Genomic DNA, 115,343 nt, shown 5'->3' with positions numbered 1-115,343 from the left:
GATTTTGGGACGTATGCTGCAATTGGGTTATCTCAACCAGACGCAATACCAAGAAGCTATTGCCGAGCCAGTTAACCTGGATATGCCGGATCGCAGTACCCGCAACAAATTTCCCTATGTGGGCGAAATGGTCCGGGCAGAACTGGTCAGAAACCTGGGTGAGCAGGCTATAGATTCCGGCTATAAAGTCTATACCACCATTCATAGCCAACGGCAGGCCTATGCCGAACAAGCTGTGCAAAATGGTTTGGAGGCATATGATCGCCGTCATGGCTGGCGTGGAGCAGAGGCCCATGATCAGCCATTGAGCAATTTCCGTGCCTATGCCAATACTTTTCCTGCTCAGGTCACTCAGGTGCATAAGAATAGCTTTGAAGCCCTGATGCAGGATGGTACGACTGTGACTGTTCCTTGGTCAGGCATGTCTTGGGCGCGTCCCTATCGTAACGTCAACAGCGTGGGGGCTGCACCGAGCCGAGCATCACAAGTTGTTCAAGTTAAAGATATTGTCCGTTTAAGACCTAATCAGGATAAAAGCTCCTGGTCACTGGTGCAAATTCCGCAAGCACAGGGTCAGCTGATTGCAATCAACCCGAATAATGGTGCGATTGAAGCGGTGGTAGGCGGCTATAATTTTTATCAGTCCAAATTTAACCGGGCCATTCAAGGCTGGCGGCAACCTGGTTCGATCATTAAGCCCTTCGTTTATGCACTGGCTTTAGAACGTGGCATGACCCCCCATACCATGGTGAACGATGCGCCAATCACTATTGGCAAATGGAGTCCACGTAACTCGGATGGCCGTTACCTAGGTATGATCCCATTACGCCGTGCACTTTATCTATCCCGTAATACCGTTTCGGTACGTCTGCTACAGTCAGTCGGTATTGAACGCACCCGGCAGCTGTTTATGGATTTTGGTCTGCAAGATAGCCAGATTCCGCGTAACTATACTATTGCACTCGGTACACCACAGGTTTTACCCATCCAGATGGCCACAGGCTATGCAACTTTTGCCAATGGCGGTTACCGCATTCAGCCCCATTTTATTACCCGTATTGAAGATGCGCATGGCAATACCATTTTTATGGCCAAACCTGAATATGCCTGCATTTCATGTCTTAATACCAAGGCAGAAGCTCCTGCTTCGGCTGAAGTGATCACGCCTGATGATGAAGCTATTGAGCTGAATAATGCAGCACTGGAAAAGAAAACTGTGGCACCACAGATTTCAGCTGAAGCCAGCAACTATCGTCAGGCACAGCGTATTTTAAAATCCAGCTCGGCCTATGACATGGCCAATATTCTGCGTGATGTCATTCAGCATGGTACCGGACGCGCTGCCCTAAGAATTGGGCGTGGTGATATTGGCGGGAAAACCGGAACCACCAATGATGCCAAAGATGCCTGGTTCGCAGGTTTCAATGGCAAACTGGTTACAGTAACCTGGGTGGGCTTTGACCAGCCGACTACTTTAGGTCGTCGTGAATATGGAGGAGTCGCTGCCCTGCCAATCTGGACTGACTTCATGGGCAATGCTTTAAAAGGCGAGCCAGAGGCTTGGGTACGTCTGGACAGAAATGCCAAAGCTCCTCTAAACCGCTCCAAGGAAGTGCCAGAGGCCGAACAACGGGATCCTTCATCTCCGCCACTGGCAACTCCACTGTACCGCCCTGCCCCAGTGGTGGTACCGAAGCGTGCAGAGAGTGATTTTGACGATCTGCCGGGAGAGAAAATTACTCTTCCAGTTGAAGAGCCGGCGCCAGCACCTGTGACTCCACCGACGTCACAGGAACAGCCCTTACAACCCAAACGTGCTGATGCGCTCGACAACCTGATCCAACAAGTACAATAAATTTTACAGCCCGCATCAAAAAAGCCCTCCAGTGAGGGCTTTTTGTTGCGTGACTTTTTAAAGTGATTTCTTTTGAAACAGATAAATCTGATAGTGTGCTTGCAATTCAAACTGCTCCTGCTGCTCAAGTGCCTGACGGCGTTCCGCTTTGGCCTTATAGGCATAGGGGGTCATGGCAATCAGATGTTTAAGATCAGCCTGTGACAGCGTCATAGGGGCTTCTACTAGCTGTTCACTAAGCAGATCAAAGCCATCTTTGAGCTGCTCGACAAACTTTTGTGGTTCATGCGGCTTCACCTCTTCAAATAAGGCTTCACGCAGAGCATATAAGTGCTGTGGTGCTGGGGTCACTACCATCAAATATGACTCCGGTTTCAAAACCCGCAGAATCTCCTGTTGTGGAATCGGGCTGAATAAGCTGGTACACAGATCAATCGACTCATCCAGTACCGGCAAGGTTGCCCCGGTCCCCACCACCCAGGTCACTTCTTTATTTAGCTTGGCGGCCACCTGAATGGCATTCTTGGCAATATCGACACCGACACATTGCATTACTTCAGCCTGCATGGCATCAGTGTAATAGCCTTCACCACAGCCGATATCCAGCAGGTTTTCAATCCGCAGCTTACGGATTTTTCTGACGACCGCCTGCTGTAAGGGGGCATAATGACCTGCACTTAAAAAAGCCCGGCGTGCCTGCACCGATTCTGGTGTATCGCCCGGATTTTTACTGTGTTTATGCTGTACCACATGCAGATTCACATAACCCTGCTTGGCCACATCATAACTATGCTGATTCTCACAGCGCCAGCTACGCGCATTTAAGCTAAGCTGCTCACGACAGACTGGGCACATGAGTAGATTCATCATTTTCTCCAAAACAAAAAAGCCGGCATGCGCCGACTTTTTCCAATGCATTACTTAACGCAATTTTAAGGTCATTAAGCCCAAAACTACCAGCATAATTGTAATAATCCAGAAACGAATCACCACCTGAGTTTCACGCCAGCCTTTTTTCTCATAATGGTGATGTAGCGGTGCCATCAGGAAGACACGTTTATTACGCATTCTTAATGAACCGATTTGCAGGAAAACTGAAATAGCTTCGACGACAAATACACCGGCCATAATGGCAAATACAATTTCCTGACGCACCATTACGGCGATCGTACCCAGCATCGCGCCTAAGGATAAAGCGCCGACATCACCCATGAATACTTGCGCCGGGTGGGCGTTATACCACAGGAAAGCCAGACCGGCACCAATCATGGCAGCGCAGATGATCACCAGCTCAGACGAATATTTTACGTAGGGAATATGCAAGTAGTTAGCAAAACGCACATCTCCCGCCAGATAGGCAAACACCCCCAGACCAGCCGCCACCAGAACCACTGGCATAATCGCCAGACCATCCAGTCCATCGGTGAGGTTAACGGCGTTCGAGGCTCCATTAATCACAAAATAGGTGAAAATAATAAAGCCAATCCCCAATGGAATCAGCGATAAAGGAATACTCAAATCTTTAAAGAAGGGAATCAGCAAATCCAGCATATTCGCAGTATGTACCGGATTGGTCTGCTGCTGCGCGATTACATACAGTGCAATCCCGGCTCCAAGTGAACCGACCGACGTCCAGAAAAATTTCTTGCGTGCAGGCAAACCGGCATTATCTTTATAACGGATTTTAATCCAGTCATCGGCCCAGCCAACTGCACCAAAAATCACCATCACCGCCAGGACAATCCACACATACGGGTTGGAAAGGTCCGCCCAGAGCAAGGTGGAAATCCCGATCGATAACAGGGTCAATATCCCGCCCATGGTCGGAGTGCCCATTTTCTTGGCATGGTTTTCCGGTGCGAACGAGCTGACCGCCTGACCATATTTCAGGGCTTGCAGCTTGCGGATCATGATAGGACCCAGAACCAGACCAATCATCAATGCCGTCAGGACACTTAACAAGGCACGTAAAGTTAAATAACGTACCACCTGAAACGAGCTGTCAATGCCCGCCAATTGTTCAAATAGCCATAACAGCATTTAGAGTTTCTCCATCAATGCAGCCATCAGGGTTTCCATATGGGTATAACGTGACCCCTTAAACAGGAAAGACATCGGCTGAGGTTGATGTGTTTCAATCAAATGAATTAAAAATGGCAATGCCTGCTCCTGATTTAAAAAAGCCTGCATTTTTTTACCATATTGCGTACTACGTGCCCCTTCCTGTGCCGCAGGTGCAAACTCACCCACTGCCACAACAAAGTTCAAGCCTTTCACAGACACCAGATCACGGCCCAGTTTATAATGTTCCATTGCTGCCGCTGAACCCAGCTCACCGATATCCCCCGTCACCATGACCCGGATGCCCGGTTGCTGCGCCAGCACTTCTGCAGCGGCGCGCATAGAGGTCGGATTGGCATTATAGGTATCATCAATAAATAAAAATTCTTTGTGCTGAATAAAATTCAGACGACCTTTAGCTCCCACAGCCTGTTCCAAGCCTGCCACAATATCCTCCAGGCTGATCCCGATTGCTAGCGCAAAGGCAGCGGCAGCTGTAGCATTTTCGATATTATGCTCACCTGCAAATGGCAGATTAACCGCTTTTGCACCTTGTGGCGTATTCAGGACAAAACGGGCCGACTGGGACTGTAACTCGATTTCGCTGGCATAGACCTCGCCACCCGCACCGAAACTCAAGACCTGCCCGGTACTCACGGCCTGACGAATTGTCTCGGCATAATCATCAGCTGCCGGCACAATCGAAGTTTCAGAAATATGCGCATAAATTTCCGACTTGGCCTGGCAAATGCCATCGCGCCCGCCAAATTCACCCAGGTGAGCTGTACCGATATTGATAATTCCGGCCACATGGGGCTGCACCAGATTGGCGGTGTAATCAATTTCTCCGCGATGACTGGCACCCAGCTCCATCACAGCATACTGGTGCTCGGCACGCAGTTCCAGCAGCATCATCGGTACACCCAAATCATTGTTCAGGTTGCCTCGGGTCACCAAGGTAGGTGCCAGACGTGAAAGAATACTGCCCAGCATTTCCTTGGTGGTGGTTTTACCACTACTCCCCGTCAAGGCAATTACTTTAAGCTGTGAATGCTGCTGACGGCGGTACGCACCCAGATGTCCAAGTGCCAGGCGGGTATCTTCTACCACCAGTTGACAAATATCGGCATCTACCGGAGAGCTGACAATCGCCAGCTGACAGCCCTGGTCAGCGACCTGTGCCACAAAATCGTGCGCATCAAAACGCTCACCCTTGAGTGCCAAAAACGCATCGCCAGTTTCCGCATGACGTGAATCGGTTAAAATTCGCTTGATCTGATCGTCAGGCTTTTTATCATTCAGCCAATAGCCTTGGGTGGCCTGCTGTAATTGTTCTATACTCCACGGCTCTAGCGCCGCAGTCGTTGTGGTTGAGGTATGCATGTAAAATCCTAATGCGCGGGAAATGCTGAATCTGTCGTATGATGCCGGGCATCAATTGCTGCCTGAACTTCGACCACATCATCAAACCAGTGAAGAACTCCATCAATTTCCTGATAGTTTTCATGGCCTTTTCCGGCAATCACCACAATGTCACCTGCTTGCGCATGCTTCACGGTGTATTTGATGGCTTCCCGGCGGTCCTGAATTTCATGATAGGTCTTGCCTGAAAAATCAATGCCTTGTTTCATGTCGGCAAAAATCTGTGCCGGATCTTCGCTACGCGGATTATCCGAGGTCAATACGGCGATATCGGCACCCTCCAGCGCAGCCTGAGTCATCAGCGGGCGTTTACCACGGTCGCGGTCTCCCCCACAGCCAAAAGCTGCCCATAACTTTTTCGACGCATGGCGCTTCAGTGTAACCAGCACCTGAGTCAGGGCATCTGGAGTATGTGCATAATCCACGACAAACAGGCGTTCACCATCACGAATCACCTGCATACGTCCTGGTGCACCTTGCAGTTCAGGCACTGTCGCGATTAAGTCGGCCAGTGCAAAACCGGCCTGCTCTGCCATGATCAGGCTGGCCACCAGGTTTTCAATATTAAAGTGTCCCAGCAACGGGCTACGAATGCTAAAACTGCCTTGTGCAGTCAGCAGTTTGAATGCAGCTCCGGAAATACTGTAGCGGATATCCTGAACCTGATAGTCTGCTGGCTGAGACAGTGAATAAGTTAATATTTTAGGCTGGCTTGGATTATTTTTTGCAGCACTCAGCATCACATCGGCAAAGTCATCATCCAGATTGATAATGGCAACTTTCAGAGCGACAAACTTGAAGAGCACAGACTTGGCTTCGGCATATGCCTGCAAAGTCCCATGATAGTCCAGATGATCCCGGCTCAAATTGCTATATGCCGCGATTTCAATCTCACAACCATTCAAGCGACCTTGTTCCAGACCATGCGAACTGGCTTCAATCGAAGCAAATTCTGCGCCCTGTTTTGCATAGCCATGCAAGGCATGTTGCAACTGTAAGGCATCCAGTGTGGTATGCGAGGAGGCTTCCAGATTTGGCAGAATCCCGTTTCCGGTTGTACCCATCACCGCACAAGGCTTGCTTTGTAGCATCAGCAGCTCTGCCACCAGACGGGAAATCGTCGTCTTGCCATTGGTTCCGGTTACCGCCAGAATCCGTACTGGTTTAACTGGCCGAGCCGCCTGTAAATACTGCTTTTGCCACTGTCCCATCAGATGGCGTACCTCTGGCACGACCAGTGCAGGTGACAGCCCCAGATCAGTTTCCGAAATAACGGCCAGTGCTCCCTGTTCCAAGGCTTGGTGAGCAAATTGTGCCGTTTTTTCTGGCTGGGACAAGCTGGTCAGGGCAATAAAAATTTGTCCCGGTTGAACTTTACGGCTATCCAGCTCAAACCCCTGAAAGGACTGTAACATCCAATCGGCGGCTTCAGGCCCGGTGTAGATATCTTGGAATGTAATAGACATTAATCACCTATTTACTGGACTTTGGGAGATTCTAAAGGTTTGTCCAAAGGGACATTGAGTAAGCGCAAGGATTCCTGCATCACACGCGCAAAAACCGGCGCCGATACTGTACCGCCATAGTAGGTGCCTTGCGGGTTTTCCACCACCACCACCATGGCAATGCGTGGATCACTCACCGGGGCAACACCGGCAAATAAAGCACGGTATTCACTCTGCGAATAGCCCTTACGGTCGGCACGTAGCTTGTGTGCGGTACCCGTTTTACCAGCGACACGATAACCCGGCACCACCGCACGGGTGGCAGTACCGCCTGGTAAAGTGGCTGTTTCCATCATTAATAGAACTTGATCCGCAATCTTTGGATCAAGCAGCTGTTCACCTTGGGGCTGCTCCTCAAGCTTGAACAGGCTCAGTGGCATTTTAACGCCCTTATTGGCCAGCATTGCATAAGCATCGGCTAACTGGAGGACCGTGGCATTCAGGCCATAACCATACGACATGGTGGCCACTTCAGAGACGTTCCATTTGCTTGGCGGCAGAATCAAGCCGGCACTTTCACCCGGGAATTTCACCGCAGAGCGCTGGCCAAAACCCAGACGTTTATAGAAGGTTGGCAGTGTTTCATACGGCAAAGACAAGGCTAGTTTGGCAACCCCAACGTTAGAAGACTTCCGGATAATGCCGCCCAAGGTTAATGGCCCATAGTTATGGGTATCCCGGATAGTATGGTTGCCGACACGCATACTGCCAGGGCTGGTATTGACCACTGAATTGGCGGTGTATTTACCGCTTTCCAAAGCCATCGCCACTGTCAGCGGTTTCATGGTTGAACCCGGCTCAAAAGAGTCAATCGCACCACGGTTACGCATCGCATCTTTATTCTGCAAACTATTTTTATCATTCGGGTTATACGATGGCCAGGAAGAGAGCGCCAGAATTTCCCCGGTTTTAACATCCACTGCAATCGCAGTCGCCGAACGGGCATTATTCGCCACCCCTGCTGCGGTCAGTTCACGATACATGATGTATTGCAGGCGTGAGTCGATACTCAGGGTAATATTTTCTCCCGGTTCAACCTCCTTGATGACTTCCGGCTCCTTGACACGGTTCCCTTTTTTATCACGAATAATCTGCTGTTCGCCATCCTTACCTGCCAGACGGGTATTCAGCTGCATTTCCAGACCTTCAATACCCGTACCTTCACTGTTGGTCAAACCAATAATCTGTGAGTTCGGCTGTGGCTGCGGATAATAACGCTTATAGTTTTTCTCAGTATATACGCCCTGAAAATTACGCTTCATGATCAGCTCCGCCTGCTGGGGCGGTACTTCTTTTTTCAGCACCAGATAACGCGAGCGCTGACGCTCGTCCATTTTCTTGCGCAATTCGGCTCGATCCATCCCAACAGCATCTGCCAGCTCATCCAGATTCAGGTTTTTATCCGGCAGCTGACGTTTCAATTTGCGACTATTCGGCTCTTTTTCCAAGGCCAGCATGGTCTCTTCATAGAGCTGTTTATTTTCAAAATAGTCCCGCGGGTCAATCACGATTTTCATGATGGGCGTACTGATGGCCAGCGGCACGCCATTGCGGTCATAAATCACGCCACGCATGGCTTTGATGGTATTGGTTCTTAAAATGTTGGCATTGGCTTTATTTTGCAGAAAATCTTTATTGATAATTTGCACATAAAAGGCGCGCCCGATCAAAACAATAAAACACAGCAGCACCACTGCCCACATCAGATAGAAACGGTTGATATAAATATTTGAGGTATTTTTATCAGTGACTGACTGCCTTTTACGTACCGGTTGCTTTTTTCTCTTGTCTACCATGTTGAAGCACTAGCCTTATTTTTTCTCATCTGAAGTCTGTGGTAAGGAAATCACAACGCTTTGTGACACCGGTGGCGAGTACATCCTTAACTGGGTAACCGCGCGCGTACCAATCTGCGCAGTCGCTCCAAAAGTCTGCTGTTCAATCAATAAACGTCCCCATTCTGCATTCAGATCATCACGTTCACGCAGATAGGTACTCAGTTTCCGGTTGTCCTGACGATATTCAAACACTTGAAATACCACAAATACTGCACTGACAAAGATCATCAGTACCAGCACGATATAAGTAACGGCTTTTTTCAGCCACAACTTATCTGTTTTTTTACCAACCACTTCAGTTTTCATGATGTGCCTATTAAGCTAAACGTTCTGCAACCCGCAGCCATGCACTGCGTGACCGAGGATTGGCCTTCACTTCCTCCTCACTTGCCTTTACACGAGCCACTTTTTTTAAACGTCGCGTATCCTTCTGTTGTTGCGGCATGCCCCACCCCGAGTCTTCTGCGAGTGTCGATTCTTTTTGAATAAACTGTTTAATCAACCGGTCTTCGAGTGAATGGAAGCTGATCACCGCCAGACGGCCTTCCGGTTTTAAAATATCGACTGCCTGAGGCAAGAAGATTTCAATATCTTCCAATTCTTTATTAATAGCAATACGAATTGCTTGAAAAGTGCGGGTGGCAGCATGCTTATTTTTTTCCCATTTGGGATGCGCCACCTTAACAATTTCTGCCAGCTCGCCTGTGGTTGCAATATAGCCGGCCTTTTTAATGGCTTTGGCAATACGGCGACTATAACGCTCTTCGCCATACTGGAAAATAATATTAGCCAAAGCCTCTTCTTCAATCTCGATCAGCCATTCTGCCGCAGTAGATCCCTGTGAATTATCCATTCGCATGTCCAAGGGACCGTCTTTCATAAAACTAAAGCCCCGCTCGGCTTGATCCAGTTGAGGTGAAGACACTCCCAGGTCAGCCATAACCCCATCCACACTGTCTATGCCCTGTTCAGCCAGTGCCTCTTTTAAATCGGCAAAGCTGGCATGAATAATTTTAAAACGCGGATCTTGCTGTTCCAGCTCAGCTGCCACGGCAAGAGCCTGCGGATCTTTATCAAAAGCATACACACGCGCATGTTCATCTAATTTCGACAATAATAAACGCGTATGTCCACCACGCCCAAAGGTTCCATCCACATAAACTCCTGTATTGCGACCAGCCAGCAAGGCATCAATCGTTTCGTGAAGTAGTACAGAAATATGTGACATAACAACTCAATAATTAAGGCGAAAAATTTAACTGCACATTATCACTCTGTTTGTATAAAGCTCCAAATGACTTTTTGTAGATAAATATTACTTTTCATGCAGAAAACCATTTTTATTTTCTTTCCAGCATGTTTAGCTGGCTAAAATAACAAAAAAGCCTCTTCAAAGAGGTTTTTTTGTGGACAACTTAAATAACCAAGCGATGACTAACGTTTGCTATTGTAAATCTGGTCAAAGATCGCCCCATTGGCAAAGTGGGTTTTCTGTGCTGTGCTCCAGCCACCAAACACCTCATCAATAGTAAAGGTGTTGATTTTAGGGAATTGTGCAGCATACTTGGCCAGTACTTTTTTATTATGTGGACGGTAGAAATGCTTGGCTGCCATCTCTTGCCCCAGTGGTGAATACAGGTAATTGATATAGCCAGTCGCCAGCCATTTATTGCCATTTTTTTCCACTGTACGGTCTACAATCGCGACTGAAGGCTCTGTAAGAATGGTTAAAGATGGATAGATAATGTCAAATTTGTCCTTGCCCAAAGTTTTTTGGGTAACCAAGGCTTCATTTTCCCAAGTCAATAACACATCACCAATGCCACGCTCAGCGAAGGTGGTCATCGATGCACGTGCTGCCGAATCCATTACTTTGACATTTTTATAGAGTTTAGCTACAAAGTCTTGCGCTTTGGCTTTGCTACCGCCTGGCTGTTTTTCAGCATAACCCCAAGCAGACAGATAGACCCAACGTGGCAGACCACCAGTTTTCGGGTTTGGCGTAATGATTTGCACACCCGGTTTAGTCAGGTCGGTCCAGTCCTTAATGCCTTTCGGGTTGCCTTTACGTACCATAAATACAATGGTCGAGGTGTAAGGCGCAGAGTTATGCGGAAACTCTTTTTGCCACCCTGGCTGAATCTGTCCAGAACGCACAATTTCTTCAATATCATTTGCCAGCGCCAGTGTCACAACGTCACCTTTCAGGCCATCGACAACAGAACGTGCCTGCTTGCCAGAACCCCCATGTGACTGTTTAAAATTGACATCCACACCGGTGCGTTTTTTCCAGTAAGCACCAAAAGACTTATTGAACTCATCATAAAATTCACGTGTCGCATCATAAGACACATTCAGGAACTGACGATCTGCGGCTTGGGTCACAGTTGCAGTCATCGCCAGACCGGTTGCCAGTAATGCTGCACGAAACAACGATTTCAATTCAGTTTTCATAGCCGTATGGAAGTTCATCTATCATGGAGAGAACTATATGGAACAAAGCGATTTATCGCAATTCAGCATCTCCCTGAAAAACTCGGTGACATAAAAACAATATAAGTATAATATATTGTTTTTATTTAATAAAAACCCGAAAAAACCCCACTTTCGCTAATATATAGTATTTTATTCTTTCTATATGAGAAAAATGGATAATCAACCTTCCAATTTGAGTTTCAAGCAGGCTCAGACCCTAGATCAGAGGGGCTTTAAGTACAGCTAGTCAATAAGGCCCCATTGAGCAGATTAATTTCTGGAGGAGCTTATAAAAAGTATTTAAAAATCCCTGTTAAGATTTTGACCCTTTACAATTATCCATTTTTCACAAAAGTTGAGAGCTAAGAGCTTTAATTTAAATAAAGAAAAGCAGCGGTTACACTCAGGTAGTATTTAAAAAAATAATTTTATTTAAAATCAAATAATTATAAGAATAATAATCAAATAAAAAGATTTTTCAGGTCTTAAACACAGATACAAATTCGGTTAAAAGCGAATCTCTTGCTACAATAAAAGACAGTTCTTCACGTTCTCTTCATAGTTATTTGCTAAAAAATACGCCCTCAAGAGGGGAAATGCCGTTTTTGGTAAAGTTTTATACCGTTATTTAGACTTTTTTGTAAAAAATGTGATACAGTTTTAATTCTCTATATTAAATTGTAGACTTAGTATTAAAAAAACATTTTAAGCAAAATAAGTCCAATCATAGCCAAGGGGAGGTTTGTAAATGAAAACCAGTCTATTGACAACCAGCATCCTGAGCCTAATCATGCTGTTGACTACACAGTTCGGTCATGCGGTGGTCGTAAAAAATACTGCACCTAAAACCCTGATTAACCAACTCGAAGTCAAAAACTCTCCGATTGAAAAAGCGCTGCAACAGCACAAGACAGATAAGACCCTGTATACGGAAGATAATCTGAAAGTGCAGACGGCCCTAAAAATCACCCCATCACAAAATTTCTTTGCCGCACAAAACCAGCGTTTTACCCGTTTTGTACAAAGCATTTTTTCCCCCAACCATTCTTAAATTCCTGTAGGCCAGTCTTAATCTGACCATTCCCTGTGATTTTTCAGCCATCTCATGCAATGTTTGAATAAAGCATTCAGTAGATGGCTTTTTCGTTATAATAGAGGCAAATTCATATTCCAGACCTTATTCGACTATGACTGTTCGTACGCGTATTGCCCCTTCTCCTACAGGTTTTCCTCATGTAGGTACTGCTTATATCGCCCTGTTTAACCTGTGCTTTGCCAAGCAACATGGCGGTGAGTTTATTTTACGGATTGAAGATACAGACCAGCTGCGCTCAACCCCTGAATCTGAAAAGATGATTCTGGATTCCTTGCGCTGGTTAGGCCTGAACTGGTCAGAAGGTCCAGATGTAGGCGGTCCGCATGCACCTTATCGTCAGTCTGAACGCATGCACATCTATAAGCAATATGCGCTGGAACTGGTCGAAAAAGGCCATGCTTTCTATTGTTTCGCCACCAGTGAAGAACTTGACCAGATGCGTGTTGAGCAGCAAGCACGCGGTGAAACCCCACGTTATGATGGCCGCGGCCTGCTGCTTTCGCCTGCAGATGTGGAGCGCCGTCTGGCGGCGGGTGAGCCGCATGTTATCCGCATGAAAGTACCGACTGAAGGTATCTGCACATTTAATGACATGCTGCGCGGTGAAGTCGAAATTCCATGGGCGCAAGTCGACATGCAAATCCTGCTAAAAACTGACGGCCTGCCAACTTACCATCTGGCGAACGTAGTCGATGATCATTTGATGCAAATCACCCACGTGATCCGTGGTGAAGAATGGATTCCATCGGCACCCAAACACCAGCTGCTGTACCAATACTTTGGTTGGGAGATGCCTACCCTGTGCCATATGCCGTTGTTACGTAATCCGGACAAGTCCAAACTGTCCAAGCGTAAAAATCCAACCTCAATTAATTATTACAAGGATATTGGGGTCTTGCCAGAAGCCTTGTTGAACTATCTGGGCCGGATGGGTTGGTCGATGCCGGATGAGCGTGAAAAGTTCACTTTGGCTGAAATGATCGAACATTTTGACATTCAACGGGTCTCTCTGGGTGGCCCAATCTTTGATGTTGAGAAACTAAACTGGCTCAATGGTCAGTGGATTAAAGCCCTGCCTCCTGCTGAACTATTAGATACCTTACTGGCCTGGAAGGCTGATCGGGCCAAACTGGAAGAAATCGCTGCTGCGATTCAGCCACGTATTAATTTACTGTCTGAAGCTGTCAACTGGTCAGCGCATTATTTCAACCATTTCCCGACACTCAGTAAAGCGCAGTTTGAAAGCAAGAAACTATCCGAAGAACAGGTTCGCCAAAGCCTGCAATTCGCAATCTGGCGTCTGGAAAGCCTGTTTACCTGGAATAATGATACGGTAAGCCAAACCTTAATGGACCTGGCTGCTCAAATGGAAATCAAGCTGCGTGATTTCATGCCGGCCTTCTTTATTGCAATTGCCGGTTCTACTGCCTCTACCCCAGTGATGCAAACTATGGTCACCATTGGCCCTGACCTGACCTTCGCCCGCTTACGTCATGCGCTGGAAATTGTCGGTGGCCCAAGCAAAAAAGAGCTAAAAACTTGGGAAAAACTGAATGAAAGCCTAAAGTTGCCGAAAAATGAAGCAGTCAATCAAGCTTAATTCATTTTTTTGTTGACGGCTGAGCGTTATATCCCTAATATAGCGCTCACACAGACTGGGGTCATAGCTCAGTTGGTAGAGCGCTACAATGGCATTGTAGAGGTCAGGAGTTCGATCCTCCTTGACTCCACCAAACCAAGTCTTGCTTTGCCTGTGTATTTGCCTCATTTGTCCCTATCGTCTAGAGGCCTAGGACATCGCCCTTTCACGGCGGCAACCGGGGTTCGAATCCCCGTAGGGACGCCATATTCAAGATGGCAACATCTTTATAAAAAACCCAAGCATTATGACTTGGGTTTTTTATTGTCTGTATGTTTTTTTTGGCCAGCCTTCGGTTTCTGCCTATCTTCCGATAAAATAATCAGTAATTTAGAATTTTGGAGTTGTAATGCAATATCGCTGCCCTAAATGTCAGAGTCCGAAAATCATGCCACTGGCCCAGCCTGGCCAAGTGACAGCACGCCCTGTCGTACCCAAAAGCCTGGTTTTCCTGGTGCCTGCCCTGTTTGTATTATTACTGCTGGTTATTATCAGTATTGCCATGTGGATTTTTGGTGATGGTGCGGGTTCAACCCTACAAATGGCGACTGTAATCGTGTTTATTGTCTGCCTGATCGCAGGCTTCTTGTTCTATAAAGATCTGCCAGATTTTAAAATTTCCATGCAGGCCTTCATGCAAAACCAGAAAAAATGGAAATGCCGCGAATGTGATCATCAATGGGAAATTTGAGTCCTCGATCATTCAACAAGCTGATGGTCATTTGATCCTCAGCTTGCATTCCAATAGAGAATCTTTAAAACCAAGCACAATTACCAGCTTCACAACGACCAATTTCTCAAGTCAGAAAAACCGCTCTGCTGTTTTTATGGATGATAAATATAATGCTCGCATTCAGAATGAACGACAGAAAGCTATTTTAAAAATATATGAGCTTCAAAAGTTAGGTAGCCTATATCACTGGCCAATCCTGCGCTTTAAACAGCTTACTTGCGAACACACTGTGGCGGGAGTTTCACTGTTCGGCAGCCAATAAAAAATATTTTCAAAACAATAACACTCAACTGCTCTAGTTTAAAATTTCCAGGCCTGTTTCCAAATCACCCACACACGGAAGAAATACTTTTATAGCGGCGTCATTGACCAAAGGATGCCAGTAAAAAAGCCTGTAAACAGGAAGTCATGAAAGAGCAATCAATAAAAAAACCAGTCCGAAGACTGGTTTCTTTTATGTGCGGGAATTAAGCCCCAATTTTGCGATATTTCTGACGTTTGGCAGTCAGATCATCACCATATTGCTTACGACGGTATTCTTCAAACTCGGCATAGTTACCCGTGAAGAATTCCGGTGTTTCATCTTCAAATGACAGGATATGAGTGGCAATACGGTCCAGGAACCAACGGTCATGCGACACCACCATGACAGTACCCGGGAAGACCAGAATCGCATCTTCCAGTGCACGTAAAGTTTCGATATCCAGGTCGTTTGACGGTTCATCGAGCAGGATAACGTTTGCCCCCATTTGCAGGATTTTCGCCAGCTGTAAACGGTTACGCTCACCACCTGACAAACCACCTACACGTTTTTGCTGATCTTGGCCCTTGAAGTTAAAGCGACCAATATAAGCACGTGAAGCGATTTCATAATCACCGATTTTCAGGATATCCAGGCCACCAGACACTTCTTCCCAAACGGTTTTATTATCATCCAGCGTGTCGCGGATCTGACCCACATACGCCACTTTAACCGAATCACCCAGCGTTACAGTACCGGTATCCGGTTGCTGTTCGCCAGTCATCATGCGGAATAGCGTTGTTTTACCTGCACCGTTTGGACCCACGATTCCGACAATTGCCGCTGGTGGTACAGTGAAAGATAAATCCTTGTACAGCAGCTTATCGCCAAAGGATTTGCTGATATTTTCAACTTCAACCACCTTGTTGCCCAGACGTGGACCAGGTGGAATATAAATTTCAGAAGTTTCGTTACGCTGCTGGAATTCACGCGAGTTCAGTTCTTCAAAACGCTCCATACGCGCCTTGTTTTTCTTCTGCTGACCCTTAGCATTGGTACGAACCCACTCAAGCTCTTTTTTCAACGCCTTGGCAAAAGATTCTTCCTGCTTGTTCTCTTGCTCTAAGCGGGCATTTTTCTGCTCCAGCCATGAAGAGTAGTTACCTTGATAAGGAATACCATGTCCACGGTCAAGCTCCAGAATCCACTCGGCAACGTTATCCAGGAAGTAACGGTCGTGCGTAATCGCCACGATTGTGCCCGGGAAATCTTTCAGGAAACGTTCCAGCCAAGATACAGATTCTGCATCCAGATGGTTCGTCGGTTCATCCAGCAACAGCATATCCGGTTTAGACAGCAGCAAACGGCAGAGGGCCACACGACGGCGTTCACCACCCGACAGCTGGCTGACATCTGCATCCCATGCTGGCAGGTTTAATGCGGCCGCAGCCTGTTCCAGCTGGTTGTTCAGGTTATGTGCATCCCAAGTCTGGATAATCGCTTCCAGCTTTTCCTGCTCTTTGGCCAGCGCATCAAAATCAGCATCCGGTTCGGCATATTCAGCAAACACCTGATCTAGACGTTCCAGCGCATCTAGTGCTTCACGCACACCATCTTCAACGTTACCACGAACGTCTTTGCTTGGATCTAGCGGTGGTTCCTGCTCTAGGTAGCCAATTTTGATACCTGGTTGTGCACGTGCTTCACCAGAGAAATCTTTGTCTACGCCCGCCATAATACGGAGCAAAGTGGACTTACCGGCACCGTTTAAACCAAGCACACCAATTTTTGCACCCGGAAAAAATGATAAAGAGATGTCTTTCAGGATTTCGCGTTTCGGCGGTACCATCTTCGACACTCGGTTCATCGTATAAATATATTGGGCCACGTAGGACTCCTCAACTGAAAAACCAAATGGGGGCAAAACTTATCCCCCTGCTCTCAAAAAGAGCGAAAAAATTATCCGCTATTATACGCAGAATGCCTCGAAAACATAAGCCATTCCTCTGGACTTCAATGCATTGTTACAAGTTTTATATGAGCGGATTTTCAAACCGCGCTTTTTAGTAAAAAACTTGCATTCCTGCAAGGATTCTATATAAATAATTAAGCTATTCAATTGAGTAAATATGCATTTTTGTGTATATCCAGAATGCTAGACTCACCCCATACCCAAAACATCAAGAAGATCGAATCTTATGACTTACAAAGCAGAAACTCTTGCCATTCATGCAGGTTATAGCCCCGAACCCACTACCAAGGCAGTCGCCGTTCCGATTTATCAAACCACTTCCTATGCGTTTGACAACACCCAGCACGGTGCAGATCTGTTTGACTTGAAAGTCCCGGGAAATATCTATACCCGTATCATGAACCCGACTACGGCCGTGCTGGAACAGCGGGTTGCTGCCCTGGAAGGCGGAATTGGCGCACTTGCCTTGGCTTCGGGTATGGCTGCAATTACTTATGCCGTTCAGACCATTGCGGAAGCAGGTGACAATATTGCATCCGTTTCAACTTTATATGGCGGTACTTACAACCTGTTTGCCCACACCTTGCCAAAGCAAGGGATCGAAGTACGTTTCTTTGATTATGCAAATCCGGAAGCGCTACGTGAACTGATTGATGACAAGACTAAACTGGTATTTGTTGAATCGATTGGTAATCCGCTGGGCAATATTATTGACTTGGAAGCCATTTCCAAAATTGCCCATGAATATGGGGTTCCCGTAATCGTGGACAATACGGTTGCGACTCCAGTCCTGCAAAAATCTTTTGATTTTGGTGCGGATATTGTGGTGCACTCCCTGACCAAATATATCGGCGGTCACGGCAATTCAATTGGCGGCATCATTGTGGATAGTGGCAAGTTCCCATGGGGTAAATACCCTGAGCGCTTTAAAACACTAAATACCCCAGACCCAAGCTATCATGGCGTGAATTATGTCGAAGTGCTGGGCGAAGCGGCTTATATTGCACGTGCGCGTGTCGTACCGCTACGCAATACAGGCGCCGCGATTAGCCCGCAGAACGTCTTCCTGATTCTGCAAGGTTTAGAAACCTTAAGCCTGCGTATGGAACGTCATACCGAAAATGCCCAGAAAGTAGCCGAATACCTGCAACAACATGCCAAGGTAAAATGGGTCAATTATGCCGGTTTAAAAGACCATCCACAGCATGCTTTGGCACAAAAATATGTGAAAGGGAAACCATCAGCTATTCTGACCTTCGGAGTTGAAGATGGGCGCGAAGGGGGGGCACGCTTTATTGATGCACTCCAACTGTTTACCCGTCTGGTCAATATCGGTGATGCCAAGAGTCTGGCCTGTCACCCGGCTACCACTACTCACCGCCAGCTCAACCCTGAAGAGCTAAAATCTGCGGGAGTTAGTGAAGATATGGTGCGTTTATCCATCGGGATTGAACATATTGATGATCTGATTGCCGATCTTGAGCAGGCGTTGGCCGCTGTCTAAAACGTATTACTCCTTCAACAAACTCCATCTTTCGAGATGGAGTTTTTTATTTATTTTTAAAACAGAGACTTGCTCTGCTTTTGTTTTTCGTGTTAAAAATCAAATGAAACAATGAGTATAAATAGAGCAATTACTCTAATTTTTATTGTATTTTCAATAGTTTAATGTCTAGATTTTCCTGAAGAATTGATTATCATATTGTGACTCATCTTCGCTCTCATTTCCTGTTAGAGCCTTCACTGATTTTTAATAAAAAACAATTTGAATGCTATTTTCAAATTAGGGATAACAAACGTGAAAACTAAACTACAGAAACAATTGGAAAAACGTGTCGCAGGTAAAACGGTTCTGATTACCGGAGCCTCTAGCGGGATCGGCTTGACCACAGCTCATCAGCTGGCTGAGGCTGGCGCACATGTATTATTGGTGGCACGTACCCAGGAAACCTTGGAGCAGGTTCAACAAGAGATTGCAGTCAAAGGTGGTAAAGCCTCGATTTTTCCATGCGATCTGAATGATATGGAAGCGATTGACGAAGTCTCCAAGCAGATCATTGCCTCTGTCGATCATATCGATATTCTGATCAATAATGCTGGCCGCTCGATTCGTCGTGCTGTCCATGAGTCAGTCGACCGCTTTCATGATTTTGAGCGCACCATGCAGCTGAATTATTTTGGTGCAGTACGTCTGATTATGAATATCCTGCCACAAATGATGAGCCGCCGTGCTGGCCATATCATCAATATCAGCTCGATTGGCGTACTGGCCAATGCGACCCGCTTCTCAGCCTATGTGGCATCGAAGGCAGCACTGGATGCGTTTAGCCGTTGTCTGTCAGCTGAGGTCCATTCACATAAGGTGGCAATTACTTCGGTTTATATGCCTCTGGTACGTACCCCAATGATTGCACCCACCAAGATCTATAAATATGTGCCTACCCTGTCGCCAGAGCAGGCAGCTGCACTAGTTGCCTATGCAATTGTCAAACGTCCGAAGAAAGTGGCGACCCATCTGGGACGTCTGGCTTCAATTACTTATGCTGTTGCCCCGGACATCAACAATGTATTGATGTCGATTGGTTATAACCTGTTCCCAAGCTCTTCGGCTTCGGTTGGTCAGCCACAGAAACTGAACTGGGTACAAAAGGCCTATGCACGGATTTTCCCGGGCGAACACTGGTAAGAAACCCAAGACTCAAGCCGCCTGAACAGGCGGTTTTTGTTTTTTTAAACCTGTGTGTTTTTAGCATAGAAAAATATGATCTCAATGTACCACGACACCTGCTGTCTTTTCAGCTACAGATTTTTGCCGCAAATGCGACGAGATCACGTACACTATGGACGGATATTTTTAATCCATATTCTTATATTCAGATTCAAGTAATGGAACCCCTTATGAATAACATGCAATGGCTCGATGAAGTAAAATTTAACGAACAAGGTCTGATCCCTGCCATTGCCCAGCATCACCAGAGCGGGCGTGTCCTGATGGTGGCCTGGATGAACCGTGAAGCGCTGGCTTTAACTGCCGAGAAGAATCAGGCTGTATATTTTTCCCGTTCACGCAACAAGTTATGGCATAAGGGGGAAGAGTCCGGACATTTTCAGACTATCCATGAAATCCGCCTCGACTGCGATGCAGATGTGATCATTCTGCAAATTGAGCAGCATGGCGGCATTGCCTGCCATACCGGCCGTGAGTCTTGTTTTTATCGCAAACTGACTCAAAATGGCTGGGAAACCGTGGATGCCCAGTTAAAAGATCCAAATGCAATTTATGGGCAAAAAACCACCAACCCGCATACCCTCGCCATGAGTGCGTCCACCGCTCAGTCTGAACAGGTAGAAGTCCTCTCTTACCTCGGTGCAATGATGGCAGAGCGTAAAAAAGCCGATCCGGATTCCTCCTATGTGGCCAAGCTGTACCATAAAGGGCTGAACAAGATTCTGGAAAAAGTGGGTGAAGAAAGCTTTGAAACTGTTCTTGCGGCCAAGGATTTTAAAGCTGAAGCCAATGAAGACCATAAAAATGACCTGATTTATGAAGTGGCTGACCTGTGGTTCCATACGATTGTCATGCTCGGTTATTTCGACCTTGAGCCGCAACTGGTTCTGAATGAACTGGCGCGCCGTCAGGGATTATCTGGTCTGGTTGAAAAAGCCAATCGTCTACATTAAAACGTGAATGAAGAGTACGGTGTCTGATCTGCAAAAACCCAAACCCACCTATGAGCAGGCCACTGCCATTGATAATGCACGTCTGGGTAAATCCTTCAAGGTAATTGCCTATGCTGGCACAGGTAAAACCACCACCCTACAAATGATCAGTGATGCCATGCTGGGGCGGCGTGGCATGTATCTGGCCTTTAACAAGGCGATTGCCTCTGAAGCGCAAAATAAGTTTCATCGCGGTGTGGACTGCCGTACCTTCCATTCGCTGGCTTTTCGCAGTGTTCCACGTGGAGTAACAGATAAGCTGCGTCTGCCACGTTTAAGCCCGAGCTTTATTGCCAAGGAGTATCGTTTAGAACCGATGACCTTGCGCCGCATGATGGGCGGACGTTATGAAAAATATGTGCTGATGCCTTCGCGTCTGGCCAGTCTGGTGGCCAATGCTGTCGGACATTTCTGCTCTACCAGTTCACAATACCCTGCTCCACGACATATTCAGGCACCCAGCTGGCTGCATCCAGATGACATCGAAATGCTACAGCAGAAACTTTATCCGGCAGTCGAACGGCGCTGGCTGGAGTCCATTGATCCGAACCATCAGGCCGGAATCGGGCATGATATTTATCTCAAACTCTGGGCACTGTCTGAACCGAATATTCCAGCAGACTATGTACTTTTTGATGAAGCACAGGATGCCGACCCCCTGATGCTGGGTATTTTGCTAAAACAGCGTAATACCCAGGTGATTTATGTTGGCGATGCGCATCAGCAGATTTATGCCTGGCGCGGTGCGGTCAATGCCATGCAGCAACTGCCGCTGCCGGAGTCGCGCCTGACCACCTCTTTCCGTTTTGGCCCCGAAATTGCGCTGAATGCCAATGCTCTTCTGGGCGCACTGAATGAAACTGTCCCCCTCTTGGGTAATTCCTTATTGAATTCCAAAGTGGTCAATAAACCGCACACCAAGATGCGGGATGCAATTCTATGCCGCACCAATGCCCGGGCGATGGAGCTGCTACTGGCCGGTCTGGTTCGGGGGGATAAAGTCAGTCTGCAAGCTGACCATGTCAAGCTGAACCGCTTTGTCGATGCTGCCAGCATGCTCAAACAAGGGAAACGCGTCATTGATGTACCGGAACTGGCCTGGTTTAATTCCTGGCATGATGTGCATGAGTATTGCGAAACCAATGAAGGCAGTGACATCAAGCCGCTGGTCAAGCTGGTCGATGAACACGGCACAGATTCACTCAAAACGGCACTGGCCAAAATTACCCCGATTGCCCAGGCTGATTATATTATTTCTACGGCGCACAAGGCCAAAGGCCTAGAATGGGATCGGGTACATATCGAAGATGATTATCAGTTCAAGCTGAATGAAAAAGATCATAAAATTAGCGATGAGGAATTACGTTTACTGTATGTGGCCTGTACACGCGCTAAATTAAGCTTAAATATTCATCATATTTATGACCTGATTCAACAGTTAAAGCTCAGGATGCCACAATCACTGCGCCAAGCCATGGGCTAGTCACCTTCCTAAGGGTCAAGCTTCAGAGACAGGTGATCTATGCATTCTATATATATTGAATCCATTCGACCGAAACATACGCTGTAATTTTCTGATCTTCGCCCGGATTTTAATCCTCAGCGCCCGGTTACGCTGCTTTTAGCTGCTTAGGACACTGGCAAAAGCACTTTTTCTACTGCGTTGCTGTGATCAGGCACTGCCCTGGTTTGCTGCACGTGACCACGATGGCCGGACTGCGGGGGCTAAACCTGTTAGATCAGGACATTTTACAATACCGGCTCCGCTCCCAGATTGATTTTCAGGTCCGTTTTCTGGAAGAGATTGAGTGATTGGCGGAGTCCCGCCAGATAGACCTGATAGCCTCTTCCTTCCTATTTCTGGCAACTTTATAAAGCCCTGAACAATAAAGATCTAGTACTCAGTAAAGCGGGGTAAGCCAACCGCTTGATGCCCTGATGTTCAGCTCTTAAGTGAAAATAATCCGGCGATTTGTTACAGCGCATACTTACGATATTACTGTGATTGCATTGACCTTGTTTACTCGTTTTTGCGAGTATTTTCATGAAATCAGCGATATTGAAAATGCACAACGTGCAAAAAGTATTGATCAGCTGTTAAAACTCAGCCTGCAAGCTTCATAGCTACAATTTGAGCCGCTTTATACTGACTTGGGATTACAGCGCAGTCAGTGTGCGGCTACCTGTGCAAGCTTTCCGCTAAAACATCCATCTAGCCCATTCAGTCATCTGGAAATATTTCAGCTGATGCCGGCGCAGCTTCGCGCTGAACCGCAGCAGTTACTCGTACAAGTTCTTATTCAATAAAAAATCTGCTGCCCCGGCCAGAATTACCTTAATCTGATTTAAACACATTCGCGATAAATTTAAGTTAAAGCCTTATATGGATTGCTCTGCCGATGATTAATGCTCTAGCATTTTCTGGGTTCAAATGGCGACTTTATCCATTTTTATCAATCAAGATGCCTGATCTGATCTTTATTTTCGGTCAATTTAATCCGAGCGATTTCAGCATCCACCCTATTGAAAAATCAGCTCACGTATAATTGAAATGTTCTGAATAAAAACGTTGATGTTGTGGTTATCCTGTAATATGATCGGTTTTATCTGCAAATTTCACTGTGAAATCGGAATTTGCTATCGTTTATAGGTTGTGCAATACAACTGTTTTTATTCTTTTGAATACCATTTTGGCTTTCAAGATCGAGAAGTTTTGGATCATTCTTTGTGCTCCTGTAATCCTTGAAAGATAAAATTTCACCCTAGGTTTATTACAACCTAAACACGACAATGGATACGAGTGTGCTGCCGATTATTATATTGTTACCCTTAGTATTAGGCACAACCCTTGTCTCGTGGCTGAAGCAATTTTCCCGCGGGGTAACGGCTTTAGGCGCAATTGGCGTCAGCCTGAGCAGTTTTCTACTCTTAGTGAGCCAGGCACCTGCAGTATTTAAGGGTGCCGTCATTACTCAAAGTTGGTCCTGGTTACCGCAACTCGGGATCGATTTCAGTTTCCGTCTGGACTCACTGGGCCTGCTCTTTTCCCTGTTGATTAGCGGTATTGGTACGCTGATCTACATTTATGCCTACTACTATCTCAGCCCCAAAAATTCGCTCAGTAAACTGTACATCCTGCTCATGCTGTTTATGGCAGCCATGCTTGGTATTTCATTATCTAATAATCTGCTGATTCTGCTGGTGTTCTGGGAAATGACCAGTATTTCCTCCTTCCTGCTGGTGGGTTACTGGAGCAATTACGAGGCGGCACAGCGCGGTTCACGTATGGCGCTGACCATTACCGGTATGGGGGGTCTGGCCATGCTCGGTGGCTTTATCCTACTGGGTCAGATGACGGGAACTTATCAGATCGACCAGATTCTGACCATGACTGAGCAGATTCAGGCCCATCATTTATTCGTTCCCACCTTGTTGCTGATTCTGCTCGGCGCTTTTACCAAAAGTGCCCAGTTTCCATTTCATTTCTGGTTACCGAATGCTATGGCCGCGCCTACACCGGTATCTGCCTATCTGCATTCGGCAACAATGGTCAAGGCCGGGCTCTTTTTAGTAGCACGTTTGTTGCCAATTTTTGCCGGAGCCGCGTTATTTCATAATATCGTGACCTTCGTTGGCCTGTTCACTTTGTTGATAGCGGCCTTCTTTGCCATTTTTAAAGAGGACCTGAAAGGCCTGCTTGCCTATTCGACCATCAGCCATTTGGGCCTGATCATGTGTCTGCTCGGTATTGGCTCACCGCTGGCAGTGGCCGCCGCGATTTTCCATATTATTAACCATGCCACCTTTAAAGCAGCGCTGTTCATGATTGCCGGTATTATTGACCATGAGTCAGGCACGCGTGATTTGCGTAAACTATCCGGTTTATGGCAGCTGCTTCCCTTTAGCGCCACCCTGACAATGATCACGGCCGCTTCGATGGCAGGTATGCCTTTGACCAATGGTTTCCTGTCCAAGGAAATGTTCTTTACCGAACTGGTTTCGACCTTAAGTGGTCCGGTGATGGTGGTGTCAGCCATTGCTGCAACTCTGGCTGGTATTTTTGCAGTTGCCTATTCTATTCGTCTGGTACATGGCGTGTTCTTTGATGGACCGCTCGGCCAGCAAGTGCCGAATAAAACAGCGCATGAGCCACCTTTTGGTATGCGTGCACCAGCCACCTTACTGGCCATCTTATGTATTCTGGTCGGGTTGCTGCCTGCTTTACTGGTTGAAAACATCGTCAATAGTACAGCGCGGGCTGCCACCCAGAACTTTGCATTTGAAGGAACCCATCTGGCCTTATGGCATGGTATTAACCTGCCGCTGCTCATGAGTCTAGTTGCCCTGATTGGTGGGGTAATCTTTTATTTTGCGCTGGCCAAAGGCGGTACCATTCGTGAAATTGATCTGGATCCGAAACTCGGCAGATTACAGGGCCGCATTCTCTTTGACCTGTTTCTGAAAAGCCTGTTATTAAATTCGCGCCGTTTCCGTCGCGCCACTGAAAATGGCAAGCTGCAAAGCTATCTCTTATGGATTATGCTGTTTACCACGACTCTGGTTGCCCTGCCCCTGATCGGCAATGGCATCACTGCCGGTACGCGTGAACTGACGCATGCGCCTACCCTGGCGATTGTGTTGTGGTTATTACTCTTCTCCGCCTGCTGGATGATGCTGTGGTTTCATCATGAGCGGATCAAGGCGGTACTGATTAGTGGTGCGGTGGGTCTGGTTGTCACGATGGTCTTTATCGGCTTTTCAGCACCCGATTTAGCGCTCACCCAGATCACGGTCGATGTGGTCACCACGGTGCTGCTACTCATGAGCCTGTCTTTATTACCTCAATTAACGCCGTATGAGTCCAGCATGTCTCGCCGCTGGCGCGATGCCATTATCGCCATTACAGGCGGTGTCGGCATTGCAGTCATTGCCTGGCTAATCTTAACCCGCGATCATAATTCATTGTCCTGGTTCTTCCTGCAACAATCCATTCCTCTGGGCGGCGGTACCAATGTGGTCAATGTGATTCTGGTCGATTTCCGTGGGTTTGATACCTTCGGCGAAATTACCGTACTGGGTATTGCCGCCATTGGGGTGCTCAGCTTGATGGATGGCATGCGCGCGCATGGCGCTACCATGACCCAAGGCCTGACCTATCGCTTTAATCCGTCGCCTCTCATGCTACGGATCACTGCATCCTGGATTTTACCGGTCGCACTAGTGATCAGCCTGTATATCTTCCTCAGAGGCCATAACCTGCCAGGGGGGGGATTTATTGCCGGTCTGGTAACCTCATTGGCCTTGATTATTCAGTATATTGCAATCGGTCAGGATCAGGCTGAAAAACTGCTGGGGGCTAAATCTGGACGTCTCTATGAAATCTGGATTGGTGTAGGCTTAACCATCGCCGGCCTCACCGGTGTGGCGGCCTGGTTCTGGTCACGCCCCTTCCTGACCAGTGCACATATTTATGTCTCGCCACCCATCTTGGGAGAAATGCATCTGGCTTCGGCGGCCCTGTTTGATGCCGGCGTATATATTACGGTGGTAGGTGCCACCATGCTGATGATCTCAGTTCTGGGCGACTCCCGCCACTCCAGCATGACCGGTCCGGTACCAAGAGGATAATAAAATGATTAGTTTAGAACTTTTATTAGCTTCTGCGATCGGTCTGCTCACCGCTACCGGTATTTACTTAATTCTGCGGGCACGTACTTTCCCGGTGGTACTGGGACTGGCCATGATCGGCTATGCCGTGAATATGTTCCTGTTTGCGATGGGGCGGATCCAAATGAATTCCCCCGCCGTCTTAACCACTGCCACGGAAGTGACCGACCCTCTGCCTCAGGCACTGGTATTAACGGCCATTGTCATCGGTTTTGCCACGACCGCCTTTATTGTTCAGCTCGCCCTGCGTAGCCGCTACGAATCAGGAACAGACCACGTTGATTCAAAAGAAGAAAGCTTGCAAGTTGATCCACGTGAGGATGAGCCATAATGACTGAATTCCTCAATTTCTGGACTCAACATACCCCGATTTTCAGTATCCTTCTGCCGGCATTTACGGCATTTACTCTACTGCTTCTGGGCAACCCCGGTGCTGGCGCTCTGGCCACCGACTGGCGCCAGCCTTGGCGTCGCGGCATCAGCCATGTTTCCAGCCTGCTCGGCCTGGGGATTGCGATCAGCTATCTGATCAGTAGCAGTCAGGGGGAAATCAGTGTTTATGCCTTAAGTGAATGGTCCGCACCTTTCGGTATTGTTCTTGTGCTGGATCAGCTTTCTGCATTGATGCTGGTCATGACCTATGCCCTGGCCGTACCCATAGTCTGGTATGCCAGTCGCGGCTGGGATGCACGCGGACGCTATTTCCATGCCATGGTGCACTTTTTGTTAATGGGGCTGAGCGGTGCATTTCTGACAGGTGACCTGTTTAACCTGTTTGTATTCTTTGAAATTCTGCTTATGGCCTCTTATGTCCTGTTGTTACATGGACAAGGTAAGGCACGTTTCCAGCTGGGCGTACATTATGTCGTCATTAACTTGCTGGCTTCGGCCATGTTCCTGATTGGACTGGGCATGATTTATGGCAGTGTGGGCAGCCTGAATATGGCAGATGTTGCCCGCCTGATTCCCACCTTGGCAGAGGATGAGCATCAACTGGCTGTTGCCGGAGGATTGATGCTGTTCGTGGTCTTCGGCATCAAGGCAGCCATGCTTCCACTTGGCTTCTGGCTGCCCAAAACCTATGCGGTGGCCACCACGCCTGTGGCCGCTTTATTCACCATCATGACCAAAGTCGGGATTTATGCGATTTTGCGTATTAATGGCACCGTTTTTGATGATGAATATAGTCATCAGATTTTAATGAACTGCCTGCTGGTGATTGGTCTGATTACCTCAGTTTATGGGGTGATCTGCGCGATTGGCACAGAACGCTTACGCCGCTTTGTCGGCTTTATGGTGCTCTCTTCAATCGGCACGATTCTGGTGGCAATTGCCATCAATACCACCGAGGCTTGGGCAGGTGCGCTGTATTATACAGTGCACAGCACCTTGATCGGCGCAGCCTTTTATCTGTTGAGTGGCTGGATTACCTCGCAACGGGGCGAATTTAAAGATCATTTTAACATTGCCCCCAAGATGAAACAGCACAAGACTGTCTCTTTGACGTATTTCATTATTGCTCTGATGATGGCAGGCTTGCCGCCTTTTAGCGGCTTCTTTGGCAAAGTGTTTATCTTGCAGGCCTCTGCGGATTCACCTTATCAAATGATTATCCTCTTTACTATTTTACTGGTGAGCTTGCTGAGCATTCTGGCCTTTACCCGCGTAGGCTTTATCTTGTTCTGGCGTTCCATCCGCCCGGAAGATGATCCGGATTCGCTGGATTTCAGTAAATATGAGGCCCTGCCAAGCAAGGCACCACCACGTAATGATACGGTTATTTATCTGCTTCTGGCTGGCCTGATGGCTTATGTGGTTTTTGCTGCTCCCGTCTATCAGTACAACTATCAGACTGCCGTACAGATCAAAAACAATCCTCTGTATGAGACGGCGCTGCTGAAACGTGATGCTGAAGGCCAGTTTATCAGTGTACAGCCATACCGTTCAGATAATCTGCCAGAAACCAAATATGGGGGAGAAACCGCAGATCCGAATGCGCATTTGATTCCGTATGTGATTTCAGAAGCGACTCTCGAAGGCGAACATATTTCCAAATTCAAGCAACAGCAGATTAATCAGCAGTATATTGAACAGTACAGCCATGATGATAATCAACTTAAACCGGCGGAGGGACCCTAGTGGCTAAATCATTTTCGCAACGCTGGTTCCCCCACCCACTGGTTTCAGTGATTGTCGGGGTCAGCTGGATATTACTGGCACATAACTTCGAAGCAGCAACCCTGCTAAGCGCACTGGTTCTGGGGATTTTTATTCCACGCCTAATTGAACCTTTTATTGACCGTACCCCGAATATTCAGTGGATGCCGGCCATACGCCTGTTTTGGGTGGTGGTCTGGGACATTATTGTGGCCAATATCACTGTCGCCAAACTGGTGCTTGGCCCCACCAAAAATCTGCATCCCAAATGGTTTCGTGTACCTTTGGATACTGAACATGAAGAAGTCAATGCCCTGCTGGCCATGATTATTACCACAACGCCAGGTACGGTAACGGCCGGGATTGATCAGGATCGTGGTGATATTCTGGTACATGCACTCAGTACCCAGGATGAGGCGGCCGAAATTGAAACAATCAAGCAGCGCTATGAACAGCCGCTGATTCAAATTTTTAGTGCGCGCACAGGAGATAAAGCATGACCATTTTGCCCTATGCACTTGCGATCTGCCTCGGTGCAATCACCATTTCGATGTTACTCTGCCTGTTCCGACTGATTATCGGACCTTCTATTGTCGATCGCCTGTTAGCACTGGATACGCTGTTCCTGAACGCGACCTGTCTGGTGGTGATCCTGGGCATTTATTGGAGCAGCACCTTCCTGTTTGAAGGTGCCCTGCTGGTTGCCATGTTGGGCTTTGTTTCCACCGCCGCTCTGGCCAGCTATTTCACCACAGGCCATGTGATCGACTAGGAGTTTGGTTATGAATCTGTTTCTCGAAATTCTGCTGTCAATTTTCTTGCTGATTGGTGCCTTCTTTATGCTGGTTGGCGGCATTGGTCTGGTCCGGCTGCCCGATTTGTTTATGCGCTTACATGCACCCACCAAATCCAGCACCTTGGGACTTGGCAGCTTTCTGATCGGCGCAATTATTTTTTCTGCCATTCATAGCCGTTTTGGTTTTGCAGAAGTTCTGATCACCCTATTTGCATTTATCACTGCGCCAGTATCAGCCAACCTGATGGCTCAGGCCGCATTGCATTTACGTTTACGCTCTATGAGTGGTGAGGTTCCTGAAACACTGGAACGTCCCCTGCCCTGGCAGCGTAGCCGTCGGCGTAGCTTTTATCACAAGAATCAAAATAAGCAGGATGAGTTTTAAGCTGCATTATTCCTTCCACCACCATCATAATTTTGCAATAAAAAAGCCACCCGAAGGTGGCTTTTTTGATCTGCTCAATTGAGCTTATTCATCATCTTTCTTGTCTTCGGCTGGAGGAAGATCCTTCACAGCTTCAGCAATCAGACCAAACATATAGTTGCCATAAGCATTGGTTTTGTCATAGTGAAAACGCAAACGTGGCGTTATACGGGTCTTGATACGACGGCTCAGTTCATGACGCAGGAAACCTGATGCCTTGTTCAGCACATCCAGAGTTTCCTTATTTGCAGCTTCACTTTGCTCATCGCCTAGTTCACGACCCATCACGGTGACATAAACTTCAGCATATCCTAAGTCTGGGCTCACTTTCACAGCCGAGATGGTCACCAGACCACCCAGGCGTGGATCTTTCAGCTCCTGACGAATCAGCTCAGACAACTCGCGCTGTACTGTATCCGCCATACGCTTCAGACGTTGACTACCCGCCATTAAAGACTCCGTTTAATTAACTGGACATCATACACTTCGATCTTGTCGAGTGGTTTGATGTCTTTATAGCCTTTCACCGCAAGACCACATTCCATACCGGCACGAACTTCTTCAACCACCTCTTTATAACGGCGCAGAGATTCAAGCTCGCCCTGGAAGACCACCACGTCATCACGAAGAACACGAATTGGCTTATTACGGTGCAAGACACCCTCAAGCACCATACAACCTGCGGCTGCACCGAATTTGCTTGAGTGGAATACTTCACGTACTTCAGCCACACCCAGAATCGTTTCACGATGTTCAGGCGCAAGCTTACCGCTCATGGCAGCTTTGACATCATCAATCAACTGGTAGATCACGGAGTAGTAACGAATATCGATACTGTCTGCATCGGCCTTCTGGCGCGCACTTGCATCAGCACGCACATTAAAGCCGAGTAATACAGCTTCTGAAGACTCTGCCAGTGTAACGTCAGATTCAGTAATCGCACCCACACCCGAACCAATGATACGGACTTTCACTTCATCTGTTGCAAGTTCAGCCAGAGCCACATGCAACGCCTCTAAAGTACCGCGTACATCTGTTTTCAATACCACATTGACGATCGGCACATCTTTCTTGCCCATAGACGCCATGATATTTTCAAGACGCATAGCAGACTGACGCTCAAGACGTTTCTGACGTTCACGGTCCATACGCGCATCGGCAACTTCACGTGCTTTCTTCTCATCATTCACGACCAGAACTTCGTCACCTGCCATTGGCGCTTCAGGAAGACCCAGGATTTCGACTGGAATCGACGGACCTGCCGATTTAACACGCTGTCCGTTTTCATCAACCATGGCACGAACGCGACCATAAGATGAGCCTGCCAGAACCAGATCACCAACTTTCAAGGTACCGTTTTGAACCAGAATAGACGTTACTGCACCACGGCCCTTGTCTACACGTGCTTCAATTACTACCCCTTGCGCTGCACCTTCTTCAGATGCTTTCAACTCCAGGATTTCTGCCTGGATTGAAATCAGGTCAAGTAATTCATCGATACCTGCACCGGTGTGCGCTGAAACCATCGCCACTGGTACGTCACCGCCCCACTGTTCAGGTACGATTTCTTTGGTGGTTAATTCGTTCAGTACGCGGTCCGGATCAGCCGAGTCTTTGTCCATCTTGTTGATGGCAACAATAATTGGCGTACCGGCAGCACGTGCATGATCAATCGCTTCTGCAGTTTGTGGCATAACACCATCATCTGCTGCAACGACCAAGACCACAATATCCGTTGCCTTGGCACCACGTGAACGCATTGCAGTAAATGCCGCGTGTCCAGGAGTATCCAGGAAAGTAATAATGCCTTTATCTGTGGTGACATGGTATGCACCAATATGCTGGGTAATCCCGCCAGCTTCACCCGAAGCTACTTTGGCACGACGAATACGGTCAAGCAGTGAAGTCTTACCATGGTCAACATGACCCATGATGGTAACCACTGGTGGACGCGTAGTTTGTGCACCACGTGCTTCTTCAGCTGCTTCAAGTAGATTATCTTCTGCTTGCGTATCAGATACCAGAACTGGGTGATGCCCCATTTCTTCCACAATCAGCGCGGCAATTTCTTGCTCAATGGCTTGGTTTTGAGTTACCAGCTCACCCATTTTCATGAGTGATTTAATCACTTCGCGTACTTTAACTGCCATTTTTGCAGCCAAGTCAGCAACCACAATCGTTTCACCAATTTCAACATCATAAACCTGTTTTTTAACTGGTTTTTCAAAGCCATGCTTGTTGGCCTGACTGGTTTTTAAACCACGTTTATGCTGGTTATGGCTGAAAGACTGCTCTTCCTGACCACGACGACCACCTTTTTTCGGAGCACGTGTATTCGTCGTGTTACTACCACGTTTAATTTCACGGTCTTCTTTGGCAAAAGAATCCTCATAGGCCTGACCGACTAAACCGGCAGCAAGCGGAGTGTCATCAATCACCCGAATTGTGGCTGTCGTATCTTCAGCAGAATACTTAGAAGCCATTTGACGCATTTGTTCAAGCGTACGCTGTTGTGCTTCTTCAGCTGCTTTACGACGTGCTGCTTCTTCAGTTGCTTTTAGCTGTGCAGCTTGCGCTTCACGAGCTTTTTTCTGCTCTGCTGTTTCAGACGGTTTAACCACTGCCTTTACAATCGGCTTATTGGTCGATTTGCGTTTGACAACGACAGCTGCTTTAGGTGTTTCCTGTTTCTGATTTTCCTGTTTCTGAGCTGCACGCATTGCTTCCAATGCTTTGCTGGCATTGTTCACACCAGATTTTGCTGCTTCAACAGGTTTCTTCACTTGTGCTGTTTTCTGTTCAGCTTGCGCTTTGGCTTGCTGCTCAGCTTGAGCTTTGGCTAAAGCTTCTGCCTTGATTTGTTCCGGATCTGGCTTGACGAATGTATGCTTCTTACGAACTTCTACATTAATGGTCTTCGCCTTACCTGAAGTACTTGCTACTTTAGCCGTACTGGTTGTTTTACGTTTCAACGTGATTTGTCCTGCATGGCCCTCTGAACCTTGTGTCTTTTTCACATGATTCATCAGGCTATCTTGTTGTTCGGCGGTAATAATATCGTCAGCTTTACGTTGTGGTAAACCTGCCTCACGAACCTGCTCTAGGAGCTTCTCAACTGGACGACCCACGCTGAGCGCTAACTCTTTAATCGACTTGTTCGTCATATACTACACCTCCTAGTTAAACCATGATTCGCGCGCTTTCATAATAAGTTGACCTGCTTTTTCGGCATCCAGACCGTCGATATCCGCGATATCATCGGTTGCCTGATCTGCAAGATCATCCACGGTTACCACACCACGAGCTGCGAGAGCCTGCGCGATCTCTGCTGTCATGCCTTCCATTGCAACAAGTTCTTCACTTGGCGCTTGTACGTTTTCTTGCTGTTGTAATGCATCAGCAAGTGCAAGTTCTTTCGCACGGCTTTGCAATAACTCAACCAGCTCAGCATCCAGTTCGATTTCATCAAACGTTTCAGCAGGCACGTAAGCAATTTCTTCAAGCGAGGTGAAGCCCATTTCTACCAGCGCCATCGCCAAATCTTCAGCAATATCCAGACGGGTAACAAACATGTCCAGGTATTTTTGTGCTTCGCTTTGTTGACGGGCGTAGTATTCTTCTTCCAGCATCATATCCAGCTTATAGCCAGTCAGTTCCGATGCCAGACGTACGTTTTGACCTTGTGAACCAATCGCACGGGCCAACTGGTCACTGGTTGCAAAAATAATATCGGCAGTATGGGCATCTTCATCGATGACAATACTCGATACATCTGCTGGTTCCAATGCACTTGCGATATATTGCGCAGGATCATCCGACCAAACGACCACATCAATACGCTCGCCATTGAGCTCTTGCTGTACCGCCTGGATACGTGTACCACGCATACCAATACAAGCTCCCACCGGATCAATACGATGGTCATTGGTTTTCACTGCAATTTTAGCACGGACACCCGGCTGGCGGGCTGCGGCCTTAATTTCAATAATTTCTTCCGTGATTTCCGGAATTTCTTTTTTCATCAGTGCGATCAGCATTTCTGGCTTAGCACGTGACAATAAAAGCTGTGCACCACGGCCTTCACGGTTCACATTATAAAGAATCGCATTTACGCGCTGCTTCGGACGCAGAATCTCCTTCGGAATCATTTCTTCACGCGCCAGATAAGCTTCTGCATTGTCACCGAGGTCAATGATAAAGCCATCTTTGGTTTGTTTTTTCACTTCACCATAGATAAGTTCACCGACTTTGGATTCATAGGCATCCGCCACCAATGCGCGTTCTGCTTCACGAATCTTCTGCACAATCACCTGCTTGGCAATCTGCGCGGCAATACGACCGAAATCAATCGATTCAACTTCCAGTTCACGGATGTCACCAATCGACCATTTTGCAGGATCGACATCAGAAATCGCATCCTGGCAAGCCGGCATTTCATGATCTTCATCTGCAACGACTTCCCATTGACGGAAAGTACGATAGTCACCGGTTTTACGGTCAATTTCCACACGAAGACGAGCTTCTTCCGAGTGAGTTCCCTCGTAGAATTTCTTCTTAGTCGCTGCAACCAAAGCTTGTTCTAGCGCTTCAAAAATTGCTTCACGACTTACACCTTTTTCGTTACTAACCGTTTCAACGACGGTAAGAATTTCACGTGCCATAAGTCACCTATTTGTTCAGATTCTTATTGATTTGATTAATCTTGATAAACCAAATTTGCTTTATCGATATTGTGACTGTCGATATCCAAAATCTGCTGTTTTTCTACTTCAACTTGAATCATTTCATTTTCAAGATCAACTGCAACCAGTTTGGCCTGGAATTTACGACGGTTATCGACTGCACTAATCAGACGAAGCGCTACCGTCTGACCGATATAGCCTGACATCTGCTGCAACTCGAAGAAGGGACGATCCCAGCCAGGTGAAGAAACTTCAAGTGAATATTCGCCCGAAATTGGATCATGTACATCCAGTATGGCTCCAACCTGCTGTGTCACACGTACACAATCCTGAACCCCAATACCGCGCCCCTGTTCAACTTCACCATCTTCATTGATCACAGGTTCAGCATTATCCTCAACCGGACGGTCAATATAGATGCGTAATAATGAACGTTTGCCCTGTGGCAGGAACTCAATCCCCCACAGATTTACCTCACAGGCTTCAACTGCGGGTGCAATCAAGTCCTGAAGTGCTTGAGTTTTATTTGATAGCTTCATTTACTCTCGTCATCTGGTGCGAATTTATGATCTATTTGACCACTACAAACCAATACAAACTATAGTAGTAGTGAAACATGGAGATTTGACCAAATAATGTCGACACTACACGATAGCCAATAAAAAAGGGCGTAAATCGCCCCAATTAATGCACAATCCAGATCTTTTTCAAATCCCACTGTGCAAAAAGGCCCACCTTGTTGTGAGCCTCTTTTAAGAAACTTGGTAGCGGGAGCTGGATTTGAACCAACGACCTTCGGGTTATGAGCCCGACGAGCTACCAGACTGCTCCATCCCGCATCAACGTGCAAAAATTATATACAAAAGATGAGAGCTTTTCAATCATAACTGCATCATTCTGCATATTTGTGATCTGTCGCTGAAAAATTGGTAGCGGGAGCTGGATTTGAACCAACGACCTTCGGGTTATGAGCCCGACGAGCTACCAGACTGCTCCATCCCGCATCAGCGTACAAATAACATTCAGCCTAAATATAGACTGCTTTTAAAGTTTGCATCTTTAAAAGATTGGTAGCGGGAGCTGGATTTGAACCAACGACCTTCGGGTTATGAGCCCGACGAGCTACCAGACTGCTCCATCCCGCAACAACACGCAAATTATTTTCTCAACTTAAATCAGATTTAAGCTGCCTTTTAAAAGTTTGCCTCTTTCAAAAGGATTGATTGGTAGCGGGAGCTGGATTTGAACCAACGACCTTCGGGTTATGAGCCCGACGAGCTACCAGACTGCTCCATCCCGCATCAACAGAAGTTTTGCTGCACAACACCCAACCTATATTCTGGATTCATAAGTTGGTGCGGAGGGGGGGACTTGAACCCCCACGCCCGAAAGCACTACCACCTCAAGGTAGCGTGTCTACCAATTCCACCACCACCGCAGCTGTGACGCATTCTAGTCGCATCACTGGAAAAAAGAAAGGTTTAATTCAGATTATTCGGTTTCTTGGGGTGCAGTTGGTGAAGTTTCAACCGGTTGTGCCGGAGCAGCTGGAACCGATTGCACCGAGGACAAACTGTAAGCATCGGTAGTTTGTTTCTTGGCGAAAATCGCCAAGGTAATGCTGGTAACAAAGAATAGCGCTGTAAAAACAGCAGTTAAACGAGTCAGAAAATTACCAGAACCTGAGGCACCGAAGATCGTCGCTGCACCACCGCCGCCAAACGAGGCACCAGCATCCGCACCTTTACCATGCTGAACCAAAATCAAGACAATCATCAAAATCGCTAAGATAATATGTACTACCAGCACAAAAGTTTGCATGCTGAACTCCTCATTATTGTGTATTTGCAAATGCTTGAGCAATTTGAAGGAATGACTCAGCATTGAGTGATGCACCACCCACCAATGCCCCGTTGATATCCGGGCAGGTTGCTAACTCTACTGCATTTTCCGGTTTTACACTACCACCATATAAGATCGCAATTGTTTCGCCATAACCGGTAATCTGGCTTAAGCCCTGACGGATTTGCGCATGCATGGCCTGTGCATCCTGTGGAGAAGCAGTTTTCCCGGTGCCAATCGCCCAGATCGGCTCATAGGCAATAACGATGCGTTTCCACTGCTCTGCTTCGACCACCGCTGCAATATCACAAATCTGCTGCAATACCACTGCTTCGGCCTGCCCTGCCTCACGCTGCTCCAGACTTTCACCGACACAGTAAATCACGGTAAGTCCAGCATTCAGGGCATTTTTTATTTTGGCCTTTAAAATCTCAACTGTATCTGCAAACAGCTCACGACGCTCAGAATGACCCACCAGTACATACCCGATGTTGCTGTCTGCCAGCAATTCGGCACTGACTTCACCGGTATAAGCCCCAGTACCTGGAATACGTGATACATCTTGGGCAACTGTATACACTGCACGATTGGCTGTAGACAGCTGTGCCTGAATTTGAGTCAGCGCAATCGAAATCGGTGCTACTCCGAGATGACATTGCGCTTCAGCAATCGGCGCAATTTCCAGTAATTCCTTCATACTACGGACTAGAGCACATGCATCTGCCTGAACCGGGTTCATTTTCCAGTTCCCCACCACCCACGGGATAATCGCCGAAACCGACATAAACAACCTATTTTACTGACATATCTTGAGTTGGGCCCATTCTACACGGAATTGGAAAATTTAAAGAATAGTTTTATTGAGCAGATTTTTCACTTTTGGCGCTTCCAAATGGTTATTTTTTGTTATCAGGTAAAAAAACGCCGGCTTCTTCCGACCAGTTCAAAGTTTTAGTGAATAGTAAGAAGATGACAGCACTCTCAGCTATGGTATTTTTATACAACAAACGTATAATTTCAAAGATAGCAAATTAAAAAAATTGAACTAATAGGCATATTGAAGCATGACAGTATTACAGGGGACCCCGAGATTTACGGGGTTTATTCGTCGCTTAGTCGATGAAGGTGCATTATCGGCTGAAGAGATGCGGACTGCTTTGGACAAGGCCAAGCAGGAAAAAACGGATATCGTGGCGTATTTGATCGGCCACTATAATCTTTCTCCAACGACAATTGCCGAAACAATTTCAGTTGAATTTGCCGAGCCTTTATTTGATCTGGGGGCGTATGATCCTGGACAAATCTTACGTGAAGAAATAGATGAAAAATTAATTACCAAACACCGGGTTCTGCCAATTTTTAAGAGTGCCAATATCCTTTATATTGCCACCAGTAACCCGACCAATATTGAAGCCATTGATGCAATCCGCTTTGCCACCAAACTGAATATTGAAAGTATTATTGTTGAATACAATAAACTGGAAAAACTGATTGAACAGAATTTCACCGAAGAAAGCACGTTTGATTTTGATGACAGTTTTGATCTCGATCTTGATGTCGAAGGCAGTGAAATCTCGGACAAAGAAGACGAAGAAGACCAGGAAAAAGGCGAAGAAGCTCCTATTGTTAAATATATTAATAAATTGCTGATTGATGCAATCCGGATGGGTGCATCGGATCTGCATTTTGAGCCTTATGAAAAGATATACCGGGTTCGTTACCGAGTCGATGGGGTGCTGCGTCAAATTGCCACGCCACCTTTGCAATTAGCTAACCGTTTAGCCTCCCGCTTAAAAGTCATGTCACAAATGGATATTTCTGAAAAGCGTATTCCCCAAGATGGCCGTATCAAATTAAAACTCTCCAAAAATAAAGCAATCGACTTCCGTGTGAACTCACTACCTACCCTGTTTGGGGAAAAACTGGTACTGCGTATTCTGGATCCGTCCAGTGCAATGCTGGGAATTGATGCCTTGGGTTATGAGCCTGAACAGAAAGCCCTGTTTATGGCGGCCTTGGAGAAACCTCAAGGCATGCTATTGATTACCGGTCCTACCGGTTCGGGTAAAACCGTTTCCCTGTATACTGGCCTGAATATCTTAAACCGTGAAGATACCAATATTTCAACGGCCGAAGATCCGGTCGAGATTAACCTGCAAGGGATTAACCAGGTCAACGTCAACAACAAGGTCGGCCTGACCTTTTCCGCTGCACTTAAATCCTTCCTGCGTCAGGACCCGGATATTGTCATGGTCGGTGAGATTCGTGATCTGGAAACGGCCGAAATTGCTATCAAGGCGGCACAAACCGGACATATGGTCATGTCTACACTGCACACCAACAGTGCACCGGAAACCCTGACTCGTTTACGCAATATGGGAGTTCCTTCTTTTAATATTGCAACTTCAGTCAACCTAGTCATTGCCCAGCGTCTGGCCCGTCGTCTATGCGCACAATGTAAAAAACCAGCCGATATTCCGAAGCAGAGCCTCTTGGAGATGGGCTTTACCGAAGAAGATCTCCAACACCCGGAATTTCAGATTTATGAACCGGTTGGCTGCAATGAATGTCGTGAAGGCTATAAAGGTCGTGTCGGCATTTATGAAGTTATGAAAGTAACACCAGAAATTTCAAGAATTATTATGGAAGATGGCAATGCAATTGAAATTGCTCAGGCTTCTGCACATGCAGGTTTTAACAACTTACGTCGATCAGGTTTAATGAAGGTTATGCAGGGGGTGACCTCCTTACAGGAAGTCAATCGTGTAACCAGCGAATGATCAGATGCAAATATAAAATAAGGATAAACATATGGCGGCAGTAAAAAAAGGCCAGATGATGCCGGTCTTCAGTTATGAAGGCATTGATCGCAAAGGGGTGAAGATCAAGGGGGAATTACCGGCACGCAATATGGCGCTGGCAAAAGTCAACTTGAGAAAACAAGGCATCAGCATCAAGACTATTCGACAAAAGAGAAAGAATATTCTTGAAGGCTTGATGAAAAAACGGGTCAGCACCCTGGATATCACGATTTTTACCCGGCAGCTGGCGACCATGATGAAAGCGGGTGTACCGTTGGTTCAAGGCTTTGAAATCGTGGCAGAGGGACTAGAAAACCCCGCTATGCGTGAAGTCGTGCTTGGCATTAAAGGAGAGGTCGAAGGCGGTAATACCTTTGCAGGTGCCTTACGTAAATATCCACAGTATTTTGACAATCTGTTCTGTTCGCTGGTGGAATCCGGTGAGCAGTCGGGTGCCCTGGAAACCATGCTCGACCGTGTCGCTATCTATAAAGAAAAGAGCGAGCTGCTAAAGCAGAAGATTAAAAAGGCCATGAAATATCCCATTGCAGTCATCGTTGTTGCTGTAATCGTGACTATTATTCTGATGGTTAAGGTCGTACCGGTCTTCCAGGAGTTGTTCTCCTCCTTCGGCGCCGATTTGCCTACCTTTACCCAGATGGTGGTGAATATGTCAGAGTGGATGCAGAAGTATTGGTTCCTGATGATTATTGCCATTGCAGTTGCTATTACCGCATTTCTGGAAGCCAAGAAACGCAGTAAAAAATTCCGGGACTTTCTGGATAAAGCTGCACTTAAGGCACCGATTTTTGGTGACCTGGTTTATAAAGCGATTATTGCCCGTTATAGCCGTACCTTGTCGACGACTTTTGCTGCCGGTGTCCCACTGATTGATGCATTAGAATCGACAGCTGGAGCGACTAATAATGTGGTCTATGAAGATGCAGTCATGAAAATTCGCGAAGATGTCGCAACCGGGCAGCAGCTGCAATTTGCCATGCGTGTGACTGACAAGTTTCCTTCTATGGCCGTACAAATGGTCGCAATTGGTGAAGAATCAGGCGCCCTAGATGCCATGCTGGATAAAGTGGCAACCCACTATGAAAATGAAGTCGATAATGCTGTCGATGGTCTTACTTCCATGATGGAGCCTCTGATTATGGCCATTCTGGGTGTGCTGGTCGGTGGTCTGGTGATTGCCATGTATCTTCCAATCTTCCAAATGGGCTCTGTGGTTTAATGCAAGACCTTATTTTTTATTTTTCTCACAATCCGACTGCGCTTTATCTCGCAGTTGGGCTTTTTAGTCTCTGTATCGGCAGTTTTTTAAATGTGGTGATCTATCGCACGCCAAAAATGATGGAACAGGAGTGGCGTACTGACTGTCAGCTGTTCCTGCATCCTGATCAGCCCATCATTGATGAAAGTAAAATCACCCTCAGCAAACCCGCCTCAACCTGTCCAAAATGTCAGACGCCAATTCGCTGGTATCAAAATATTCCAGTGATGAGCTGGATATTATTGCGTGGTAAATGTGGTAACTGCAAACATCCAATCAGTATTCGCTATCCTTTTATAGAACTGTTAACTGCGATTTGTGCACTGATCGTTGTGGCAGTATTTGGTCCTACCCTACAGATGCTCTTTGGCCTGGTATTAACCTATGTGCTGATTACCCTGACTTTTATTGATTTTGATACCCAACTCTTACCTGACCGTTACACCCTGCCACTGGCAGCGCTCGGTCTCGGGATTAATAGTTATGCCATCTATACCACCGCAAGCTCGGCCATCTGGGGGTATATTCTGGGCTTTTTATGTTTGTGGGTGGTGTATTACCTGTTTAAAGTGGTGACGGGCAAGGAAGGCATGGGCTATGGAGATTTTAAACTGCTGGCAGCTTTAGGCGCCTGGATGGGTCCCCTGCTTTTACCGCTGATTGTGTTATTGTCTTCTTTGGTTGGGGCAATTATCGGGATTATTCTGCTCAAGATCCGTAAAGAAAATCAGCCCTTTGCTTTTGGTCCTTATATTGCCATTGCTGGCTGGATCGCCTTTTTATGGGGCGAACAGATCATGCACATTTATTTAGGTCAGTAAATTGAAATTTGTACTCGGTTTAACCGGCGGTATAGGCAGCGGAAAATCTGCTGCCAGCCAGTGGTTTGATGCGCAAGGTATTGTTATTGTAGATGCCGACATTGTGGCCCGTGAAGTTGTCGACATTGGCCAACCGGCACTGTTGCAGATTCAGCAGGCCTTTGGAGATTGGGTCCTGTTTGGAGATGGCTCACTCAATCGCCGTGCTTTACGCGAACACATTTTTCAATCGCCTGAAGCACGAAAAACCCTAGAAAACATTACGCACCCTGCAATTCGCAGCTCGATTATTCAACAGTTACAGGCAGCACAAAGCCCTTATGTGATTCTGGTCTCACCGCTGCTGTTTGAAACCAATCAGCATGAACTGACCCAACATAACTTATTGATCGATGCTTCAATTGAGCTGCAGATCGAGCGGGCATCGCAACGTGATGGACAGAATGTAGAACAGATTCAACAGATTATTGCAGCACAAATGTCTCGTGAACAGAAACGTGCTATGGCTGACGATATTGTATTGAATGATGGTGAGCTTGAACATCTGTATGCCCACCTGATGCCATTGCATGAAAAATATCTAAGCATGGCAGCTGAAAACCAGGAGCCCAATCTTTAGATCATAAACAGGCATACAACAACAGCCTTCCCTGCAGCACACTACTACGCTCAGGAACTTAGACCTAAGCTGCTGAATTCTATAACATTATCATCTTCTTTTTCTTTATTTATGAAGGATTTAGCCGATATAGCTTAGCCATGGACTCAACCCTAGATTTTAAGTCCAGCTTTAATCTCTCCATAGTGGAAAGCAGCTTAAGATAAAAACAGATCTCGTTAGGCCTGCTTTTTCTGTTCTGCCAGTTTTTGACTGAGGCTATCTTTGTGGGTAAACCAGCGCCAGGGCTGTAATGCACCTATCGCCATCCCGATCAGGCCACACACCATGGCCAGGCTGAGTGGTTCATTTAATAAGGGTACAGCCAAAATTGCAGCAATAAATGGCGCCAGATTGGTGATGCTTCCTGCCTTAAATGCCCCAAGACGCTTAATGGCTTCCACATAGCTTAAGGTGGCAATCATTACCACAAATATCCCATGAAAGATGGTCTGGAACAGCAAATGTTGGGGTTCTGGCACACTTAAATGTTTGGGTAAAAAGAGCAGGTAAACCGGCACATACACCACCGCTGACCAAATCGCGACACCACTCATTGCCTGCCAGGCGGTAAGCTGATATTTACGCAATAACACGGTAAAAATCGCCCAGAGGATGGCACTGATAAAAAACAGAAAATCCCCTAGCCCGAATGCCACCCCAGTCTCCTGATACATCAAGGTGCTCATCAGACACAGCACGATAACCATAATGATCAGACTGGCCCAGGTATGCTTATCAAAAGCTTGCCCCATCAGGAAAAAGGCCATGATTGCCGTACAAATCGGAATACAGCCATTCAAAAAAATTGCCGCATGCGCAGTGGGCGCATAATGAAAGGCACTATAGGCAAACAGGCAGTAAATAACCCCACCGATCATTGCCAGTATAAAAGGCTCTTTTTTTAATAAAAAGCCCGCCTCTTTGCGGTACAACAAGATCGGCATCAGGATCAGAAAAGCCAGAGAAAAGCGCAGTGCAACTATATCCCAGGCACTGATCTGCCAAACTGCATTTAGACGGGCGGTCAAGGTAAAACCGCCCCAGATACACATGGTCGTAATTAAAAAGAAATAACCTTGTGTGCGAGTCGATAAGGCCATGAGTAATTAAGTATTACGCTGACGGCAGGCTTCATACAGCGCCATCCCAGTTGCCACACTGACATTCAGACTTTGTAAATTGCCAGCCATCGGGATATACACCGTCTGATCACATTGGCTTTGGGTAATAGGACGCAGGCCGGTATCCTCCGCTCCCATGACGATACACACTGCGGTTCCGGTGAAATCAAAATTCTGGATTGGCAACGCTTTTTCATCCAGCATGGTGCCAACTACACGCACATTAAACTCATCTTTGATTTGACCCAAACTGCGCGCCAGATTGGTGACCTGAATAAATTTTACCTTTTCCGCCCCACCTGCAGCGACTTTACGTGCAGTTGGCGTCAGACTGGCTGAACGGTCACGTGGCACAATCACAGCCGCTACGCCCATTGCAGCCGCAGTACGGATACAGGCACCCAGATTGTGCGGATCTGTAACCTGATCGAGGGCCAGCAGCAAGGCTTGGCTATTTTCCTTGAGCAACTGCTCCAGATCTTTTTCATTCAAGGTCGGATGTGGACGTACCGCTGCCACCACCCCCTGGTGAAAAGGCAGACCTGCCAGTTTTTCCAGCTTGTCACGACTGGCCTGCTGGATACTTACTCCAAACGGCTCAGCCAGCTCCAGCACCCGCTTCAAGCGCTGGTCATCACGACCTTTCAGCGTAAAAAGCGTCAAGACACGTTCAGGCTCCAGCTCCAGCAATGACTCTACTGAATGTACGCCATAATAATACTCAGGTTTAGCCATGAACGACCTCGAAATCAGTGAAGAAAAAGACAAAAAAAGAAAAATCCTGCAAAGCCAACTTCACAGGATTTCCATATCACGCCTAGTTTAACTGATTCAAATGAAAATTTCTTGATCGGTTACAGCTCATCTTGCGGTGTATTTAGCCTTCAAAATGGCAAACATAGTCCAGCACATCATTGGTTTCAATCTTGAAGCGGCTGTTACCGGCTACATAGAAAGACTGACCCGCGCGAAATAGCTCTTTTTCTTCACTGTCGCCGATCTGCACGCGGCATTCACCTGAAATGATTTCCATGCGCTCAGGGACATGCGTTTCAAATGTTAATGCATTTTCTGAAGGTAAAATTACCCCTAAGGTTTTTTTGGTGCCATCTTCAAACTGCACCACATGGCTGATGCATAGTCCGCCAAAATACACATTTGATTTTTTAAGTACAGATACATGATCAAACTGCGCTGACATGCGATTTCTCCAGATAAAGCATTTTGTAATATTTTGATTGTTGTAGTTTAAATGTGCCCCTACAACTAATCAATCAAAGTTTGTCGGACTTGAATGAAATTCTTCAGCCCTCGGAGGCTGCCTGTGCCATTGACAATTTTATTGCAGTAAATTCCCGCTCAACCGGTGATCTTTCCTATCATTAAACAGCCTCCGCATTCACTTCAGGCCCTAAACTAAGTTTTCTTCATGTCAAATATATGAAAAAAATTAATAAGTTTCTGCAGCCAAATCTGAAGATGCAGAACAACACGATCAAATAAGCGTGTATTAATCACTAAAATTTAAGATAGAATGAAAGCGATCTATCCTGATTTATAATAACAGCCGTGTTGCTATAGTAGAGCAACCTACTTGCTATTTCATTCAAACTTTTCGCAGCCCGGATGCGTTTATGCTGACACATTTAACTCTGATCAATTTTGCTTTGGCCGAGCATCTTGCTATTGATATTAAACAAGGTTTTAACGTTCTTACTGGCGAGACCGGCGCAGGAAAATCCTTATTACTGGATGCCTTGTCGGCCTGCCTGGGTGAGCGAACCGACACCAATTATGTGCGGTATGGCGCAGAAAAAGCAGATGTAACCGCCACCTTTAGCTATCAGGAAAACAGCCCTGAGGCAATCTGGTTAAAAGAGCATGAACTAGATGATGAGTCAGGCGAAATCCATTTACGCCGGGTGATTTTTGCCACCGGTCGCAGTAAGGCCTGGATTAATGGCCGTCCCAGCAGCCTGTCTGAGCTCAAAGAAATTGGCCGTCTGCTGGTACAACTTTACAGCCAGCATAGCCAGCAGCAGTTACTGGAACCGCCTTATCCTAAACACTGGCTAGACCGTTACAGCAATTTCTATGCGCCTGCTCAGGAGGTACGGGATGCCTACAGCAGCTGGCAAAAAAATATCCGGCAACATCAGGCAGCTCTAGATGCCCAGGCAACGCGTAAGCAGCGCATGGAAACGCTGGAATTACAACTCGAAGAGCTCGAAGAAGTCATTCAGACGGATTATCAGGAAATTGAACAGGAGTTTGACCGTCTCTCACACCATGAAGCTATTATGCAGGATTGTGTCTACAGCCTGACTGGCCTGGATGAAGGCGAACAGAATATTTCTCAGGAACTGGCCTCAATTTTACGGCGGATGGAAAGCCATGCGGGCCGCAGTGAACAGCTCTCTGACATTTATACCTCTTTACTGAATGCGCAAAGTGAACTCGAAGATGCGACGGCGAATTTACGCCAGTTTATGGATCGGCAAAGTTTTGATCCAGCGCGGATGGAAGAATTAAACCTCCAGCTGGAAGTGTTTCACCGTTTAGCACGCAAATACCGCACCCAGCCTGAGCAGCTCAAAGAAGAGTATGAAACCTGGCAGGCCGAGCTGGAACAGTTGCATCAGCTGGAAGATCCGGAAACTCTGGCGGAGCAGGTCGAAGTCTCTTATCAGGAGTTCCTGAACAAAGCCCAGCATCTGGATCAGATTCGTCGTGAGGCGGCTGAACCCCTGGCAAAAAAACTGACCGAGCAGGTCAAGCTGCTGGCTTTGCCGGAGGCACATTTTGAATTTAAGTTTGAGCCTTTAGAACATCCCTCCAGTGAAGGCCTGAGCTTTATCCAGCTCTTGTTTACTGCCAACAAAGGCATTCCGGCCCAACCTTTGGCACGGGTCGCTTCAGGTGGTGAACTGTCGCGTATTGCCTTGGTCATGCAGGTGATGAATGCCGAAAAAACTGAAGCCGAAGTACTGGTCTTTGATGAAATTGATGTCGGCATTAGCGGTGGAACCGCAGAAGTGGTGGGACGTTTACTGGCTGATCTGGCACAACATGTACAAATTCTGTGTATTACCCATCAGGCACAGGTAGCAGCACAATCTGACCAGCATCTGCTGGTGAAAAAGCGTCAGACCAATCCGGCCAGCAGCACAATCATCGACTTGAAAGAAGATGATATTATTCAGGAACTTGCTAGAATGACTGGCGGAGTGGAAATTAATGAAACCACCTTGCAGCATGCACGGCAGTTACGGCAGTTAAAGTTTCAGCAGGTTTAAGAAATGACGGTCATCACAAAAAACAGTTGGTGAATTGACAAAGCTCTAGTAACGTAATAATGAATATCATAGGATTTCTCTGCAAAGAAATTGATTTCAAGGAGAATTGCTCAGGTGACTAAACAATATCTGGCTCATCGTTGTCTGATTGCTCCCCCCCATGCAAATGACGATTTTTTTGCCCATACCGTAATTTATCTGGCCCGCCACGATGAAGATGGCGCACAGGGGATTATTATTAATCGACCGACGGGTATTCAGATTAAAGAATTGCTGAATGATCTGGATATAGAAGCAGATAACGTCAACCCGCATGAAGTACTGCAAGGTGGACCTTTACGCCCTGAAGCCGGTTTTGTTCTGCATACCGGCCAGCCAACCTGGCACTCTTCAATTGCTGTGGGAGAAAATGTCTGCATTACCACCTCCAAAGATATTCTAGATGCGATTGCGCATAATGAAGGTGTAGGCCGTTACCAGATTGCACTCGGTTATGCGAGCTGGGGCAAGCATCAGCTGGAAGAAGAAATTGCGCATGGTGACTGGCTAATCTGCGATTCCGATATGGATCTGATTTTTGATCTGCCCTATGACGACCGTTGGGATGCAGCTTATAAAAAGATCGGTGTAGATCGCAGCTGGTTTTCTTCCGAGATTGGCCATGCCTGATTTAGCATCTCAAACCATTATGGCCTTTGATTTTGGTACCCAAAAAATGGGCATGGCCGCGGGTCAGTCCCTGATTGAAAGTGCTCATCCCCTGCCTTTATTTCCGATGAAAGACGGCATTCCCGACTGGGCAGCCTTATTAAACATTGTAAAAACCCATCAACCGCATCTTATTCTGGTGGGTCTACCTTTAAATATGGATGACAGCGAGTCCGAGCTGTCGACACGCGCACGCAAATTTGCCCGCCGTTTACGTCATCAAACTAATATTCAGACTCTGATGGTTGATGAGCGCCTCACCACTCGCGAAGCACGGGATGAACTCGATCATTACCAGGCGCAGGGTCGCGGCAAGAAACTGTCGGCGGACAGCATTGCAGCTGCCTTGCTGATTGAAAGCTGGTATCGTCATCCGGCCGGAATTCAGCCTTAAGTCCTCATCATGGTGTCCGGTAGGTAGATCCATACCGGGCACAGTGCCCAATTATCTGCAATAAAATCCTGATCATCTTTAAAGGATTAATCACGTATAAAAATAACGAAACGTCAGGTTAATTCTCGGCTCTAGCACTTTGGTAGTTTTGCGGATGCAGTGCTTCCAGTAACGCTGGGTCATCCCGCGCATCACGATTAATTGACCACTTTGCAATAACAGATCGACTTTGGCATCACGGGTTTTATGCTTGAAACTCATTTTTCGGGTGGCACCCAAACTCAAAGAAGCAATCACATTTTCCTGCTGATGGGTGCTGTATAAAGCAGCTTCATCATCACTATGCCAGCCCAGCCCCTGAGAACCATCTGCATAGAGATTCGCCAGACAGGAATTAAAGGCATGACCGGCCAACTCCTCAATGTTTTGTTTTAGCTCCAACAACTGGGGCACCCATGCATGTGCCTGTCTGGAAGTACCAGAATAATGATATTGATAATGTTGATCACCATACCAGGCCACTTTCCGCCCGGTGATATAATGCTGGCCAAATATAGTAACCTCATCCGCCTGCCAGGCCAGATGCGCTAAAAATTCCTGCAGATACTGCTGGCTCTGGTGATCATCCAGAATCTGGCCATAGTCCTCCACCACACCATCAAAAGGCAATACATTTGCTTGGGGCGCTGCAGAAAATAAATCCTTTGTCATTTCGATGCACCTCTATCATTGCTTAAAATCTTGATACTGCAATGAAAAATTTACAATCCAATGTCACAAATCACTACAACATGGCCCCTTGTGAGCCTGCAAAATCCTGCCTAGACTAAACCCACTTCCACAATAAAAATAATTGCTTATGAATTTGTGGCAACTATTTCTCAAATTGCGGCCTTTTGTCCGGCCTTATCGTGTGCTGGTGATTGCCACCCTGATCCTGACCCTGATTGGTTCCTTTACGGCACAGGTCAATGCAATTACCTTGCAATATGCAGTCGATAGTATCAACCGCCTTCTGGAAACCGGCCAGGGGCTGGATGAAGGCTGGCACATTCTTATCACTATTTCCATCATTTTGCTTGGCAAGGAGATCATCAATGCCTTTGTTCAGTTCGGCCAGAAATTTTATGGAGAAAAGTTAAGGATTTTTGTCTCACAGGACTTGGCTCAGGGCATTATTGAAAAATTTCTCACCTATCGTCTGGCTTTTTTTAATCAGGACAATAATCAGGCCGGAAAATTACAGACCCGGATTGATCGCGGGATCGGCTCCCTGACCCGTTTGGTGCAGATTTTTTTTATTGATATTTTGCCTTTATTTACCAGTGCAATTGTGGCTTTGGGACTGATGTACTATGCCAATTTTTATGTCGGGCTGGTGGCGACTGCCATCGTACCGGTGTATTTCTGGCTGACTTATCAACAGGCACAAAAGCTCGGTGGTTGGCGCCGCAACCTGCGGGATGGCCGGGAGAAAAAAAGCCAGGGGATTCTGAGCATTATCAATTCAATTACGGTCATTAAATCCTTTAACCGCGAAGCGATTGAATCAGATAAGCAGTTAAAATTGCAACGTGAACTGACTGATAATCAAATGAAAACCCGTCAGACCAGCTTTCTGTTTGATGGCTTAAAGACCTTTATCGAACAGATTGGCATTGTGCTGATTATTATTCTGACCTCCTATTTTGTTCTGGATGGGCAGATGAGTATTGGCATGATCATGTTTCATGTGCTGCTCTTTAATAATGTCTCGGCCCCCATTCGTTCCCTGCACCGGATTTATGATGAGGTCAACGATGCCATGATTTATTCAGAAAGTTTTTTTAATATTCTGGAGGCCGATCATGAAATTGAACAGAGTGGCCAGCAAAAACCGCCTATTCAAGGTCATTTTAAACTGCGCGGTGTAAATTTTTATTATCCGAATGGGCACCATGCCCTCAAAGAAATTGAAATGGAAATCCGGCCCAATACCATTACCGCCCTGGTCGGTTTGTCGGGCGCAGGAAAATCGACCTTGATCAGCCTGCTGGACAAGTTTTATGCACCGCAGCAAGGCCAGATCCTACTCGATGGAATTGATTTAAAAGACTATGACACCCAGTATCTGCGTGATCATATTGGGCTGGTTCTGCAAAAAAACCATATTTTTCAAGGCACGATTTTTGACAATATCCGGTATGGAAAAACCGATGCTCGACTGGAAGAGGTCATTCAGGCGGCCCAGAAGGCTTCCATTCATGAGCAGATCCTACAATTACCACAAGCCTATGAATCGGATGCTTTGCAGCTTTCTGGCGGACAGCAGCAGCGTATTGCACTGGCACGTATGTTCCTGAAAAACCCACCCATTATTTTTCTGGATGAACCCACGGCAAGTCTGGATGCAATTGCAACCGAACAGATCAAACACAGTCTGGACCAGATTAAACAGGGCCGGACGGTGATTATCATTTCACATAGCCTGTCGCAAATTATCGATGCGGATTATACCTATGTCATGAAAGAGGGGACGATTGCAGAACATGGCGAACATGATCAGCTTTACCATCAAAATGGGGTCTATAAAGAGATTTTTGATGCGATGGCAAAAAGCCTGAATATTGAAAAAATTGCCAGAACCTTTGAAGAAGAGACGCATAGTTAAGCTGGGGAGCAGCCAGTCTTTAACCCACTTGCTTCAAGCCTTACCAATGCGCGGAGTGATCCCTTGGCGCACTCCTGCCTTGCATTCTTCAATCAGTTAGAAAAATAGAGTTTTATAGCGAACTTAAGCAGCTGGTCTCTATTTTCTATCCAGTCAGGCAGCGGTTAAAACCGCATAATCCGCTCCCCGGATATAGAGTGATATTGATAATCCAGCCCATAAAAGTGATAACCAACTTCAGCTTGGCTGAAAAATAAATTTCAGGGTGATCGCTTGTATTTTTATCCCCCTATAAAATACCCCCTACAAATATAGTCTTATTTTTAAACCTGATATGTCCGACCATCTTCAATAAAGCTCATATTTATTGAAACAGGGTCTGATTTTTTATTCTGTATAGATCTAAAACATTCCCCATATGCTCACAACAGCTTCCGCCTATTCTGAAATAGCCTTATTATTAAGGCCATCTATCTTTTTGTTTTTTTTAGGCTAACCCTGTCCAGTGTTAATCTGACATCTAGGTTTGAAATCTTTAAAATTTAAAAACTCTGAAACATTAAGAAGCTGTTCTTTTTTTGATCTAGGTAACGGAATAGGCTTAACGCACACGTTGCTCAACTTCTTCGACACTGGCATGGCGTACGTCAAAGCCTTTGACCATATAAATGACCTGCTCTGAAATATTGCGCGCATGATCACCAATTCGTTCCAGTGAGCGTAATACCCATAAAACATTAATTACCCGACTAATATGTCGCGGATCTTCAATCATATAGGTCATCAGGGTACGCGTTGCGGACTGATATTCACGGTCAATATCCCCATCCGCCAGCATTACCCGCAGGGCCTGATCGACATCCAGCCGTGCAAACGCATCTAATGCATCATGAATCATGACACGCACCTGATTACCAATATGACGGGTTTCCATATAACCACGTGGTGAGCCGCCTTCTTCACATAAACTTTGGGCAATACGGGCAATTTTTGCAGCCTCATCTCCAATACGCTCAAGGTCGGTATTGGCCTTGGACATGGCAATCACCATACGCAGGTCAATTGCCGCAGGATGACGGCGTGCCAGAATCAGGGTCAGCGCTTCATCAATTTCACTTTCCAGGCGATTGACCACATTGTCCTGAAACTGTACATCAATAGCCATCGCGGCATCTGTATCCAGCAAAGCATGAATCGCATTGGCCACTTGTTGCTCTACCATTCCGCCCATGGTCATGAATTTGGTATTCACATCCTGCAAATCCTCATTAAATTGCGAAGAAATGTGATGACTTAAAACAGGATTATTTGGACTCAAGGATATTTACTCCTGAACAGCACACAGCAGTGATCGTTAATGGATCAATATTAAAGCATATCTTTGATGAAAGTTTGATGACAAATCAAAAAGCCATGTATTTATGCCATATCAACAGAGCCTAAGGATACTCCACCAGCCAGGCATTGATTTCTGCCAGCTGTTTTTCTGTCAGTTGCCCGACCGATGCCTGTAATTGCAGGACATGCAGCACATAGTCATATTTAGCATTCAGATAATCGGTTTTGGCCGAGAAAGCATTACGCTGGGCCAGTAAAATATCGACCATGGCTTTTAAGCCTTCCTCATATTGGGCACGGGATGCGCGTGAGACCATTTCCGAGGACTCCATCGCAGCCTGACGGGCCTTGAGTTTGGCCTGATCGGTTTCTACCTGTAAATAAGACTGCTTCACCTCGGTATGGGCCTTACGCATGGCAGCCTCCAGCTGGGAGGCACTTTTCTGTACATTAACACTGGCCTGGCGGATGCTTTTCTGGGTACGGCCACCGCTAAACAGATTCCAGTTTACTTCTAGGCCGATCTGGTCAAAATCGCCATTGCTCGACAGCACAGTTTCAGGGGTTTGTTTTAAATAGCCATAAGTTCCCACCGCCTCAACTTGCGGATAAAGGGCTGCCTGTTCTACCCGCTTGGCATCTTCAGAATAACGTTTTTGCAGACGCGCTTGCAGAATTCCCAGGTTCTGGTGCTGAGCCAGATCAATCCAGGCATCAATGCTCTCCGGAATGGGCTTCTGGAACTGGAAATCTTCCCGCAACACAGCCAGATTCTCGCGATAAGGCCCAATCAGTTGAGCCAGCTGTTCCTGAGCCAGCACCAGCTGTACCTGGGTTGAAATCCGGTTGGCCTGAGCACTCTGATATTGGGCATTGGCTTCACTGACATCACTGCGGGCTACCAGCCCCTCTTTGAGCTTGGCCGTCATGATGCCCAACTGTTCTAACAGAGCCTGTTCTTCCTGCAAATAGGCCATGGTCAGGGATTGTTGGCGCAGGACATTAAAATAGCCTTCAGCGACCTGTAAAATATGCTGCTGTTTTTGCAGGCGTAAATTGACTTCACTCAGCTCTACCGAGGTTTTGACCTGCTTATAACCCTGCCAGGCATCCCAGCGAAATAAAGGCTGCCGTGCAGTAACTGCAATCTGGCGACTGGTGGTACTAGCCCCCTGTAACTCGCCAAAATCGGCAGGAAGCCCCTCAATCTGCGAGTGATTAACAGACTGGTTTTTACGGCTGAGATTACCTGAAAGCGTGACAGTCGGCAGTAAATTCCCGCTGGCAATTCCGAGATTCAGCTGATCGGCCTGATACTGCAAGACATTGGCCTGCCAGTTGGGATCATTGTGCTGGGCGCGCTGATAGGCATCAAGTAAATCCAGTGCCCAAAGTTCAAAACTTGCACAGCATAAACAGGCACTCACAATGAGTTTTAATTTCATTTTATTCGTCTTTACCCCTAACCGCCCTTAAAACCATCCAATTCCAGGCCTTTCTGCTCCCCAGAATACTAAAGATTTCTTTTGAATGATTACGTATAACTTTTATTAAGTTTTTAATATAGAACGACGATTTTATTCAAGATTCCTTCAACTTTCAGAATCCTTCACATCCGCTTAACAAAGCCGTTCACAATACTAAACATAGTATTTTAATTTGATCTATACAATAGAATTCCCGCTAAAGCAGTCATTTCTGATTTTCACCGCAAAGAGTACGTAAACATAGTGTTAACGCGATTCCAGTCAATATTCAAATATGGTTTAGTTTTGAGCAGCTTGCTGTTCGTAGGAGCATGTCAGCAGCCTTCAGAACCGCAGCTTGAAATTGAACAGGCGGAGCTTAAAGCCACGCTGAGTCCGGAACATGATTTTACGCTCATGTGCCAGAATATTGAAAAAAATATGGCCCAGATTAATGATCAGCGCACCACCTTTGCGCTGGAGCAGATTAATCAGGACCTGAAAGTGTGTCTGCCACTGATGGAACTGGCCGAGCAGAAACACCTGATGCAACATTCAACCGAGATGTATCAGCGCTTTTTAAATGTTGAACGTAGCGAATTCCAGCAACGCGCCTTTGAGCAATATTCTCTGGAAATGGCCCAGCATCCGACCATTCAGCAGAGTCATTTTGAACAGCTGACCTCGCGTGACCAGTACCTGCTAAAACATAAAGGGCAAGCCTATGTAGAATTGCTGGATCTTGGAGATGGTCAGCTGCATTATCGCCGCAGTCCGGAATATCTGGCGCGTATTTTTGCCCCTTATTTACCGGCGCCTGAAAAAACCTTTATTGAGAATCTAGCAGAACAGAATGCCGAACCGGTCCTGATCAACAACCGGCTCCAGCTTGAGGCAGCAGATATTGCCGCACGTGGCCTGTTCTGGGAAGACTATCTTCAGACCTACCCGCAGAGCAGCTATACACAGGACGCGAAATACCTCCTCAAACAATATACCTACTTCTTGTTCCGCGGCACTGAAGCCTCTCCAGTGTCTGCAGATTATCGGGACCGTTATAGCGTGGATACCAGTCATCTGGAAACCATTATCGGTTTGTCACGTGGTCAGAAATCGACGCTGTCTGCGCAGGCACGATTATTTCTGGAGTTTTTAGACATGAGTCCTGAACAGCGTCAGCAGGCGCTGCCGGAAAACTATCGTAACCGCTCCGAGGCCGAACAGATTTTATATTATGCCCAGATCAGCCCGCCCTCGCAGAATTATGAAAAAAACTGCTTTCGAGATGCCATTTGTCTTTAGAGTCGGTTACATAAAAATAGCTTCTGTTGTTCAAACTTGCAGCCATTGATTTAAAGCTACTTTTTAGACGCCAACTGCGCTAAGATTAAGCTTCGCTTGACGGAGCGCGAGTAGTCCCTCGCTGAGATCATGTAATGCCAATCCTCGACTGGCAGTGAACATGAGTACCGTTGAACCTGATCAGGTTAAAACCTGCGTAGGAATCAAGCCATCTAAAAACCCCAGCCTTTTTGTCCTGCACAGGATAATACCGCCCACGTTTTTGGTCGTGCTTGATTCGTTGATGTCATTCATAAGGATCATGACAATGAACCAGTTAACGAATCTTTCTTCTGAAACTCCCCTAAGCCAGCATGAACAGGAAGCTCGCGACCTGACCCGTATTCTGCCAGCATCACGTAAAGTCTATTTACAAGGTTCACGTCCCGATATTCAAGTTCCCATGCGGGAAATCTCTTTAAGTGAAACCCCAACCCGTACTGGCAATGAAAGCAATCCCCCTTTGATGGTGTATGACACCTCGGGTGTCTACACAGATCCCAATGTGGCGATTGATCTGAATAAAGGCTTGCCAAATGTACGTGAACCATGGATCAAGCAGCGTAATGATACAGAAGTGCTGGATCAGCTCAGTTCTGAATTTGGCCGCCAGCGTTTGCGTGACATCCGCACGGCCGAAATCCGCTTTGCCCATATTCAAAAACCACGCCGTGCCAAAGCTGGCCAGAACGTGACCCAGATGCATTATGCCAAACAGGGCATCATTACGCCGGAAATGGAATATATCGCGATTCGGGAAAATCTGCGTCAGCTTGAAGGCGTGGATATGCGCCAGCATCCGGGACAAAACTTTGGAGCAAAAAATCTCACCGAAATTACTCCGGAGTTTGTCCGTCAAGAAGTGGCGGAAGGCCGTGCAATCATTCCGGCCAATATTAATCACCCGGAACTCGAGCCGATGATTATCGGACGTAATTTTTTGGTGAAAATCAATGCCAATATCGGTAACTCTGCACTCGGTTCGAGTATTGAAGAAGAAGTCTCGAAAATGACCTGGGCGACACGCTGGGGGGCAGATACGATTATGGATCTGTCCACCGGACAGAATATTCATGAAACCCGTGAATGGATTATCCGTAACTCTCCGGTGCCGATCGGCACCGTACCAATCTATCAGGCACTGGAAAAAGTCAACGGCGTGGCTGAAGACCTAACCTGGGAGATCTTTAAAGATACCCTGATTGAACAAGCCGAACAGGGTGTGGACTATTTCACCATTCATGCTGGCGTGCTTTTGAGATATGTACCGCTGACGGCAAATCGCTTAACCGGTATCGTATCTCGTGGCGGTTCAATCATGGCGCAGTGGTGTCTGGCCCATCATCAGGAAAACTTCCTCTATACCCATTTCGATGAGATCTGTGAAATCATGAAGGCCTATGATGTCTCCTTTAGTCTGGGAGATGGCCTGCGCCCTGGTTGTATTCAAGATGCCAATGACGAAGCTCAATTTGCCGAGCTGAGAACCTTGGGAGAGCTGACTCACCGTGCCTGGAAACATGATGTACAGGTCATGATTGAAGGCCCGGGCCATGTTCCTATGCATATGATCAAGGAGAATATGGACCTGCAGCTCGAAGTCTGTAAAGAAGCGCCTTTTTATACCTTAGGGCCTTTAACCACCGATATTGCGCCAGGCTATGACCATATTACCTCAGCAATTGGCGCGGCCATGATTGGCTGGTACGGTACGGCCATGCTGTGCTATGTGACCCCCAAAGAGCATTTGGGCCTGCCGAACAAGAAAGATGTCAAAGATGGCATTATTACCTACAAGATTGCAGCGCATGCAGCCGATCTGGCCAAAGGTCATCCAGGTGCTCAAGCCCGCGATAATGCCTTGTCCAAGGCACGTTTTGAATTCCGTTGGGAAGATCAGTTTAACCTGAGTCTGGATCCAGATACCGCGCGCAGTATGCATGATGAAACCATGCCCAAACAGGCGCATAAATCAGCGCATTTCTGTTCAATGTGTGGTCCAAAGTTCTGTTCAATGAAAATCACCCAGAATGTTCGTGACTATGCCAGTCAGCAAGCAGCTGGCCAAGCAGAGATTGAGTCTGGACTGACCCAGATGAAAAATGAGTTTCATAGCACTGGTCAAAAACTATACCACAAGCTATAAACTTCAAAAAAAACAGTTGTCTTCATAAAAATCTCAGATAGGATGAAAACGTAAGTATTTCATCTTTTCTGAGCTTATGAATATTATTAAACAGGCTTCTTACAATAAAAACGATTTTAGTATAGAAGCGCGGGAATTTTTATATCGGGGATTTATTCAGGTTGAAAAAGTCAGCCTGCGCCATCGCCTTTTTCATCAAGCAGCCCAGACACCAGTTTTGCAGCGTGAGTTGATTCATCGCCCAGAAGCCGCTGGCGTCCTGATTTATAACGACCAGCAACAAAAATTCGCTCTGATCGAACAGTTTCGTATTGGTGGGCTGGATGATGCCGATTCACCCTGGCAACTGGAAATCATTGCCGGCGTACTCGATGGTGATGAAGCGCCGGAACAGTGTATTCGCCGTGAAGCACTGGAAGAATCAGGCTGTAGTATTGAGCATTTACAACATATTTTTAGCTTCTATCCTTCTGCCGGGGCCTGTTCTGAGCTGTTTCACTTATATGTAGCTGAAAGTGTACTGCCTGAAAAGGGCGGTATTTTCGGTATGCCGGATGAAGGAGAAAATATCCAGCTGCATATTCTGGACTATACAGATCTTGCCGAATTGCTCAGCAATGGCCGCTTAAAAAATGCCCCAGTCATTATGGCCTTACAATGGCTGCAAATGCATATCCATACTGCCCAGATATATTTAAGGGGGCAGACATGAAAAATCTAGCCCAATTTGAGAGTGAAAGTGCGCAAGACTGGACCCTGATCCAGATTACCGACACCCATTTAATGGACCAGCCAGACCTGAGTTTTGCCCAGATTAATCCGGAGTACAGCTTCCAGCAGGTCATGCAACATATCCAAACCCATTTTCCACAAATGGATGCCTTGATTCATACCGGTGACTTGGCTCAGGTGCCGGTCGCAGACACCTATGCCCGCTATCTTCAGTCGATTCAGGCCCTGAATGTGCCGTATTACCAGATTCCAGGCAATCATGATGATGCCCGCTATTTTCCGTTTTACCGTAATACGGATCAGGCCCATGCCATCCGTCTGGGAACATGGTCCCTGATCCTATTAAACAGTGCCGTGGCAAATCAGGTAGATGGCTGGATTGAGCAGACCCAGCTAGATCAGCTGGATCAACTTCTAACTGAGCATCGGACGCAACATATTGTAATTGCCTGTCATCATCATCCTTTTGCCATGCAATCGCGCTGGATAGACCAACACCGTCTGAAAAATGCAGATAGTCTGAAACAGGTGATTGCCCGCCATCAAAATGTCAAACTGGTACTGTTTGGCCATGTGCATCAGGACTCCTGTCATGCGTGGCAAGGCGTAGCTTTTTTATCGGCGCCCTCCACCAGTGTGCAGTTCAAACCCAGAAGTGAAAATTTTGCGCTAGATCAGGCCGCACCGGGCTATCGGGTAGTACATTTGTACCAGAATGGCGGGTTTGAGACCCATGTGCAGCGGATTGCCTTCAGTGAGCAAAATATTAATACTGAAATTTCAGGTTATTAACTTTCCAATTTAATTTTTTTGCTTTACCTTAATGCAACCGAAGGAAGTGTGATAGTTATAATCCATACATCAAAGACTATTAAAGCGTATAAAAAGTCTATATGATGACGACCCCCATAGAAGGATAATCCTTCTTCAGGGTGGATAAAAAATTGCATATCACCATATTTTTTGCGTACGTATATACGCATATGATGAGGAATGCCCTAAATGGCGAATGACAACCAAAATCAAGTCTTAGACCAACAAACCGATCTTGTAGAAGGGAAAGCTACCAAGCGAGTACGTAAATCTAAGCCGAAAACGACTGAGGGTGGTTCTACTGCTAGCTTATTTGGTATTGAACCTTATCAACCTAAAAAAAATGAAGAATATATGTCTGAAGGCCAGCTTGGACACTTCCGTCAAATTTTGATGGCATGGAAAGCTGAGCTGATGTCAGAAGTTGACCGTACTTTAAATACCATGCAGGATGAAAATACGGCCCTTCCTGATGTGAATGACCGCGCAACGCAAGAAGAAGAGTTTGCAATCGAGCTGCGTACCCGTGACCGCGAGCGTAAGCTGATCCGCAAAATCGAACAGTCGATTGAAGCGATCCAGAACGATGACTACGGTTTCTGCGAAACTTGCGGTATCGAAATCGGTTTACGCCGTCTGGAAGCCCGTCCAACTGCAACTTTATGTATTGACTGCAAAACTCTGGCAGAAATCAAAGAGAAGCAAAACAACGGTTAATGATGTTCTCCAATAATCCTCCCCTAACCCCTCCCTTAATCAGGGAGGGGGATAACAGGATGGCTTATGTGGGCCGGTTCGCGCCATCGCCAACCGGCCCTTTGCATTTTGGCTCCCTTATTACAGCGGTGGCCAGCTATTGTGATGCCAAAGCCCATCAGGGCCGCTGGCTGGTGCGGATTGAAGATACCGACATTCCGCGTATTTATCCGGGCAGTGAAGCGCATATCCTGCGCGCGCTGGACGCTTTTGAATTTGAGCCAGATAGCGCCATCATTTTTCAGAAAGATCGCCTCGAGCTTTATGAAAAAGTCATTCAGCAGATCCGTCAGCAAGGACAGGTTTATGCCTGCCAATGCACCCGTAAAATGCTCGGCTCCAACCATATCTATCAGGATACCTGTCGTCATTTAAACCTGGCCTTTGAGCATCAGGCAATCCGCCTCAAGGTTGAAGATGTCACCATCTGCTTTGACGACCGTCTACAAGGCCGGCACTGTTCAGAACTAAAAAAGGACCTCGGGGATTTTGTCCTGAAACGCCGTGATGGGATTATCAACTATCAACTGGCTGTGGTGGTGGACGATTATCTGCAAGGCATGACCCATGTGGTGCGTGGTGCTGATCTGTTAGACAACACCGAACGCCAGATTTATCTGGGGCAGTTACTGGGCTATCCGCGCTTGAGCTATCTGCATCTGCCTTTAGCCATGAATGATCAGGGGCAGAAACTGTCCAAGCAAAATCTGGCACAAGCACTGAATCTCCAGCAGGCTCCCCTGCTCTTGAAACAGGCACTTCAGGCCTTGGGTCAGCTGCCGGTTGACATGGACCGCCCTGCACATATGCTGGAGCAGGCCGTGGCCCAGTGGGATATTGCACGAATTCCTCATACAACACAGCTACAAGGTCACTATGTATAAAAATCAGGTTTGACTTAAGCTAACAACAAGAACAAAGCTCAAAGAGGAAGATCAGGATGTTTTTTATTTTTGGGATAGGACCGAAAACCAAGGTAATTGAGAAAAGCCAGTTTCTCTGCCCGGTCTGCCGCACGCGCTCAGCCTATGAATTAAAGCAGCAGCGCAATTATTTTTCTCTGTTTTTTATTCCCCTAATTCCGCTATCCAAGGCGAAAAGTGCTTTTGTACGCTGTTTGAATTGCGGTACGGTCATGCCGAGCACAGTACTTGACCATGCCCAGCCTGATCCACAGCGTCAGTCCAGTCTAGAAGCTTGATTCTTCGCGGCTTGGATTGACTTGCTGGGTAGTAGCGTCAATTTTCAAAATCAAGCTGATCATCACTGCACAGATAATCAAAGATGAACCGCCATAACTGATAAATGGCAGGGTCAAACCTTTGGTCGGTAACAGCCCCATATTCATCCCGGCATTGACCAGAATTTGCAGCAGGAAAATAATACTGATGCCATAGGCGAGATAGCCGGCACGCAAATACTGATGCTGCAAGGCACGATGCCCGATCCGGATGCAGCAGACCAGCATGGTAAAGGATAAAAGCAGAATGGTGGCAATGCCCAGAAAACCAAACTCCTCTCCCAGAATTGCCAGCATAAAGTCGGTATGTGCTTCAGGCAGATATGACATTTTCTGGATACTATGACCCAGGCCGACGCCTGACCATTCACCGCGACCAAATGCCATCAGGGCATTCGACAGCTGATAACCAGTGCCGAGCGGATCTTCCCAAGGGTTGGAGAAAGACAGCAAACGCTGTAAACGATACGGCTCCCATGCAATTGCAACGGCAAATACCCCCAACAAGGTCATCAATGCCACCCCAAACTGAATCCAGGGCGCACCCGCCAGAAAGAAGACACCCAGCATAGTCAGGGTAATCACCACCGTTGCCCCAAGATCGGGTTCCAGAATAATTAGACCAACCGTGGCCCCCATGATGGCACTCAAGCGAATCAGCCCTTTAATATTATTTCGGACTTCTTCTGCACGACGTACCACATAGTCGGCTGTAAAAATGGCCATCATGACCTTGGCAACTTCAGAGGCCTGCAAGGTAAAGCCGGCCAGCCTGATCCAGCGTTTGGAACCATTGACTTCAGTCCCGATAAAAAGTACTGCGACCAGCAGCACAATGGTGACTATCCACAAGAAGAAGGTATTGTTAAACCACATCTTCAGCGGGACTTTATAAGCCAGATATGCAGCCACAAGCGCAGCAACAATCGAAATCCCGTGCCGGATTACATAATGAAAGGCATTTTCATGAATACGCTCGGCATACGGCATCGAGGCGGAAGCCACCATGATCGAGCCAATACACAGCAAGGCCAGCACCGAGAAAATCAGCACATTCCGTGCATTGACATCTACCGGCAGTTTTGGCACCCACTGATCATATAAGCGGTTTAATTTATTGATCGTAGTCTGAGCAAACTCAGCCATAGCACCAATCCTTATTATTCTTAATTGAGTTCATTCACATAGGTTACAAATTTGCGACCACGCTCCGGATAGCCCGAGAACATGTCAAAGCTTGCACATGCAGGAGACAATAACACGACATCATGAGCCTGAGTGTGCTTTTGACAGATTTCAACCGCCTGCTGCAAATTATCAGCATGTCGCAGCTCAGTGGTGCCGGCAATCGCCTCTTCAATCAGAGGACGATCTTCTCCAATCAGCACCGCAACCTTGGCATATTGGGATAAAGAATCTCGCAGGGCTTTAAAGTCCTGTCCTTTGCCTTGCCCCCCTAAAATGATGGCTACTTTACCGCCCTGAACTTCAATCGCCGCCCCCAGTCCGTCTAGGGCAGCCTGCGTGGCGCCAATATTGGTGCCTTTAGAGTCATTATAATAACGTACCCCATGCACTTCTTTGACGAACTCACAGCGATGCTCTAAGCCTTTAAAGGTTTTAAGCGTTTCAAGCATGCTATCCAGCGGCAGACCGATCGCTTCCCCCAAAACCAGACACGCCAAGGCATTGGCAATGTTATGTGTTCCCTGCAGATACATCTGGGAGCTTTTCAGCAAACGTTCACGGCCACGCGCCAGCCAGATGGTGCCATCTGTCTCTTTGAGAATACCGTACTGATTCATATCGGGTGCATTCAGGCCAAAACTTTGCATGGGTGTGGTACCCGGAACCAGCGGACGCGTCAGAGCATCATCGCGGTTAAACACCACTTTTTTTGCCCCTTGAAAAATACGGTGCTTGGCGGCGTGATAGCCCATCATGTCACCATGACGGTCCAGATGATCTTCACTCATATTTAAAACCACCGCCACTTCAGCATTTAAATTGGAGGTAGTTTCAAGCTGGAAGCTTGACAATTCAAGGATATACAGCTCAGGATCATCTTGGATCAGGTCCAATGCCGGACGGCCAAGATTGCCTCCTACGGCCACCTTTTTACCGGCATCAACTGCCATGAGGCCAATCAGCGTGGTAACGGTACTTTTTGCATTGGAGCCGGTAATTGCTACTATAGGCTTGTGAGTTGCACGGCGTAAAATCTGGATTTCACTCACCACCGGAATACCCTGTGCAATTGCAGCCTGGATTTCCGCAAGTTTTGGATCAAGTCCCGGACTGATAATGATTTCTTCAGCCGACAGTAAAAGTTCCTGGTCAAAATGACCAAAGCTGGTCTGTACCTCAGCCGGAATCTGGTCATGCCCAGGCGGAGTCGTTCTCGAATCTGTTACTGCAACGCGGTAGCCTTGGCCATGTAAGAAGTTGACGGCTGCAACACCTGAAATTCCGAGTCCTGCAACGACTTTAAGTCCACCACGTTGTATTAACATTTTTGCCCCATTTTCTGGTCTATTTTAAAACTGACGAAATGGTAGCACTTTGCTGTTTTGAATGCTTTTTCTGTTTTGACTTTCTACGGTATTTTTTGTGTCAGTGCGTAAAAAAACCGTCATGCGCATGACGGTTTTTTGAAATCTACAACAATAGCGGCTTTATTTCCATTTGACCGCCTGGGCATCAGGCTTGTTGTGCTTAGTTTGTTCAGATACCGGGCAGGCACAGTTGCCACAACCACTGGCCATTGCAGGTTGCAGCCACTTGGCCAGACGTTCCCAGCCTTTGGCTGCACAGGCACCCGACAGTTTCTGAAAAAACGAGCGCGACGTATTCGGAAATACTTTCTTAAACACCACCAGCGTGCTCCAGAGCACCAGTACCGCTACAATTAAAATCTCAATCATTTCAGTCTCCCCTTCGCATCATAAGCTCAAGCATTTCGAGCATATGCCCGATCCGATTTAGCCAAAATAATGTGAAGCGATTTGGTAGGTCAGGAATGACATGAAATATGCCAGACCAAACAGGTAAATAGTCATGATACTGACCGTTTTCCAGGAACCGGTTTCACGTTTAACCGTCGCCAGGGTAGCCAGACAGTGTGGTGCATAGATAAACCAGACCAGTAAGGATAAACCGGTTGCCAATGACCAGCCCAAGTCTCCACCGCTACTGATCAGCGAGGCCAGTCCCTCAGACATCGCATCTTCATCCACTGCCGACAGGGCATAGACTGTCCCCAGGGCGGCAACGACAACTTCACGCGCTGCCATGGCCGGAATCAGGGCAATACAGATCTGCCAGTTAAAGCCCAGTGGCGCAAAAATCGGTTGCAGCACATGCCCCAGCATTCCGGCAAAGGAATAATCAATCGCAGGTAGGGTTGCATCTGCTGGTGGTTGCGGGAAAGTACACAGGAACCAGAGCACCACGGACAGCGCAAAGATGATGCCCCCTACACGTTTCAAGAAGATTTTGCCGCGGTCTACTAAACCGATCCAGACGTTTTTCAGGTCAGGAAAACGGTAGCTGGGCAGCTCCATCAACAGCATGTGCTGAGATTTATCTTTATAGAAAAATTTCAGTACAAAGGATACCGCCAGTGCGCTCACAATCCCCGCCATATACAGGGCAAATAACACCAGCCCTTGCAGGTTCATAAAGCCCCCTACCGTTTGTTCAGGAATAAACGCCGCAATCAGCAGTGCATATACCGGCAAACGTGCCGAACAGGTCATCAATGGTGCAACAAAGATGGTGGTGAGACGGTCACGCGGATCACTAATGGTGCGTGAAGCCATAATCCCGGGGACGGCACAGGCAAAGCTAGATAACAAGGGAATAAAAGCACGGCCCGAAAGACCGGCCTTAAACATGAGTTTATCCAGCAGAAAAGCTGCGCGTGGCAGATACCCGGATTCTTCCAGCACCAAAATAAAGAAAAACAGAATCAGAATTTGTGGCAGGAACACGATGACCCCGCCGGCACCCGCAATAATCCCATCCACCACCAGGCTATTCAGTAGCGGATGAGCAATATAGGCGCCCAGAAATTCGCCCAGCCAGCCGAAGAATGCTTCAATTCCATCCATGAAAGGTGCAGCCCAGGCAAAAACCGCCTGAAACACCACAAACATCATGAGGGCCAGGCTGAGCAGGCCCAGAACTGGATGCAGGAAAATCTTGTCCAGAAAGTCGGTGCGCTTATCTTCCTGATCCACATAGTTGACCACATCTTTCAAAATGGTCGCAACCTGTTGATGACTCTCACCACTTAAACCACTTAGTTCCGTCTGGGGTGTAGAAAACTTGCCCTGCTCCAGCACATTTTTCAGGTTTTCAATTCCTGAATTACGTACGGCAACCGTTTCAACCACCGGCACCCCCAGACGTTCAGACAATTTCTGGGTATTGATCTGCATCCCACGACGGCGTGCTTCATCCATCATGTTCAGCACGACCAACATTGGCCGGCCAAGCGCGATCATTTCCAGAACCAGTCCCAGATGCAGTTTCAGGTTAGTTGCATCTACCACACATAAAAAGGCATCTTGATGCGCTTCTTCAGCAATTTTTCCCTGTACCACGTTGCGGGTAATTTCTTCATCCGGACTGGTAGCATCCAGACTATAGGTACCAGGTAAATCTAAGACACGTACCGCCTGACCTGAAGCTAGCTGAAAATTTCCAACCTTACGCTCAACTGTTACCCCGGCATAGTTGCCGACTTTTTGACGTGATCCAGTTAAGTGATTGAATAATGAAGTTTTACCACAGTTCGGATTTCCAACAAGCGCAACACGCAAAGTATCACTCATGCTGAAACTCCCTGTTCAATTTCAATTTTAGCTGCTTCCGATTTACGTAAAGCAAAACGTGTAAAGCCGACCTGAATCAGGATCGGGTCTCCTCCGAAAATACCTTTGGTAATCACTTGAACCTGTGTGCCCGGTATAAAGCCTAAAGTCTCCAAGCGGTTTGCAACCACATCATGAGAGGCTTGCTGACTGTCCATCGTTCGATTGACTTTTCGAATGATGGCGGTCTGTTTTGCTTTTAAATCTGACAAACGCACCGTGAAAATTCCTAAACCCTTTCGCACAGTATACAAACAAATGAGAATAATTAACAAATAAGATTCATTACTTTTCGATTTATTATGCGATGACATCGACACACCAGTAAAATTAAACTACAGTGCAGCATAAGCGTCAGAATTATCAAAGTTTAAACTACGACCCTCGCCATCATGCTGAATAAAAAACCCCGTATTCCTGCGCCTGTGCAGATTCCTGATCAATATAGCTTTTTACAAGGTTTCCGGGATTATCTGATTGCGCAGACCGTCAGTCCACATACGCGTAATGCCTACCTGTCCGATCTGCTACAGTGTGCCGACTGTCTCGCCAAACCTTTACCAGAATGGACACATGACGATATTTCCGAGGTTCTGGTGGCACTCACCAAACAGCAAAAAAGTCCGCGTTCGATTGCGCGCTGCTTATCTGCCTTGCGTTCTTTTTATAAATTTCTACGTGAACAGAAACTCAGAAGTGATAATCCGGTTGCTGGCCATAAAACCCCTAAATTAGGTCGAGCCTTGCCCCAAGATCTATCCGAAGCCGATGTTGAAGCCTTAATTCATGCCCCCGATACCAATACTGCTTTAGGTCTGCGCGATCGGGCCATGTTTGAGGTTTTGTATGCTTGCGGTTTACGGGTCACCGAACTGATTAACCTGCGTCTCGAGCTGATTAACCTGAAACAGGGCTATTTACGTATTGTCGGCAAAGGCAATAAAGAGCGTCTAGTGCCGATGGGACAAGTGGCCTGTGAATGGGTCGAGACCTATCTGCAAGATGCCCGTCCGCAACTCTATAAGACGGCTACTGATTACCTGTTTCTGACCCAGCATGGCGGGATCATGAGCCGGCAAAACTTCTGGTATGCAATTAAGCGCTATGCTTTGCAGGCCGGAATTCAGGCTGAGCTATCGCCGCATACGTTGCGCCATGCCTTTGCCACCCACTTACTCAATCATGGTGCAGACTTGCGGGTGGTGCAAATGCTGCTGGGGCATAGCGACTTGTCTACTACCCAGATTTATACCCATGTCGCGCAGATCCGTATGCAGCAATTGCATGCCACTCACCATCCACGGGCCTAGACACAGCTGTAAACAGAAAAACCAAGAAGTTTGACGTGTTCTGGTCTTTTTTTGTTATGCTACTGCTCTGTTTTTAGACCAAGAAAAAAAGGGTTATTTATGACATTTGCCCGTACCAAACTTTTTATCGCATGTGTACTTGCTAGCGGTTTAGGACTCAGTGCATGTTCCAATTCCGACAATGAACAAAAAAAGCAGGACAATCTGACCGCAAGTGCACCAGCGACGGGCGAAGCCTCTACCCTGAGTGAGCGTAATGCACAGCAGCGTCTGCTTTCAACGCTTGAAAAGCATTTTAAAACCGCAGGTATCAGTGCCAAGATCACAGATATTAAAGCCACTGAAGTTCCTAATCTGTCCTGGGTCAGTCTGGAAGGGATGGCACCAGTATATGTAACAAATGACGGCAAATACCTGATTCAGGGCGATGTCATCCGTCTTGGAAGCAAGCAGCTCTACAATGTCAGTGAAAACCTGCAAGCCGGCGTCAATCAAAAAATCCTGGCCGAACTGGAAACCAAAGATCTGCTGGTCTATCCTGCCAAGACCAAAACCAAGCACGTGATTTATGTATTTACCGATGTCAGCTGCCCGTATTGTCATAAATTCCATGAGCAGATGGATGAAATGAACAGCAAAGGCATTGAGGTGCGTTATATTGCCTGGCCACGTGGAGAGCAGCATATGCCAGCCATGGAAGCCATCTGGTGTAGCAAAGACCGTCATGCCGCTTTTGATCAAGCCATTGCAGGCGGACAGATTCCATCGGCATCCTGTCAGAACCCTGTGAAAGACCAATATCAGATGGGTCTGAATATGGGCGTCAATGGTACACCGGGCGTATACAGTGCTGAAGGGGTTTATCTCGGGGGCTATATGAGTACATCCGAGTTATTAAAGCGGCTTAAATAACTAATTATCATGAGTTATTTTACTTTATTTTATAGATAAAGATATTCTGGAATGACCCTAGAGTCAGGCGTTTTTTTTAGCTATGATCTAGAGTCGTAAAAACTGTTTATATTTGGAGTGTGACGTGAAACCAGTTCGTCTGGCAATCCTCGGTCTTGGTACTGTGGGTGGTGGTGCCCTTAAACTATTAAAAGAAAATGCTGCTGAGATTAAACGTCGCACCGGTCGTGAAATTCAAATTACCCATGTCGGTACGCGTCGCCCACGTACTGACCTGGACTTGCCTGAATCAGTCAAGCAGAGTGCTGATTTGCTGGACATTGTCCGTCAAGCTGATGTCGATGTGGTGGTGGAAGTCATGGGCGGTATCCACCCTGCCTATGAAGTCATCATGGAAGCCATGAAACATGGCAAGCATATTGTCACAGCCAACAAAGCCCTCTTGGCTGAACATGGAAATGAACTCTTTAAAGCAGCTGAAGACAATGCCGTACAAATTGCCTATGAGGCTGCGGTTGCTGGTGGCATTCCGATTATCAAAGTGATTCGTGAAGGTCTGGCAGCCAATAAAATTGACTGGTTAGCAGGTATTATTAACGGTACAGGCAACTTCATTTTAAGTGAAATGCGGGAAAAAGGTCGTGCCTTTGCCGACGTACTTAAAGAAGCACAAGAACTCGGTTATGCTGAAGCTGATCCGACCTTTGACGTAGAAGGGATTGATGCGGCACATAAACTGACAATTCTTGCTTCATGTGCATTTGGTATTCCGCTCCAGTTTGACAAGGTTTTTACTGAAGGAATCAGCAAAATCACGGCGCAAGACGTCAAGTATGCTGAAGACCTGGGCTTTCGTATTAAACACCTCGGGATTGCACGTCGTACAGAAGCAGGGGTTGAGCTGCGTGTACATCCAACCCTGATTCCAAAAGAAGAACTGCTGGCCAATGTCAATGGCGTGAAGAATGCGGTACTGGTACATGCCAATGCAGTAGGCCCAACGCTATATTATGGTGCTGGTGCGGGCGCAGGCCCAACTGCATCTGCGGTGATCGCAGACGTTGTTGATATTGTACGGGATATTTCCTATACCGAAGATGGTGCGGGTACCATTCCGCAACTGGCTTTTGAAAATCTGACCGATCTGCCGATTTTAAGCCGTGAAGAAATGACCACTGGCTATTACATCCGGATCAATGCCGAAGACCAGATGGGTGTACTGGCTGATGTCACCACGATTTTAAGTCGTGCTGGAATCAGTATTGATGCCATCTTGCAACAGTCACGCTTAAAAGACCTGATTCCAATCGTGATCCTGACTGATCCAGTCAAGGAAGCAAAAATGGATGACGCCTTAAAACAAATTCAAGCGCTTCCTGCTATTCATGGCGAAATCGTACGAATTCGTTTAGAATCGTTGGATAACTAATCGGGTTGGGAGGAGCCTCTCCTCTCGCCAAGCTCTACACACAATTGGAACATCATCATGTCGAATGCCAATCGTTATACTGGTTTAGTTGACCGCTATCGCGACCGCTTACCAGTGTCTGCAACTACTAAAGCCATTTCTTTGGGTGAAGGTAATACGCCACTGATTAAGCTTGAGAATATTCCACGCATTATTGGCAAAAATGTTGAAATTTATGTGAAGTACGAGGGCTTAAACCCGACTGGTTCATTTAAAGACCGTGGTATGACCATGGCAGTCACAAAAGCTGCTGAAGAAGGTTCAAAAGCCATTATTTGTGCTTCTACGGGGAATACCTCTGCTGCCGCTGCTGCTTATGCAGCCCGTGCTGGCATGAAAGCCTTTGTATTAATCCCGGAAGGCAAAATTGCCATGGGTAAAATGGCGCAAGCCATGATGTATGGTGCGATTACCATGCAAATCCGCGGTAACTTCGATGACGGTATGCGTCTGGTCAAAGAAATTGCCGATAAAGCCCCAGTAACCATCGTTAACTCGATTAACCCGTACCGTTTACAGGGCCAGAAAACCATTGCTTATGAAATTGTCGATGAACTGGGCCGTGCACCTGACTACCACTGCCTGCCAGTCGGTAATGCGGGTAATATTACCGCGCACTGGATGGGCTATACCGAAGCCGTTGCCAACCAGCCTGCAGATCAGTTTGAGCAAGTGATTTATGATGCTGAAACGGATCAGTTTACAGGTCCAAAACCGGCAGGCTTGCCAACTATGGTAGGCTACCAGGCTTCTGGCGCAGCTCCATTCCTGCGTGGTGCACCTGTTGCTGATCCTGAAACGGTTGCAACAGCAATCCGTATCGGTAATCCACAAAGCTGGAACCATGCCAAAGCAGTCGTACGTGATTCTCAGGGCTGGTTCGACGAACTGGAAGATGTAGAAATTCTTGAAGCCCAGCGTTTACTTTCTATGTATGAAGGCGTATTTGTAGAGCCTGCTTCTGCTGCGTCTATTGGTGGTGCAATCCGTGACATCAAGGCAGGTAAAATTGCTGAAGGTTCTGTGATTGTCTGCACAGTGACTGGTAATGGCCTGAAAGACCCAGATACCGCAATCAAGCAGTGTGCTGATGCGGTGATGCTGTCGATCGATGCTACATTAGACCAGGTTCGTGATTCGATTCTGTCTAATATGTAATTAAATAAAATAAATAAAAAACCCTGCATGTGCAGGGTTTTTTATTGCTGGATCATTTAATCTGAGGTTTAACTTATCACAGGTTCGAGCTTCAGAAATAGCCAAGCTTTAGATCCGTTTTGGTAAACTGCTCACCCAGGTCATCAGACGGGTAGCATCATTGGTACGTGCCTGGGAGCTGTTTGCACCCAACAGGACCACTGCAACCGGACGGTTGTTCAAAGTGGTATGCATCACCACACAGCGTCCTGCTTCATTAATGAAGCCGGTTTTGGAAATATTGATATTCCAGCCACCATTACGCACCAGCGCATTGGTATTGTTTGACTTCAAGACGCGATAACCCAGATTGAAATCATAGCTTGGTGTAGTCGAGAACTGACGGATCAGTCCATATTGTGAAGCGGTATTCACCAGAATGCCGAGGTCACGCGCAGAGGCAATATTTCCAGGATGCAAGCCGGTGGATTCTAAAAAGCGGGTTGAGTACATGCCCAATTCTTTGGCCTTGCTGTTCATTGCCGCAACAAATGCACTACGACCACCCGGATAGGTACGTGCCAAAGCTGCCGCAGCCGGATTCTCGGACTTCATCAAGGCAAATAGCAAAGCTTCGGCGCGGTTCATGCTGTCCCCTGCTCTTAAAGACGAGCTGGAGCTTTTACAGCCTGAACAGGAAAAGTCAGCTTGCTGCAAGGTAATTTGTTCAGACATATTCAAACGCGCATCTGAAATCACCACAGCAGTCATCAGCTTGGTAATCGAAGCAATTGGAAGAGCCGTATTGGTGTTTTTACTATAAAGCACCTCTCCGGTTTGAGCATCCATGACCAAGGCCGCACGCGCATTCACGCTAGGCTGGCTAATATTATGATTGGTATCCAGAATCCGAGGACTTTTTGCAGCCGGCTGAACACTTCCCCCATGACGCAAGGTAGTGGTGATGGTCGCTGAGCCTGCCGGGCTAGGCTCTTCTGCAGCCACACTAAAGTCGTCATTCAGCAGCTGGTTTACTTCATCTGAAGACCAGCTGATACTACTGGCTCCGCCCTCTGCCGTACCGGAACGCATAATGATTTCAGCAAAGCTTATCGAACTTATGCTGAGCAACGTAGAAAGTCCCAATACCTGCATCAAAGACTTGTTTATTTTCTTCACTATTTCTTCACTCAACTAACCAGAGGTAAGATTGATTTGCGTATTACCTCTAATATGCCTTACATTTGAACACAATGCAGAACATTTTTTGTTCTGGACACTATGTGATAAGTTTCAGATTTAATCTTGCAAATAGGATTGCTAATTTTGTAGTTTCATTGCAAGCTTATTTTGCTTTATGTAACAAAAAAATGAGTTTTTTAACAGAGGGAGAGACTAGGTGATCACAGTGTTGGTTGTGGACGATCATGAATTAGTACGTACTGGGATTTGCAGAATGCTGGAAGACCATGCGGATGTCCAAGTCATTGGACAAGCTGAATCAGGTGAAGAAGCAATTACGCTGGTCCGTCAACATCATCCTAATGTCGTTCTGCTGGATGTGAATATGCCCGGGATTGGTGGGGTAGAAACCACACGTCGTTTGCTGCAAACTGCACCTGACACCAAAGTACTGGCTGTCAGTGGTCTGGCAGAAGAACCTTATCCTTCCCTGTTACTTAAAGCCGGGGCCAAAGGCTACATCACCAAAGGTGCTCCTGTACTGGAAATGGTTCGTGCCATCAACAAGGTAATGCAGGGCGGTAAATATTTCAGTGCCGATATTGCCGAGCAGCTGGCCAGCTCATATCTGTCAGATACCCAGCAATCGCCTTTTGATGCGCTCTCTGAGCGGGAAATGCAGGTGGCGATGATGGTGGTCAATTGTATTAGCGCCCAGGAAATTGCCGATAAACTCTTTGTCAGCGTTAAAACTGTCAATACTTACCGTTACCGTATTTTTGAAAAGCTCAATATTGACAGTGATGTCAAACTGACCCACTTAGCCATGCGCTATGGCCTGATCAAGCCCTAGTTTTAAAAGTCGGTCCATATGGAACCTTCTCACTATTCACAGCTCAATCAATATCATCTGGGGCTCTGGTATGGTGCTTATCGTCTGATTATCAGTACCGGTCTGCTGCTGATTTTTCTGCTGACCTATCCGAACCTGACAGCCGACTATCAGTATCCACAGCTCTATTATTATGCGCTGGGGATCTGGGTGGCGGTGAACGCGGTTCAGCTGTTCACGCTCAAATTTGTCCGGCGCTGGATTCAAGCCCAGTTTATTCTGATCTTTTTTACTGATGTTAGTGTACTCAGCCTATTAACCCTGGCCACCAATGGTCCGAATCTGCATATCGGGCTATTGTTTGTCATTGCCATCTTTTCAGCTTCGCTGCTACTGGATGCTCATAAGGCCTTAGTTATCACACTTATTGCTGTAATTAGTGTGATTTATCAGCATTTTATTGGCAGCATTTTTGCTTTTTCTTCCTTAACCAATATCGGGAATAGTGCATTACTCGCTTTCCTGTTTTTTGTGGTCTATGGCAGTGGCCAGATCGCGGTCCGCCGCTTTCAAATTCTGGAGAATCTGAGTTTTTCCCAATCTCTTGAATTGTACCAGTTACAGAATATTAACCGCTATATTCTCGAGCAGATTGAAACCGGTTATCTAGTTCTGGATGAAAATTATCATGTGGTGCTGAGCAATCCAGCTGCCTGTCATCTGCTCGGCATAGAGCCTGCCTATAGCCAAGAACGATTTTCACTCTATCATTCACAATATGACCTGTTTGAGTTGGTTCACTTTGAGAATCTGGAAAATGGGGAACAGTTTCAGTTCGAGTCCCAGCAAAGTCGCTATAACATTCATGTACAGGTACAAAAACTGATCGTTCCGCATCAGACTTTGATCCTGCTAGTTTTACAGGATGCGCAAAAGTTAAATCAAAAGGTGCAGCAATTAAAGCTTGCTGCGCTGGGACAACTTTCGGCCAGTATCGCGCATGAAATCCGGAACCCTCTGGCTGCCATTGTACAGGCCAATGACCTCTATCAGGATTCAGAAAAAGAACAGCAGCATCTCCTGAACCAGATGATCAGCCGGCAGGCCAATCGGATTGACCGGATTATTCAGGACACCTTGAGCATGGTGAAAAACAGGGAAACGCATCCTGTCATGATTCATCTGAATGAATTCATTCCACTGTTTCTTCAGGAAGATTTAGCCGATGTGGCTGATCAGATTCAGTTGAATAGCGATACGTCTCTTTATATTCAGTTTGATGAAGCCCAATTCCGTCAGATTCTGATTAACCTGATCCGTAATGCCATCCGGCACAATGCTGCCGATGCCGACCATATTCAATTGAATATTCATCCTTATCAGCATAAAGTATGGATTGATATCCGGGACTTTGGCACCGGTGTCGATGTACCGGATCAGGCGAAGTTATTCAAGCCTTTTTATAGCACCGCAATTAACGGTACCGGACTGGGACTGTATTTATCACATAGTTTTTGTGAAGCAAATCAGGCACAATTAAATTATATACAACAAGAACAAGGCGCATGCTTTCGCATTAGCTGCCAACGAATGATACCGTGAATATATTGAAAGGGGAAAATTGTGGAACAACAACCACTGGTCTTATTGGTGGATGACGAAGAGGATCTCTGTACCCTCATGCAGATGTCCTTGATGCGCATGGGAATACGTACACATATTGCTCACCGGCTGGAGGATGCTAAACAGCGCCTTACTGATCACCAGTATGATGCCTGTCTGACTGATCTGAATCTACCGGATGGCAATGGCCTGGAATTATTGCACTGGATTCATCAGCGCTGCCCTGATCTGCCTGTGGCTGTACTGACCGCCTATGGCAATATGGAAATCGCCATTGCGGCCCTCAAAGCAGGCGCTTTTGACTTTGTCAGCAAGCCGATCAACCAGAAGCATCTGGAACAGTTACTACAAAAAGCACTTAATAAACCAGTGGATTATGATCAACATAATGCCAATGATTCACTAGAATATAAGCTACTGATTGGCCAGTCTCTGCCCATTCAGCAGCTACGTGTCACTTTAAAGAAAATTGCTCGTTCTCAGGCGCCGGTTTTTATTACAGGAGAATCCGGTACCGGCAAGGAAGTAATTGCAAATCTGGTGCATCGCCTCAGTAATCGCAGTGAAGGGCCTTTTATCGCCATTAACTGTGGTGCGATTCCAACTGAACTGATGGAAAGTGAGCTGTTCGGACACAAAAAAGGCAGCTTTACCGGTGCCACCCAGGACAAGCAAGGACTGATCCAGTCTGCGCATGGTGGCAGTCTGTTTCTGGATGAAATCGCCGAATTACCTTTGAGCATGCAGGTCAAACTGCTACGCGCCGTTCAGGAAAAACGTATTCGCCCCTTAGGTTCAGATACTGAAATTGATGTCGATTTTCGGGTAATCAGCGCCAGCCATCAGGATCTGGATGCTCTGGTACAACAAGGCAAATTCCGTCAGGACCTGTATTTCCGGATTCATGTCATGGATCTGGTCCTGCCGCCGCTACGTGAACGCGGTCAGGATATTCTGATTTTGGCTGAGCACTTTATCCAGAAAATTTGCCAGGAATGGGATATTCCGGTGAAACCACTTTCTGGGCGCAGCAAAGAGTTTTTACTGGGCCAGTATTATCCAGGGAATGTGCGTGAATTACGCAATATTATCGAACGGGCCATTACCTTAAGTGATGAGGACAGGATTGATCTGCAACACCTGCAAAGCGCTCCTCTGCGCCATACAGCGCCTGTCCTGCAAGAGTCGACAAGCCATGCTGAACTTGCTTCTTCAGATCAGATTATTATTCCCAGAAAGCTGCCTGAAGAAGGTCTGGAATTATATTTAGAGAAAATCGAAAAAGAAGTTCTGCTGAACGCACTGAACCTGACCCACTGGAACCGCACCTTGGCTGCAAAAAAACTGGGCATGTCCTTCCGCTCTCTGCGTTACCGCCTGAAAAAATTCGGACTGGATATCGAGGAAGAGGACTAATTATTTTTGCAGGAGCAGCAGGTCTGCGACATGATCCAGATAGCTCTCCTCACGTACTTCGGGACCAAGCGGATAAGTCAGATGCGGCTGGATACCCAGCCCTTCAATCATCCGGCCGCTCGGGCTGAAGTATTGGGAGACGGTCATTTGCAAGGCCGCACCATTACTAAGTGGAAACAGCTTTTGTACCACCCCTTTGCCATAGCTTTTCTCACCCACCACCCAGGCACGGCCGTGTTCTTTTAGGGCTGCGGTAAAAACTTCTGCGGCAGAAGCAGAGCGGTTATTAATCAGAATACCAACTTTCAGATTCTGAAATTCAAAGCTTGGTAAGGCCTGAAACTGCTGATTTCCTTCCGAACGGCTTTTGGTCGAGACAATAATGCCTTGATTAAGAAACAGGTCTGCTGATTCTACTGCGGCTGAAAGCAGGCCACCTGGATTATTGCGCAGATCAAACAGGACGGCTTTTAGACGGCTTGCCGGATAGCTTTCAATAATCCGCTGGATTTCATTCGCGGTATCCTGCTGGAATACCTTCACTTGCAAGACCAGCACCTGATTATGATGCAGACTGGATTTGATTTCTGTATCTACCTTGATATTGCGGACCAGCCTGATGACCGGACTTTGTGCCGATAGCTGGATGCTCAAGGTAGATCCAATTGCACCGCTCAGCAATTGCCGTACCTGTTCACGGTTCAGGCTGCTTAAGGCCTGATCATCAATCTTGTAGACGGTGACACCATTACGCAGGCCCTGTTTGGCAGAATCTGCATCTGGCCTAAGGCCGTGTACTACCCATTGCTTGAGCTGGGAATTAAATTCCAGATCAAAATCGATACTGGCTAAATCACCTTCGGTGTACTGGCGCAGCTGTTGGTAATCTTCGGGAGATAAATAACGTGAATAGCGGTCCAGACCACTGACCAGACCCTGAATAGCTTGCTGAAACAGGGCATCATCATTTTTGTCTTCAATATAATTATCTTTGACAATGCCATAGATTTGTACAAATTCTTGAATGGAGGCTACCGGAGTTTCCGCATAAGTCTGATGGCCCATTTCCATATCGTCAAATGCCGGCGGCTCTTGCGGGCCGGCACTCCAGACGGAATGACTCCAACACATTAAGAAGCATGCGAGAATTACAGACTTGCCCCGTGTTTTAATCATTCTTATCCCTGTATATAGACTAAAAATTATGCATGCAGCTCAATCAGGTTACGCCCCTGCATTTCAGCCGGAACCGGAAGCTGCATCAGGTTGAGTAAGGTCGGCGCCACATCTGCCAGTACGCCGCCTTCAATAATCGTTGCAGAGCTTGGACCGACATAGATAAACGGAACCAGCTCAGTGGTATGCTGGGTATGTACCTGACCACTGTGATAATCCTGCATTTGCTCTACATTACCATGGTCTGCCGTGATGATCATATGGCCATTTTTCGCCATAACAGCGGCATACACACGCCCCAGACAAGTATCTACGGCTTCAACCGCTTTAACGGCTGCATCAAATACACCCGTATGGCCTACCATGTCACCATTTGCATAGTTCACCACCAGTAAATCATATTCACCGGAGTGAATGGCTGCGACCAGTTCATCAGTCACTTCATAAGCGCTCATTTCTGGTTTTAGGTCATAAGTCGCTACGTTGGGTGATGGAATCAGGATACGTTTTTCACCCGGATATTCATCCTCACGGCCACCGCTAAAGAAGAACGTCACATGGGCATATTTTTCAGTTTCAGCAATACGCAACTGGGTTTTTCCCAGATTTGATAAATACTCACCGATTGAATTCACCAGCGCTTCTGGCATATAGGCAACCGGTGCATCAATGGTGGCCTGATAACGGGTCAGCATCACGAATTTTGACAGGCTTGGCAGCACTTGACGCTCAAAACCGGCAAAATCTTTTTCGACAAAGGCACGTGTTAATTCACGGGCACGGTCCGCACGGAAGTTCATAAACACCACGCTGTCACCATCCTGAATTTTCACGCTGTCACCAATACGTGTAGCCTTGACGAACTCATCCGATTCCTCTGCGGCATAGGCAAGTTCTAGACCTTCGACGGCAGTCGTAGCAGTACGCACCGCTTCACCTTCGGTCAGCAAACGATAAGCCTGCTCGACTCGATCCCAGCGGTTGTCACGATCCATGGCAAAATAACGACCGATCAGGCTGACGATACGGCCTTGGCCCGGATATTGAGCAAACAGTGCATCAAGTTTTTCCAAAGAAGGCTGCGCGCTCTTTGGTGGCGTATCACGGCCATCCAGAAAGGCATGCAAATAGACTTGGGCACCACGTTTCAGTGCCAGCTCAGCCATCGCGACGATATGATCTTCATGAGAATGCACCCCACCTTCAGACAACAGGCCCAGAATATGCACCGCACCCTGGCTTGCTTTGGCCTTTTCCACGGCATCGACCAGTACTTCATGCTCAAAGAAAGCGCCTGTCCGGATATCTTTGGTAATACGGGTAAAGTCCTGATACAGCACCCGGCCAGCACCCAGATTCATATGACCGACTTCAGAGTTACCCATCTGGCCATCCGGCAGACCTACGTCTTCACCAGAACCGGAGATCAAACCATGCGGATGCTTGTCCTGTATAGCAGTTAGATTTGGTCGTTTAGCTGCTAAAAACGCATTGTCTTCGACCGCTTCGCGATGACCCACACCATCCATAATCACCAAAACGTGAGGGATTTTGCCAGCAGTTGCATCCGCCATAATGAAATACTCTTTTCGCCTACGAATTAATCGCCATAGTTTACAGAATTTTGTAAAAAGAGGCCATGACTGGAGATGGTTCAAGCCGCTTGTTACAATTGATTCGTTCTATTTTCCTGCGTCTTAGCGTGCCCGATGCAGGAGATAGCCGCCGATTCCAAACATGATCAGAATAGGAATAAAGACAAACCATGCCGGAGATGGTGCATAGACCAGACTGGCATAACCCAGAAAGTCCTGTAGATAGAAAAAGCCGAGACCGGCAAACAAGGCAATCACCAGACGGAAACCCATGGATTGCTGGCGTAGCGGCCCGAAGATAAAGGAACAGGCAATCACCACCAAGGCAATCAGGGCAAACGGTGAACCCAGTTTTTGCCAGAATGCCAGCTGATACGTCTTGGGCACCTGACTATATTCATGCATATAACTCATAAAGCTTACCAGCTGGCTGGGTGCCAGATCTTCAGGGTCAATTGTCACCATATGCACATATTTCGGCTGTAATGCCAAGGCCAATGACTGTTCAGCATTGTTAACCAGTGTCGCATTGCCATTCGCGAGAATGTCCATCTGCTCGGTATTTTTCAGCTCCCAGGCGCCATCTTGTATAAAACGGCCGGTGCTGGCATGCAGGGTTCCGCGCAAACGATAGTTTTCATCGAAATCCAGCATCTGCACATTGCTGAGCTGGCCTTGCGAGTTGGCATAATTAATATAGATAAAACGCTGGCCTTCGCGGGTCCAGTAGCCGCGGACTTCTCCCAGCTGTGCTGCTTTCTGGGAATTTTTGACCATTTTGGCCTGTTCGTTGGTATACGGAATCACCCACTCACTTAAGGCAAAAGACAGAATCACCAGCAAAAGTGCTGAACGCATGACCCAGCCCACGATTCGCCACAGGCTGACGCCGGCGGCGCGCATCACAATCAGTTCACTATTGGATGCTAATGTCCCCAGGCCCAGTACCGCTCCAATCAGGGCTGAAATTGGCAGAATTTCATAAAGATAATTCGGTGCACCCCATAAGACATAATACAGAGCCTCCTTGGCTCCATACCCTTCTTTTAAGGAACCCAGCTCACCCAGATAGGTAAACAGAACCTGTAAACCGGAAAGTACTGCGGTGGCTCCTAGCATGGCCATAGCGGTGGTATAGGTCACATGTTTGGCCACTATACGACGTGCGAACATTGTTAAGACCTCACTCGCTGAATCTGTTTCTTAATTTTAGGAGCCAGCTTCTGCTTACGCGAGAACAGTGCCCCACCCACCGCATAGGCCAGTAGAATCAGAGGATAAGCTGCGATGCCCATTTCATTTTTACTGATCCGGGTTTTGACCGCCATCAGGGCTACAATCAGACTGGCAAAAATCATCAGTGCCGGAAAGAGTTTGAGATAACGCCCCTGACGCGGACTGACCTCAGACAGACCCACCGCCAGAATCAATGCAATCACCATCGCAAATGGAACAAAAATCCGCCAGCCGAGTTCGCTGACCACGACCGGATCATCACGCTTCTGCCACAACTGCGATGTTGGTAAAGCCTCGACTTCATCACTGGCCAGTTCTGCCTCTTTATCATTTTCAATCCGCAGACGATAGCTGGCAAATTCGGCATGTGTATATTGCGGAGTCCCCGGGTAGATTTCATAACGGCGCCCCTGCACCAGATCGACCACATTCGCAGAATCATTGGGTATTTCTATTCGGGTCGCTTCCTGGGCCAGAATCATGACATCCGGCTTGCCTTCTTTTTCCGCATGCTGATAGAAAAAAATATCTTTTAAGTTTTTCCGGTCTTCCGATAAATCCCCAGCATAGATGGTATAAGGCCCCGAAGATATAAACTCTTTGGGTCGCACCAGATCAAAGCCGGTACGTACCGCCTGACTGGTGGTTAAGGCCTCAAACTGGCGAATTCCCCAAGGCGAAGCCCATAACATTAAAAAGCCCTGTGCCATCACATAGACCAGTGTGAGCGGAATCAGTAAACGCGCCAGCTGATGCCGGCTGATGCCGCTGCCATTCAATACTGCCATTTCATGATCGACGTAAAGACGCCCAAAGACCAGAATCAGGCCGATAAAGAACCCCAAGGGAAGAATCAGGGTTAAGAATTCTGGTAAGCGATAGCCAATGATGCTAAACAGGATGCCTGCATCCAGACGGCCCTGAGCAGCTACACCAAAATACTTGATCAGTCGTCCCCCCATCATAATGAGGGTCAATAAGGCAATTACCACCAAAGAGGTCGATACTACTTGCTTGACCAGATAACGCCGAATAATCAAATTAATTCTTCCAAATTGAAGTCCATAAAATGGGTGCTAGTTTACCCGAATAGCAAAAATATAAAACCTGAGCTGTCATTCCCATTGAAAATCTGTTGAGATAAATGGTTCAATGATTGAATGATTCGCAAACCTACACAGGCGTGAAAGCAGGATATGAAACTTACAATTAATACGTCATTCCCAGAGAATGGATCAAGTCAGTCTTTGTTGATTTTAGTCGACGCAGAACAAGTTCAGGAAATAACGTCACATTACCCGATCAGTCAATTCGACACATTAATTGAAGCTGCTCAATTCAAGGCAGGCCTTGCCGAGAGTCTGAGCCTGATCAATCAGCTCAGCCAGTGTCACTCTGCTGCGCTGATCGGACTGGGCAAAACTGCTGAATTACAGCCTGCTAAACTGGCGAAGCTTGCACAAACCATTATTCAATCCACGCAGAAAAAATTCAAACAGATTTCTGTTGATTTGACACAACTTCCACAAGAATTGCACTATCTTTTTGCACTGGCCCTGACTCAGGCCAACTATGGCTATGACGAATACAAATCGAAGAAAAATGAGTTTATTCTGGAACAGATTGACCTGATCACCGCACAAAGTGCCTTAGATTCAGCACAGCTGCAGCTGATTCAGGCGGTACAGAGCGGCCAGAATCTGGCACGTGATCTGGGCAACCGCCCAGGAAATATCTGCTTCCCGGAATATCTGGCAGAACAGGCACAGGCCCTGGCAGCGGAATATCCAGACTTGTTGAAAGTCACCGTACTGGATGAACAGCAAATGGCGGATCTCGGGATGGGTGCCTTTTTGGCAGTCAGTAAAGGTTCGGAGCGTCCAGGCCGTATTATCAGTATGGAATATCAGGCCGAACGTAGCGAAGCGCCTGTTGTGCTGGTCGGCAAAGGCATTACCTTTGATACTGGCGGTATTTCACTTAAACCGGGCGCAGGCATGGACGAGATGAAATACGACATGTGCGGTGCTGCTTCGGTACTGGGAACCATGCGTGCCCTGTGTGAAGCCCGTTTACCGATTCATGTGGTCGGAACAATTGCTGCGGCTGAAAATATGCCATCCGGCAAAGCGACCCGTCCTGGCGACATTGTCACCACCATGAGCGGCCAAACCGTTGAAATTTTAAATACCGATGCAGAAGGCCGTCTGGTTCTGTGCGATACCCTGACCTATGTCAAACAGTTTAATCCTGCACTGGTAATTGATATTGCAACTTTAACCGGTGCCTGTGTGGTGGCGCTGGGTTCCGTGCTTACAGGCATGTTCACTCCGGATAACGAGCTGGCTGTCGAGCTGGAAACCGCTGGCCAGAACGCATTTGACCGCGTATGGCGCATGCCGGTGCTGGATGATTATCAGGAACAGCTTGATTCACCATTTGCCGATATTGCCAATATTGGCGGCCCTAAAGCCGGTTCAGTCACCGCTGCCTGCTTCCTGCAACGCTTTACCCGTGATTATCGCTGGGCGCATCTCGACATTGCCGGGACTGCCTGGAACTCTGGTCCCAATAAAGGCGCGACAGGCCGTCCAGTGCCATTATTAATGCAATTTCTGGCTAATCGTGTTCAAGTGAATGGCTAAGGTCAGCTTCTACTTATTTGAAAAAAGCCCTGAACGACAAGTGGACAGCACTTGTCGTTTATGCCGCAAGATTTTGCGTCAACCCGAACGCATCTGGCTATACTGTGCCGATCCTGCCCTGCAGCAGGAACTTGATGAGCTGCTCTGGAGCTTTGATCCAGTCAGCTTTATTCCGCATGGTATTGAGCAGCCTGAGACTGCGGTCTGTATATCGGCACAGCTCCCCAAACAGCCGGGCTGGATTATTTTTAATTTTAGTCCGGAAGCACTTGAACCAGATGCGAAATTTAGTCACATTATTGAGATTATTGAAAACAATGAGCCGGCCAAGCAGCTGGGGCGTGAAAAGTTCAAACAATATCGCCGTTTTGGTATTCAACCTCAGACCTATAAACTTTAAACAAGACGATAAACAAGGAGATGCAAGTGGCATTAAATGTAGGTCCAGATTTTAAACAGCGCTGGTTAAATACGCCTGAGGCTGTGCGTCAGACCTTTATCGATGACCTCTCGCGGATCTGTGATGTACTCAAGCCTGAAACCGTTCTGGAAGAATGGCTGCTATATGATCAAAAATCACAACTAGAATCGGAGCGCCGGATTGAAGCGGCCTATGCACAGCGCAAGGCTGAACTGATTGAAGAGGCTCGCATCCGAAGACAGCAGGCACTGGAAAAAGCCCTAAACAAAAAACGTGCTGAAGCACAGGCCTATGCTGAACAGCTGCGCCGGGATGAAGAACTCAAATTTGCCGAACAAAACCGAAAATTAATCGAAATGCGTCAGCAGCTTGATCTTGAGATACAGCACTACACCGCGCGTTATCAGAAAAACCCTGAACAGGTGCTGGATTTTTCCGCAGGTCAATACCGTATTGAAGATTCCCAGATTCGGTCTGAACTCGACAGTGTACGTTTACGTCTGGAACTGGAGGCCGAAAGTGCCATTGAGCAAACAGTGAATGCACTACGCGATAAGCTGCGTGCTGCCGCCAAAGAAGAAATTGACTATATTCTTCAAAATTCCAATTTGTCACAATAGGCTGAGCCATACTCACACTGGCTGCTATCTGATTTAATTTTTTTCTTATAGCGCTATGATTGGTCTGAAAGAACCAAACATCCAGGGTTCATCAATCGATTTAAGGTAAATCTAAAAGTTTTTATCTATGCGTGGTCGCTCGAGGCCTTAAAAATTCAACAAGGCAAGAGCTTTGGACGCCCGGTCTGCTCCAAGCCGTACAGGCCGAATAAAAAATAATCAAGCTCAGCTCAACTTTAAAACGTCAAAATTTAAAAAAGGTCAGCCAGCATAAAGGCGGTATTACCAAGAATATAGCCCACCCCCAACAGGCTGCTAATCCAGAGTATTCCGCCAACCACATTATACAAGCCAAAGGTCATCAGGTTCATATGCCCGGAACCGGCGGCAAAAGGTCCGAAGGAACGTACAAAGGGAATAAAACGTGCAATCAGGATAGTCTTGCCGCCATGCTTCATAAAATAATGATTGGTTTTGACTATATATTCCGGCTTGAAAAAGCGTGAATGCTCATTGAAGTATTTTAGCCCTAGCGCCCTGCCCGTGTAGTAATTGACGGTATATCCCAGAGTAGAAGCAATGAACAGTAATAAACCGACAGAATGTAAAGTGATCAGGTCCGTCGTCGAGCACAGTGCCCCGATGGCAATTAGCAGGCTGTCGCCAGGCAGGAAAAAGAAAAATACTGAGCCGGTTTCTGCGAAAATCACCAGGAACAGAATCGCATAGATCCATACCCCATACTGGTCCAGCAATAAGGGCAAGGATTGTTCAAGATGAAGTAAAAAATCGAGCATTCGATCTGTCCATTGGGGCTAAAATTGCAAGTTATACGCGGTATTATCTCCAAAAACAAAAAAACAGTCTAATTTTTCAACTAGACTGCCAGGAATTCTGGAGTTGGACTTATTTTAAAAAGCCATTTTCAGCCAGAAATTCCATACTGATTTTTGATTGCTGGGTGGTTTCTGCAGCCTTATCTCCCAGCAGCAAACGCTCGATATAACGGGCCAGCACATCAACTTCCAGATTTACTTTTGTCCCGACTTTCCAGGTACCGATATTGGTCCGCTCAGCTGTATGCGGAATCAGGTTCAGGCTAATGACACTGCCACGTAAATGGTTAATGGTCAGACTGATGCCATCAACGGTGACTGAGCCCTTCTCTGCCAGATATTTGGCAATTTCAGCCGGTGCCGTCACTTCATAATATACCGAGCGGGCATCTTCACGAACGATGGTAATTTCACCCACAGCATCGACATGCCCAGACACAATATGCCCACCAAAACGGGTGGTTGGCAGCATGGCTTTTTCGACATTCACAGGCTGTCCGACTTTCCATTGTCCCAGTGTGGTCCGGTTCAGGCTTTCACGCGACACATCCGCTGCATACCAGTTCTCGCCCCAGTCAATCACGGTTAGGCAAATACCATTGGTGGCAATCGAGTCACCGAGATGTACATCCGACATATCCAGATCGGTCTGAATACGTAAACGCACATCTCCTCCGACACTTTGCAGACTTTCAACTTTGCCCAGACTTTCAATAATACCTGTAAACATCTTTATTTCCTTTTTTATGCGCTTACCACAAGGCCAACTGGGTACTGACCCCGGTTGTATCTACACCGCCCAGCTCTGCATAATGATGCAACTGGCTTAGTAGCTGACGGATGGGTGGGCCTGATTTGGCATGCGTATCGGTAATCACAATGAATTCGAGTACGCGTGCACGTTCTGACTGGCGCTGCTTGCTAACCCGATAACGTGGCACATCCTGGGTTAGCAGAGTCACCCGACCGCGTTTCAGGTTGGCCTGCAATAAATCGGTCGCACTGATATTACCGTCGGTGGAATAACTGGTCAGAATAAAACGTGCATTAATCGTGGCCAGCAAGGTCTCATACGCCTCTTTGGCATACTTGGAAGAGTTGTACTGGCTCGGGCGTTCTTTACGCCAGGCGCGGTCAATACCACTCTTGAAGCCCTTGGTATCTGGTGTCGGCAGATCGACCTGATCCCATAAAGTCAGCGCATTCAGTACATGATAATTACTGCTATAGGCATGCTGGTTATACGGCGGATCCAGATACGCCACATCGACCTCAAAACTGCTCATCTGATTGGCCAGATGTTGGGCATCCACACACCACATTTCAGCGGTCGGCCCTTGATGTTTCTTGTCTTCACAGAAGCGGCTTGGCGTCAGCCAGAGTAAAGATTCAATCCGTTCCAGTGCGGTCTGGGTCTTGCCGCCCCAGCCATGATGGAAACTTTTAAATACGCCGGAAGTATTGCTGACAAAACTAGCTGAATATAATAGCGGTGCCAGCAAAGCACTCATTTCGACATCATCAATTGCACCTTGTGCCTGCCAGGTGGCAATCTGCTGGCGGATCGCATCAATCCGCATCCCGTTACGGCGTTTAAAAAACAAACGGTCACGCGACGGATCATAAATTTCATCATTACGTGGACACAGGTTATGCGTCACCCAGCCTTTGACTTCGGGCAGACGGTTTAGATAATCAATGGCTTTCTGGTAGCCACCCAATTCTTTAAACGCTGGTGCCTCCGTACAGGCCAGCACCGCATGATTCAGGGCATGACTATAGGGTTCCCAGTCATTGGCAATCACCCGGTAACCGTTTTGACGAGCCAAACGTGAGACCACACCAGAGCCAGCAAAGAAGTCGGCAAAAATAGGAGCACGGCCATCAGTACGGTTTAGGGTGCCTGTACTCTCAAGCGCTTCCAGAATTAAATGCAGCAGACGGCGTTTGTTGCCCAGATAAGGAACCAGCTGATGGAAAAGATATTCATCGGTGGTACGCGCCGCATGGCGACGTTTATGATAAACCGTAGACTCTGAACTCATAGTGTCTCTTGAAAAGGAATTAACCTGAAGCGCACATCCTCACCGAAGCGAGTTACATCGCGCAGCTTAAATCGGAGTTGTTCGGCCATACGGCTGAATTCTGCATTAAACATAGTACGTGCAGAACGGCCCAATAGGGTGGGTGCAACGTAACTGATCAATTCATCAACCAATTGTTCTTGTAAAAATGCCGTAGATAAGGTCGCCCCTGCTTCCACCAGCACATCATAAATCTGATACTGCCCAGCCAGCTGAGCCAATAATTGTGTTAAAGGCTGCACTGCTAATTGTAACACACCCAGATCAGCCAGCTCTTGACGGAATGGCCCCATGACCATCACGCTGTCAGGCTGCGCTAGAATTTTCGCTGTCAATGGCAGACGGCCTTGGCGGTCTAGAATAATCCGTTTTGGCTGAACCACCGTGCTCATATCATCAACACCATTAAGATGTCGGACATTTAGCTGGCAGTCATCTGCCAGTACAGTCTCAATGCCGGTCAGGACCGCACCAGAAATGGCGCGCCAATGCTGCACGTCCTGACGCGCCTCGGTTCCGGTAATCCATTTCGATTCACCGGAAGCCATGGCCGTACGGCCATCTAAACTCGAGGCAACTTTAAGGCGCACATAAGGCATCCCGCTGGCCATGGCTTTCAAAAAACCTTCATTTAAGGCGTGGGCTTCTTTCTGAGCGATCCCCACTTCCACTTCAATGCCGGCATCTTGCAAGATCTGTACACCCTTACCTGCCACCAGGGGATTCGGGTCAGGACAGGCCACCACCACCTTGGCCACACCGGCTTCAACCAGCCCTTTGGCACAGGGCGGCGTACGGCCATAATGTGCGCAAGGCTCCAGAGTCACATAAGCGGTTGCCCCACGTGCCTGCTCTCCGGCCTCGCGCAGTGCAAAAACCTCTGCATGTGGCTGTCCGGCTTGGGGATGAAAACCCTGACCCACAATCACCCCATCTTTCACAATCACACAGCCAACATTCGGATTCGGCTTGGTGGAATACTGGCCCTGCCGCGCCAGTTCAATAGCACGATGCATCCAGCTCTGTTCCTGCTTGAATTCAGTCATGTCTGGTCTTGATTTTCACGTAGTTGCATCTGTTCAATCTGACGGCGAAAAGCTTCGACATCCTGAAAATCCTGATAAACCGAGGCAAAACGGACATAAGCGACATGATCCAGCGCGAATAACGACTGCATGACAATTTCACCAATCGTTCGCGACTTCACATCACGTTCTCCCAAGCGACGGATCTGCAACTGGATATCACTGAGTACAGTTTCAATCTGCTCTTGGGTTACCGGACGTTTCTGCAAGGCATGCATCAGAGAACGGCGCAATTTGGCTTCATCAAACGGTTCATTTTTACCATCCGATTTGATGACACGCGGCATCACCACTTCATAACTTTCAAAAGTCGTGAAACGTTCATTACAACTGATACATTCGCGGCGGCGGCGAATCTGACAGCCTTCAGCGGCCAAGCGTGAATCAATCACTTTACTGTCGGCAGTATTGCAAAATGGGCAATGCATAGCGGTTTAATTGAACAAATCCTGTTGAGTCCCGAGTGTAGCAAAATTTGCAAACTTTGTAGAGTCTTACGCAATATATAGAAAAAAAACAGCCCATATGAGCTGTTTTGCACTATATATTGATTATAGAGTATTGATTATTATTCGACACGTTCGCCGTGTTGGCTCAAATCCAGCCCTATGCGTTCATCTTCAGAGCCGATACGAATACCCATGAGCAAATCGAGCACTTTCAGGATCACAAAAGTCATAAGGGCAGAATAAGTGATGGTGGCCAGTACCCCTTCAATCTGAATCCAGAGCTGGCTTATTATATGATCAGGTGCCTGTTCCCCCATAATAAATTCACTGGCGAAGAAGGCGGTCAGGATCGCACCAATAATCCCCCCTACACCATGCAGGCCAAAAGCATCTAGAGAGTCATCGGCTTTCAGGGCACGTTTCAATCCGGTAATTCCCCAGAAGCACACCACTCCCCCTATTAGGCCCATAGCCAGTGCACCGCTGACCGTCACAAAACCTGCTGCTGGCGTAATCACCACCAGACCGGCAACTGCACCTGAAACTGCACCCAGTACAGACCCCTTACCACGCACTACTTTTTCTGTGATTAACCACGAGATGGCTGCAGCTGCCGCAGCGACCTGGGTGACCACCAGCGCATAGCCGGCAGCACCATTTGCTCCGAGCGCCGATCCGCCGTTGAAACCGAACCAGCCAACCCAGAGCAGGCTGGCCCCCATTACTGTCAGGGTCAGATTATGCGGTGCCATCGATTCACGGCCCAGTCCCATACGTTTACCCAACATATAAGCCGCCACCAGACCGGCAATACCGGCATTAATATGCACGACAGTACCACCCGCAAAATCCAGCGCCCCATCATTGCCTAGCCAGCCCCCACCCCATACCCAATGGGTAATCGGTGCATACACCACCACACTCCAGAGGGCAATAAAAGCAATGAAGGCACCAAACTTCATACGCTCTGCAATCGAGCCACTAATAATCGCCACCGTAATAATGGCAAAGGTCATTTGAAAAATCACAAACAGGATTTCAGGAAGTGTGCCGATAAGCGTGTCGGGGCGAATACCGGCCAGCATGAATTTATCCAGCCCCCCCATAAAGCCATTGCCTTCACTAAAAGCCAAGCTATAACCCAGAAAAACCCAGCTCAGGCTCACCACGGCGGCGGCAATAAAGCTATGCGCCATCGTAGAGAGCACGTTTTTCTTACGTACCATCCCACCATAAAAGAGGGCCAGACCGGGAATGGTCATGAACAGGACCAAAGCGGTAGACACCAGAATCCAGGCGGTATCACCTGTGTCTAATGTAGATTCTTTTTCTGTTTCTGTTGGAGTAGTGGCAGCAAGCGCGGTGGGCGCTTGTGTAGAGGTAGCAGGATGGGGGGCATGGCGCAATAAATTATCTGATGTGGAGACCGGTACTGTTGCAGGCTGCTCAGCCCAAGCAACAGAACCGCCCAAAAGTGCGCCCGACAAGCTGAACGCAAGTAGCATATGTTTCATTTGTATCCCCGACCAAGTTTTTTGTGAGTTATTCGATACTCAGCAAACTTCGTGCCAAATTAGACAGCATCTGCACCTGTTTCACCGGTACGGATACGGATCACCTGCTCCAGATTAGTAACGAAAATTTTACCGTCACCGATCTTGCCTGTACTGGCTACACGCGTAATAGATTCAATTACTGCCTCCACCATTTCATCGCTGATCGCGATTTCAATTTTGACTTTTGGCAGGAAATCTACAACGTATTCAGCACCACGATACAGTTCAGTGTGGCCTTTTTGACGACCGAAGCCTTTAACTTCAGTGACAGTGATACCTTGCACACCAATTTCAGATAACGCTTCACGCACGTCATCCAGTTTGAAAGGTTTTACGATTGCAGTTACGAGTTTCATGTTTGTTTTCCTTCGGCTTATTTCACCAGTAAGGTTTTATGTTCAAATTTCATGCCAAGATTTCTAAGGTCGGGGGAAATTAGAAAAATTAACATGATGTTTCTTTATACCCCATTTTATACTTATAACCAGTTGGATTCTGCAAAAATGAAATATTTTTTATGTAGATTATGAGGAGCTGCTGACACTTCATCTATATGGGTGAAGACATATATTTTTTAGTTAATATGAGGCCTACCTAGGCCGTTCAGTCATTTTCAATAGGTGACTCACAACGGTAGAATAACCGCTGCTACAAGAGTGCTGATCGAATCTGCCTATATTTTATCTGAAATACTAGGGTCTCTATTCTGGCAGTGATACACTGTTGCCTCATTTCCATGAGGATGAATCGGACCATGATTGAAACCCTGTTACAAGCGATTTTGCAACAAGTCGAACAGCCTAAAAAAGACTTGGAACACAACCTGCGTGCCTTATTAAATGAAGCCGTGACCAAGATAGATCTGGTCTCTAAAGAAGAGATCGAGCGCCAGCGCACTGCTTTGCAGCATGCCAATCAGCGTTTAAATGAGCTGTTAAAACAGGTTGATGCCCTTGAAGAGAAAATTTCCAACAAAAAATAAGCACCACATCAGTGCACAAAAGACGCCAAACTTATAAAAATAATGCACCCAATTGGAACAATAATATGTCTTTTGCCAAAATTTATACGCGGGGCTTATTCGGCCTACATGCCCCTTTAATTGAAGTCGAAGTTCATGTCAGTTCCGGCATGCCTTCTCTCACCATTGTAGGCCTACCTGAAGCCGCTGTCAGAGAAAGTAAGGATCGGGTACGTTCAGCCATTCTCAATAGTGGTTTTCAGTTCCCGACCAAACGCCTGACCATTAATCTTGCCCCTGCGGATCTGCCCAAGGATGGTTCACGTCTGGACCTGCCGATTGCACTAGGAATTTTAGTGGCCTCGGGCCAGCTTCCTGAAAACTGTACCGATCATCTGGAGTTTATTGGCGAACTGGCACTGGATGGACAATTACGTTCTGTCACGGGCATTTTAAGTATCGCGATTGCCTGTCAGCAGGCACAGCATCAACTGATTTTACCAGGCAGCAATGCTCAGGAAGCCTGTCAGCTGCCCGATATTCAGGTCTTTGCTGCTCATCATCTGAAAGACGTCTGTGAACATCTGGCACAAACCCAACTGCTTCCTCCATTTACCACTCTCCCTTCCGCTCAGCATGCTGCTTATAAATTTGATCTGGCGGATGTGAAAGGCCAGTTAAGACCGCGTCGGGCGCTGGAAATTGCTGCAGCGGGTGGCCATTCCCTTCTGTTCCGTGGGCCACCTGGTACTGGTAAGACTTTGCTGGCATCACGGCTAGCCAGTATTTTGCCGCCACTCAATAGCCAGGAAAATCTTGAAGTCGCCAGTATCTACTCGATTGCCAATACCAGCCATCCGTTTGGACAACGGCCATTTCGTGCTCCTCATCATACTGCTTCTGCGATTGCCTTGGTTGGCGGAGGCTCACATCCTAAACCGGGGGAAATTACCCTGGCACATTTAGGTATATTATTTCTGGATGAATTACCTGAATTTGACCGTAAAGTCTTAGAAGTATTACGCCAACCGCTGGAATCCAAAGAAATCGTAATTTCACGGGCTTCCCGGCAAATCACTTTTCCGGCCAATTTTCAGCTCATTGCAGCGATGAATCCCTGCCCATGTGGCTATGCTTTTCATCAGGACAGTCGCTGCCAATGTTCACCGGACAGTATCAAGCGTTATCAGAACCGGATTTCAGGCCCGCTGCTAGACCGTATTGATCTGCATATTGATGTGCCTCCTTTACAGGCACACGAATTACAGAATACACAAGCCGCGGAAAATTCCGAATCGGTGAGACAGCGGGTGATTGCCGCCTATGAATTACAGATTCAGCGACAAAGTGCCCTGAATATGAGTTTAACTCCTCAGCAACTGGAGCAGTATGCGACTTTGGATCAAACTACCCAAAAGATGCTCGAACTGGCCCAGAAGAAATTAAATCTGTCAGCACGCGGCTATCATCGGGTCTTACGGGTTGCTCGCACTATTGCTGATTTAAATCAAAGTAAAACCATTCAAGGTCAGCACCTGTCAGAAGCGTTATCGTATCGCGGCCAACATCAGCTCTGAATCAAAAAAGGCGACCGATTGTCGCCTTGATACACCTCTGGCTTTCTGTGCTTTAAAAACTGTAGCCCAGAGTAAATACTACTTTATTCTTCTGTTTTTCATCAAAGCGGTCATAACCGCCCAGTATATAATTCATACTGGCGCTCAGCCCTGTCTTGTCAAACTTTTTACTCAAACCGATGTCAAAATGACGAAAGCCAAAATATTCAGCCGTACCTTCAAGATCACCTGATTTTTCGTAAGCATACAGCCCCAATGCGGTATCCAGATTAAAATCCTGCGCTAATGGATGGCGATAAGTCGCTTTAACATAGGTATCACCTGCATTGCCCCAGGTCAGGTCCTCAAGCAAGGTTTGCACAGTCAGACCGAAGTCTTGATAAGTCAAACCCAATAAACTTTCAAAACCATTGGCAGCGCTGGTATCAATATCATAGTAGTAATAATAGGTCAGACCAAGTGTATAGCCCCAGTCTTGCTTCATTGCACGATTGATCCCAAGATAAAGATTATTTTCAAAAGCATTCGGCAAGTTATCGCCATAATCCAGCGTAGAACCCCACCAGCCTGCATACACACCTGAGGCATGCTGATAGTTCAGCCCAGCCTGAAGAGTTGCATTTTTATTTTCAGGTGTATTGGTGATACCGCGCAGGTTATAGCTGGAAAGTATACTGATATTACCGGAAACCCTATGTTCAGCTGACGGTTCTTCCGCCAGACTCAAGCCAGAAACAGCACTGCCTAATCCAACCACCAATGTTTTTAACATGAATTTCATTCTTCCCCCCAAACGCCTCAAGACGTACTTATGCTGATGTAGTGGACTCCAGTTAGGCGATGCAAGAGCTATGCCAATCAGCAGGGTAAAAAGCACAGTCGAATCAAATCAGTTTTTAATTTTTTAATAATAAATGCAGTTTCAAAACGGATAAGAAGCCAGTAAATCCACACATGCTCTTATTCTGCGAAGATTTTTAAATCGTTTTTTTAAAGTCTATTTGGCTTTCAATAGTATTTTTACTGAAGAATAGGCGAACATGGCTGCAGAGTTAAATCTTTATCAATTGTTTACTATTTAAGCAAGTAAAACCTGACATGTAATAACTTTTCAGTGAAAACACGGCCTCATTAAATCGTTTCTCTTATCAACAGCTCGCCAAATTACAACTTAAGTTAATGTTTTTATTAAGTTTTATCTAAAAATTTATGTGGTTTCAACGGCTCTTATATAATTTTCACTAAAGCTTAAAGTTATAAACTTTAGTAGAAAATATTAAATAAAAATGACACTTTTTTAGCTAATCTTATACAATTCCTAAAATTTCCATTCACTTTGTATAAGGCTCTCTCCCCAAATGCAACAGAAAAAAAAATTAGCATTGGCAGTTTTAATTCAATCTGCCCTAGTCTCAACCGCATTTGCCAGTGAGCAAAGCGAATCTAAAGGTTTTGTTGAAGATGCAGAAGGTTCTGTTCTGTTCCGTACGGGTTATTTAACCCGCGATAAAAAAAATGGAGTAGCAGATACCAGTTCATTTGCGCAAACTGCGATTGTTAAACTGGACTCAGGCTTCACGCAAGGAACTGTCGGTTTCGGTGTGGGCATTATCGGAGATGCCTCTTTTAAACTGGGTGAAAACGGACATACTGGAAATGATATGCTCCCTACCCACCCTCAAGATAATCCGGATGGTACTAAAGATGCTTACGACCACTGGGCTCGTGGCGGCGCATATTTAAAAGCTCGCGTATCGAATACTACAGCAACTTATGGTACTCAAGTTCTGGACTTACCTGTACTTGCAAGCAATACTGCGCGTTTAGTGCCTGAGTACTACACGGGTGTATTGGTAGAAAGTAATGAAATTGAAAATTTAAGCTTAACTGCAGGTAAGTTTACAGAAAACCAGCTTTCAGACCAGATCAATTCTGATGGTGCAGAGCTGGATCGTGCTGTGGTATGGGGTGCGAAATACCAATTCAATGACAATTTAAATGCGTCTTACTACGGTACAGATATTAAAGATCGCTTGGACCGCCATTATATTAACACCAACTATAGCTATGCTTTGGCAAATAACAGCACCTTAACGCATGATTTTAGTGGTTACTATACAAAATGGGATAAGGAAGCAAATCAATATCTTTACTCTCAAATTGGTTCACCAGATGATTCATTCGATAATACTATCTTAGCTTTATCTACAACTTATAATCGTGGTCCACATAATGTTATGGTGGCTTACCAACAGAACTTTGGTAACACTGGCTATGACTATGGTTTAGGGACAGGTGTAGGCGATGGCAAACAGAGTATTTACCTGCCTAACTCCTACCTGTCAGACTTCATTGGGAATGATGAAAAATCAGTTCAACTACAGTACACCTTTGATTTTGGTGCTGTAAATGTGCCTGGCCTGTCTTGGACCTCTGCTTTTGTTTATGGCTGGGATATTAAAGCCAGCAACAATGCAGGGACTATGATCAGTGATAACGAGCATGAGCGCGAATTCTTTAACCAGGTGAAATACACTGTTCAGTCTGGTTTTGCCAAAGATACAAGCTTACGTCTTCGTCATTCTTACTATCGTGCAAGCGATGCCTATGAGACCACTTACATCGGTGATACCAACGAATGGCGTATCTGGTTAGATATTCCTGTGAAACTATTCTAAGTTGCTCGAATCTCAAGCCATAAAAAAACCTGCACATTGTGCAGGTTTTTTAATTTAAGCTTTAAGATTTAAAGACCTAAACTAACAAGAAAATCTATTATTTATTGGCTTCTGCATAAGCTGCAATTGAGTCCAGTACTTCTTGTTTTGCAACATCCGCACCTTCCCAACCGCTCAGTTTTACCCATTTTCCTGGCTCTAAATCTTTATAGTGCTGGAAGAAATGCTCGATCTGGCTAATCAATAGCGGAGGAAGATCGGTATATTCTTGAACATCTTTATAAATTGGAGTCAGTTTGTCATGTGGAACTGCAACCAGTTTCGCATCAATACCGCCATCATCTTCCATATTCAATTTACCGACTGGACGGCAACGAATCACAGAGCCTGGCTCAACCGGATGTGGAGTAACAACCAGCACGTCTAATGGGTCACCATCCAGTGATAATGTATTCGGTACATAACCGTAGTTTGCTGGGTAGAACATTGCTGTACCCATAAAACGGTCAACAAATAACGCGTCAGAATCTTTATCGATTTCATATTTGATCGGTGCTGCATTGGCAGGAATTTCGATAATCACATAGATGTCGTTTGGCGCATCTTTACCTGCTGGGATATTGCTGTAGCTCATAGCGTCACTCTTTAACAAGTTATATCTTTGAAAAAATCGCCACAATTATAACGGTTTTTGCAGATTTTTTTTGGTTTTAGCCGAGGGAACTGCAAATATGTTGAGCCATTCCGGATTTAGTTAGACGATCTTGATAATTAATAGCAATAAAGTAATCGGGCACAGGATTGACAGCAGCCAGACGATAGACCTTAAAGTCGCCCAGTTGGCCAAATAGCAGATTCCGTACAACACACGAAACACCAGATAGGCAATGCCGAAAGTCATCACCAGTTTTTGTGAGATGACCATATATTCAGCTAATAAAATTGCAGCAATAAATAAAGGTAAACTTTCAAAGCTGTTTTGCTGGGCAGCATGGGCCCGACTGGCCAGTCCTGTCGCTTTGTCTAAAAATACTCTTGGATTCTGATTGTCTTTGGCACGAAAACCAGCAGATTTTTTGGCGATAAAGGTAAAGACATAAGGTAAAAGGCAGGCGGCCAAAATGAGATAGATAATCCCACTAATGCTGTACATCGTTTTTTCTCTTACAGGCTTTTATCGCTATCATAACATGGCATTTAGTGAATAAATTTTGTTAAATAGGGTGTTTTTATAAATATTGAAGGCTTCACGATGGTTGCACCTGATCAAAATGAAATGTTTGAGGTTCTCGAGAAACAACGTCAACATCAACGTCAAGTGGATCGTGTCTTAAAAATTGTCCTGCCAATTGTGGCTTTTTTACTGACGGTCATTTGTGCCAATATGAATGTCTGGTCTACCCTGTTCACTTTTGTTGTGTTATGGGTTGGCTTTTATGCGGTCGGAATCAAGCGCTTGCCGCTCTGGCACTGGATCATCGCCCTGCTGGTCTATTGTTTACTGGATAATATTCTCAGCTATGGTGAATTTCACCAGAAAGGCTTTACCCGTCAGTTTGGGGCCATGTTTATTTTTCTGGGAATTGTCGGTGTAGGCCGGCCCTATTTTGATCGCTGGTTAATGAAAAAATAATCCATCAGAAAAAAGCGCCTTGAGGCGCTTTTTTCTTGGATAACTTAAGCCTTGGCTGAGTTAAGCAGTTTTACGTAGATCTTTGCGCAGGATTTTGCCGACGTTGGATTTCGGTAATTCATCCATAAACTCGACATAACGTGGACGCTTATAACCGGTCAGATTTTCTTTAGCATACGCCAAGATTTCTTCAGTCGTTAAAGACGGATCTTTTTTCACCACAAACAGTTTTGGCACTTCACCCGATTTTTCATCAGGCACACCAATAGCAGCCACTTCCAGAACTTTTGGATGCTTGGCAACCACCTCTTCAATTTCTGAAGGATAGACGTTAAAACCGGATACCAGAATCATGTCTTTTTTACGGTCAACAATCTTCACATAACCACGTGAATCCATCACACCTATATCACCAGTGCGGAAATAGCCATTCACCATGACTTTGGCTGTTTCATCTGGACGGTTCCAGTAGCCTTTCATCACCTGAGGACCACGGATCGAAATCTCACCCTGCTCCCCGATTGGCACTTCATTGCCGGCATCATCCAGCATGGCTACGTCAGTTGATGGTAATGGAATACCAATCGTGCCGCTAAATTCTTCAGAGGCTGGCGGGTTTGCAGTTGCAACTGGAGACGTCTCCGACAGGCCATATCCTTCAATGATATTGGTACCGGTTACTTTTTTCCATGCTTCTGCGGTTGATGGCAGAACTGCCATACCACCGCCCATAGCCATCTTCAGACGGCTATGATCCAGCTGCTTGAATTCTTCATTATTCACCAGCGCATTAAACAGGGTATTAACTGCCGGGAAGAAAGTTGGCTGGTATTTACGCAATTCTTTCATCACTGCCGGCAGGTCACGCGGGTTTGGAATCAGGACATTCGCCTGACCTTTGTACATACCGTAAAGTGCACACACCATGAAGGCAAAGATATGATAGAGCGGCAACGCACAGAAAATACGGTCATCTGGCTGCCCATCCTGTGCACCAAATTTACTCTGGAAAATTCCATCACACTGCAACATGTTGGCCACCAGGTTGCGATGGGTCAGTTCTGCTCCTTTAGACACCCCTGTGGTACCCCCGGTATATTGCAGCACTGCGGTATCATTGAGAGTCAATTCAGGACGTTTATAATTGTTCGGACTGACCTTGTTGATTGCTGTGTTGAACTTCACATGCCCAGGAATATTCCAGGCTGGAATCTGCTTACGCACCGAACGTAACACAAAGTTGACCAGCGTACCTTTTAAGGTACCCAGCATGTCACCCACAGAAGCAACAACCACATGCTTGACTGGAGTCTTACCAATAATGGCCTGATAAATAGATGCGAAATTTTCAATAATTACCAGTACTTCAGAACCTGAGTCATTTAACTGATGTTCAAGTTCACGTGAAGTGTAAAGCGGATTCACATTCACCAGTACCAAACCAGCGCGGAATACCCCGAGTGCCACGACTGGATATTGCAGAACGTTTGGCATCATGACTGCCACACGTGTACCTTTTGCCAGCCCCAAGCTTTGTAGATAAGTTGCAAATTTACGGCTAGCTTCTTCCAGTTCATTGAAAGTCATCACTTTATCCATAAAGATAAAGGCATCACGTGAACCAAATTTCTGGAAGTTACGTTCAAAAATATCTATCAATGAAGTATTTTCTGCTGGTAATTCTACAGTTTCCGGAATCCCTGTTTTTTGGTATTCAGCGAACCAAATTTTTTCCATAATCCCAATCTCTCCAATCATAATCCTTAGAATTTCAACTGTTTTTTTCAATTCCGCCTGTCGTTTTTAGACTTGTATGTGTGCGGCCTTGCATCCATCTTGTCGAATCGTTGCTCATATATAACGTATTTTATAAGATGGATGCTAGTATTATCTTTGAATCAACAGTTTATTTGCTTTTTGATATCCACGCGGTAAAAGGTGTCCTTTTGCTCCCCGCTTGCCTATATACTTTTGCAAATCGTCCCCTTTTAATTTTAATTGCTGCTGTCCTGCAAAGACTTGAAGCATTTCATCCAGATTCAATATTGCCATGGATAAAACCTGATCCTTATCCTCGAGTTGTATCAGTTTATTACCTTTACCCTTGTTCAGTACAGGCAATTCTGACAACTCTACCAGCAGCAAACGGCCGGCAGAACTGAGCAGTGCAAGATAGGCTGCACTGTCAACTGACTGTACTCTCATGATCTGCGCGCCTTCTGACAAATTCAGGAAAGCTTTGCCAGCTTTGGCATTGGTATCCAGCTGCTTGGCTTGGGTTTTAAAGCCATACCCCTTGCTGCTGATTGCCAGAATTTCAGTTTCATCTTCCGCCACCAAGACCTGCTTGAAACCTACTCCACTTGCCGGAGAAAGTTTTGAACTGAGAGGCTCACCCAGTCCGCGTGCTGAGGGCAGACTGTTGATTGGCAAGGCATAGCTGCGTCCCGTTTCATCCAGTACATAGACCCGCTGATTGGATTTGCCTTGTGCATGGCTAAGATACTGGTCTCCGGCGCGATAGTTCAGTTTCTCGGCATCGACTTCATGACCTTTGGCGCAGCGAATCCAGCCAGCCTCTGACAACACCACCGTCACTGGATCGGCAGGCAACATTTCCGATTCATCAATGGCAGCAGCTTCAGCCCGCTGTACGATCGGCGAACGGCGATCATCCCCGAATTTTTTGGCATCTTCTTTCAGTTCAGAAATGATCAGGGTCTTTAAAGACTCCGGATTGGCCAGCTGTTCACGAATAACTGCGGCTTTGGCTTCCAGTTCTTCCTGTTCACGGCGTAGTTCCATTTCTTCAAGTTTGGCCAGATGGCGCAGTTTAAGCTCAAGAATGGCTTCAGCCTGAATCTCATCTATCTGGAAACGCGCCATCAGTACCGGTTTAGGTTGATCCTCTTCACGAATAATCTGAATCACTTCATCAATATTCAAATAAGCAATGATCAAGCCACCCAGGATATGCAGACGTTTTTCAATCTTGTTCAGATGATATTGTAAACGGCGGGTGACTGTCGTTTTACGGATTTCAATCCATTCCAGTAAAATACGGCGAATCGATTTTACCTGTGGACGGCCATCGGCACCGATCATGTTCATATTGACGCGATAACTAGATTCCAGATCAGTGGTGGCAAATAAATGGCTCATTACCGATTCGGCATCAATACGATTGGAACGTAGCACAATCACCAGACGCGTCGGGTTTTCATGATCCGATTCATCACGCACATCGGTCACCAGCGGCAGTTTTTTTGCCTGCATCTGGTCAGCAATCTGGGTAATGATTTTAGAGCCGGATACCTGATAAGGCAGCTCGGTAATCACGATTTCATTTTTATCAATCGTATACACGGCGCGCATCCGGTAACTGCCACGACCAGTGGTCTGGATTTTAAGCAGTTCTGCTGGCGGGGTGATAATTTCCGCTTTGGTCGGCAGGTCAGGAGCAGGAATATACTCTGCAATTTTGACATCGGTCAGATTCGGATTACGAATTAAAGCGATGGTACCTTTTACCACTTCACGCAGGTTATGCGGTGGAATATCGGTGGCCATCCCGACTGCAATCCCAGTAGTGCCATTGAGCAGAATATTTGGCACACGTGCAGGCAGATTGACCGGCTCTTTCATTGAACCATCAAAGTTGTCCTGCCAGTCACAAGTGCCCTGCCCCAGCTCGGATAACAGCAGCTCGCTGTATTGTGACAGCTTGGCTTCAGTATAACGCATCGCAGCGAAAGACTTCGGATCATCCGCTGAACCCCAATTGCCCTGTCCTTCAATGAACGGATAGCGATAACTAAAAGGCTGAGCCATCAATACCATGGCTTCATAACAGGCTAAATCACCATGCGGATGATATTTCCCCAATACATCGCCCACGGTACGTGCAGACTTTTTCGGCTTGCTGGTCCATTTCAGTCCCAGCTCGCTCATGGCATAGACAATACGGCGCTGAACCGGTTTTAAACCATCACTAATATGGGGTAATGCACGGTCCATGATCACGTACATGGCATAGTTAAGATATGCCTGTTCAGTAAACTCTGCTACGGAACGGTTTTCTGTCGCATGATGCGCAAGGCTTGTCATAACAACCTATAGTCCTAAAATTCGTTTTTGTATCAATTAATGTTTCTTATGCTAAATCGCGGCTGTGAGCTGCACAAGGGCATCAGCCTACACAGCGCGACAAATCGTGTCTTATGGGCTAAAAATATCCATTTTGCAGGGTCTGAGCAACCAGAAATTCGCGCTGCTACAATCCCATAGATTCCAGTGTACGGCCTTTGGTTTCTTCGCCGAGGATTAAAATCACCAAAGCCACCAGAATCAACACCCCGGTAAACATGGTAAATACATAACTGAAACCGCTTGGCATGGTCATTAAATGGGTTACTGCAAAGGGCGCCACAATACCGCCAAGACGGCCAATTGCCCCGGCCCAGCCTGAACCGAAAGCACGGATATTGGTAGGATACTGCTCTGGTGTATAGGTATAGAGCACTCCCCAAGCCCCCAGGTTAAAGAAGGACATCAAACAGCCCCAGACCACAATTTCAGTGACACTGCCGGACTGGCCAAAGAAATAAGCTGAAAGTGCACACATGCCGATAAAGCCCGCCAGCGTCAGTTTGCGCCCCAGTTTCTCCACCAGCCAGGCCGCCACCAGATAGCCGGGTAATTGGGCCAGAATCATGATCAGCACATATTCAAAAGACTGCACAATACTATAGCCTTCTTTGACCAGCAGACTCGGTAACCAGGTAAAAATACCGTAATAGGAAAAAATAATCCCGAACCAGATCAGCCAGAGCATCAGGGTCCGGCGGGCAAATATCCCTGACCACAATTGGCTAAAGGAAATATTCTGTTTTTCTGCCACCGGTTTGACCTCAAAGATTTCAATAACCTCGACCCCACATTGCGCTTCAATCTTTCTCACCAGTGCATGCGCTTCATCCAGACGGCCCCGATTAATCAAAAACGGAATGGACTCTGGTACCATTTTCCAGATCACAATCGCATACAGGGCCGGAATTCCACCAACCAGAAATGCGGTATGCCAGTCAAAAGTTGGAATTACGAAATAGGCAATCAGTGCGGCACACAACCAGCCCAGCCCCCAGAAACTTTCCAGCAAGACAATAAACCGGCCACGCACATGCGCCGGAATATATTCACTGACCAAGGTTACGGCCACTGGAAGTTGCCCGCCCAGGCCCAAGCCCACCACAAAACGGCAGACCAGTAACCAGGTCAAATTAGGTGCAAAGGCACAGGCCGCAGTTGCCAGACTGTAAACCACCAGAGTCCCGGCAAACACGGTTTTACGGCCCCAGCGATCAGCCAGGCCTCCTGAGCAGATCGCCCCAATTGCCATTCCCACAAAACCGATAGAAACCACCCAGCTTTTTTCATCCGCGCTCATCTGCCAGTCTTCTGCCATTTTGGCCAGAATAAAGGAGATTAGTCCGGTGTCCATAGCATCAAACATCCACCCCAGTCCAATCACTACGAGTAAGGTATAGTGAAATTTACCGATTGGTAGGCGTTGCAAGCGGGAAACTAAGTCCATAATCAATCTCTGTGCAGGTGAACGGAAACCACTGTTTTCCCAACAAAAGTAGGAGCGAGTTTATTTTTATACTCTGCATTAAAGCAGAAGCGAGCCGATCCGACTCGCTACATCAAGAAAAACCGACAAAATCAAGAAGCGTCTTTGGAAGAAGCAGATTGCTCATCATTATCTTTATAAATGAATTTTGGCATTTCCAGTCCAAAATAAATGGCAATCAGGCGCAGGCTAAAACCAAAAATCAGGGTTGAAATGACGGTAACTTCCAGCGACATGCCGATATGGGTACAAAGCCAGTAGAAAATGACCGATACAAAGGAAATACTGGCATACAGTTCGCGACGGAACACCAGCGGCACATCATTACATAAAATATCGCGTAAAATACCGCCTGAAACTCCGGTCAATACACCGGCCACGGCGCTGACCACAAAGCCATGTCCCATTTCCAAAGCAATTTGACAGCCAATAATGGTAAAGCCAATCAGTCCCAGAGCATCTAAGATCAGGAAAATATTACGCAGATGACGCATCCATTTGGCAATCAGGATGGTCACAAAGGCTGCGCAACAGGTCAGCACCAGATATTCAGGATGTTTCACCCAGGTCAGGGGATAATGCCCCAACAGCACATCACGGACCGAACCACCGCCAAGTGCCGTAACACAGGCAATCAGCATCACCCCAAACCAATCCATACTGCGCTGACCAGCGGACAATGCCCCGGTCATCGCTTCTGCGGTAATGGCAATAATATAGATTATGAGCAACAACATCGCCCTGCTTCCACCTGAGGCTTTGAGATGGCAGATATTCTAAGCTAAATCACTCGAAAAGTTATAGAAATTGCTCACAACATTGTTTAAGTTTTTTCCCTGAACCACAAATACAGGGCTGCTTCATGGTCAGCCTCTGCTCTAACGTCGGATCTAGAAAATACCAGCGTCCGGCCTGTTTAACAAAATGTGAAACTTCATGATGAACCTGGACCTGTTTGCCATCATGGAAATGGGCCTTAAATTCGACCAGCGCATGGCTTTTATCCAGTTTCTCATTGGTCTGTACAATGTCCAGCTGTAGCCACTGATTCGAGACACTCCAGTCACGAATGGCGGGAATATCCAAAGCCTGCTGTTGCCCTAAAGCAGTCGTAGACTGAATATAGTCAATCTGCTGTCTGGCAAAAGCACTATAGCGGGAACGCATCAGCTGTTCTGCCGTGATAGCCGCTTGCTGTCCTTTATGCAGCGGCTCACAACAGCTTTCATATTCACCCAATCCGCAAGGACATCCTGACATGTTCATTTCTCATAAAAAATAGCCCGTTGAAGCGAGCTATTTTATCAAAGTTTCAATTCCAGATTTGCTGCCGAAGCCATTTAATCTGAACTTGGTACCTGAGGAATAATATGCACCTTCTCGATTTTATGGCCATCCATGGTCACCACCTCAAAGATATGACCATCGGCGGTAAATTTCTCGCCATTTTCTGGCAAACGCCCCATATGGAACAGGATATAACCAGATAAAGTCGAATATTCTTCCAGCTCATTCACCAGGTCACGGTCCAGAAGTAGCGAAACATGCCGAATATCAATTGAACCTTCAAGTAACAGGCTGCCATCTTCCAGACTTTCTGCCGAGGCTTCCAGTGTATCTTCATCCGGGAATTCACCAGCAATTGCTTCCAGCACATCAATTGGCGTGGCGATCCCTTCAATAGAACCATACTCATTCAGGACCAGTGCCATTTGTAAGGGTGCCTGACGCAGTTGATCCATTACCATTAAAACCTGCACATTTTCATGCACGATGACTGGCTCTCGCAGATGCTTTTTAAAGTCAAGCAGGCCAGTTTCAATATATTCATTCAAGACTTTATGGGTCAGCACCACACCGGCGATATTGTCCAGCTCGCCATGTGCCACGATCAGACGCGAATGGCTCATGTTCAGCAGCTGGTTCTTGATACTGTCCTCGCTTTCATCCAGATTAATCCATTCCAGTTCAGGACGTGGAGTCATGACCGACTTGACCGGACGCTCGGATAATCCCAATACGCCCTGCACCATCACGCTGTGATAGACGCTGTTTTCGCTATCAAACACCTCATCGGCAAATGCACGGGTCGCCAGCACATCTTCAGGCTCAGGATGATCTGTATCTTTGGCCGGTTTTCCGCCCAGCATTCGCATCACGGCTGAAGCCGTACGATAACGCAAGTCAGTCGTTGTCACCATTTTTTCCTGGTTACGTCGCATGGTCTGGTTGACAAATTCCACGATAACCGAGAAGCCAATCGCCGCATACAGATAGCCTTTTGGAATATGGAAACCAAAACCTTCGACCACCAGCGAAAAGCCGATCATCATCAGGAAACCCAGACACAGAATGACCACGGTTGGATGTTTATTGACGAAATCCATCAGGGCTTTGGAAGCCCACAGCATAATGCCCACCGCGATAACCACCGCAATCATCATAATAGACAGATGATCAACCATGCCGACTGCGGTAATGACACTGTCGAGTGAGAACACGGCATCCAGCACCACAATCTGTACGATGACCATCCAGAAGACTGCATGTACCGGATTTTCTTCTTTCACATGCGGTTTGGATTCAATCCGCTCATGTAACTCCATGGTGCCTTTAAACAGCAGGAACACCCCACCAAACAGTAAGATCAGGTCACGTCCTGAAAATGGATGTTCCAGAATATGGAACAGCGGTTCGGTTAAAGTCACCACCCAGGCAATTGAAGCCAGCAGCACCAGACGCATTAACAAGGCCAGCATCAAGCCGACGATACGGGCGGTATTCCGTTGCTCTGGCGGCAATTTTTCCGCCAGAATGGCAATAAAAACGAGGTTATCAATCCCGAGAACAATCTCAAGAACAACCAGGGTGAGCAAGCCTACCCACGCAGACGGGTCTGACATCCATTCAAAAATCATGGGTGAACCTCCTGAAGATCAGTGAGTCCCTGTGTGCTGATGCCAAACTGCGGTTCAGCTTGATTATTCTGTGTTGTGTTATGGCGATAAATCTGCTTAAAGCGCCAACTTCGACTACCCATGTAAGTTCTATTGTTGTGAAACAGATTTTCAGTATAGCAAGATCAATCTGAATTTCATCAGTTTTCATGCAAGCTACACAGATTCGGAGCGAATCACGCCCAGATCAACGAGCGACTCATGGAATTGTCATATTTTTTTATTAAGTTGCAGCCGCCAGAGAAAAAAATGATAAGGTGAAGAAAATAAATGCAAAGTGTAAAAGAAATGACCGATTATTTTAAAGATAACTCCCCCAAAACAACGCGTCCTCTGGTCGCCCTTTATTGTGGTTCTCGTGCCGGAAATAAACCTATTTATCAGGAAAAAGCCATTCAACTCACCCAAGGACTGGCCGAACACGGTTTTGGCCTGGTATATGGCGGTGCCAGTATTGGCCTAATGGGCCAAGTGGCTGACACCATGATTCAGCATGGCGGAGAGGCAGTGGGAGTCATTCCCGAATTCATGCTGGATTACGAGATTGCCCATCATCAGCTGACCGAACTGCATATTGTGACCAGCATGCACCAGCGCAAAGCCCTTATGGCAGAACGTGCTTGTGCTTTTGTGGCCTTACCCGGCGGTCTGGGCACGTTTGAAGAAATTCTGGAAATTGCCACCTGGGGCCAGCTCAACCAGCACCAGAAACCGATGATGCTGTATAACGTGAATGGTTTTTATGATCCGCTGATTGCCCAGCTTGATCTTGCAGTACAGGAAGGCTTCTTGCCACCCCAACACCGTGCCAAACTGATTGTGTGTGAACACGCTGACCAGATTTATAACAGCTTGCTGAATCTGGATACGCCAAAACGCTTTGTTGGCTAAGTCTTCCCGCATCAAAAAGCGGGCCTGATGCCCGCTTTTTGATGCCTATATTTTTACAATTTTCAAACCGCTTAACCCGAAATCAGATTGTAGAACCACGGCAAGGTCGTCGCCAGAAATATACTGATTGCCAGACCTAACATCAGTTTCATGGCATCTTTGCTGACATTGCGGGAAGTACGGTGCTTGTTGACTTCATTAATTAGCATCGACATGGCAAATTCACGACCGGCCAGCAGTCCCAGGAATACCCAGGTAGTACTCATCGGGATATTGCTCCACTCTTTAAACACCAGCAGAATAAGCGCATACATAAAGTCAATGATGGTGGCAGCACGTACATCGGTCACGCCGGTTTTGGTATCGACAATATTCTGGATGGCGCCACCACGCTGATACAGGATGACACCCAGCAGCAGAACAAAAACAGAAATGGCAAATAGCAGGAATTCAAACGGCACCTGACGCGGCACATACACAAAGATATTGGCCAGATCCTGAATCAGCCACTGGCTCCACAGGAATGCCGTTGACAGCCATTGTAAGGCCACCCACAAACGGGAATGCTGCTGATCACGGGTTTCACTAAAATAAACCGACAGCTTGTTCACTACAAAGCGGTAGATGATGATTGCGGCAAAAAAAGCCACCGCATAGCCCATCATGGACTTGGTCAGCATTGAACCCAGACTGCTTGGGGAGAAAATTGTCAGCACCAGGAATGTGGTACTGACCGGAATACCGTATTTGGTCAGGAGAATCAGGAGCAGAGGCGGCACGACATAGAGCCAGGTAATACCACCCTCAGGGAAAGGAATCGTTTCCAGACGCCCATAAGAGGCATCCCCGACACCAGAGCTATACCAGCCGTAGATCAATACCACGACCAAAATAGTGCTGATATAAATCCACAGCAGCCACCAGGGACGGTGGGAGTTTGACGAAATAAAAGTACCCAAGGTTTGGGGTACGTCATTCCCGACAATTGAATAGGCAGCTAAACAAAAGCCAATTACCATTAAAATTTCAATAGTCATAAAAAAAGAAGCCTATATCATCTGTGGACATTCACGAACCTATCGCTAACCCACCATAAAATTGTGACAATACTATGGCATCTTTATGACAGTTTAGTGAAAGCATTTGATTCTTTCAGTAAAAAAGAACCGGTTGTTTTAGCGCCTATTTATACTGGAAATTTAATTCTTATTTTAAGGTGATTGAGATAGCTATGATGCTCAATAAGGACTCATCTGTATAATAACTTCATCCGTTCCGGTTTTACAGGGCTTTTGCATAAACGCCTGGCCATGCCGCATACGGCCCACTGTCACTCGATTTTATACTTCAGCTTTATTGGAAACCTCAACAATCTGCTCTCGGTCACTCCGCTGCGCACACTGTTTATTTACTGTTTTGTGACCACATCGTGTAAGAAATATTGTCTACTTTCCCACCGTCCTGCACTTTGCTTTACACTATAATTCAATTACATATTTAGACTTAATTGCCCAGAATCAATCGAATGAATGCCACGCCGACTCATCAAGCCCTGCAACCCGAATTCAGACTCTTGGTCTTGCTGGTCTCTATCGGTTTTTTTATGCAGGGTCTGGACACCACCATTATTAATACTGCGCTGCCTGCCATTGCAGCCAACCTGCAGGAAGATCCGCTACGGATGCACAGTGTGGTGGTGGCCTATGTCCTGTCCGTTGCTGCCTGTATTCCGCTGAGTGGCTGGCTGGCCGACCGTTTTGGAGTCAGAAATACATATTTTACAGCGATTATTATCTTCTCTTTGGCCTCACTGGGCTGTGCCTGGTCAGATAACTTGAACGAGTTGCTGGTCTACCGAGTGTTTCAGGGCATCGGTGGTGCCCTACTACTTCCCGTCGGACGACTGGCGATGCTGAAGATTATTCCGCGAACCCAGTTTTTATCAGCCATGAGTCTAATGAGTCTGGCCGGGCTCATTGGTCCCTTGATTGGTCCCACCTTAGGCGGCTGGATGGTTGAATATCTCTCTTGGCACTGGATTTTTCTGATCAACCTCCCTATTGGTTTAATAGGGGTACTGATTACCTTTAAAGCCATGCCCAATGTAACTGAAGCTGCGGTACAGCCTTTTGATTTTTTTGGTTTTCTCTTACTGCTCATCGCCATGATTGGTCTGTGCCTGGGGATTGAAAATTTTGCTAGCCCGCAATATCCACTTTGGTGGAGTTTGGGGCTGATCGGGGGCGGTTTACTGAGCAGCCTCATGTATGCCTATCATTCGCATATGCATCAAAATGCCCTGTTTCGTAGCAATCTGTTTAAAAACCGGATCTATTCAATTGGCATCCTGGGCAACTTCTTTGCCCGCTTAGGGGGTAATGCAATTCCTTTTTTACTGCCTTTAATGCTGCAGGTGGCTTTTGGCTTTGAACCCTTCATTACAGGCTTGCTGATGATTCCGGTGGTACTCGGATCTTTGGCCTCCAAACCGATTATCCGCAAAATCATCCAGCGCTTGGGTTATCGCCGGGTTCTGCTGGTCAACACCCTGATGGTGGGTCTGTGTATTGCCAGCTTTGCCCTGACGACGGCAGAGACCCCAATCTGGCTCAGGGCCATTCATTTCTTTATTTTTGGGATTCTGAACTCTCTGCAATTTGTCTCGATGAACACCCTGACCTTAAAGGATTTAAGCCAGCAAGATGCAAGCAGCGGTAACAGTTTCCTGTCAATGATCATGATGCTGTCGATGAGTATCGGGGTCGCACTGGCAGGGACACTGGTGAATATGCTGAGTGCCTATTTTGGCCCCGAGCAGCTAGACAGTGCTTTCCATGTGTCTCTCATCTGTCTGGGTGCCATCAATATTATTGCCGCGTATATTTTTTGGCATATCCCCAAAAACACCTTGGTCTAGGGCACAATATGAGTTCAATATTGGCAGCTCCAGACAGGGCATAATTCAGCATGAAAGCAGCTCCCCCTTCCGCGTTCTGGAAAAAACACTCCGTAATAGCAACTGGGCTGCTGCTGACTTGCGTGCTAGGCACGGGACTCTATGTTTTCTTCCTTAAACAGCCCTCTGCGCATGCGGCGGACTATCCTGTTCATGGTTTTGATGTATCCCATCATCAAAAAGAAATTGACTGGAACCAGATTCCGAAACAGAAGTATCAATTTGTCTATCTAAAATCGACCGAAGGCGGTGATTTTAAAGATAGTCGGTTTCAGCACAACTGGCTCACAGCACGTGAACAAGGCTTTTTGGTGGGGGCTTATCATTTTTACCGGCTCTGCCGGGATGGCGCAATTCAAGCACAGAATTTTATCGACACAGTGCCCTATAAAAGCGATGCACTACCACCTGCGATTGATCTGGAATATGACAGCACGTGTATTCAGCACTATTCCAAAGAGCAGCTGCTCAACCAAATCCAGATCATGCATGACAGGTTAAAAAACCATTATGGCAAGCAGCCGATCTTTTATGTGTCTAAGTCATTTTATAATCTTGTGCTGGCAGGCTCTTTTGCAGAGGTTCCGCTCTGGGTACGCGAATATCAAGATTTGCCCGACCTAAAGGATCAACCCCACTGGACTTTCTGGCAGCATAGTAGCCAAGGTAAAATTCCCGGTATTCACACCTCGGTGGACCTGAATGTCTTTTATGGTTCAAAACGAGAATGGAATCAATTTTTAGAACAAAATGGTATTCCTCCTCAGAAGCAGTCCGCACCTTTCATCCAGCAATAGCTTTACTCCGCCCGGTTTAGAGTTTAACCTTGCTCACGGTCCTACATCCAAAAATTATTCATCTGGCCTAAGATTCTGGAAAAGCTTAGATGGCCACAGAGCGCCCCATTGAGTGGAGCCGCACCTTATTTAGCCACACTTGTTCTTTCCAAGCCGGACAAAGCCACTTAAGATCTTGGATATGCGCAAAATTATTCATATCGATATGGATGCTTTTTATGCCTCGGTCGAGCTGCGTGAACGTCCAGAATTACACCACTTGCCTGTAGTAATCGCTGCACATCATCCCCGGGCGGTGGTGGTGGCTGCCTCCTATCCTGCCCGGGAGTTTGGCCTGCGCTCTGCCATGTCCATGACTCAGGCCCGTAAGCTTTGTCCTCAGGCGATTGTGATTGAGCCAGATTTTGCCAAATATCGTCAGGTATCTACAGAAATTCATCAGATTTTACAGTCCTACAGCAAAATTATTGAACCTCTCTCTCTAGATGAAGCCTATCTGGATGTGACTGAAAACCTGCAACAGATACCGAGTGCAACTGAAGTTGCCATGCGTATTCGGGCAGATATTTTTCAAAATACAGGACTGACTGCGTCTGCTGGTGTGGCACCCAATAAGTTTCTAGCCAAAATTGCCTCCGACTGGCACAAACCCAATGGCATTTGTGTGATTAAACCCTCCCAAGTACAGCGTTTTATTCGGGATCTTCCACTCAAGAAAATTCCGGGAGTCGGCAAGGTCACTCAGGAAAAGCTGAAAAACTTAAATCTGAATACTCTGGGCGATTTGCAGCAGGTTGAAGAGACGGTGCTAATTCAGCATTTTGGTAAATATGGACAACGCCTGTTTTTATATGCCCAAGGGATTGATGAGCGGCCGGTAGAAGCAGAACGGGAACGTCAACAAATTTCCAAAGAAATAACTTTTGATGAGGATCTGTATTTATCCGAATGCCTGCCTTATTGGCAGTCCTTAATTGCCCAGCTCTGGTATAGTCTGGACAAAAAGCGGCTCACTGCTCGTGGCGTCACGGTTAAATTAAAAATGAAGAACTTTCAGATCATGCAACACAGCAAGAGCTTCAGGCAGCTGCTGCGTAGTCCGCAGGAACTGGAGCAGGCCTTAACTTTATTGCTGCAAGAGATGCATCTTGATCCCCAGCTCCAGTTCCGGCTGATCGGACTCGGTGTCTATCAGCTTGCCGCCCATGAAATGGAGAGCCAACTCAGCCTGCTTTAAGCCGGTTTTGTACAAGTTTTAGACACTGGTTTAAAAATACCGCAACTTTATTTTCACATTTTGTTTTTTTAGAGTAATCTATCTGCGCAATGCATTATCCATGTATATGCCGAGATGCTGAAAATCACCTTTACTTTCAGCATAATGTCCTGTGATTGGCGTGACGACCAAATCCGAAGATTACAGGGCAACTCTGATATAGCGCATGGAATGCCCTCGATAAATCCCCCCCTCTATTGTTCAAGAACAACCTGCGCGTAAAGCAGCACTCTCCACTTTCATTGGTCTGTAGCCGGCTGCTAGGATTTTCTCGCCTACAGCACTGTTGACCACCCGCATGTTTCAAGACCCGTTTTTCCACAGTACTGGCGGCGGTTTTATCCTATTTATTGCGTATCCTTAGTGATTTGGGCAGACGGTTCATGGCATGATGTAGCGATCTATCTAACGGCAGGTTGTCTACTCACCCGTCTGGTAGCAGCCTTGATACCCAAAACACAGGATTCACTCATGTCTGTTCAACGTTTGCATGTCTCCCAACGCTTTTCTGAGATTGCCATTGCCGGCAATCTGGTTCATCTGGCTGGTCAATTGGCCACAGACCTGAGTTTAGATATTCGAGGTCAAACCCAGCAGACTCTAGATCTCATTGACCAGTTCCTGGCAGAGGCGGGTACTGATAAAAGCCAAATCATGTCCGTGATTATTTATCTTAAAGATATTGAACAAGATTATGCAGCCTTTAATGAAGTCTGGGATGCCTGGGTTGCAGATATTCAGGCCTTGCCTCGTACCTGCGTAGAAGCCAAGCTGTATGATCCACAAGTGTTGGTGGAGCTGACGGTGGTAGCTGTTAAACCTTAAGATATAGAACAGTTAAATCTGGATGGCCTCAAAAAAGCATGCACCCTGCATGCTTTTTCTATTTCTGGCACTATTCATGCTAACCCACGGCCTTTATCTTGCGTCGTTCCAAATCTGAATAGAGATGATATTTTTTTATATCATTGATGGCAGTATATTTCGGATTTTTTTCAGCCTGCTCCTGCTCTTTCAGGAAATCATGCCGCAGCTGATAATATTCAGGCACATCTTCATAGCGAATCACCCGATAACCGGCCATATTCAGCAAGGCATCCTGAAAATGCGAATTCTGCGGACGCTTGAGTAGCAATGGATCATCCAGAGCCACTACGGCCATCACCTGATATTGCTGATCCAGAATCACAAAATCTGCAATCAGATTACGGTATTTATGCCGTGTACGGTTAAATTTGGTGGTCAAAAGCGAATCATAAGATACATGAGCCAATATCGTATATTCCGGCAAAACTTCTTTGAGCCGGGTCAAGGTCAATTGCTCGTTTAAATTAAAGATAGCTCGCTGTTTGAGAGCACTATCTTGGGGTTGAGGTCTGTCCCTTACACTCTTCCATGCCGCGAGTACGACACACAAGAGCAAGAAACTCCCAATCATAAGGTAGGTAGTCATGACTCTGTCCCTGCATTTTTATAATCATTCTTGTTTTATTGTTGTTCAATATATACCCCAGATTTTATGTTGAGCAGTCTTAAACACATACGAATGCAATAAACATACAACTGTTATCAAATCTAAAGGGGAAATATAATCCAGTACACAACTGCTCAGACCTCCTGTCCGGACAGGTGTAAATCACTGATTGTGAACTTTAAAGCACTTATACCAGACTGTACAATACTCATTCATCCCATTGTCAGACAATTCCGACAAAGTGTTATTTCTATAGCATTTTTTCTAGCGCCCGGACCAATATATAAAGGCGCTTTTCTTACAGTAAGTAATCAAAAACTCTATCATTGACCTATTGAATAAAAAAAGACACCGAAGTGTCTTTTTTATAGAGATGGTTTAAGTACGCGATTTTGACTTAGGTTTGGCTTTCGGTTTGGCAGTTCCGAAAGGTTTTTTGGAATCACCGGTTTCACGTGGTGGCAGACCAGTATGCTGGGTCAATAGCTGGCCTTTCTTTGGACGCGCGTTAGAATTCTGGTTGTGGTGACCATTCGAATTACTCCGTTTTTGTGAATCCCCTGCAACCGTCGAGTTTTTCTTGCGTGCTGACTGATATTGTCCTTCCGCATTTTGTGGCTGGTAGGCTGGAATCAGATGCTGTTTTGAATTCCCGATCAGGTCGGCCCGTCCCATTTCTTTCAGTGCATCACGCAGTAAAGGCCAGTTGTTTGGATCATGATAACGCAAGAAAGCTTTATGCAGGCGACGACGCTTTTCCCCTTTCACCACGTCAATATCTTCGGTATAACGAGCCACTTTTGCCAGTGGGTTTTTACCGGTGTAATACATCGTGGTGGCTGTGGCCATCGGTGATGGATAGAAGGTCTGTACCTGATCAGCACGGAATCCGTTCTTTTTCAACCAAATTGCCAGGTTCATCATGTCATAATCGGTTGTACCCGGATGCGCCGCGATGAAGTAAGGAATCAGATACTGCTCCTTACCTGCTTCTTTACTGAAGCGTTCAAACATCTGTTTAAAACGGTCATAGGTGCCGATGCCCGGTTTCATCATCTTGGATAATGGACCTTTCTCGGTATGCTCTGGTGCAATCTTCAGATACCCACCGACATGATGCGTGACCAGCTCTCTGACATATTCCGGATTCAGTACCGCAAGGTCATAACGCAGACCAGAACCGATCAGAATCTTTTTAATGCCCGGTAAGGCACGTGCTTTACGGTATAGCTGCGTTAATGGTGCATGGTCAGTATGCAGGTTTTGACATACGCCCGGGAATACACATGACGGCTTACGACAATTCTTCTCAATCTCAGGATCTTTACAGGCCAGACGGTACATGTTGGCGGTTGGGCCACCCAAGTCCGAAATAATGCCTGTGAAGCCCGGCGCAGTATCACGAATCTTTTCTACTTCACGCAAAATTGATTCTTCAGAACGGTTCTGAATAATACGACCTTCATGCTCGGTAATTGAACAGAAAGTACAGCCACCAAAACAGCCACGCATGATATTGACCGAAAACTTGATCATATCAAAAGCCGGGAAGCGTGCCTCTCCATAACATGGATGTGGCAGACGTGCATAAGGCAAATCAAACACATAATCCATTTCTTCAGTGGTCAGTGGAATCGGTGGTGGATTGATCCACACATCACGCTCACCATGTTTTTGTACCAGCGCACGCGCGTTCCCTGGATTGGTTTCCAAATGCAGAATACGGTTGGCATGTGCATACAGTACCGGATCATTCGCGACTTCTTCAAAAGAAGGTAAACGGACCACTGCTAATTCACGTGGCGGTAATTTGTGTTTAATCGCTTTAGATGCCGGTTGTAGCTGCACAATTTGCGTATCTGGATCAAGCTGATCCCCTTCACGCACGATTGGATTGGCTACCACTTCTTTCTGGAAGTTCTGATATTGAGTTAAGCTGTTGCCTTTTTCTTTTTCAACTTCACAGCCGTCAATATCCTCAGTCATTACATAAGGGTTAATGATCGGATCGACACGACCAATGGTATCGACATCATTCGATGCGATTTCTACAAATTGGGCTTTTGCCGCACGGTTATGTTTATTGATAATGAATGCAGTACCACGAACATCGGTAATCTGATGAATCTTTTCACCTTTGGCCAGACGGTGCATGATCTCAATAATCGAACGTTCACCATTACCATACATCAGCAAGTCTGCTTTAGAGTCCATCAAAATTGAACGACGGACTTTATCTGACCAGTAATCATAATGCGCGATACGACGCAGCGAACCTTCAATTCCACCTAACAATACTGGCACATCCGGGAAGGCTTCACGACAACGCTGACAATAGACGGTTGCAGCACGGTCCGGGCGTTTATTCGGCTGGTTATCAGGTGAATAGGCATCATCCGAACGGATTTTACGATCCGCCGTATAACGGTTGATCATCGAGTCCATATTACCGGCAGACACCCCCCAGGCAATATTTGGCTTGCCCAGTACACGGAAGGCTTCTACATTGGTCCAATCCGGCTGGGCAATAATACCGACGCGGAAACCTTGTGCTTCCAGTACCCGTCCAATAATCCCGGTCACAAATGACGGATGATCAATATACGCATCACCGCAGACAAAAATAAAGTCACAACTGTCCCAACCGAGTTGGTCCATTTCCTCGCGTGACATCGGCAAAAAAGGCGCGGGTTCAAAACATGACGCCCAATATTTGTCGTAATCAAACAACGCTTTAGGCGCGGTCTGAGCGGTATAAGCAGTAGACATGGCTAGCAATTCTCGGCTGGCAGATGGAAGATCAGAAAATAGATCAAAGATGAAAGCCGACTATTTTAGCATGAATTCATTTCGGGTTGCTTGATTATAATTTATACAAAAGGCGATCCTATTATATTTGCAGGAATAGGTCATCGCGATGAGCTTAAATCGGCTACTTGGTTGAATATTCTTTTAAACGAAGAGTCAGTCCTAGTCCGAGCAACAAAAACAAACCAACAAAAATACTCAAACCATTCCAGCCAAACTGCTCCCACACCCATCCACTAGAGCTGCCCAAAAAACTTGAACCCAGATAATAACAAAACAGATATAAAGATGAGCCGACGGCACGATATTGCAGGGAGAGAACCGAGACCCAGCTACTGGCTGTTGAATGTGCAGCAAAAAATGCAAAAGTAAAAATCAGCAGACCCATAAATACTGCCATCACGCTATTCCATAGCATCAGCGCCAGGCCGAGCAACATCACTATTATCATTCCCAGCAAAACCTGTAAACGACCAAATTTCCGACTCCAAGCAGATGCCCGCGGTGAACTGTAAATACCGGTCAGATAAGTGATGGATATCAATCCAATCCAGGCTTGAGACAGGTGAAATGGGCTTTCTAGCAAACGATAGCTGAGATAATTAAAGATAGAAACAAAGCAGCCCATCAAAATAAAACCCTGTAGAAACAAGATACTGAGTTTGGGATCACGCCAGCTATGCTGAAAAGCCGTTTTAAACCGGTGCAACTGTATCGGATACGCTTTGAAGTGACGGGAATTCGGCAACAGACCAAGGAAAATAAAAGCAATCAGCAGATTAAGCACACCAATGATCAAGGTGGCCGACTGCCATGAAATAAAATCTACCAGTACTCCGGCAATCAGGCGACCACTCATTCCGCCAATTGCAGTTCCAGAAATATAAAGGCCCATGGCAAAGCCAATATCTTTTTCAGCAATTTCTTCACCAATATAGGTCATTGCCACTGCTGCAACACCACTGACTGCCAGTCCAATCATGACACGTGTACTTAAAAATACCGGCCAGATCGGTAACACAGCACTAAGTAGCAGTAATAGCGAAACAGAAAATAACGACCAGACCATTACTGGTTTACGGCCAAAACGGTCTGAGATGAAGCCAGTGAATAATAGACCGATGGCCAGTGCAATGGTCGAAAATGACAGAGGAAAACTGCTCTGCGCAGGAGAAACCTGAAAATAGTCTGCCAGTATCGGCATCATCGGCTGGATCGCATATAAGGATGAAAATATAGCAAAACCAGCCAGAAATAAAGAAAATAAGACAGCTTTAAAGGTAGTTGAGCCATATTCGATATGGCTTGAAGATGAATTTAGGGACATATCCGCTCCGTCGATGAGTCCATTATACGTCATCCTAGCTGTAATCATGACGATGAAGATTGTTGATATTTTCCTTTTTATTTTTATTTCTTTTATTTTTATAAAAAAGAAATCCCCCTGCTTTTTAGCAGGGGGATTTTTGAATAATGAGCTGGCGATGACTTACTCTCACATGGGTAACCCCACACTACCATCAGCGCAAAGAGGTTTCACTTCTGAGTTCGGGAA

General features: G+C 46.7%; 102 protein-coding genes, 7 tRNA genes and 1 riboswitch (1 of these 110 running past the window's edge). Of the genes, 53 read left to right on the top strand and 56 right to left on the bottom strand.

The window, feature by feature from the left end:
* Positions 1 to 1,855 carry the 3' portion of a penicillin-binding protein PBP1a gene (gene ponA / locus NI467_RS00545; RefSeq protein WP_253150325.1) on the top strand. Its footprint begins 689 nt before the window's first position, so only the last 1,855 of its 2,544 coding nucleotides appear in the window; its start codon lies off the left edge, out of view; its stop codon occupies positions 1,853 to 1,855.
* Positions 1,856 to 1,912: 57 nt separating this feature from the next.
* Here ponA and NI467_RS00540 read toward each other — a convergent pair whose 3' ends face one another.
* From NI467_RS00540 to NI467_RS00505, 8 genes are all read right to left on the bottom strand, one after another.
* Entirely contained in the window at positions 1,913 to 2,722 is an 810-nt protein-coding gene (locus NI467_RS00540) for a putative RNA methyltransferase (RefSeq protein WP_253150323.1), read from the bottom strand.
* A 54-nt stretch (positions 2,723 to 2,776) separates the two neighbouring features.
* Positions 2,777 to 3,895: a phospho-N-acetylmuramoyl-pentapeptide-transferase gene (gene mraY / locus NI467_RS00535; protein ID WP_253150321.1), complete on the bottom strand. Its 1,119-nt coding sequence runs from the start codon at positions 3,893 to 3,895 to the stop codon at positions 2,777 to 2,779.
* On the bottom strand, positions 3,896 to 5,299 hold the full coding sequence (gene murF / locus NI467_RS00530; RefSeq protein ID WP_253150319.1) for a UDP-N-acetylmuramoyl-tripeptide--D-alanyl-D-alanine ligase: 1,404 nt from the start codon (positions 5,297 to 5,299) through the stop codon (positions 3,896 to 3,898).
* An 8-nt stretch (positions 5,300 to 5,307) separates the two neighbouring features.
* Positions 5,308 to 6,804 (bottom strand): UDP-N-acetylmuramoyl-L-alanyl-D-glutamate--2,6-diaminopimelate ligase, encoded by a 1,497-nt coding sequence (locus tag NI467_RS00525; RefSeq protein ID WP_253150317.1) that lies wholly within the window; start codon positions 6,802 to 6,804, stop codon positions 5,308 to 5,310.
* Positions 6,805 to 6,815: 11 nt separating this feature from the next.
* The gene (ftsI, locus tag NI467_RS00520) at positions 6,816 to 8,639 is read right to left on the bottom strand and encodes a penicillin-binding protein PBP3 (protein WP_253150315.1); all 1,824 of its coding nucleotides are present in this window, start codon (positions 8,637 to 8,639) and stop codon (positions 6,816 to 6,818) included.
* Positions 8,640 to 8,654: 15 nt separating this feature from the next.
* Positions 8,655 to 8,987: a cell division protein FtsL gene (gene ftsL / locus NI467_RS00515; protein ID WP_151205328.1), complete on the bottom strand. Its 333-nt coding sequence runs from the start codon at positions 8,985 to 8,987 to the stop codon at positions 8,655 to 8,657.
* A 10-nt stretch (positions 8,988 to 8,997) separates the two neighbouring features.
* Positions 8,998 to 9,909, bottom strand: coding sequence for a 16S rRNA (cytosine(1402)-N(4))-methyltransferase RsmH (gene rsmH / locus NI467_RS00510; protein WP_253150312.1), 912 nt, complete (start codon positions 9,907 to 9,909; stop codon positions 8,998 to 9,000).
* A gap of 206 nt (positions 9,910 to 10,115) precedes the next feature.
* The gene (locus NI467_RS00505; RefSeq protein WP_253150310.1) at positions 10,116 to 11,135 is read right to left on the bottom strand and encodes a sulfate ABC transporter substrate-binding protein; all 1,020 of its coding nucleotides are present in this window, start codon (positions 11,133 to 11,135) and stop codon (positions 10,116 to 10,118) included.
* A gap of 769 nt (positions 11,136 to 11,904) precedes the next feature.
* Here NI467_RS00505 and NI467_RS00500 point away from each other — a divergent pair.
* The 6 genes from NI467_RS00500 to NI467_RS00475 all read left to right on the top strand — a co-directional run bounded on the left by NI467_RS00500 (position 11,905) and on the right by NI467_RS00475 (position 14,886).
* Complete coding sequence (locus NI467_RS00500; protein WP_151205326.1) at positions 11,905 to 12,207, top strand: hypothetical protein; 303 nt, start codon at positions 11,905 to 11,907, stop codon at positions 12,205 to 12,207.
* Positions 12,208 to 12,343: 136 nt separating this feature from the next.
* Positions 12,344 to 13,852 (top strand): glutamate--tRNA ligase, encoded by a 1,509-nt coding sequence (gene gltX / locus NI467_RS00495; RefSeq protein ID WP_253150308.1) that lies wholly within the window; start codon positions 12,344 to 12,346, stop codon positions 13,850 to 13,852.
* A 57-nt stretch (positions 13,853 to 13,909) separates the two neighbouring features.
* Positions 13,910 to 13,985 (top strand) — tRNA-Ala (locus tag NI467_RS00490).
* Between the two features lie 37 nt (positions 13,986 to 14,022).
* Positions 14,023 to 14,098: transfer RNA gene (locus tag NI467_RS00485), tRNA-Glu, on the top strand.
* A gap of 142 nt (positions 14,099 to 14,240) precedes the next feature.
* Complete coding sequence (locus tag NI467_RS00480; protein ID WP_151206663.1) at positions 14,241 to 14,582, top strand: hypothetical protein; 342 nt, start codon at positions 14,241 to 14,243, stop codon at positions 14,580 to 14,582.
* The gene (locus NI467_RS00475) at positions 14,560 to 14,886 is read left to right on the top strand and encodes a hypothetical protein (protein WP_151205323.1); all 327 of its coding nucleotides are present in this window, start codon (positions 14,560 to 14,562) and stop codon (positions 14,884 to 14,886) included. The genes NI467_RS00480 and NI467_RS00475 overlap by 23 nt, the downstream gene beginning before the upstream one ends.
* A gap of 205 nt (positions 14,887 to 15,091) precedes the next feature.
* Here the strand turns inward: NI467_RS00475 and ettA are convergent, their stop codons facing one another.
* Positions 15,092 to 16,753, bottom strand: a complete 1,662-nt coding sequence (ettA, locus tag NI467_RS00470; protein WP_151206662.1) for an energy-dependent translational throttle protein EttA — start codon at positions 16,751 to 16,753, stop codon at positions 15,092 to 15,094.
* A gap of 310 nt (positions 16,754 to 17,063) precedes the next feature.
* Here ettA and NI467_RS00465 point away from each other — a divergent pair, with 310 nt between their 5' ends.
* From NI467_RS00465 to NI467_RS00415, 11 genes are all read left to right on the top strand, one after another.
* The gene (locus tag NI467_RS00465) at positions 17,064 to 18,341 is read left to right on the top strand and encodes an O-acetylhomoserine aminocarboxypropyltransferase/cysteine synthase family protein (RefSeq protein WP_151206661.1); all 1,278 of its coding nucleotides are present in this window, start codon (positions 17,064 to 17,066) and stop codon (positions 18,339 to 18,341) included.
* Positions 18,342 to 18,635: 294 nt separating this feature from the next.
* Positions 18,636 to 19,523, top strand: a complete 888-nt coding sequence (locus NI467_RS00460) for an SDR family NAD(P)-dependent oxidoreductase (protein WP_253150299.1) — start codon at positions 18,636 to 18,638, stop codon at positions 19,521 to 19,523.
* A 212-nt stretch (positions 19,524 to 19,735) separates the two neighbouring features.
* Complete coding sequence (gene hisIE, locus NI467_RS00455) at positions 19,736 to 20,518, top strand: bifunctional phosphoribosyl-AMP cyclohydrolase/phosphoribosyl-ATP diphosphatase HisIE (RefSeq protein WP_253150297.1); 783 nt, start codon at positions 19,736 to 19,738, stop codon at positions 20,516 to 20,518.
* 19 nt (positions 20,519 to 20,537) lie between these two features.
* On the top strand, positions 20,538 to 22,040 hold the full coding sequence (locus NI467_RS00450; protein WP_253150295.1) for a 3'-5' exonuclease: 1,503 nt from the start codon (positions 20,538 to 20,540) through the stop codon (positions 22,038 to 22,040).
* 470 nt (positions 22,041 to 22,510) lie between these two features.
* Entirely contained in the window at positions 22,511 to 22,681 is a 171-nt protein-coding gene (locus NI467_RS00445; RefSeq protein ID WP_174660355.1) for a hypothetical protein, read from the top strand.
* A 666-nt stretch (positions 22,682 to 23,347) separates the two neighbouring features.
* A complete protein-coding gene (locus NI467_RS00440; protein WP_253150293.1) occupies positions 23,348 to 26,185 on the top strand; it encodes a monovalent cation/H+ antiporter subunit A in 2,838 nt (945 codons plus the stop codon).
* A gap of 4 nt (positions 26,186 to 26,189) precedes the next feature.
* On the top strand, positions 26,190 to 26,555 hold the full coding sequence (locus tag NI467_RS00435; protein WP_151205515.1) for a Na+/H+ antiporter subunit C: 366 nt from the start codon (positions 26,190 to 26,192) through the stop codon (positions 26,553 to 26,555).
* The gene (locus NI467_RS00430; protein WP_253150291.1) at positions 26,555 to 28,363 is read left to right on the top strand and encodes a monovalent cation/H+ antiporter subunit D; all 1,809 of its coding nucleotides are present in this window, start codon (positions 26,555 to 26,557) and stop codon (positions 28,361 to 28,363) included. The genes NI467_RS00435 and NI467_RS00430 overlap by 1 nt, the downstream gene beginning before the upstream one ends.
* Entirely contained in the window at positions 28,363 to 28,881 is a 519-nt protein-coding gene (locus NI467_RS00425; RefSeq protein ID WP_151204964.1) for a Na+/H+ antiporter subunit E, read from the top strand. The genes NI467_RS00430 and NI467_RS00425 overlap by 1 nt, the downstream gene beginning before the upstream one ends.
* Entirely contained in the window at positions 28,878 to 29,153 is a 276-nt protein-coding gene (locus NI467_RS00420; protein ID WP_151204965.1) for a monovalent cation/H+ antiporter subunit F, read from the top strand. The genes NI467_RS00425 and NI467_RS00420 overlap by 4 nt, the downstream gene beginning before the upstream one ends.
* Before the next feature lie 10 nt (positions 29,154 to 29,163).
* Positions 29,164 to 29,562: a Na+/H+ antiporter subunit G gene (locus NI467_RS00415; protein WP_151204966.1), complete on the top strand. Its 399-nt coding sequence runs from the start codon at positions 29,164 to 29,166 to the stop codon at positions 29,560 to 29,562.
* Between the two features lie 84 nt (positions 29,563 to 29,646).
* On the opposite strand, the gene NI467_RS00410 is transcribed toward NI467_RS00415, so the two are convergent.
* The 11 genes from NI467_RS00410 to tpiA all read right to left on the bottom strand — a co-directional run bounded on the left by NI467_RS00410 (position 29,647) and on the right by tpiA (position 36,909).
* Positions 29,647 to 30,051 (bottom strand): ribosome-binding factor A, encoded by a 405-nt coding sequence (locus NI467_RS00410; RefSeq protein ID WP_151204967.1) that lies wholly within the window; start codon positions 30,049 to 30,051, stop codon positions 29,647 to 29,649.
* On the bottom strand, positions 30,051 to 32,765 hold the full coding sequence (infB, locus tag NI467_RS00405; RefSeq protein ID WP_151204968.1) for a translation initiation factor IF-2: 2,715 nt from the start codon (positions 32,763 to 32,765) through the stop codon (positions 30,051 to 30,053). The genes NI467_RS00410 and infB overlap by 1 nt, the downstream gene beginning before the upstream one ends.
* A gap of 12 nt (positions 32,766 to 32,777) precedes the next feature.
* Complete coding sequence (gene nusA, locus NI467_RS00400) at positions 32,778 to 34,262, bottom strand: transcription termination factor NusA (protein WP_151204969.1); 1,485 nt, start codon at positions 34,260 to 34,262, stop codon at positions 32,778 to 32,780.
* Positions 34,263 to 34,297: 35 nt separating this feature from the next.
* Positions 34,298 to 34,822, bottom strand: coding sequence for a ribosome maturation factor RimP (gene rimP, locus NI467_RS00395; RefSeq protein ID WP_253150289.1), 525 nt, complete (start codon positions 34,820 to 34,822; stop codon positions 34,298 to 34,300).
* Between the two features lie 223 nt (positions 34,823 to 35,045).
* Positions 35,046 to 35,122: transfer RNA gene (locus NI467_RS00390), tRNA-Met, on the bottom strand.
* An 88-nt stretch (positions 35,123 to 35,210) separates the two neighbouring features.
* A tRNA-Met gene (locus NI467_RS00385) sits at positions 35,211 to 35,287 on the bottom strand.
* Positions 35,288 to 35,351: 64 nt separating this feature from the next.
* Positions 35,352 to 35,428: transfer RNA gene (locus NI467_RS00380), tRNA-Met, on the bottom strand.
* Positions 35,429 to 35,507: 79 nt separating this feature from the next.
* Positions 35,508 to 35,584 (bottom strand) — tRNA-Met (locus NI467_RS00375).
* A 52-nt stretch (positions 35,585 to 35,636) separates the two neighbouring features.
* Positions 35,637 to 35,721: transfer RNA gene (locus tag NI467_RS00370), tRNA-Leu, on the bottom strand.
* A gap of 53 nt (positions 35,722 to 35,774) precedes the next feature.
* Positions 35,775 to 36,104, bottom strand: coding sequence for a preprotein translocase subunit SecG (gene secG, locus NI467_RS00365; protein ID WP_151204971.1), 330 nt, complete (start codon positions 36,102 to 36,104; stop codon positions 35,775 to 35,777).
* A gap of 13 nt (positions 36,105 to 36,117) precedes the next feature.
* Complete coding sequence (gene tpiA / locus NI467_RS00360; RefSeq protein WP_253150287.1) at positions 36,118 to 36,909, bottom strand: triose-phosphate isomerase; 792 nt, start codon at positions 36,907 to 36,909, stop codon at positions 36,118 to 36,120.
* Positions 36,910 to 37,189: 280 nt separating this feature from the next.
* Here tpiA and pilB point away from each other — a divergent pair, with 280 nt between their 5' ends.
* From pilB to coaE, 4 genes are read left to right on the top strand one after another with little or no spacing between them, the layout of a single operon-like run.
* Complete coding sequence (gene pilB / locus NI467_RS00355) at positions 37,190 to 38,905, top strand: type IV-A pilus assembly ATPase PilB (protein WP_151204973.1); 1,716 nt, start codon at positions 37,190 to 37,192, stop codon at positions 38,903 to 38,905.
* Positions 38,906 to 38,936: 31 nt separating this feature from the next.
* Positions 38,937 to 40,166 carry a type II secretion system F family protein gene (locus NI467_RS00350; RefSeq protein WP_253150285.1) on the top strand — a complete coding sequence of 410 codons (1,230 nt, stop codon included), beginning with the start codon at positions 38,937 to 38,939 and terminating at the stop codon, positions 40,164 to 40,166.
* Positions 40,166 to 41,026, top strand: coding sequence for an A24 family peptidase (locus tag NI467_RS00345; RefSeq protein ID WP_253150283.1), 861 nt, complete (start codon positions 40,166 to 40,168; stop codon positions 41,024 to 41,026). Before NI467_RS00350 ends, NI467_RS00345 begins: the two co-directional genes overlap by 1 nt.
* A 1-nt stretch (position 41,027) precedes the next feature.
* Entirely contained in the window at positions 41,028 to 41,645 is a 618-nt protein-coding gene (coaE, locus tag NI467_RS00340; protein WP_253150273.1) for a dephospho-CoA kinase, read from the top strand.
* A 218-nt stretch (positions 41,646 to 41,863) separates the two neighbouring features.
* Here the strand turns inward: coaE and NI467_RS00335 are convergent, their stop codons facing one another.
* From NI467_RS00335 to NI467_RS00325, 3 genes are all read right to left on the bottom strand, one after another.
* Positions 41,864 to 42,787, bottom strand: coding sequence for a DMT family transporter (locus NI467_RS00335; RefSeq protein WP_253150271.1), 924 nt, complete (start codon positions 42,785 to 42,787; stop codon positions 41,864 to 41,866).
* A gap of 6 nt (positions 42,788 to 42,793) precedes the next feature.
* A complete protein-coding gene (gene rlmB, locus NI467_RS00330; protein WP_253150269.1) occupies positions 42,794 to 43,543 on the bottom strand; it encodes a 23S rRNA (guanosine(2251)-2'-O)-methyltransferase RlmB in 750 nt (249 codons plus the stop codon).
* Between the two features lie 142 nt (positions 43,544 to 43,685).
* Entirely contained in the window at positions 43,686 to 44,009 is a 324-nt protein-coding gene (locus NI467_RS00325; RefSeq protein WP_253150268.1) for a pyrimidine/purine nucleoside phosphorylase, read from the bottom strand.
* Positions 44,010 to 44,442: 433 nt separating this feature from the next.
* Here NI467_RS00325 and recN point away from each other — a divergent pair, with 433 nt between their 5' ends.
* From recN to ruvX, 3 genes are all read left to right on the top strand, one after another.
* Positions 44,443 to 46,104 (top strand): DNA repair protein RecN, encoded by a 1,662-nt coding sequence (gene recN / locus NI467_RS00320; RefSeq protein ID WP_151205573.1) that lies wholly within the window; start codon positions 44,443 to 44,445, stop codon positions 46,102 to 46,104.
* A 114-nt stretch (positions 46,105 to 46,218) separates the two neighbouring features.
* Positions 46,219 to 46,773 carry a YqgE/AlgH family protein gene (locus NI467_RS00315; protein WP_253150266.1) on the top strand — a complete coding sequence of 185 codons (555 nt, stop codon included), beginning with the start codon at positions 46,219 to 46,221 and terminating at the stop codon, positions 46,771 to 46,773.
* Positions 46,766 to 47,206, top strand: coding sequence for a Holliday junction resolvase RuvX (gene ruvX / locus NI467_RS00310; protein ID WP_253150264.1), 441 nt, complete (start codon positions 46,766 to 46,768; stop codon positions 47,204 to 47,206). Before NI467_RS00315 ends, ruvX begins: the two co-directional genes overlap by 8 nt.
* Positions 47,207 to 47,296: 90 nt before the next feature.
* Here the strand turns inward: ruvX and NI467_RS00305 are convergent, their stop codons facing one another.
* Entirely contained in the window at positions 47,297 to 47,917 is a 621-nt protein-coding gene (locus NI467_RS00305) for an alpha-ketoglutarate-dependent dioxygenase AlkB (protein ID WP_151204031.1), read from the bottom strand.
* A 148-nt stretch (positions 47,918 to 48,065) separates the two neighbouring features.
* Here NI467_RS00305 and NI467_RS00300 point away from each other — a divergent pair, with 148 nt between their 5' ends.
* Positions 48,066 to 49,856, top strand: a complete 1,791-nt coding sequence (locus NI467_RS00300; protein ID WP_151204032.1) for an ABC transporter ATP-binding protein — start codon at positions 48,066 to 48,068, stop codon at positions 49,854 to 49,856.
* Between the two features lie 601 nt (positions 49,857 to 50,457).
* On the opposite strand, the gene phoU is transcribed toward NI467_RS00300, so the two are convergent.
* Together phoU and NI467_RS00290 are read right to left on the bottom strand one after the other, a co-directional pair.
* Entirely contained in the window at positions 50,458 to 51,174 is a 717-nt protein-coding gene (gene phoU, locus NI467_RS00295) for a phosphate signaling complex protein PhoU (RefSeq protein WP_151204033.1), read from the bottom strand.
* 121 nt (positions 51,175 to 51,295) lie between these two features.
* Positions 51,296 to 52,639: a TolC family outer membrane protein gene (locus NI467_RS00290; protein ID WP_151204034.1), complete on the bottom strand. Its 1,344-nt coding sequence runs from the start codon at positions 52,637 to 52,639 to the stop codon at positions 51,296 to 51,298.
* Between the two features lie 285 nt (positions 52,640 to 52,924).
* Between NI467_RS00290 and NI467_RS00285 the strand changes: the two genes are divergently transcribed.
* From NI467_RS00285 to NI467_RS00255, 7 genes are all read left to right on the top strand, one after another.
* Entirely contained in the window at positions 52,925 to 53,962 is a 1,038-nt protein-coding gene (locus NI467_RS00285) for a hypothetical protein (RefSeq protein WP_253150262.1), read from the top strand.
* A 90-nt stretch (positions 53,963 to 54,052) separates the two neighbouring features.
* Positions 54,053 to 54,182, top strand: a riboswitch (TPP riboswitch).
* An 87-nt stretch (positions 54,183 to 54,269) separates the two neighbouring features.
* On the top strand, positions 54,270 to 56,147 hold the full coding sequence (gene thiC, locus NI467_RS00280) for a phosphomethylpyrimidine synthase ThiC (RefSeq protein ID WP_151204036.1): 1,878 nt from the start codon (positions 54,270 to 54,272) through the stop codon (positions 56,145 to 56,147).
* A 76-nt stretch (positions 56,148 to 56,223) separates the two neighbouring features.
* Complete coding sequence (locus NI467_RS00275) at positions 56,224 to 56,859, top strand: NUDIX domain-containing protein (protein WP_151204037.1); 636 nt, start codon at positions 56,224 to 56,226, stop codon at positions 56,857 to 56,859.
* On the top strand, positions 56,856 to 57,671 hold the full coding sequence (gene cpdA / locus NI467_RS00270) for a 3',5'-cyclic-AMP phosphodiesterase (RefSeq protein WP_253150260.1): 816 nt from the start codon (positions 56,856 to 56,858) through the stop codon (positions 57,669 to 57,671). Before NI467_RS00275 ends, cpdA begins: the two co-directional genes overlap by 4 nt.
* A 210-nt stretch (positions 57,672 to 57,881) precedes the next feature.
* Positions 57,882 to 58,409 carry an RNA polymerase-binding protein DksA gene (dksA, locus tag NI467_RS00265; RefSeq protein WP_151204039.1) on the top strand — a complete coding sequence of 176 codons (528 nt, stop codon included), beginning with the start codon at positions 57,882 to 57,884 and terminating at the stop codon, positions 58,407 to 58,409.
* 2 nt (positions 58,410 to 58,411) lie between these two features.
* The gene (gluQRS, locus tag NI467_RS00260) at positions 58,412 to 59,332 is read left to right on the top strand and encodes a tRNA glutamyl-Q(34) synthetase GluQRS (protein WP_253150499.1); all 921 of its coding nucleotides are present in this window, start codon (positions 58,412 to 58,414) and stop codon (positions 59,330 to 59,332) included.
* A gap of 56 nt (positions 59,333 to 59,388) precedes the next feature.
* Positions 59,389 to 59,649, top strand: a complete 261-nt coding sequence (locus tag NI467_RS00255; protein WP_151204041.1) for a zinc ribbon domain-containing protein — start codon at positions 59,389 to 59,391, stop codon at positions 59,647 to 59,649.
* Here NI467_RS00255 and ftsW read toward each other — a convergent pair.
* The 5 genes from ftsW to NI467_RS00230 all read right to left on the bottom strand — a co-directional run bounded on the left by ftsW (position 59,638) and on the right by NI467_RS00230 (position 64,783).
* Positions 59,638 to 60,834 carry a putative lipid II flippase FtsW gene (gene ftsW, locus NI467_RS00250; protein ID WP_151204042.1) on the bottom strand — a complete coding sequence of 399 codons (1,197 nt, stop codon included), beginning with the start codon at positions 60,832 to 60,834 and terminating at the stop codon, positions 59,638 to 59,640. The genes NI467_RS00255 and ftsW overlap by 12 nt on opposite strands.
* A 20-nt stretch (positions 60,835 to 60,854) precedes the next feature.
* Complete coding sequence (gene murD / locus NI467_RS00245; RefSeq protein WP_253150258.1) at positions 60,855 to 62,201, bottom strand: UDP-N-acetylmuramoyl-L-alanine--D-glutamate ligase; 1,347 nt, start codon at positions 62,199 to 62,201, stop codon at positions 60,855 to 60,857.
* A 162-nt stretch (positions 62,202 to 62,363) separates the two neighbouring features.
* Complete coding sequence (locus NI467_RS00240; RefSeq protein WP_253150257.1) at positions 62,364 to 62,612, bottom strand: DUF6587 family protein; 249 nt, start codon at positions 62,610 to 62,612, stop codon at positions 62,364 to 62,366.
* A gap of 57 nt (positions 62,613 to 62,669) precedes the next feature.
* Positions 62,670 to 64,526, bottom strand: coding sequence for a ferrous iron transporter B (locus NI467_RS00235; protein WP_253150255.1), 1,857 nt, complete (start codon positions 64,524 to 64,526; stop codon positions 62,670 to 62,672).
* Entirely contained in the window at positions 64,523 to 64,783 is a 261-nt protein-coding gene (locus NI467_RS00230) for a FeoA family protein (RefSeq protein ID WP_151204046.1), read from the bottom strand. The genes NI467_RS00235 and NI467_RS00230 overlap by 4 nt, the downstream gene beginning before the upstream one ends.
* A 174-nt stretch (positions 64,784 to 64,957) precedes the next feature.
* Between NI467_RS00230 and xerD the strand changes: the two genes are divergently transcribed.
* From xerD to thrC, 4 genes are all read left to right on the top strand, one after another.
* Positions 64,958 to 65,875, top strand: coding sequence for a site-specific tyrosine recombinase XerD (gene xerD, locus NI467_RS00225; protein WP_253150245.1), 918 nt, complete (start codon positions 64,958 to 64,960; stop codon positions 65,873 to 65,875).
* 99 nt (positions 65,876 to 65,974) lie between these two features.
* On the top strand, positions 65,975 to 66,787 hold the full coding sequence (locus tag NI467_RS00220) for a DsbC family protein (RefSeq protein WP_174660381.1): 813 nt from the start codon (positions 65,975 to 65,977) through the stop codon (positions 66,785 to 66,787).
* 124 nt (positions 66,788 to 66,911) lie between these two features.
* The gene (locus tag NI467_RS00215) at positions 66,912 to 68,216 is read left to right on the top strand and encodes a homoserine dehydrogenase (RefSeq protein WP_174660382.1); all 1,305 of its coding nucleotides are present in this window, start codon (positions 66,912 to 66,914) and stop codon (positions 68,214 to 68,216) included.
* A 57-nt stretch (positions 68,217 to 68,273) separates the two neighbouring features.
* A complete protein-coding gene (gene thrC / locus NI467_RS00210) occupies positions 68,274 to 69,413 on the top strand; it encodes a threonine synthase (RefSeq protein WP_253150243.1) in 1,140 nt (379 codons plus the stop codon).
* Positions 69,414 to 69,521: 108 nt separating this feature from the next.
* On the opposite strand, the gene NI467_RS00205 is transcribed toward thrC, so the two are convergent.
* Positions 69,522 to 70,571, bottom strand: coding sequence for a serine hydrolase (locus NI467_RS00205; RefSeq protein ID WP_253150242.1), 1,050 nt, complete (start codon positions 70,569 to 70,571; stop codon positions 69,522 to 69,524).
* A gap of 220 nt (positions 70,572 to 70,791) precedes the next feature.
* Here NI467_RS00205 and NI467_RS00200 point away from each other — a divergent pair, with 220 nt between their 5' ends.
* Genes NI467_RS00200 through NI467_RS00190 form a run of 3 tightly spaced genes read left to right on the top strand, consistent with a single transcriptional unit; the run spans position 70,792 to position 74,445 of the window.
* Positions 70,792 to 71,427 (top strand): response regulator, encoded by a 636-nt coding sequence (locus NI467_RS00200; RefSeq protein ID WP_151204052.1) that lies wholly within the window; start codon positions 70,792 to 70,794, stop codon positions 71,425 to 71,427.
* An 18-nt stretch (positions 71,428 to 71,445) separates the two neighbouring features.
* On the top strand, positions 71,446 to 73,008 hold the full coding sequence (locus NI467_RS00195) for a PAS domain-containing sensor histidine kinase (RefSeq protein WP_253150240.1): 1,563 nt from the start codon (positions 71,446 to 71,448) through the stop codon (positions 73,006 to 73,008).
* 18 nt (positions 73,009 to 73,026) lie between these two features.
* Complete coding sequence (locus NI467_RS00190; RefSeq protein WP_374982187.1) at positions 73,027 to 74,445, top strand: sigma-54-dependent transcriptional regulator; 1,419 nt, start codon at positions 73,027 to 73,029, stop codon at positions 74,443 to 74,445.
* On the opposite strand, the gene NI467_RS00185 is transcribed toward NI467_RS00190, so the two are convergent.
* The 4 genes from NI467_RS00185 to lptF all read right to left on the bottom strand — a co-directional run bounded on the left by NI467_RS00185 (position 74,446) and on the right by lptF (position 79,492).
* A complete protein-coding gene (locus NI467_RS00185; protein WP_253150238.1) occupies positions 74,446 to 75,621 on the bottom strand; it encodes a S41 family peptidase in 1,176 nt (391 codons plus the stop codon).
* A gap of 26 nt (positions 75,622 to 75,647) precedes the next feature.
* Positions 75,648 to 77,195 carry a 2,3-bisphosphoglycerate-independent phosphoglycerate mutase gene (gene gpmI / locus NI467_RS00180; RefSeq protein ID WP_151204056.1) on the bottom strand — a complete coding sequence of 516 codons (1,548 nt, stop codon included), beginning with the start codon at positions 77,193 to 77,195 and terminating at the stop codon, positions 75,648 to 75,650.
* 123 nt (positions 77,196 to 77,318) lie between these two features.
* A complete protein-coding gene (lptG, locus tag NI467_RS00175) occupies positions 77,319 to 78,389 on the bottom strand; it encodes an LPS export ABC transporter permease LptG (protein WP_151204057.1) in 1,071 nt (356 codons plus the stop codon).
* A gap of 2 nt (positions 78,390 to 78,391) precedes the next feature.
* A complete protein-coding gene (gene lptF / locus NI467_RS00170) occupies positions 78,392 to 79,492 on the bottom strand; it encodes an LPS export ABC transporter permease LptF (protein WP_253150236.1) in 1,101 nt (366 codons plus the stop codon).
* Positions 79,493 to 79,648: 156 nt separating this feature from the next.
* On the opposite strand from lptF, the gene NI467_RS00165 reads away from it, so the two are divergent.
* Genes NI467_RS00165 through NI467_RS00155 form a run of 3 tightly spaced genes read left to right on the top strand, consistent with a single transcriptional unit; the run spans position 79,649 to position 82,138 of the window.
* Positions 79,649 to 81,097 carry a leucyl aminopeptidase gene (locus tag NI467_RS00165; protein ID WP_151206626.1) on the top strand — a complete coding sequence of 483 codons (1,449 nt, stop codon included), beginning with the start codon at positions 79,649 to 79,651 and terminating at the stop codon, positions 81,095 to 81,097.
* Complete coding sequence (locus NI467_RS00160) at positions 81,090 to 81,497, top strand: DNA polymerase III subunit chi (RefSeq protein ID WP_253150234.1); 408 nt, start codon at positions 81,090 to 81,092, stop codon at positions 81,495 to 81,497. The genes NI467_RS00165 and NI467_RS00160 overlap by 8 nt, the downstream gene beginning before the upstream one ends.
* A 26-nt stretch (positions 81,498 to 81,523) precedes the next feature.
* Positions 81,524 to 82,138: a hypothetical protein gene (locus NI467_RS00155; protein WP_253150232.1), complete on the top strand. Its 615-nt coding sequence runs from the start codon at positions 81,524 to 81,526 to the stop codon at positions 82,136 to 82,138.
* Between the two features lie 251 nt (positions 82,139 to 82,389).
* On the opposite strand, the gene NI467_RS00150 is transcribed toward NI467_RS00155, so the two are convergent.
* The 7 genes from NI467_RS00150 to glnK all read right to left on the bottom strand — a co-directional run bounded on the left by NI467_RS00150 (position 82,390) and on the right by glnK (position 88,504).
* Positions 82,390 to 82,935 (bottom strand): VTT domain-containing protein, encoded by a 546-nt coding sequence (locus tag NI467_RS00150; RefSeq protein ID WP_151205587.1) that lies wholly within the window; start codon positions 82,933 to 82,935, stop codon positions 82,390 to 82,392.
* Positions 82,936 to 83,044: 109 nt separating this feature from the next.
* Complete coding sequence (locus NI467_RS00145) at positions 83,045 to 83,704, bottom strand: riboflavin synthase (RefSeq protein ID WP_174660393.1); 660 nt, start codon at positions 83,702 to 83,704, stop codon at positions 83,045 to 83,047.
* Between the two features lie 22 nt (positions 83,705 to 83,726).
* Positions 83,727 to 85,019, bottom strand: a complete 1,293-nt coding sequence (locus NI467_RS00140) for a DNA adenine methylase (protein WP_151205585.1) — start codon at positions 85,017 to 85,019, stop codon at positions 83,727 to 83,729.
* Complete coding sequence (gene ribD, locus NI467_RS00135; protein WP_253150230.1) at positions 85,016 to 86,104, bottom strand: bifunctional diaminohydroxyphosphoribosylaminopyrimidine deaminase/5-amino-6-(5-phosphoribosylamino)uracil reductase RibD; 1,089 nt, start codon at positions 86,102 to 86,104, stop codon at positions 85,016 to 85,018. Before ribD ends, NI467_RS00140 begins: the two co-directional genes overlap by 4 nt.
* The gene (nrdR, locus tag NI467_RS00130; RefSeq protein WP_151206620.1) at positions 86,101 to 86,571 is read right to left on the bottom strand and encodes a transcriptional regulator NrdR; all 471 of its coding nucleotides are present in this window, start codon (positions 86,569 to 86,571) and stop codon (positions 86,101 to 86,103) included. Before nrdR ends, ribD begins: the two co-directional genes overlap by 4 nt.
* Before the next feature lie 140 nt (positions 86,572 to 86,711).
* Positions 86,712 to 88,106, bottom strand: coding sequence for an ammonium transporter (locus NI467_RS00125; RefSeq protein WP_253150227.1), 1,395 nt, complete (start codon positions 88,104 to 88,106; stop codon positions 86,712 to 86,714).
* 59 nt (positions 88,107 to 88,165) lie between these two features.
* Positions 88,166 to 88,504 carry a P-II family nitrogen regulator gene (gene glnK, locus NI467_RS00120; protein WP_151204174.1) on the bottom strand — a complete coding sequence of 113 codons (339 nt, stop codon included), beginning with the start codon at positions 88,502 to 88,504 and terminating at the stop codon, positions 88,166 to 88,168.
* Positions 88,505 to 88,902: 398 nt separating this feature from the next.
* Here glnK and NI467_RS00115 point away from each other — a divergent pair, with 398 nt between their 5' ends.
* Together NI467_RS00115 and NI467_RS00110 are read left to right on the top strand one after the other, a co-directional pair.
* Positions 88,903 to 89,130: an accessory factor UbiK family protein gene (locus NI467_RS00115; protein ID WP_253150226.1), complete on the top strand. Its 228-nt coding sequence runs from the start codon at positions 88,903 to 88,905 to the stop codon at positions 89,128 to 89,130.
* A gap of 65 nt (positions 89,131 to 89,195) precedes the next feature.
* On the top strand, positions 89,196 to 90,686 hold the full coding sequence (locus NI467_RS00110) for a YifB family Mg chelatase-like AAA ATPase (RefSeq protein WP_253150224.1): 1,491 nt from the start codon (positions 89,196 to 89,198) through the stop codon (positions 90,684 to 90,686).
* 52 nt (positions 90,687 to 90,738) lie between these two features.
* Here the strand turns inward: NI467_RS00110 and NI467_RS00105 are convergent, their stop codons facing one another.
* A complete protein-coding gene (locus NI467_RS00105) occupies positions 90,739 to 91,467 on the bottom strand; it encodes a TorF family putative porin (protein ID WP_253150222.1) in 729 nt (242 codons plus the stop codon).
* A 577-nt stretch (positions 91,468 to 92,044) separates the two neighbouring features.
* Here NI467_RS00105 and NI467_RS00100 point away from each other — a divergent pair.
* On the top strand, positions 92,045 to 93,364 hold the full coding sequence (locus NI467_RS00100) for an OprD family outer membrane porin (protein WP_151204157.1): 1,320 nt from the start codon (positions 92,045 to 92,047) through the stop codon (positions 93,362 to 93,364).
* 97 nt (positions 93,365 to 93,461) lie between these two features.
* Here NI467_RS00100 and ppa read toward each other — a convergent pair whose 3' ends face one another.
* On the bottom strand, positions 93,462 to 93,998 hold the full coding sequence (gene ppa / locus NI467_RS00095) for an inorganic diphosphatase (RefSeq protein ID WP_151204156.1): 537 nt from the start codon (positions 93,996 to 93,998) through the stop codon (positions 93,462 to 93,464).
* Between the two features lie 120 nt (positions 93,999 to 94,118).
* On the bottom strand, positions 94,119 to 94,517 hold the full coding sequence (locus tag NI467_RS00090) for an MAPEG family protein (RefSeq protein WP_151204155.1): 399 nt from the start codon (positions 94,515 to 94,517) through the stop codon (positions 94,119 to 94,121).
* 99 nt (positions 94,518 to 94,616) lie between these two features.
* Between NI467_RS00090 and NI467_RS00085 the strand changes: the two genes are divergently transcribed.
* Positions 94,617 to 94,997 carry a hypothetical protein gene (locus tag NI467_RS00085; protein ID WP_151204154.1) on the top strand — a complete coding sequence of 127 codons (381 nt, stop codon included), beginning with the start codon at positions 94,617 to 94,619 and terminating at the stop codon, positions 94,995 to 94,997.
* Between the two features lie 60 nt (positions 94,998 to 95,057).
* Here NI467_RS00085 and NI467_RS00080 read toward each other — a convergent pair whose 3' ends face one another.
* The 6 genes from NI467_RS00080 to NI467_RS00055 form a co-directional block, all read right to left on the bottom strand.
* Positions 95,058 to 96,734, bottom strand: a complete 1,677-nt coding sequence (locus NI467_RS00080; RefSeq protein WP_151204153.1) for an AMP-binding protein — start codon at positions 96,732 to 96,734, stop codon at positions 95,058 to 95,060.
* A gap of 150 nt (positions 96,735 to 96,884) precedes the next feature.
* Positions 96,885 to 99,104: a DNA topoisomerase IV subunit A gene (gene parC / locus NI467_RS00075; RefSeq protein WP_253150220.1), complete on the bottom strand. Its 2,220-nt coding sequence runs from the start codon at positions 99,102 to 99,104 to the stop codon at positions 96,885 to 96,887.
* Positions 99,105 to 99,270: 166 nt separating this feature from the next.
* Positions 99,271 to 100,590: an MFS transporter gene (locus NI467_RS00070; RefSeq protein ID WP_174660403.1), complete on the bottom strand. Its 1,320-nt coding sequence runs from the start codon at positions 100,588 to 100,590 to the stop codon at positions 99,271 to 99,273.
* A gap of 131 nt (positions 100,591 to 100,721) precedes the next feature.
* Entirely contained in the window at positions 100,722 to 101,366 is a 645-nt protein-coding gene (locus NI467_RS00065; protein WP_151205032.1) for a trimeric intracellular cation channel family protein, read from the bottom strand.
* Between the two features lie 61 nt (positions 101,367 to 101,427).
* Positions 101,428 to 101,895, bottom strand: a complete 468-nt coding sequence (locus tag NI467_RS00060; protein ID WP_151205033.1) for a YchJ family protein — start codon at positions 101,893 to 101,895, stop codon at positions 101,428 to 101,430.
* Between the two features lie 74 nt (positions 101,896 to 101,969).
* Positions 101,970 to 103,547 (bottom strand): TerC family protein, encoded by a 1,578-nt coding sequence (locus NI467_RS00055; RefSeq protein ID WP_253150218.1) that lies wholly within the window; start codon positions 103,545 to 103,547, stop codon positions 101,970 to 101,972.
* Between the two features lie 309 nt (positions 103,548 to 103,856).
* Between NI467_RS00055 and NI467_RS00050 the strand changes: the two genes are divergently transcribed.
* Positions 103,857 to 104,477: a TIGR00730 family Rossman fold protein gene (locus NI467_RS00050; RefSeq protein ID WP_151205035.1), complete on the top strand. Its 621-nt coding sequence runs from the start codon at positions 103,857 to 103,859 to the stop codon at positions 104,475 to 104,477.
* A gap of 71 nt (positions 104,478 to 104,548) precedes the next feature.
* Here NI467_RS00050 and NI467_RS00045 read toward each other — a convergent pair whose 3' ends face one another.
* Complete coding sequence (locus NI467_RS00045) at positions 104,549 to 105,514, bottom strand: hypothetical protein (protein WP_151205036.1); 966 nt, start codon at positions 105,512 to 105,514, stop codon at positions 104,549 to 104,551.
* Between the two features lie 488 nt (positions 105,515 to 106,002).
* Here NI467_RS00045 and mdtD point away from each other — a divergent pair, with 488 nt between their 5' ends.
* From mdtD to NI467_RS00025, 4 genes are all read left to right on the top strand, one after another.
* Positions 106,003 to 107,394, top strand: a complete 1,392-nt coding sequence (gene mdtD, locus NI467_RS00040; RefSeq protein ID WP_151205037.1) for a multidrug transporter subunit MdtD — start codon at positions 106,003 to 106,005, stop codon at positions 107,392 to 107,394.
* Between the two features lie 50 nt (positions 107,395 to 107,444).
* The gene (locus tag NI467_RS00035; RefSeq protein ID WP_253150217.1) at positions 107,445 to 108,230 is read left to right on the top strand and encodes a glycoside hydrolase family 25 protein; all 786 of its coding nucleotides are present in this window, start codon (positions 107,445 to 107,447) and stop codon (positions 108,228 to 108,230) included.
* Positions 108,231 to 108,411: 181 nt separating this feature from the next.
* Positions 108,412 to 109,467, top strand: a complete 1,056-nt coding sequence (gene dinB / locus NI467_RS00030) for a DNA polymerase IV (protein WP_151205039.1) — start codon at positions 108,412 to 108,414, stop codon at positions 109,465 to 109,467.
* A 510-nt stretch (positions 109,468 to 109,977) separates the two neighbouring features.
* On the top strand, positions 109,978 to 110,331 hold the full coding sequence (locus tag NI467_RS00025; protein WP_253150215.1) for a RidA family protein: 354 nt from the start codon (positions 109,978 to 109,980) through the stop codon (positions 110,329 to 110,331).
* A gap of 79 nt (positions 110,332 to 110,410) precedes the next feature.
* On the opposite strand, the gene NI467_RS00020 is transcribed toward NI467_RS00025, so the two are convergent.
* The 3 genes from NI467_RS00020 to NI467_RS00010 form a co-directional block, all read right to left on the bottom strand.
* Entirely contained in the window at positions 110,411 to 110,959 is a 549-nt protein-coding gene (locus tag NI467_RS00020) for a DUF2726 domain-containing protein (protein ID WP_151205042.1), read from the bottom strand.
* A gap of 399 nt (positions 110,960 to 111,358) precedes the next feature.
* Entirely contained in the window at positions 111,359 to 113,749 is a 2,391-nt protein-coding gene (locus NI467_RS00015; protein WP_151205044.1) for a YgiQ family radical SAM protein, read from the bottom strand.
* A 163-nt stretch (positions 113,750 to 113,912) separates the two neighbouring features.
* Entirely contained in the window at positions 113,913 to 115,115 is a 1,203-nt protein-coding gene (locus NI467_RS00010) for an MFS transporter (protein WP_151205046.1), read from the bottom strand.
* Positions 115,116 to 115,161: 46 nt separating this feature from the next.
* Between NI467_RS00010 and NI467_RS00005 the strand changes: the two genes are divergently transcribed.
* Positions 115,162 to 115,343 (top strand): hypothetical protein (locus NI467_RS00005; RefSeq protein ID WP_253150213.1); only part of this gene is annotated, 182 nt, incomplete at its 3' end.

Origin of the sequence: Acinetobacter sp. S4397-1, from assembly GCF_024129285.1 — a bacterium.
Taxonomy (GTDB): Bacteria; Pseudomonadota; Gammaproteobacteria; order Pseudomonadales; family Moraxellaceae; genus Acinetobacter; species Acinetobacter lwoffii_C.
Note: the sequence above shows the minus strand (reverse complement) of the source record. Positions and strands in the feature narration are given on the sequence as shown.

Excerpts from the sequence above, each read along its gene's own strand:
- NI467_RS00540 (WP_253150323.1), bottom strand. The coding sequence starts at position 2,722 with ATGAATCTACTCATGTGCCCAGTCTGTCGTGAGCAGCTTAGCTTAAAT.
- nrdR (WP_151206620.1), bottom strand. The coding sequence starts at position 86,571 with ATGCATTGCCCATTTTGCAATACTGCCGACAGTAAAGTGATTGATTCA.
- tpiA (WP_253150287.1), bottom strand. The coding sequence starts at position 36,909 with ATGTCGGTTTCGGCGATTATCCCGTGGGTGGTGGGGAACTGGAAAATG.
- NI467_RS00505 (WP_253150310.1), bottom strand. The coding sequence starts at position 11,135 with ATGAAAACTGAATTGAAATCGTTGTTTCGTGCAGCATTACTGGCAACC.
- NI467_RS00435 (WP_151205515.1), top strand. The coding sequence starts at position 26,190 with ATGATTAGTTTAGAACTTTTATTAGCTTCTGCGATCGGTCTGCTCACC.
- NI467_RS00055 (WP_253150218.1), bottom strand. The coding sequence starts at position 103,547 with ATGATTTTTGAATGGATGTCAGACCCGTCTGCGTGGGTAGGCTTGCTC.
- murD (WP_253150258.1), bottom strand. The coding sequence starts at position 62,201 with ATGTTAATACAACGTGGTGGACTTAAAGTCGTTGCAGGACTCGGAATT.
- NI467_RS00255 (WP_151204041.1), top strand. The coding sequence starts at position 59,389 with ATGTTTTTTATTTTTGGGATAGGACCGAAAACCAAGGTAATTGAGAAA.
- parC (WP_253150220.1), bottom strand. The coding sequence starts at position 99,104 with ATGACAAGCCTTGCGCATCATGCGACAGAAAACCGTTCCGTAGCAGAG.
- gltX (WP_253150308.1), top strand. The coding sequence starts at position 12,344 with ATGACTGTTCGTACGCGTATTGCCCCTTCTCCTACAGGTTTTCCTCAT.
- NI467_RS00525 (WP_253150317.1), bottom strand. The coding sequence starts at position 6,804 with ATGTCTATTACATTCCAAGATATCTACACCGGGCCTGAAGCCGCCGAT.
- NI467_RS00025 (WP_253150215.1), top strand. The coding sequence starts at position 109,978 with ATGTCTGTTCAACGTTTGCATGTCTCCCAACGCTTTTCTGAGATTGCC.
- thiC (WP_151204036.1), top strand. The coding sequence starts at position 54,270 with ATGAACCAGTTAACGAATCTTTCTTCTGAAACTCCCCTAAGCCAGCAT.
- secG (WP_151204971.1), bottom strand. The coding sequence starts at position 36,104 with ATGCAAACTTTTGTGCTGGTAGTACATATTATCTTAGCGATTTTGATG.
- NI467_RS00195 (WP_253150240.1), top strand. The coding sequence starts at position 71,446 with ATGGAACCTTCTCACTATTCACAGCTCAATCAATATCATCTGGGGCTC.
- thrC (WP_253150243.1), top strand. The coding sequence starts at position 68,274 with ATGTCGAATGCCAATCGTTATACTGGTTTAGTTGACCGCTATCGCGAC.
- NI467_RS00305 (WP_151204031.1), bottom strand. The coding sequence starts at position 47,917 with ATGACAAAGGATTTATTTTCTGCAGCGCCCCAAGCAAATGTATTGCCT.
- recN (WP_151205573.1), top strand. The coding sequence starts at position 44,443 with ATGCTGACACATTTAACTCTGATCAATTTTGCTTTGGCCGAGCATCTT.
- NI467_RS00045 (WP_151205036.1), bottom strand. The coding sequence starts at position 105,514 with ATGACTATTGAAATTTTAATGGTAATTGGCTTTTGTTTAGCTGCCTAT.
- nusA (WP_151204969.1), bottom strand. The coding sequence starts at position 34,262 with ATGGCACGTGAAATTCTTACCGTCGTTGAAACGGTTAGTAACGAAAAA.
- hisIE (WP_253150297.1), top strand. The coding sequence starts at position 19,736 with ATGAATAACATGCAATGGCTCGATGAAGTAAAATTTAACGAACAAGGT.
- lptG (WP_151204057.1), bottom strand. The coding sequence starts at position 78,389 with ATGTTCGCACGTCGTATAGTGGCCAAACATGTGACCTATACCACCGCT.
- NI467_RS00500 (WP_151205326.1), top strand. The coding sequence starts at position 11,905 with ATGAAAACCAGTCTATTGACAACCAGCATCCTGAGCCTAATCATGCTG.
- NI467_RS00335 (WP_253150271.1), bottom strand. The coding sequence starts at position 42,787 with ATGGCCTTATCGACTCGCACACAAGGTTATTTCTTTTTAATTACGACC.
- ftsL (WP_151205328.1), bottom strand. The coding sequence starts at position 8,987 with ATGAAAACTGAAGTGGTTGGTAAAAAAACAGATAAGTTGTGGCTGAAA.
- NI467_RS00080 (WP_151204153.1), bottom strand. The coding sequence starts at position 96,734 with ATGGAAAAAATTTGGTTCGCTGAATACCAAAAAACAGGGATTCCGGAA.
- NI467_RS00420 (WP_151204965.1), top strand. The coding sequence starts at position 28,878 with ATGACCATTTTGCCCTATGCACTTGCGATCTGCCTCGGTGCAATCACC.
- NI467_RS00235 (WP_253150255.1), bottom strand. The coding sequence starts at position 64,526 with ATGAGTGATACTTTGCGTGTTGCGCTTGTTGGAAATCCGAACTGTGGT.
- NI467_RS00125 (WP_253150227.1), bottom strand. The coding sequence starts at position 88,106 with ATGAAACATATGCTACTTGCGTTCAGCTTGTCGGGCGCACTTTTGGGC.
- rsmH (WP_253150312.1), bottom strand. The coding sequence starts at position 9,909 with ATGTCACATATTTCTGTACTACTTCACGAAACGATTGATGCCTTGCTG.
- NI467_RS00430 (WP_253150291.1), top strand. The coding sequence starts at position 26,555 with ATGACTGAATTCCTCAATTTCTGGACTCAACATACCCCGATTTTCAGT.
- NI467_RS00020 (WP_151205042.1), bottom strand. The coding sequence starts at position 110,959 with ATGACTACCTACCTTATGATTGGGAGTTTCTTGCTCTTGTGTGTCGTA.
- NI467_RS00015 (WP_151205044.1), bottom strand. The coding sequence starts at position 113,749 with ATGTCTACTGCTTATACCGCTCAGACCGCGCCTAAAGCGTTGTTTGAT.
- NI467_RS00410 (WP_151204967.1), bottom strand. The coding sequence starts at position 30,051 with ATGGCGGGTAGTCAACGTCTGAAGCGTATGGCGGATACAGTACAGCGC.
- NI467_RS00065 (WP_151205032.1), bottom strand. The coding sequence starts at position 101,366 with ATGTTGTTGCTCATAATCTATATTATTGCCATTACCGCAGAAGCGATG.
- NI467_RS00480 (WP_151206663.1), top strand. The coding sequence starts at position 14,241 with ATGCAATATCGCTGCCCTAAATGTCAGAGTCCGAAAATCATGCCACTG.
- NI467_RS00140 (WP_151205585.1), bottom strand. The coding sequence starts at position 85,019 with ATGAGTTCAGAGTCTACGGTTTATCATAAACGTCGCCATGCGGCGCGT.
- NI467_RS00010 (WP_151205046.1), bottom strand. The coding sequence starts at position 115,115 with ATGTCCCTAAATTCATCTTCAAGCCATATCGAATATGGCTCAACTACC.
- ppa (WP_151204156.1), bottom strand. The coding sequence starts at position 93,998 with ATGAGCTACAGCAATATCCCAGCAGGTAAAGATGCGCCAAACGACATC.
- NI467_RS00085 (WP_151204154.1), top strand. The coding sequence starts at position 94,617 with ATGGTTGCACCTGATCAAAATGAAATGTTTGAGGTTCTCGAGAAACAA.
- ribD (WP_253150230.1), bottom strand. The coding sequence starts at position 86,104 with ATGACTGAATTCAAGCAGGAACAGAGCTGGATGCATCGTGCTATTGAA.
- NI467_RS00350 (WP_253150285.1), top strand. The coding sequence starts at position 38,937 with ATGGCGGCAGTAAAAAAAGGCCAGATGATGCCGGTCTTCAGTTATGAA.
- NI467_RS00220 (WP_174660381.1), top strand. The coding sequence starts at position 65,975 with ATGACATTTGCCCGTACCAAACTTTTTATCGCATGTGTACTTGCTAGC.
- rimP (WP_253150289.1), bottom strand. The coding sequence starts at position 34,822 with ATGAAGCTATCAAATAAAACTCAAGCACTTCAGGACTTGATTGCACCC.
- mdtD (WP_151205037.1), top strand. The coding sequence starts at position 106,003 with ATGAATGCCACGCCGACTCATCAAGCCCTGCAACCCGAATTCAGACTC.
- cpdA (WP_253150260.1), top strand. The coding sequence starts at position 56,856 with ATGAAAAATCTAGCCCAATTTGAGAGTGAAAGTGCGCAAGACTGGACC.
- NI467_RS00345 (WP_253150283.1), top strand. The coding sequence starts at position 40,166 with ATGCAAGACCTTATTTTTTATTTTTCTCACAATCCGACTGCGCTTTAT.
- NI467_RS00150 (WP_151205587.1), bottom strand. The coding sequence starts at position 82,935 with ATGCTCGATTTTTTACTTCATCTTGAACAATCCTTGCCCTTATTGCTG.
- NI467_RS00165 (WP_151206626.1), top strand. The coding sequence starts at position 79,649 with ATGAAACTTACAATTAATACGTCATTCCCAGAGAATGGATCAAGTCAG.
- pilB (WP_151204973.1), top strand. The coding sequence starts at position 37,190 with ATGACAGTATTACAGGGGACCCCGAGATTTACGGGGTTTATTCGTCGC.
- NI467_RS00300 (WP_151204032.1), top strand. The coding sequence starts at position 48,066 with ATGAATTTGTGGCAACTATTTCTCAAATTGCGGCCTTTTGTCCGGCCT.
- gluQRS (WP_253150499.1), top strand. The coding sequence starts at position 58,412 with ATGTTCTCCAATAATCCTCCCCTAACCCCTCCCTTAATCAGGGAGGGG.
- NI467_RS00290 (WP_151204034.1), bottom strand. The coding sequence starts at position 52,639 with ATGAAATTAAAACTCATTGTGAGTGCCTGTTTATGCTGTGCAAGTTTT.
- xerD (WP_253150245.1), top strand. The coding sequence starts at position 64,958 with ATGCTGAATAAAAAACCCCGTATTCCTGCGCCTGTGCAGATTCCTGAT.
- NI467_RS00110 (WP_253150224.1), top strand. The coding sequence starts at position 89,196 with ATGTCTTTTGCCAAAATTTATACGCGGGGCTTATTCGGCCTACATGCC.
- NI467_RS00060 (WP_151205033.1), bottom strand. The coding sequence starts at position 101,895 with ATGAACATGTCAGGATGTCCTTGCGGATTGGGTGAATATGAAAGCTGT.
- gpmI (WP_151204056.1), bottom strand. The coding sequence starts at position 77,195 with ATGGCGGATGCAACTGCTGGCAAAATCCCTCACGTTTTGGTGATTATG.
- dksA (WP_151204039.1), top strand. The coding sequence starts at position 57,882 with ATGGCGAATGACAACCAAAATCAAGTCTTAGACCAACAAACCGATCTT.
- NI467_RS00070 (WP_174660403.1), bottom strand. The coding sequence starts at position 100,590 with ATGGACTTAGTTTCCCGCTTGCAACGCCTACCAATCGGTAAATTTCAC.
- NI467_RS00465 (WP_151206661.1), top strand. The coding sequence starts at position 17,064 with ATGACTTACAAAGCAGAAACTCTTGCCATTCATGCAGGTTATAGCCCC.
- ftsI (WP_253150315.1), bottom strand. The coding sequence starts at position 8,639 with ATGGTAGACAAGAGAAAAAAGCAACCGGTACGTAAAAGGCAGTCAGTC.
- NI467_RS00090 (WP_151204155.1), bottom strand. The coding sequence starts at position 94,517 with ATGTACAGCATTAGTGGGATTATCTATCTCATTTTGGCCGCCTGCCTT.
- murF (WP_253150319.1), bottom strand. The coding sequence starts at position 5,299 with ATGCATACCTCAACCACAACGACTGCGGCGCTAGAGCCGTGGAGTATA.
- infB (WP_151204968.1), bottom strand. The coding sequence starts at position 32,765 with ATGACGAACAAGTCGATTAAAGAGTTAGCGCTCAGCGTGGGTCGTCCA.
- ftsW (WP_151204042.1), bottom strand. The coding sequence starts at position 60,834 with ATGGCTGAGTTTGCTCAGACTACGATCAATAAATTAAACCGCTTATAT.
- NI467_RS00145 (WP_174660393.1), bottom strand. The coding sequence starts at position 83,704 with ATGTTTACAGGTATTATTGAAAGTCTGGGCAAAGTTGAAAGTCTGCAA.
- NI467_RS00275 (WP_151204037.1), top strand. The coding sequence starts at position 56,224 with ATGAATATTATTAAACAGGCTTCTTACAATAAAAACGATTTTAGTATA.
- NI467_RS00325 (WP_253150268.1), bottom strand. The coding sequence starts at position 44,009 with ATGTCAGCGCAGTTTGATCATGTATCTGTACTTAAAAAATCAAATGTG.
- NI467_RS00240 (WP_253150257.1), bottom strand. The coding sequence starts at position 62,612 with ATGATTGAGATTTTAATTGTAGCGGTACTGGTGCTCTGGAGCACGCTG.
- NI467_RS00050 (WP_151205035.1), top strand. The coding sequence starts at position 103,857 with ATGCAAAGTGTAAAAGAAATGACCGATTATTTTAAAGATAACTCCCCC.
- NI467_RS00415 (WP_151204966.1), top strand. The coding sequence starts at position 29,164 with ATGAATCTGTTTCTCGAAATTCTGCTGTCAATTTTCTTGCTGATTGGT.
- NI467_RS00115 (WP_253150226.1), top strand. The coding sequence starts at position 88,903 with ATGATTGAAACCCTGTTACAAGCGATTTTGCAACAAGTCGAACAGCCT.
- rlmB (WP_253150269.1), bottom strand. The coding sequence starts at position 43,543 with ATGGCTAAACCTGAGTATTATTATGGCGTACATTCAGTAGAGTCATTG.
- glnK (WP_151204174.1), bottom strand. The coding sequence starts at position 88,504 with ATGAAACTCGTAACTGCAATCGTAAAACCTTTCAAACTGGATGACGTG.
- NI467_RS00035 (WP_253150217.1), top strand. The coding sequence starts at position 107,445 with ATGAAAGCAGCTCCCCCTTCCGCGTTCTGGAAAAAACACTCCGTAATA.
- mraY (WP_253150321.1), bottom strand. The coding sequence starts at position 3,895 with ATGCTGTTATGGCTATTTGAACAATTGGCGGGCATTGACAGCTCGTTT.
- NI467_RS00185 (WP_253150238.1), bottom strand. The coding sequence starts at position 75,621 with ATGATTAAAACACGGGGCAAGTCTGTAATTCTCGCATGCTTCTTAATG.
- NI467_RS00160 (WP_253150234.1), top strand. The coding sequence starts at position 81,090 with ATGGCTAAGGTCAGCTTCTACTTATTTGAAAAAAGCCCTGAACGACAA.
- NI467_RS00100 (WP_151204157.1), top strand. The coding sequence starts at position 92,045 with ATGCAACAGAAAAAAAAATTAGCATTGGCAGTTTTAATTCAATCTGCC.
- ruvX (WP_253150264.1), top strand. The coding sequence starts at position 46,766 with ATGCCTGATTTAGCATCTCAAACCATTATGGCCTTTGATTTTGGTACC.
- NI467_RS00105 (WP_253150222.1), bottom strand. The coding sequence starts at position 91,467 with ATGAAATTCATGTTAAAAACATTGGTGGTTGGATTAGGCAGTGCTGTT.
- NI467_RS00440 (WP_253150293.1), top strand. The coding sequence starts at position 23,348 with ATGGATACGAGTGTGCTGCCGATTATTATATTGTTACCCTTAGTATTA.
- dinB (WP_151205039.1), top strand. The coding sequence starts at position 108,412 with ATGCGCAAAATTATTCATATCGATATGGATGCTTTTTATGCCTCGGTC.